General features: G+C 71.2%; 62 protein-coding genes and 1 pseudogene (1 of these 63 running past the window's edge). 13 read left to right on the top strand and 50 right to left on the bottom strand.

Annotated features, from left to right (window positions below):
* Both ACH4SP_RS37740 and ACH4SP_RS37745 read left to right on the top strand, forming a co-directional pair.
* On the top strand, positions 1 to 2,986 hold a 2,986-nt coding region (locus ACH4SP_RS37740; RefSeq protein WP_398422147.1), incomplete at its 5' end, for an amino acid adenylation domain-containing protein.
* 116 nt (positions 2,987 to 3,102) lie between these two features.
* Positions 3,103 to 3,762 (top strand): response regulator, encoded by a 660-nt coding sequence (locus tag ACH4SP_RS37745; protein WP_398422149.1) that lies wholly within the window; start codon positions 3,103 to 3,105, stop codon positions 3,760 to 3,762.
* A 94-nt stretch (positions 3,763 to 3,856) separates the two neighbouring features.
* On the opposite strand, the gene ACH4SP_RS37750 is transcribed toward ACH4SP_RS37745, so the two are convergent.
* The 26 genes from ACH4SP_RS37750 to ACH4SP_RS37875 form a co-directional block, all read right to left on the bottom strand.
* On the bottom strand, positions 3,857 to 4,555 hold the full coding sequence (locus ACH4SP_RS37750; RefSeq protein WP_398422151.1) for a class I SAM-dependent methyltransferase: 699 nt from the start codon (positions 4,553 to 4,555) through the stop codon (positions 3,857 to 3,859).
* Positions 4,556 to 4,616: 61 nt separating this feature from the next.
* Positions 4,617 to 5,975 carry an acyltransferase family protein gene (locus ACH4SP_RS37755; RefSeq protein WP_398422153.1) on the bottom strand — a complete coding sequence of 453 codons (1,359 nt, stop codon included), beginning with the start codon at positions 5,973 to 5,975 and terminating at the stop codon, positions 4,617 to 4,619.
* The gene (locus ACH4SP_RS37760) at positions 5,968 to 6,930 is read right to left on the bottom strand and encodes an alpha/beta hydrolase (RefSeq protein ID WP_398422154.1); all 963 of its coding nucleotides are present in this window, start codon (positions 6,928 to 6,930) and stop codon (positions 5,968 to 5,970) included. Before ACH4SP_RS37760 ends, ACH4SP_RS37755 begins: the two co-directional genes overlap by 8 nt.
* A 444-nt stretch (positions 6,931 to 7,374) precedes the next feature.
* Positions 7,375 to 10,134 (bottom strand): BTAD domain-containing putative transcriptional regulator, encoded by a 2,760-nt coding sequence (locus ACH4SP_RS37765; RefSeq protein WP_398422156.1) that lies wholly within the window; start codon positions 10,132 to 10,134, stop codon positions 7,375 to 7,377.
* An 859-nt stretch (positions 10,135 to 10,993) separates the two neighbouring features.
* Positions 10,994 to 11,893 carry a 3-hydroxyacyl-CoA dehydrogenase family protein gene (locus tag ACH4SP_RS37770; RefSeq protein ID WP_398422158.1) on the bottom strand — a complete coding sequence of 300 codons (900 nt, stop codon included), beginning with the start codon at positions 11,891 to 11,893 and terminating at the stop codon, positions 10,994 to 10,996.
* A gap of 80 nt (positions 11,894 to 11,973) precedes the next feature.
* Positions 11,974 to 13,035, bottom strand: coding sequence for an HAD-IIIC family phosphatase (locus ACH4SP_RS37775; protein WP_398422160.1), 1,062 nt, complete (start codon positions 13,033 to 13,035; stop codon positions 11,974 to 11,976).
* Positions 13,032 to 14,294: an acyl-CoA dehydrogenase family protein gene (locus tag ACH4SP_RS37780; RefSeq protein ID WP_398422162.1), complete on the bottom strand. Its 1,263-nt coding sequence runs from the start codon at positions 14,292 to 14,294 to the stop codon at positions 13,032 to 13,034. The genes ACH4SP_RS37775 and ACH4SP_RS37780 overlap by 4 nt, the downstream gene beginning before the upstream one ends.
* Positions 14,278 to 14,550 (bottom strand): acyl carrier protein, encoded by a 273-nt coding sequence (locus tag ACH4SP_RS37785; protein ID WP_398422164.1) that lies wholly within the window; start codon positions 14,548 to 14,550, stop codon positions 14,278 to 14,280. Before ACH4SP_RS37785 ends, ACH4SP_RS37780 begins: the two co-directional genes overlap by 17 nt.
* 110 nt (positions 14,551 to 14,660) lie before the next feature.
* Entirely contained in the window at positions 14,661 to 15,665 is a 1,005-nt protein-coding gene (locus tag ACH4SP_RS37790) for a 3-oxoacyl-[acyl-carrier-protein] synthase III C-terminal domain-containing protein (protein WP_398422165.1), read from the bottom strand.
* A 1-nt stretch (position 15,666) separates the two neighbouring features.
* Entirely contained in the window at positions 15,667 to 22,821 is a 7,155-nt protein-coding gene (locus ACH4SP_RS37795) for an amino acid adenylation domain-containing protein (protein ID WP_398422167.1), read from the bottom strand.
* Positions 22,822 to 22,835: 14 nt separating this feature from the next.
* Complete coding sequence (locus ACH4SP_RS37800) at positions 22,836 to 31,223, bottom strand: amino acid adenylation domain-containing protein (protein WP_398422169.1); 8,388 nt, start codon at positions 31,221 to 31,223, stop codon at positions 22,836 to 22,838.
* A gap of 222 nt (positions 31,224 to 31,445) precedes the next feature.
* Positions 31,446 to 32,615, bottom strand: coding sequence for a hypothetical protein (locus ACH4SP_RS37805; RefSeq protein ID WP_398422171.1), 1,170 nt, complete (start codon positions 32,613 to 32,615; stop codon positions 31,446 to 31,448).
* Entirely contained in the window at positions 32,612 to 33,610 is a 999-nt protein-coding gene (locus ACH4SP_RS37810) for a methyltransferase (protein WP_398422173.1), read from the bottom strand. Before ACH4SP_RS37810 ends, ACH4SP_RS37805 begins: the two co-directional genes overlap by 4 nt.
* A 287-nt stretch (positions 33,611 to 33,897) precedes the next feature.
* Positions 33,898 to 34,512: a sensor domain-containing protein gene (locus ACH4SP_RS37815; RefSeq protein ID WP_398422174.1), complete on the bottom strand. Its 615-nt coding sequence runs from the start codon at positions 34,510 to 34,512 to the stop codon at positions 33,898 to 33,900.
* Positions 34,513 to 34,645: 133 nt separating this feature from the next.
* Positions 34,646 to 35,458 (bottom strand): ABC transporter permease, encoded by an 813-nt coding sequence (locus ACH4SP_RS37820; RefSeq protein ID WP_398422176.1) that lies wholly within the window; start codon positions 35,456 to 35,458, stop codon positions 34,646 to 34,648.
* Positions 35,455 to 36,438, bottom strand: coding sequence for an ATP-binding cassette domain-containing protein (locus ACH4SP_RS37825; protein ID WP_398422178.1), 984 nt, complete (start codon positions 36,436 to 36,438; stop codon positions 35,455 to 35,457). The genes ACH4SP_RS37820 and ACH4SP_RS37825 overlap by 4 nt, the downstream gene beginning before the upstream one ends.
* Before the next feature lie 39 nt (positions 36,439 to 36,477).
* Entirely contained in the window at positions 36,478 to 37,464 is a 987-nt protein-coding gene (locus ACH4SP_RS37830) for a TauD/TfdA family dioxygenase (RefSeq protein WP_398422179.1), read from the bottom strand.
* A gap of 84 nt (positions 37,465 to 37,548) precedes the next feature.
* The gene (locus tag ACH4SP_RS37835) at positions 37,549 to 37,767 is read right to left on the bottom strand and encodes an MbtH family protein (RefSeq protein WP_350233140.1); all 219 of its coding nucleotides are present in this window, start codon (positions 37,765 to 37,767) and stop codon (positions 37,549 to 37,551) included.
* A 57-nt stretch (positions 37,768 to 37,824) separates the two neighbouring features.
* Positions 37,825 to 38,811 carry a 2,3-diaminopropionate biosynthesis protein SbnA gene (gene sbnA, locus ACH4SP_RS37840; RefSeq protein WP_398422182.1) on the bottom strand — a complete coding sequence of 329 codons (987 nt, stop codon included), beginning with the start codon at positions 38,809 to 38,811 and terminating at the stop codon, positions 37,825 to 37,827.
* Positions 38,812 to 38,853: 42 nt separating this feature from the next.
* Positions 38,854 to 39,888 carry a 2,3-diaminopropionate biosynthesis protein SbnB gene (gene sbnB / locus ACH4SP_RS37845; protein ID WP_398422184.1) on the bottom strand — a complete coding sequence of 345 codons (1,035 nt, stop codon included), beginning with the start codon at positions 39,886 to 39,888 and terminating at the stop codon, positions 38,854 to 38,856.
* 44 nt (positions 39,889 to 39,932) lie between these two features.
* Positions 39,933 to 40,955, bottom strand: coding sequence for a TauD/TfdA family dioxygenase (locus tag ACH4SP_RS37850; protein WP_398422186.1), 1,023 nt, complete (start codon positions 40,953 to 40,955; stop codon positions 39,933 to 39,935).
* A gap of 114 nt (positions 40,956 to 41,069) precedes the next feature.
* On the bottom strand, positions 41,070 to 43,628 hold the full coding sequence (locus tag ACH4SP_RS37855) for an amino acid adenylation domain-containing protein (RefSeq protein ID WP_398422188.1): 2,559 nt from the start codon (positions 43,626 to 43,628) through the stop codon (positions 41,070 to 41,072).
* Positions 43,629 to 43,836: 208 nt separating this feature from the next.
* Positions 43,837 to 45,120 carry a sensor histidine kinase gene (locus tag ACH4SP_RS37860; protein WP_398422190.1) on the bottom strand — a complete coding sequence of 428 codons (1,284 nt, stop codon included), beginning with the start codon at positions 45,118 to 45,120 and terminating at the stop codon, positions 43,837 to 43,839.
* Positions 45,121 to 45,405: 285 nt separating this feature from the next.
* Positions 45,406 to 51,063, bottom strand: a complete 5,658-nt coding sequence (locus tag ACH4SP_RS37865) for an amino acid adenylation domain-containing protein (RefSeq protein ID WP_398422192.1) — start codon at positions 51,061 to 51,063, stop codon at positions 45,406 to 45,408.
* On the bottom strand, positions 51,063 to 58,895 hold the full coding sequence (locus ACH4SP_RS37870; RefSeq protein WP_398422194.1) for an amino acid adenylation domain-containing protein: 7,833 nt from the start codon (positions 58,893 to 58,895) through the stop codon (positions 51,063 to 51,065). Before ACH4SP_RS37870 ends, ACH4SP_RS37865 begins: the two co-directional genes overlap by 1 nt.
* A gap of 50 nt (positions 58,896 to 58,945) precedes the next feature.
* Positions 58,946 to 67,189 carry an amino acid adenylation domain-containing protein gene (locus tag ACH4SP_RS37875; protein WP_398422196.1) on the bottom strand — a complete coding sequence of 2,748 codons (8,244 nt, stop codon included), beginning with the start codon at positions 67,187 to 67,189 and terminating at the stop codon, positions 58,946 to 58,948.
* 393 nt (positions 67,190 to 67,582) lie between these two features.
* Here ACH4SP_RS37875 and ACH4SP_RS37880 point away from each other — a divergent pair, with 393 nt between their 5' ends.
* Both ACH4SP_RS37880 and ACH4SP_RS37885 read left to right on the top strand, forming a co-directional pair.
* On the top strand, positions 67,583 to 68,221 hold the full coding sequence (locus ACH4SP_RS37880; RefSeq protein ID WP_398422198.1) for an RNA polymerase sigma factor: 639 nt from the start codon (positions 67,583 to 67,585) through the stop codon (positions 68,219 to 68,221).
* A complete protein-coding gene (locus tag ACH4SP_RS37885) occupies positions 68,218 to 69,303 on the top strand; it encodes a CU044_5270 family protein (RefSeq protein WP_398422200.1) in 1,086 nt (361 codons plus the stop codon). Before ACH4SP_RS37880 ends, ACH4SP_RS37885 begins: the two co-directional genes overlap by 4 nt.
* 737 nt (positions 69,304 to 70,040) lie before the next feature.
* Here the strand turns inward: ACH4SP_RS37885 and ACH4SP_RS37890 are convergent.
* From ACH4SP_RS37890 to ACH4SP_RS37905, 4 genes and pseudogenes are all read right to left on the bottom strand, one after another.
* Positions 70,041 to 71,636, bottom strand: a complete 1,596-nt coding sequence (locus ACH4SP_RS37890; RefSeq protein ID WP_398422202.1) for an NnrS multi-domain protein — start codon at positions 71,634 to 71,636, stop codon at positions 70,041 to 70,043.
* Between the two features lie 223 nt (positions 71,637 to 71,859).
* A complete protein-coding gene (locus tag ACH4SP_RS37895; protein WP_398422204.1) occupies positions 71,860 to 74,652 on the bottom strand; it encodes an AAA domain-containing protein in 2,793 nt (930 codons plus the stop codon).
* A 1,033-nt stretch (positions 74,653 to 75,685) separates the two neighbouring features.
* Positions 75,686 to 77,962: a DUF262 domain-containing protein gene (locus ACH4SP_RS37900; RefSeq protein WP_398422206.1), complete on the bottom strand. Its 2,277-nt coding sequence runs from the start codon at positions 77,960 to 77,962 to the stop codon at positions 75,686 to 75,688.
* Positions 77,963 to 78,874: 912 nt separating this feature from the next.
* Positions 78,875 to 80,385: pseudogene (locus tag ACH4SP_RS37905) on the bottom strand (UvrD-helicase domain-containing protein); the annotation flags it as partial.
* 305 nt (positions 80,386 to 80,690) lie between these two features.
* On the opposite strand from ACH4SP_RS37905, the gene ACH4SP_RS37910 reads away from it, so the two are divergent.
* Entirely contained in the window at positions 80,691 to 83,927 is a 3,237-nt protein-coding gene (locus tag ACH4SP_RS37910; RefSeq protein WP_398422207.1) for a type ISP restriction/modification enzyme, read from the top strand.
* 444 nt (positions 83,928 to 84,371) lie between these two features.
* Here ACH4SP_RS37910 and ACH4SP_RS37915 read toward each other — a convergent pair whose 3' ends face one another.
* On the bottom strand, positions 84,372 to 85,739 hold the full coding sequence (locus ACH4SP_RS37915) for a class I SAM-dependent RNA methyltransferase (protein ID WP_398422209.1): 1,368 nt from the start codon (positions 85,737 to 85,739) through the stop codon (positions 84,372 to 84,374).
* A gap of 121 nt (positions 85,740 to 85,860) precedes the next feature.
* Complete coding sequence (locus ACH4SP_RS37920; protein WP_398422211.1) at positions 85,861 to 87,930, bottom strand: APC family permease; 2,070 nt, start codon at positions 87,928 to 87,930, stop codon at positions 85,861 to 85,863.
* A gap of 232 nt (positions 87,931 to 88,162) precedes the next feature.
* Here ACH4SP_RS37920 and ACH4SP_RS37925 point away from each other — a divergent pair, with 232 nt between their 5' ends.
* Complete coding sequence (locus ACH4SP_RS37925) at positions 88,163 to 88,828, top strand: TrkA family potassium uptake protein (protein ID WP_362413454.1); 666 nt, start codon at positions 88,163 to 88,165, stop codon at positions 88,826 to 88,828.
* Entirely contained in the window at positions 88,828 to 89,508 is a 681-nt protein-coding gene (locus ACH4SP_RS37930; RefSeq protein ID WP_398422213.1) for a potassium channel family protein, read from the top strand. The genes ACH4SP_RS37925 and ACH4SP_RS37930 overlap by 1 nt, the downstream gene beginning before the upstream one ends.
* A gap of 123 nt (positions 89,509 to 89,631) precedes the next feature.
* Here ACH4SP_RS37930 and ACH4SP_RS37935 read toward each other — a convergent pair whose 3' ends face one another.
* From ACH4SP_RS37935 to ACH4SP_RS37970, 8 genes are all read right to left on the bottom strand, one after another.
* A complete protein-coding gene (locus ACH4SP_RS37935; protein ID WP_398422215.1) occupies positions 89,632 to 90,504 on the bottom strand; it encodes a DUF3159 domain-containing protein in 873 nt (290 codons plus the stop codon).
* 3 nt (positions 90,505 to 90,507) lie between these two features.
* The gene (locus ACH4SP_RS37940; protein ID WP_398422217.1) at positions 90,508 to 90,906 is read right to left on the bottom strand and encodes an OB-fold nucleic acid binding domain-containing protein; all 399 of its coding nucleotides are present in this window, start codon (positions 90,904 to 90,906) and stop codon (positions 90,508 to 90,510) included.
* Between the two features lie 77 nt (positions 90,907 to 90,983).
* Positions 90,984 to 91,670, bottom strand: a complete 687-nt coding sequence (locus ACH4SP_RS37945) for a response regulator (protein WP_398422219.1) — start codon at positions 91,668 to 91,670, stop codon at positions 90,984 to 90,986.
* Positions 91,671 to 91,723: 53 nt separating this feature from the next.
* On the bottom strand, positions 91,724 to 94,276 hold the full coding sequence (locus ACH4SP_RS37950; protein WP_398422221.1) for an ATP-binding protein: 2,553 nt from the start codon (positions 94,274 to 94,276) through the stop codon (positions 91,724 to 91,726).
* 352 nt (positions 94,277 to 94,628) lie between these two features.
* Positions 94,629 to 95,366, bottom strand: coding sequence for an ABC transporter ATP-binding protein (locus ACH4SP_RS37955; protein ID WP_398422223.1), 738 nt, complete (start codon positions 95,364 to 95,366; stop codon positions 94,629 to 94,631).
* 192 nt (positions 95,367 to 95,558) lie between these two features.
* Entirely contained in the window at positions 95,559 to 96,323 is a 765-nt protein-coding gene (locus tag ACH4SP_RS37960; RefSeq protein ID WP_398422225.1) for a DUF3710 domain-containing protein, read from the bottom strand.
* Position 96,324: 1 nt separating this feature from the next.
* A complete protein-coding gene (gene dut, locus ACH4SP_RS37965; protein ID WP_398422227.1) occupies positions 96,325 to 96,891 on the bottom strand; it encodes a dUTP diphosphatase in 567 nt (188 codons plus the stop codon).
* On the bottom strand, positions 96,888 to 97,514 hold the full coding sequence (locus ACH4SP_RS37970) for a PaaI family thioesterase (RefSeq protein ID WP_398422229.1): 627 nt from the start codon (positions 97,512 to 97,514) through the stop codon (positions 96,888 to 96,890). Before ACH4SP_RS37970 ends, dut begins: the two co-directional genes overlap by 4 nt.
* 149 nt (positions 97,515 to 97,663) lie before the next feature.
* Between ACH4SP_RS37970 and ACH4SP_RS37975 the strand changes: the two genes are divergently transcribed.
* Complete coding sequence (locus ACH4SP_RS37975) at positions 97,664 to 98,116, top strand: DUF3093 domain-containing protein (protein ID WP_398422231.1); 453 nt, start codon at positions 97,664 to 97,666, stop codon at positions 98,114 to 98,116.
* 62 nt (positions 98,117 to 98,178) lie between these two features.
* On the opposite strand, the gene ACH4SP_RS37980 is transcribed toward ACH4SP_RS37975, so the two are convergent.
* The 4 genes from ACH4SP_RS37980 to ACH4SP_RS37995 all read right to left on the bottom strand — a co-directional run bounded on the left by ACH4SP_RS37980 (position 98,179) and on the right by ACH4SP_RS37995 (position 101,795).
* Positions 98,179 to 99,177 (bottom strand): hypothetical protein, encoded by a 999-nt coding sequence (locus tag ACH4SP_RS37980; RefSeq protein WP_398422232.1) that lies wholly within the window; start codon positions 99,175 to 99,177, stop codon positions 98,179 to 98,181.
* A 13-nt stretch (positions 99,178 to 99,190) separates the two neighbouring features.
* Positions 99,191 to 99,487 (bottom strand): DUF4193 domain-containing protein, encoded by a 297-nt coding sequence (locus ACH4SP_RS37985; protein WP_185026814.1) that lies wholly within the window; start codon positions 99,485 to 99,487, stop codon positions 99,191 to 99,193.
* Positions 99,488 to 99,889: 402 nt separating this feature from the next.
* Complete coding sequence (locus ACH4SP_RS37990) at positions 99,890 to 101,134, bottom strand: sensor histidine kinase (RefSeq protein WP_398422235.1); 1,245 nt, start codon at positions 101,132 to 101,134, stop codon at positions 99,890 to 99,892.
* A 7-nt stretch (positions 101,135 to 101,141) separates the two neighbouring features.
* Positions 101,142 to 101,795: a response regulator transcription factor gene (locus tag ACH4SP_RS37995; protein ID WP_185026810.1), complete on the bottom strand. Its 654-nt coding sequence runs from the start codon at positions 101,793 to 101,795 to the stop codon at positions 101,142 to 101,144.
* A 354-nt stretch (positions 101,796 to 102,149) separates the two neighbouring features.
* Between ACH4SP_RS37995 and ACH4SP_RS38000 the strand changes: the two genes are divergently transcribed.
* Complete coding sequence (locus tag ACH4SP_RS38000; protein WP_398422237.1) at positions 102,150 to 102,320, top strand: hypothetical protein; 171 nt, start codon at positions 102,150 to 102,152, stop codon at positions 102,318 to 102,320.
* Between the two features lie 88 nt (positions 102,321 to 102,408).
* Here the strand turns inward: ACH4SP_RS38000 and ACH4SP_RS38005 are convergent, their stop codons facing one another.
* Both ACH4SP_RS38005 and ACH4SP_RS38010 read right to left on the bottom strand, forming a co-directional pair.
* Positions 102,409 to 103,227, bottom strand: coding sequence for an inositol monophosphatase family protein (locus tag ACH4SP_RS38005; protein ID WP_398422239.1), 819 nt, complete (start codon positions 103,225 to 103,227; stop codon positions 102,409 to 102,411).
* A 43-nt stretch (positions 103,228 to 103,270) separates the two neighbouring features.
* Positions 103,271 to 104,464, bottom strand: a complete 1,194-nt coding sequence (locus tag ACH4SP_RS38010) for a ferrochelatase (RefSeq protein WP_398422241.1) — start codon at positions 104,462 to 104,464, stop codon at positions 103,271 to 103,273.
* Between the two features lie 161 nt (positions 104,465 to 104,625).
* On the opposite strand from ACH4SP_RS38010, the gene ACH4SP_RS38015 reads away from it, so the two are divergent.
* Entirely contained in the window at positions 104,626 to 105,876 is a 1,251-nt protein-coding gene (locus ACH4SP_RS38015) for an MFS transporter (RefSeq protein WP_398422243.1), read from the top strand.
* Positions 105,839 to 107,155, top strand: coding sequence for a D-arabinono-1,4-lactone oxidase (locus tag ACH4SP_RS38020; protein ID WP_398422245.1), 1,317 nt, complete (start codon positions 105,839 to 105,841; stop codon positions 107,153 to 107,155). Before ACH4SP_RS38015 ends, ACH4SP_RS38020 begins: the two co-directional genes overlap by 38 nt.
* A gap of 99 nt (positions 107,156 to 107,254) precedes the next feature.
* Here the strand turns inward: ACH4SP_RS38020 and ACH4SP_RS38025 are convergent, their stop codons facing one another.
* Positions 107,255 to 108,211, bottom strand: coding sequence for a hypothetical protein (locus tag ACH4SP_RS38025; protein ID WP_398422247.1), 957 nt, complete (start codon positions 108,209 to 108,211; stop codon positions 107,255 to 107,257).
* Between the two features lie 529 nt (positions 108,212 to 108,740).
* On the opposite strand from ACH4SP_RS38025, the gene sepH reads away from it, so the two are divergent.
* Positions 108,741 to 109,859 (top strand): septation protein SepH, encoded by a 1,119-nt coding sequence (gene sepH / locus ACH4SP_RS38030; protein ID WP_398422249.1) that lies wholly within the window; start codon positions 108,741 to 108,743, stop codon positions 109,857 to 109,859.
* A 68-nt stretch (positions 109,860 to 109,927) separates the two neighbouring features.
* Here the strand turns inward: sepH and ACH4SP_RS38035 are convergent, their stop codons facing one another.
* Positions 109,928 to 110,755: a sulfurtransferase gene (locus ACH4SP_RS38035; protein ID WP_398422251.1), complete on the bottom strand. Its 828-nt coding sequence runs from the start codon at positions 110,753 to 110,755 to the stop codon at positions 109,928 to 109,930.
* Positions 110,756 to 111,002: 247 nt separating this feature from the next.
* On the opposite strand from ACH4SP_RS38035, the gene ACH4SP_RS38040 reads away from it, so the two are divergent.
* Positions 111,003 to 111,776: a VOC family protein gene (locus ACH4SP_RS38040; protein ID WP_398422253.1), complete on the top strand. Its 774-nt coding sequence runs from the start codon at positions 111,003 to 111,005 to the stop codon at positions 111,774 to 111,776.
* Here the strand turns inward: ACH4SP_RS38040 and ACH4SP_RS38045 are convergent.
* A complete protein-coding gene (locus ACH4SP_RS38045) occupies positions 111,751 to 112,482 on the bottom strand; it encodes a histidine phosphatase family protein (protein WP_398422255.1) in 732 nt (243 codons plus the stop codon). The genes ACH4SP_RS38040 and ACH4SP_RS38045 overlap by 26 nt on opposite strands.
* Before the next feature lie 107 nt (positions 112,483 to 112,589).
* A protein-coding gene (locus ACH4SP_RS38050) for an AAA family ATPase (RefSeq protein WP_398422257.1) crosses the window boundary here: on the bottom strand, positions 112,590 to 115,343 show its 3' portion. It continues 381 nt past the right edge of the window; 2,754 of the gene's 3,135 nt are visible here — the last part of the coding sequence; its start codon lies beyond the right edge, outside the window; the stop codon is at positions 112,590 to 112,592.

Genomic DNA, 115,343 nt, shown 5'->3' on the forward strand with positions numbered 1-115,343 from the left:
CCAGGACCTCCCCCTCGACCACGTCATCGAAGCCCTCAACCCCCACCGCACCCTCTCCCACACCCCCTTCACCCAAATCGCACTCACCCTCCAGAACACGGAAGGCGGCCACTTCGACCTCCCGGGCCTGCACGTCACCGCGGAGGGGTACGCCGGTGCCGTCGCAAGGACCGACCTCGGGCTGAGCCTGCACGAGCGCTTCACCGGCGCCGGGGACCCGGACGGCATCCAGGGCTCCCTGGAGTACGACACGGACCTCTTCGACCGCAGCACCGCCGTGCTCTTCACCGAACGCCTCACCCGTGTTCTCACCGCCGTGTCCGGCGAGCCGGACACCCGCGTCAGCCGGGTGGACGTCCTCTCCGAGCACGAGCGTCAGGACCTGTTGGGGACCGGCGTGGACCGCCCCGGCGGGGCCGCGGTGACGACGCTTCCGGCGCTGTTCGAGCGGCAGGTCCGGGACACCCCGCAGCTGCCCGCCGTCGAGGCGGAGTCCGGGACGCGGACCTACGCGGAGCTCAACGCCGCCGCCAATCGGCTCGCCCGGGTGCTCGTCGCACACGGCGCCGCCCCTGAGCGGCACGTCGCTGTCGCACTGCCGCGTTCCGCACAGTGGGTGGAAACCGTGCTGGCCGTGCTGAAGGCCGGCGCCGTCTACGTGCCGCTCGACCCCGGCCACCCCACGCAGCGGCTGGCCACCATGCTCGCGAACGTAGCGCCGGCCCTGTTGGTGACGACCCGGGAAGCCGCCGCACGCCTGCCGCGCACGCCGGGGACCACGCTGATCCTGCTGGACGACGAAGACGTCCGCTCGCAGTGGGCGGAAGCGCCCGGCACCGACCTCGGCGAGTCGGACCGGGCGGCGGCACTGCGCGCGGGCCATCCCGCGTACGTCATCCACACCTCGGGATCGACCGGAACCCCCAAGGGGGTGGTGGTCACCCATGCCGGTATCGGCGCCCTGGCGGCCCACCAGCAGGCCGACTTCGAGGTGTCCTTCGACAGCAGGGTGCTGCAGCTCGCCTCCTCGACCTTCGACGTCTCCGTCGCGGAGCTCTGCCTCGCGCTGCTCTCAGGAGCGACGCTGGTGGTGCCTGAGGGGGCGCCGGCGGGTGCTGAACTCGGCGACCGCCTCGCGGAATCGCGCATCACCCACTTGCTCGTCGCGCCCACGGCACTCGCCGAGGTGCCCAGGCGGGAGCTGCCCGCGCTGACCGCGGTGATCACCGGGGCCGAGACCCTGCCGCGGGACCTCGCCGAGTTCTGGGGCCGCGGCCGCCTGCTGATCAACGCGTACGGCCCGAGCGAGGCCACCTGCGACGTCACCTTCGCCACCATCGGGTCCGGGGACGCCGCGGAGACCAGGACCATCGGGCGTCCCATCGCAGGAGCATGGGCCCATGTGCTGGACGGGGACCTGCGGCCCGCCCCGCCGGGGGTCAGGGGCGAGCTGTACGTGTCCGGGCTCGGGGTCGCCCGGGGCTACCTCAAGGACGTGGCCACGACGGCCTCGCGCTTCGTGGCCGACCCCTACGGCGCACCGGGGACCCGGATGTACCGGACGGGGGACCTGGCGGTCCGGCGTCCCGACGGGGTGCTGGAGTTCCGTGGGCGGAGCGACGCGCAGACCAAGGTGCGCGGCTTCCGGGTCGAGACGGGCGAGGTCGAATCGGCGGTCCGGCGCTGCGCGGGCGTGGCGGGCGTCGAAGTGATGGTGCGTGAGGACCGGCCCGGTGACCAGCGGCTGGTGGCGTACGTGACGTGCGAGCCGGGGACCCGCGCGCCTGATCCGGCGGCGTGGCGCGCCACGGTCGCCGAGCAGCTCCCCAGCTACATGGTGCCGTCCGACTTCGTCGTGGTGCGGGAGTGGCCGCGTACTCCCCACGGCAAGGTGGACCGCCGGGCCCTGCCTGCTCCCGTGCGGGCCGGTGGCGGCAGCGGAGGTGCGCCGCGGTCGGCCCAGGGGGTGGTGCTGTGCTCGCTCTTCGCCGAGGTGCTCGGTGTCGAGCGGGTGGGGCTCGACGACAACTTCTTCGAGCTGGGCGGTCATTCGCTGCTGGCGACCAGGCTGGTGGGCCGGATGCAGGAAGTACTGGGCCACCGGGTGGAACTGCGCGAGGTCTTCGCGGCCCCCACCCCGGCCGCTCTCGCGGCGCGCGAACCGGGGGGCGGCGAGAACGCCCTGGGCACGCTGCTCCCCCTGCGTACGGAGGGCAGTAGCCACCCTCTCTTCTGCGTCCATCCGGTCTCGGGCTACGCGTGGCGGTTCACCGCGCTGCTCGGTGCGCTGGGCAAGGACCGTCCGGTGTACGGCCTGCAGGCGCCGGGTCTTGACGGCTCGACGCCGCCCGCCGGTTCCCTGAAGGAGCTGGTCGCGGGCTACGTACGGGAGATGCGGACGGTGCAGACGGTGGGCCCGTACCACCTCGTGGGCCTGTCCCTGGGCGGGCTGGTGGCGCAGGCCGTCGCCACCAGGCTGCAGGAGGAGGGTGAGGAGGTGGCCCTGCTCGCACTGCTCGACTCCTACCCGGGCCCGCCCTCGGGCCCGGGGACGTCCACCGACCCGGAGGAGATCCTGCGGGACATCCACGACGGCTACGCCGGGATCCACGGGCTGCCCGCCGGAGCCGGCGAAGAGCCGCCCGGCGCCGGTGCGGCGCGCGCCCGCGTGGTCGACTGGCTCGGGCAGGGGGCGGACGAGCTGTCCGCCCTGGACCGCGCGCAGCGGGAGGCCGTGGTCGACGTCATGGTGAACAACGTGCGGATCACGAACGAGACCCGGCCCCAGGTGTTCTCCGGGAACCTGCTGCTGGTGGCGGCCGCCCGGGACCGACAGCCGTGGGCGGTGCCGGAGGCGTGGGAGGAGTTCGTCGAAGGCGAGGTCGAGGTCCACGAGTTGGACATCGTGCACCGGGCCCTGCTGCAGCCGGGCCCGGCCGCCGAGATCGGACGCCTCATCGCGCCGAGGCTCTCGTCGCCCCGCTGAGCGGCGGACCGGACCCGCTGCCCCCGCACGTGGCGGTCTCGGCCTTCCGTATCATTCACGAGGTGCTACAAAGTGGCGGCGCCGCCGGCCACGGGTGACAACGGGAACGAGCGCGCATGACCATCAAGGTATTGATCGCCGACGACCAGACCCTGATCCGCGAGAGCTTCCGGATCGTCCTCAACGCGCAGCAGGACATCGAGGTCGTCGGAGAGGCCGTCAACGGCGAGGAAGCCGTCCGGATGGTCTCCGAACTGGCCCCGGCGGTCGCCCTGATGGACATCCGGATGCCCGTCCTGGACGGGCTCGCGGCGACCCGGAAGATCGTGGCGGCGGAGGCCGGCACGAAGGTGCTGGTGCTGACCACCTTCGACCTCGACGAGTACGTCTACGAGGCGCTGCAGTCCGGCGCCAGTGGATTCCTGCTCAAGGATTCCTCCGCGCATCAACTCGCCGATGCGGTACGGACGGTCGCGAGCGGCGGCGCGCTGCTCGCGCCGACCATCACCATGCGCCTGATCGAGGAGTTCTCCCGGCTCGGCGCGCCCAGGCCGCCGCGCAGGGCCCGGGTGTCGGACCTGACGGAGCGGGAGACCCAGGTGCTCTGCCTGATCGCGCAGGGCCTGTCGAACGCGGAGATCGCCGCCGAGCTCGTGATCACCGAGCAGACGGTGAAGTCCCATGTGAGCCGACTGCTGGTGAAGTTGGGGCTGCGGGACCGTACGCAGGCCGCGGTGTTCGCGTACGAAAGCGGCCTCGTCGTCGTGGGGGACTGACGAGGCCGGTCAAGGGCGTACGGGCTCTCGCGGCTGCGGGTCCGGCGGCACGGGGTTCGCTTCGCCCCCCCCCGCGCGGGACACCAGCCCGTTGCTACGGCAGGTCGAAGAAGATCATCGGGTTGTGCTTGCTGGTGCGCACCGGGGTGTCGAGGCCCAGTTCCTTCTTCACCTGTGCCAACTGCTCGGTGGCCGCGGGGTTCTTGGCGGTGGACGGGGTGAAGAATTCAATTCCGTTGTTCTTCAGCCACTTGAGGATGACGGATCCCTCGCTCATCGGCTTGGGCCAGCGCCCGTGGAATACGTCGTGCACGCTGGTGGGCGTCTTCGCGGGGACCGCGGGGAAGAGATTCTCGATGTACCAGTGGGCGAAACGCGCACCGTGGTCGGCGTCGATGAAGAGATAGCCGGTGTTGTCCGGCACCTTGGCCAGGTTTTCCTGAACGTTGCCCTTGTTGAACGTCCAGCGGCCCTCGGAGAGTTCCTTGTCGACGTTCTTCACCACGTTGTCGACGATGTCGAAGGAGTGCAGGTGTCCCGTGCCGTTGTCGCGCAGGGCGCTCAGGATCCAGCGGGTGGACCACCCGTAGAACGTGCCTATTTCGACGACGACCTCGGGCCTGTACTCGCGGAGCAGCAGGTAGGTGATTTCCGCCTCGTAGTCGTCGAGCTGCGGCTTCATTTCCTTGCCGCGGGCGGCGAGGTAGCTGCGCTGGTCGTCCCTGACCTTCGCCAGGTCGCTCTCGTACTTCACATAAAGGCGGCTGAGGCGTTCGACGTCGAGCACGGCCATGGGAATTTCCTTCGGTGTGAGGGGGTGACAATGATCCAAATGACCCTAAGGGGCCCCGATATCAGATCGATATCGTCCCTTGGACCGGCTTTCGACGGGGCCTCTCATAGCTTTGGAAGAGGGTCCGGAAGGCGAGAAGTACCGCCCCGAAGATCGGAATCCAGGCCAGCCGCAGCAGCACCCATGCCGGTCCGTCCGGGCTGGTGTGCAGACCGGGGAGGAATGCGCCGAGGCCGAGCGTGACGAGGGTGGTCGTCAGCATTGCCGTCTGGTGCCAGAGGAATACCGTGAGGGCCGACATGCTCAGCAGTACCACCCCGGCCCACAGGAAGTGGGCCGGGCGGGCGCGCCGGTCGCCGAGGTCCGGGAGCTGTGACGCTCCGGTGCCGGACCGCTGTCCCACGAGGCGTCGCAGGGGCCCGCAGAGGAGCAACGCCCCACCGCACTGGGCCAGTCCGAAGGCGACGGCCGCGACCGTCGGCGGGCTGAGGTTCGAGATCACGGATCCCGGTACGCCGACCATGCTCGCGGGGTAGCCGCACCACAGGACGAGCGCGGCCGTGGCGCAGGCGCCGCCGATGAGCAGGGCGGCCCCGGTCCGGCGGCGGGCGAAGGACCCGGCGGACCAGGCCGCGCCCAGTGCGTAGGGGATCAGCCAGGCCGCGGGAACGTTCAGCTGCCGGACCGTACCGGCCACGCCGTCGTCCCCGAAGAGGGCGTGCGCCCCGTCGAGGGCGGCCACCAGCAGTCCTGCGGCGACGGCGGTACGCACCCCGTGCCGGTGGACGAGCGGCGTACAGGCCGTCAGGGCCGCGTACACCCCGAGGAACCAGAGCGGCGAGAAGACCAGCCACATCATGGTGTGGATCGTCTCGTGCGCGATCCCCGTGGCGACCAGCCCCGCCCATGCCATGGCCCAGGTGACCGCCAGCGGGACGACGGGGCGCAGCAGCCGGGTCAGTCGCCGGCCGAGCCAGGTACGGTACGGGGTCCCGACGGCGTGCGCCGAGGCGTAGCTGCGGGCAGCGACGCGGCCGCCGACGAAGAAGAACAGCGCGAGCGGCTGGAGCAGCCAGGTCAGCGGTGCGAGTGCGGGCATGTGGGCCAGCGGGCTGTCGCCCGCGAGGTGGCCGCCGGCCTGCAGGACGACGCCGCTGACCAGCCAGTGGCCCAGCACGACGCCGGTGATGGCCAGCACCCGGAGCACGTCGACCGCGCGGTCCCGGTCCGCCGGGGTCGCCGCGTCGATGCGGAGGACGGCCTCGTGGACCCGCCGGAAGCGGAGTGGCCGGCCGGGGACGGGCGGGCGGGGGTGTGCCGCCCGTCCCCGACCGGGGTCTTGGGTGGGACGGACCGCGGTGACGCGGACCGCCGAGGAGCGGGTGGGAGAAGGCCGGGGCGGGACGCGGAGGTCAGTCATCGGACACTTCCGATCCACGGCCGAGCGCGATGCGGGAGATGTTCTCCAGGGCGGGGCCGCCCGGTCGCAGGTAGTCGCTGTGTTCTCCCGGGCCCGCGGAGAAGTGTTGGGCGCCGAACGCCGGGGACGTGGGGTCGGCGCCGAATCCGAGCTGTCCGCCGAGCATGTCGACGCTGGTGTTCGGGATCCTGGCGATCCAGTCCTTCGCGCCGCGGCCCGCCCACAGCGGTACTTCGGTGTGCAGCTCGGCGCGGGAGCCCACGCCCATTCCGGGGCTGCCGAAGACCACGGCGGCCGCGGGGGCCGACGCGTCGTCCGCGTCCATGCCCTGCAGCGCCTTGCCGCAGACCACGGTGCCGTAGGAGTGGCAGAGCAGTGCGACGGGGGCCTCGGGGTTCACCCGCTGCAGGTCGGTCAGGAACGTCCGCAGTCCGCGGCCGCCCTCCTCGGCCCTGCCGGTGGTGGCGACGTCCCTGCTCATGGTGCGCGGGGCCGCGTAGCCGTACCAGGCCACCACGGCGACCCGTTCCTTGGGAGCGAGCCGTTGTTCCTCTGCGTACAGCGCGCGGGACCCGCCGTTCAGTGAGGCGTAGGTGGCACCGAACTGGTCGTAGGTGTCGACCGTGGTGTCCGAACCCGGTACGACCACGGAGATGCGGTCGGCACGGGCGAGGTCCCCGAGCACCTCGACGGCCTGCCCGTCGCCGACCGGGCTGAAGGAGAGGAACTGCCGCCCGGGCCGGGCGAACTTCCGCAGGACTTCCGCTCGGCCGGTGTCGTGCAGTTGCTCGGCCGCCTGCGCCGAGTCGAGGATGTACCGGCGGTTCACCGCGTACCGCGTGTCCAGGGTGGCGGCCCCGGCCTGGGGCAGCTCCGGCGGACGCACGGTGCCGGGTGTGAGCGACTGGGCCGCCGCGGTGATGGAGACCACGAGGGAGCACGCGACTGCGGCCATCAAGAGCCCGCGCCTGATCCGTGTACCTCGCATGACTGGTCCTCTCACTCCCTGCTGGAACGATGTTCCGGTGAACTGGAATTGAGATTAGGGACCGGACCCGCGTTGCGGATCACGCTCAGGAGTGCTCTTCGCGGGTAGCTCTCAAGTAGGGGGTCTCCCCCGCAGGTTGGATGCGCGCTCCCGCTCGCTGATGATTTCTCCCCCGGCAGCCCGGCCCGCCTTGTCAGCCGCCGTCACGGGCTGTCATTCTCGGTCGACCCGCTGCGGCTCCCGCAACGGGCCCTGCTCCCGGGAAGGTTGGTCGGCGCAATCGGCATCCACGGCTCGTACGCGTTGCCCGCCCTGGTGGCGCTGCCGCCGACGGTTCCCCGCCCCGCGCCACTGCGGCGGCCGGGCACATGCCCGGCCGCCGCAGTGGTGGCACCTCGCGCGGACGGCCGGTCAGGGGCGGACCGTCCGTACCGCTCCCGGGGTCAGCAGCGCCAGTTCCTCGGCCACTTCCTTCTCGCCCGAGGTCATCCCGATCTGCTGGAAGGCCCGGCGGGCCACGGTGAGGTAGTGGCCGGCCCCGAGCACCCGGTCCAGCATGCGGCAGCACCTGCCCAGCAGGAGGTTGTTGCCGGCGAACAGGACGAGGTCGCCGGTCTGTTCCGCGATCGCCAGGGACTGGAGCAGCCAGGGCGAAGCGTTCCCGACCAGTCCGACGGCGATGCAGGTCTCCCCCATGCCGAGCAGGGCGTACGCCTCACCGCGGGCGTTGCCCTTGCCCCGGACCTGTTCGACCAGCCGGCGGTAGGTGTCCCCCACCTTCTGGAAGACCACCCGGGCGCGTTCGGCACGGCCCATCGCGGCGACGAGTTCGCTCCCGATCCGGTCGAGCGCGGCCGCCGCGGACTGGGTCAGCGCCTGGCCGTACGACTCACCGATGTTGGTGAAGATCCGGAACGCGGCCCCGAGCAGGTCCTTGGCGCGGTCGCAGCGAAGCCGGCGCATCTCCACCGAGAGCAGCTCGAAGGTCATGGCCGACTCGCCGCCGAGGGTCCCGGCCCGCTCCATGGCCACCAGCGAACTCTCGGTGACCGCCTGCCAGTCGTCGTAGACGTTGCGCGTCTCGAAGAGCACCGCGGTGGACATCTCCAACTCCCAGGCGAGTTCGTCCGCCCCGAGGCTGGTGAGCTGCCGGACCACGGCGCCGACCGCGGAGCGCTCGGCGTCGGACCCGGCCCGTCTGGCCTGCAGCACGGAGCCGTCCGGGCCCGGTTCGACGGAGCCGCGCGGGATGCTGCCGCGCACCCCGCCGAAGTCGCCGCCGTACTCCTGGCGGTGCGTCTCGTCGGTGACGCTGAGCCAGCCGCGCCAGGCCCGCTCGCGGGCCGCCCGCCGCTCGCCCGTCTCCTCCTCCGCGTGCACCCGCTCCCCCGCGTACAGCTTCAGCAGGCTGTGGAAGCGGTAGCGGACGGCGCCCGCGGCGTCGACACCGACCACGGTGAGCAGGTTCAGGTCGACCAGCTGCTCGATGAGCCTCTCGGCCTCGCCGGTGGACACCTCAAGCAGTGCGCCGCCGACCCAGGCGGGGAAGTCCGGCACGTCCAGCAGGGACAGTCGCCGGAACATGCGCGCGAGGTTCGCGGGCATGGCCCGGTAGCCGGCGGTGAAGGCGGAGCGCACGTCCAGGCCGCCCGCGGAGAGCTCGTCCAGCCGCCGTGGCTCCTCCGCCAGGAGGTCGACCAAGTGCCGTACGGACCAGTGCGGTTTGACGGCCAGGCGGGTGGCGGCGATCCGGAGCGCCAGCGGCATCCCCTCGCACAGGGCGCACAGGGCGTCGACGGCCGTGAGGTCCGCCGCGCTGCGTCCCTTGCCCGCGATCCGGCGCACCAGTGCGGACGCCTCCCGCGCGGGCATCAGGCCGAGGGCGATGTGGACCATGCCGTGGACCGCCGCCATGTGCTCCTGCTGTTCCCTGCCGATCACCACGACGCAGCTCCGGCCGTTGCCCGTCAGGAGTAACCGGGCCTGGTCCAGGGAGGTGACGTTGTCCAGCAGGATCAGGATCCTGCGTTCGGTGAGCAGGCTACGGTGGAGCGCGGTCCGCTCCCCGGGGTCGTCGGGGATCCGCTCGCCGGGCACGCCCAGGGCCCGCAGCAGGCGCCCGAGCAGCGAATGGACGGTGGCCGGACCCTGGTCCTCGTCGTGCGTGGAGGCGTCCACGTAGAGCTGGCCGTCGGGGAAGTGGTCGGCGACGCGCTGCGCCCAGTGCACCACGAGGCTGGTCTTGCCGACGCCGGCCATGCCGGTGACGAAACCGGTGCGCGGCGCCGCCCCGATGGGGTCGTCGACCAGCAGGGCGTCCAGCTGCCGCAGTTCCGCCTCCCGGCCGATGAAGGCGGGCACGCCCGGCGGAATCTCGGCCGGTACGGTCCGGACGGGCGGCGCCACCACCGGAGGCCCGGTCTCCTCGGGACGCTCCGGTCCCGGCTCGTCGCGCAGGATCGCATGGTGCAGCTGCTGGATCGACAGGCTCGGCTCCAGGCCCAGCTCCTCCACGAGCTCGTGCCGCCAGGCGCGGAAGCCCTCCGCCGCCTCGACCCGCCATCCCGAACGGACCTGAGCCAGCATCAGGTTGTGCCGGAACCGCTCGTGCTGGGGATAGTCGTTCACCGCGGCGGACAGCACCGGGATGAGTTCCTGGTGGCGGCCCAGTTCGAGTTCGATGCCGGTCCACACTTCGTACGCCGCCAGCCGCTTTGCCTCCAGCCGTGTCGCCGCGTCCTCGGCGAGCTGTCCGCCGACACCGGTCAGCGGGCGTCCGCTCCACAGGTCCAGGGCGCTCTTGTAGAAACGGCTGGCCTCTTCCAGGGAATTCCTGCGGGCGCTGTCGCCCCCCTCGACCACCAGCTTCTCGAACTCACGCACATCGACGGAGCAGTTGTCGGTGAGCAGGCGGTATCCGGGGTGGGCGGTCACAATTGTCGGGGCCTGTCGCCCGGCGGCCTTGAACGTCTTGCGCAAAGCGCCTATGCAGATGGCCACTTGGGTACGCGCCGAGGCCGGTGGCTCATTTCCCCAGACCGCGTCGATCAGCGCGTCGACAGATACGACCCGCCCCCAGGCGAGGACCAGCGCGGCAATGATGATGCGCTGTCTGGGCCCGCCGATGGCGACAGACTCCTCACCAACTCTCGCCGCCAGCGGCCCAAGCAAGGTGTATGCAACTTTGTCGGCGTTCGCACGCTCGCCCCCCACGACATTCCCCCGTCGTCCAACAACACCGAACATACGGCCGAATCACTGTAGATCAAGAGCGCCACCAAGATCGGCCCCGTTGGCTGAAACTTTGCGTCACCCATACGCGCATACAAGGAAAGGGCGGGCACGCACTCTCCGGCCGCACAGGATCCCTGTGGACTCGGATCTCCGCGCTTCACGCACCGTGACCCGGGTCGGACGGGTTGTAGCCCACGGCACTTCTGTCTCAATCCGATACGTTTTTAAGGTTCCTTGAAGATCTTCGCGGTCGGTGTCACACGCATCGGGGACGGTCCTTCCCGCCTCCGACGAGGGGGTGATTCGCACGGTCCGGGCGAGTTGCCGGGAACGGTCCCGCAGCGCTTCCCGATCGCCGAACGGCGACAAAGATGCTGGTCACAGCGGTGTGGTGGGGTGCGGCCCGCCCGAACTCCGACAGTCGAAGAGCGAGTTGACCGAGGCTTGACCGAGGCTTGACGGCGGTGGGGGATACCGCCGGTGACACGTCGGCATCGGACGAACGAACAACTGTCGTCACGGGTGGCGGCCTTGGCTGATCTGAACCCCCGGCACGGCGAGCGCCACCCGGCGGGACGCCGGGCCACGAGGTCGTTCAGCGCGGGGTGGAGCATGGCGCCGGATCGGGCCAGCAGCGGTGGATCCTGGCCAGAGACGCTTCGACGGGCCGCTCGGCGGTGGCCGGAAGGGCGGTCGACCCCAGGAAGTCGACCGCCCTCCACGGCCCGGCAGACCCGGCAGACCCGGCGGATCTGGCAGCCCCAACAGGCCCGGCAGCCCGGCGGCAGTCGGTCGGTCAGGCGCGACGGCTGGCCGAAGGCGTCCGATAGGCATGAAAGCCACGGCCGCTCCTGCGTCCCGTATGCCCGTCCGCCACCAGCTCGGCGAGCAGCTCGCACGGCTCGAACCCCTTGTCGCCCGTGCATTCGAGCAGGACGTGCAGCGAGTCCAGCACGGTGTCGAGACCGATGAGATCCGCCGTGCGCAACGGCCCCATCGCATGTCCGAAGCACTCCTGGAAGATGCGGTCGACCGCCACCGCGTCGGCCGTGCCCTCCTGCACCACCCGGGCCGCGTCGTTGACCGTGGCCATCAGCACCCGGTTCGAGACGAATCCCGGCGCGTCGCCGACGACGATCGCCTGTTTGCCCATGGTGCCGAGCAGTTCGGTCGTGCGGCGCAGTGTCTCGGCCCCGGTGAGCGGCGACCTGATCACCTCGACCGCGTCCTTCAGCGGTGCCGGGTTCATGAAGTGCGTGCCGATGACGCGGTCGGGCCTTCCCGTGTACGAGGCCAGCATCGTGATGGGCACGGCGGACGTGCAGGACGCGAAGACGGCCTCCGGCGGGCAGACCTCGTCGAGCCTGCGCAGCACGGCCTCCTTGACGGGGATCCGCTCGCGGACGCACTCCACGACGAACCCGGCTTCGTGCAGCTCGGCGAGGTCGCCCACCCAGCGCACCCGCTGTGCCGCGCCCTTGGGCTCGCGTGGTGAACGCCCGAGCAGGCGGCTCATCCGGATGCCGTCGCGCAGCCGCGCGGGCCCTTCGGCCAGTGCGGCGGGGTCGCTGTCGACGACCACCACCCGGTGTCCCGCCTCGGCCGCGCACTGGGCCACGCCCACTCCCATCCTGCCCGCGCCGACGATACCGACCAGGAGCGGGACTTCCTCGCGCGCCCCGCTCGCGGCGGACACCGGCGACTCCTGTTCCCCGGCACTCCGGTGCTCCCCGGTACTCCAGTGCTCCCCGGTCTGCCGGGCCGTCTGCCGCCCGGTCATCGGCGCGCCTGCGTCCCGGTGGTGACCACCCGTACCGGACCGGCCGTCTCCGGCTGGGGGCTCGCGCCGGTGTGGCCGAGCAGCAGGGTGTCCCCGGTCCGGCTCAGCACCTCGAATCCACTGAACCTCAGGTTCACGAGCATGACGCGGTTGACCTCCGTAGGTACGAACTCCGCGGTGGGGCGGCGGCCTGCGGCCAGCGCGTCCCGCACCAGATGGCCGATCAGTGCCGGTCCCACGCCGCGCGACATCACCCGGCAGGACAGCAGGAGGAGCTGGAGGCAACTGGTGTCCCCCCGCTGCTCGGTGAGGGCGAGACCCACGGTGCCGTACGCGCCGAAGCGGTCCTTCAGGTCGGCGACGAGCACCTCGTGGGAGGGCGAGTCGCACAGCGCGCGCAGCTCCGCCATGTCGTAGGTGCGTCCCGTGGTGTTGAGCTGGTGCGTGCGTACGGTGAGTTCCTCGGCCCGTACGAGATCGGCCTCGTCGGCCCTGCGCACGGTCATCTCCAGACCGAGCGTGGCGAGGAACTCCGCCGGGGGGCCCGCGTAGCTCTCCTTGGCCCGCCTGCGCTCGGCCTCCCGCCGGTAGAGCAGACGGCGCTGCCGGGACTCCCCGGTCACCTGTCCGGTACGGAACTCGGGCAGCCCGGCGAGGGTGCCCGCGGCTTCCGCCGGGTAGGTGCGGACGGCAGGCAGTGCGGCGCTCACCTCCGCGCGTTCCAGCGGGTCGTTGTCGATGAAGGCCACGGTGTCGATGCCGATGCCCAGGGCGTCGGCGATCCGCCGCACGGCCTCGGACTTGGGGCCCCAGCCGATCTCCTCCACGGTGAACAGGTCGGCCAGCCCCTGCTCGGTCAGATGGGCCATGGCCCTGGCCCGGTCACCGCGGCTGGCCACGGCGTGCAGGATGCCGCGCTCGTCCAGCGTGCGCAGCGCGGACCCGGCCTCCTGGAAGGGGACGGGCCGGTCCCCTTCCAGCACCGCGCCGTCCCACAGGGTGTCGTCCAGGTCCCACACGAGGCACTTCACCGTCGTGGGAACGGGGGCTGGGGTCATGGGGCGGTCTCCTCGAACTCGCGGGCGGGAGCGGGGGCAGGGGCGGAGGTGGCGGTGGGGCCGGGGGTGGCGGTGGGGCTGGGGGTGGCGGCGCTGGCGCCGGGCCGGAAGCCGTGCCGTCGCAGCAGCCGGTCGGCGATGTGCAGCTCCGCGACATGGGCGGAACCTTCGATGATCTCCATGACCTGCGCGTCCCGGGAGAAGCGCCCGACGGCGCTGTCCGGCTCGCAGCCGGCCGCGCCGAGGAGCTGGACGGCGGCACGGCTGACCGAGCCCGCCGCGCGGGCCGCCGCGTACTTCGCCGTGATCGTGGCGGCCACCGCCTCGGGGGCGCGCCGGGTGCGCAGCCGGGTGGCGTGCGCGCACAGTTCGCGGGCGGCGGCGCTCTCCACCGCGGCGCGCGCGAGCTGCGCCCTGACCAGTTGGTGCTCGGCGAGCGCGATGCCGCCCTGGGTGCGGCGTACGACGTGTGCGGCCGCCGCGTCCAGGCAGGACTCGGCCATGCCGACGCAGCCCCAGGCCACGGTGAACCGTCCGTGGTCCAGGGCGGTGGCCACGACGTGCGAGAGGCCCAGGCCCACGGGCGCCACCACGTTGCCGCGCGGCACCCGGACGTCGTCGAGGCGCAGGTGCGCGATCTCCGCCGCCCGCATGCCCAGTTGGCCCTCGACCGGTTCGCGGGAGACACCGGGCAGGGCGCCGTCGACGAGGACCGTCGTGGGGCGGCCCGCCGAGGTGCCGAGGACCAGGAAGACGTCCGCGGTGCGGCCGAAGGTGACCCATCTCTTGGTGCCGGTCACGCGCACCCAGTCGCCGTCCTCCTCGATCCGGGTGCTCACGGCGGCCAGGTCGGTGCCCGCGCCCGGCTCGGTCGCGGCGAATCCGGCGATCGTACGTCCGGCTGCCAGGTCGGGCAGCCAGCGCGTGCGCTGCGCCTCGGTCCCCCAGCGGGAGAGCGCCGCCGCGACCATCGACTGGACGGTGACCAGACCGCGCAGCGCGCTGCAGGCCCCGCCGATCCGCGCACAGAGCTCCCCCAGGTCGGCCTGGCTGCCGCCGAGTCCGCCGTACCCGGCCGGGACGTCGGCACCCAGCAGTCCCGTAGCCGCCAGGGCCCGGCGGACGTCGTCGGGCACCTCGCCGCGCCGGTCCCAGTCGCCGGCGTGCTCGGCCGCGAAGCGTGCGAAGCGGGCGGCCTCGGGGCCGATCCCGGAGGCGTCCCCGGTGCCCCGCTCCGGAACGCTAGTGGCTCCCGCCACGGGGCACCTCCGCGGTGGGGGATGCGGTCTTCTTCCTGACGAATTCGGCGACGTTCACCGCCGTGCGGAAGTGGTCCAGGCTCAGGTCCTCCACGTCGATCTCGAATTCGAACCGGTGCTCAAGGAACGTGACCAGTTCCAGGGCGAAGAGAGAATCCACGATCCCCTTGGCGAAATAGTCTTCATCGGGGGCGATTTCCTGCCCCAGAGCGGATTCGAGGAATTCTCGAATCTCTACTTCAATTGTCTGCTGCACGCTCTTCCTGCCCATGGGTGAGGTTTTTCGGAGAAGGTTTGACGGAGAATGTGTGACGAAACGGGTTGCCGGAGAAGTTGTGCCGCGGAAGGTGTGCCGCGGAAGGCGCGTCAGAGCAGGTGTGCGGTTTCCCCGTCGCCGATTTCGACGAGCAGCATGCTCCAGGCCGCCACCGGGCTCGTATTGATCACCACGACGCGGTCCCCGTCGGCTATTTCCTTTTCCTCGTGCGCCGCATAGAGGTTCAACAGCGTGTCGTTCGAGCCCAGATGCCCGTGGCTCCGCAGGTTCTCGGCGCAGGACGGCAGGAGTTCCACCCCCAGCGTGTCCTGGACGAACGCGTGCCCTCCGGCGGAGAGGTTCTGCACCGCCAGCCCCGCGAGGTCCTCGGCCCGCATCCCGTTGCGCTCCAGCAGCCGGGCGAGCAGGCCGCGCAGCCGGTTGCGGGACTCCACCGCGAGGCGGAAGGAGTAGTCGGCGGTGTCCCGGCACTCCTCGCGCCAGTCGGCCGCGGGACGGTCGCGGAAGTCGACGCGGAAGAGGTCCCAGTAAGCCCCGTTCGTCTCCTGGAGCAGGTCGAGCACCCGGACAGGCCCGGTCCTGGCGAGCACCAGGGCCTGGCCGCTGTCGCCGTTGAGGGTGACCGGGTGGCGGTAGCGGCCGGGGGTCGCCGGCTTGCTGCCGTGGGCCACCAGCACATGGTGCAGGTCCTGGTCGGCGGCGAGCAGCCCGCGCGCGGCGAGGAGCGCCGGGGTGAGGGAGGCGCAGCCCAGGCCGCCCACCGAGAAGGTGAGGGCCCGGTGGAGGCCCAGCGTCTCCTGGAGCCGGGTCGCCTCCGAACTCAACAGGTCCTGCGGGGCACGGGACTCCACCACGATCAGGGCGTCGACGTCCTCGGGACGCAGCGCCGTGTCCGCCAGGACCTGACGGGCGGCGGCGGCCGCCAGGTCGTGGTCGTCGAGTGCGTCGTCCGCCCGGACCCGCTCGATGCCCAGGCCGGTCAGGGTCTCCCGCTCCTGGGGCGTGAGGGACGGGAGTTCGGGGAGGTCGGCGAGGGGTGTGGACCGCTCGGGCAGGTGCCAGGCCGCGGCCAGGACCGCCAGTGGGGCTGCCATGTCAGTGCTCCCCCGCGAGTTCGGCGAACGCGTCCACGAGGTGGTCGGCGAGCTCCTCCATGCGTGCGCCGGGAAGCTGCCCGTCGTGCACGAGGTGGATGACCAGTTCGCCGTCGCACAGCATGGTGGACACGGCGACCGGGAGCCAGGCGAGCAGCGAGCGCTGCTCGATCATGAGCGGCACGGAGCGTATCCACGCGGCGCCACCGCCGACCTTCAGCGCCTCTCCCCCGGTCGCGGTGTGCTCGACCAGGACGGCGGGCTCGGGCAGCGCGCGGATCCGTTCCGTGGCCGCGGTACGCGCACTGAGCTGCCGCAGGATGCCGTAGCCGACGCCGTCGCTGGGGACCGCGCGCAGGTGATCGGCGATCGCGGGCAGGGCATCGTCGGCCCGCTGCCCCTCGGCGACCGGGAGCACCGACGGATACGCGTTGGTGAACCAGCCGATCGACCGGGACCTGCCGGACGGCCGGAAGGCGTTGGTGGTGGCCTCGCCGACCAGCATCAGATAGGCGTCGGGGTGCCCCGTCCAGCGGCTCCAGGCACAGGCCACCGCGGTGGCGGCGGCGGCGCGGCCCGCCGCGCCGCTGGTGGCGAGCGTCCGGGCGACGCGGCTCGCGGGCAGTACCCGGCGCAGCACTCCCGGGGCCTCGGCCCCGGGCCGGTCCGAAGGACCGAGTCCCGTGGGCAGGCCGCCGGTGGTCCGGCCGCCCTCCATCACCACGGCCCAGTACCCGGCCTCCGCCGCGAGTTCGTCGCTCGCGGCCATCGCGGTCAGATGCCTGCTCCACCGGCTCCAGGCGGCGCGAGCCGCGGGGTCCTGGCGGGTGGCGGCCCCGGCGTCGCGCAGCGCGGAGTTGAAGTCCTCCAGCAGCGGGACCGCCGAGGTGTGGTCGTACGCGAAGTGGTGGACGACCAGCGTGAGCAGACCGGTGCGGGCGGGGCCCCGGTCGTAGAAGCGCATCCGCAGCATCGCGCCCCGGCCGGGGTCGATGTCCTTCAGCAGCTCGTCCTTGTCGCCCTCCAGCACGGCGAGTTCGGCGCTCTCGCCCATGGCGGGCAGCACCGTGACGTCCAGTACGTCGTCGGGGCGGGCGGCGCCCACGTCGATCCGCCAGCCCACGGAATTGCGGCGCAGCCGGTAGCGGAGCGGCTCGTGCAGTTCGAGCAGGGCGGCGACCGCACCGCGCACGGCGTCGCTCCGTACTCCCGCCGCGATCTCCAGGACCTCCGCCACGACGAAGTCCCTGGCGTCGTCCCGCGCGCGTTCCAGCAGGCCGTGCATGAGCGGGGTCAGCGGGATCGGCGTCCCGGACGAGGAGTCCGGGTGCGCGGGGCCGTCGGCCGGCGCGGGCAGCGCCCCGGCGGCGAGGGCCCGCAGCGTCGGCCGCTGGAGCACGTCCTGCGGGGTCAGCGACAGGCCGGCGCTCTCCGCACGGGCGGCGACCGCGACGCTCAGCAGGGAGTCCCCGCCGATCTCGAAGAAGTCGTCGTCGGGGTCCACCGACTCCCGTTCCAGCAGGTCGGCCCAGATCCGGGCGAGTATCCGCTCCGGGTCGGGCAGCCCTCCCGAGGCCGGTCCTCCTGCGGCCGGCCCTCCCGCGGGCAGTCCTCCCGCGGCGGGAAGAGAAGCGTCCGTCCGAGTCGCCATGTCCATCATCCTTGTCCGGTCGGTCTTCGCGTTGAGGGTCTGCGGCAGTCGGTCGTGGGCGACGATCCTGGTGGGGACCATGTACGCGGGCAGCCGGTCCAGCAGCCACCGGCGGAGGTCGTCGGCGGCGGGCAGCCGCGTCCCCGCGACGTGTCCCGCCATGCGTACGGCGCCGCGCGGACCTGCGTCCGGGAGCACCACCGCCTCCCGCACCCCGGGGTGTTCGAGCAGGGCGCGCTCGATCTCGGCGGGCTCCACCCGGTGGCCGCGGATCTCCAGCTGCTGGTCGTCGCGGCCGTCGAAGGTGAGGGAGCCGTCCGGGGCGAGCCTGGCGAGGTCCCCGGTCCGGTACATCCGGGCCCCCGGGCGGTCGGTGAACGGGTCGGGCAGGAACCGGGCGGCGGTCGTGCCGGGAAGCCCGTGGTAGCCGCGGCCGACGGCCGCCCCGCCGAGGTACAGCTCGCCCCGTTCGCCGGGCGCGCAGGGCCGGCCGTCGGCCCGCAGGACGTAGGCGGCGCAGTTGTCGAGGGGACGGCCGATGCCGGGCAGGGCGTCGGCCGGGCCGGGGGTCACTTCGGCCCAGGTGGCGACGACGGCGCACTCCGTGGGGCCGTACAGGTTGAGCGTACGGAAGGGCACGTCCGCCGGAGGCCGCACCCGCAGCCGGTCGCCGCCGGTGGACAGCACCCGCAGCCGCAGACCGGGCACGTCCGGGTAGTCGCTCAGCACCGTCTCGGCCAGCGGGGTCGGCAGGCAGGTCACGGTGATCCGTTCCCGCGCCAGCCAGCCCAGCAGGTCGGCGGGCGAGCGCACCGCGTCGTGGAGGACGTGCAGGGCGGCTCCCCGGGCCAGCGCCGAGAGCGTCTCCAGCACAGCGCCGTCGAAGCCGGGGGCGAAGACCTGTGCCACCCGGTCCTGCGAGCCGAGACCCGTTTCCTCCGCGTACCAGGTGAGCAGGTTGTCGAGGCTGCCGTGGGTGATCTCGCAGCCGTGCGGACGGCCGGTCGTTCCCGAGGTGTGCGCGAGGTAGGCGAGGGCGTCCCGCAGCGGTTCGGGCGGCAGGACGGCCCCGTCGGCGCGGCCGCGGGCCCCCGGGGCGCCGGCCGGCGCCGCGACGGGGATCACCTCGGTTCCCGCGGGGCGCCGTTGGCCCTCCCCGAGCACGGTGAGCGGGTGGCCGAGTCCGGTCAGCAGTCCGGCCACCCGGGCTTCGGGCAGGGCCGGGTCGACCGGTACGAAGGCCCCGCCCGCCTTCAGCACGCCCAGCCATCCGGTCACGAGGTCCGGGCCGCGCCCGGCGACGACGGGCACGGGGGTGCCGGGCGTGACACCGGCGGCGACCAGCCGCCGTGCGAGGTCCTCGGCCCGGGAGTCCAGCTCCCCGTAGCGGAGGGTGCGGCCGGCCTCGGGGTCGACCACGGCGGGCCGGTCGGGGTGGCGGGCCGCCCACTGGGCCACCGCCGCGGGCACGGACAGCGGTGCGACCGGGCGCTCCGGGCCGCGCAGTACGCAGCCGCCGGAGCGGCCGGGCGCCTGGGCCGCGAGTTCGTCCAGCCGGCGGTCCGGGGCGTCCACGGTGGCGCCTGCGAGGTCCTGGAAGAACGCGGCGAGCTGCTCCGCGGTCGACGGGTCGAAGAGGTCGACGGCGTACTCCAGGTAGCCCGTCATCGGGCCGTCCGGCTCGTCGTTGACCCCGATGGTGAGGTCGACCTTGGACGTGCCGGGGGCGATGCCGCCGAACGAGCCGCCGGCGGGCGCCAGGTCGAGCGAGCCCGGTGCGCTGAAGTGCCCGGCGGTGTTCTGGTGCGTGTAGCAGACGGTGAACACGGGGTGCCGCGACGGGTCCCGGCGGCCGCCCAGGTCGGAGACGATCCTCCCGAAGGGGATCTCCTCGTGGTCCAGCACGCCGGTCACGGTCCGCGCGCAGCGCCGTACCAGCTCACGGAAGGTCAGGCCCTCGTCGACGCGGGTGCGGAAGGGCAGCGCGTTGTTGAAGTAGCCGATCAGTTCGTGGGTGTCCGGGTGGAAGCGGCCCGAGGTGGCGGCCCCGACCACCACGTCCTCCTGACCGGCCCACAGGTGCAGCAGCGCGTCCACGACGGCCAGCAGCGTGACGAAGGTGGTCACGCCCTCCTGCCTGCTGAACTCGCGGAGCGCCAGGGCCTGTTCCGGGGAGAGGGTGAACTCCAGCAGGCCGCCCGCGTGGGACTCGACCGCGGGCCGCGGCCGGTCCAGCGGCAGTTCGGTGGTCCGCAGATCGGCCAGCTGCTCGCGCCAGAACCGCAGCCCCCGCTCCAGCCGTTCGCCGGTCAGCACCTCGCGCTGCCAGGCGGCGAAGTCGCCGTATCCGCAGGTGAGTTCGGGCAGTTCGGCGGTACGTCCGGTCAGCCGGGCGGTGTAGTACGCGCCGAGGTCGCGGAAGAAGGCGGTGGGCGACCAGCCGTCGAAGACGATGTGGTGCCACGTGCAGAGCAGGATGTGCTCGTCGTCGGCCACCCGCAGCAGGGTGGTGCGCAGCAGCGGGCCCGACGCCAGGTCGAAGGGGGCGACGGCCTCGTCGTGGGCGAGCAGGCGGGCCTGTGCCTCGGGGTCCGCCGACCCGCGCAGGTCGACGACCGGGAGCGCGGGGGCCGGGGCGTCGAACAGCACGTAGGGGCGGCCCATCTCCTCCAGGACGCGGGTGCGCAGCACCTCGTGCCGCGCGAACACGTCGAGCAGCGCGGCCCTGAGCGCCCCGTGGTCGAGCGCACCGCGGTGGCGCAGGTCGCCGGGGATGTTGTACAGCGGTCCCGGCAGGGCCAGCCGGTCGAGGTACCAGAGCTGTTCCTGGTTGTACGAGAGCGGGATCCGGGTTCCCGCGGGCACCCGCGCGATGCTGCCGTCGGAGGGGGTCGTGCCGGGCGCCGTCGTGCTCTCCGCCCGGCGTGCGGCGATCAGGTCGGCCATCTCGCGCACCGTGCGGTGGGCGAACAGGTCGGCGAAGGTGGTCTTCACGCCGAAGCGGGTCTCGGACTCGCGGAGGAAGGTGATGCCCGCGATGGAGCTGCCGCCGAGGGCGAAGTAGTCCGATTCGGGGCCGATGTCCGGGGCCTTGAGGATGCGGGACCAGATGTCGGCGACCTCGTGCCGGAGCTCCGTCTCGTCCAGTGACGGGCCGGACGCCGCGGCCCGGGCGGGTGCGGCGTGCTGGACGGGTGCGGCGTGCTGGACGGGTGCGGGAGTACGGGTGTCCCGGGGCGGCCGGTACCAGGAGGAGTCGGGTTCGAAGGGGTACGTCGGGACCTCGGTGCGGCGGATTCCGGCGCCCTCGTAGTAGCGGTCCCAGTCGATGCTCGCGCCCTGCTCGTAGAGGCGTGCCAGGGCGTCCAGGACACGAGCGGCCGGTGCACGACCGCCGTGGTCACGGCCGTCGTTGCCGTCACGGCCGCCACGGCCGTCCCTGCCGTCGCCGTCGCCGTCGCCGTCGCCGTCGCCGTCGAGGAGGGTCAGCACGGTGAGTTCCGGGGCGAGCTCTCTGATCCGGCGGGACAGCACACCGGTGCCGCCGAGCTCCAGCAGGAGGGCGCCGTCCCGCTCGAAGTCCCGTACCGCCCGGCGGAGTCCGCCGTCGTTGACGTCCCCGGTGCGCGTCGCGTGCGCCGCGTCGCGCAGGGCGTCCTCGGGCGCCAGCTTCCCCCGGACGACCTGTACGGCGAGGTTCCCCGGCCCGGAGCCCACCAGCCTGCCGGTTTCCAGCCCCAGGGACCGGGTCAGCGCGTACAGCGCCAGCTGACGCCTCAGCAGGACCCGGGCGTCGCCGCCCCGGTCGGCGACGGGGTCCGCCGCCTCCGCGCCGCGGTCGCCCGCCCCGACGAGTCGGTCCTCCGCTTCGGCGAGCGCGGGGAACTCCTTGCGCAGGGTGTGCCAGAGCGCGTCGCCCGCCGCCGTGTCGCCCACGTCGCCGTCGCCGGAGAAGAGCAGCACGAGCGGCGGCGCCCGGTCCGGAACGGGCTGCGCGGGCGCCTGCGCACCGTGCAGCGCCTCGGCGAGCCCCGCGAGGTCGCGGGCCGTGAAGGCCCGCCGCCACGGGTGGTCGTCGCGCCCCCGGTTGAGGGCGTGGGCGACGGTGGCCAGGTCGTCGTCCGTGCTCCTCAGGAAGTCGCCGAGGCTGCGCGCGTACCGGACGCAGGCCTCGGGGGAGGCGGCCGACAGGGTGACCAGTTCGGCGGACGGCCGGACGCGGTCGGGGCGCGGCAGGGGCCGGGGCGGCTCCTCCAGCACGGCGTGCACATTGGTCCCGGTCAGACCGAAGGAGCTGACCCCGGCACGGCGCGGGCCGCCGTCCGGCGCGGGCGGCCACGACTGCCGGTCGACGGCCACCCTGACCGGTCCCTCGGGGTCGAGCGCCGGGTGGGGGGTGCGGAACCCGGCGGTCGGGTAGAGCGTGGCGTGCCGCAGCCCGGCCAGGACCCTGAACAGGCCCGCCATGCCCGATGCGTGGTCGAGATGGCCCACGTTGCCCTTGGCTCCGCCGATCAGCACCGGCTCACCGGTACGGCCCGCGCTGTCCAGCGCCCGGCGCAACCCGCCCACCTCGGTCAGGTCGCCCAGCGGCGTACCGGAGCCGTGACACTCGATGTAGTCGGCGTCGGACACGGCCAGACCCGCGTCCCGCCAGGCGGCGGTGAGCAGTTCGCTCTGGGCGTCCTGGCTGGGGGCGCTGAGGGCGGTGGCCCGGTAGCCGTTGTGGTTGACCGCGACGCCGCGCAGCACCGCGTGGACGTGGTCTCCGTCGGCGACGGCGGCCGCGAGCGGTTTGAGCAGGACGAAGCCGCCGCCCTCGCCGCCCACGGTGCCGTCGGCACCGGCGTCGAAGGGGCGGCACACGCCGCCCGGGGATTCGATGCCGGGCAGCGGATCGTGCCGGGCGGCGGGCCGCAGCAGCGCCTGCACGCTGAGCCCGCCCGCTATCGCCAGGTCCGCCCGCCCCGCCCGGAGCTGCCCGACGGCGTCGGCGAGCGCGGCCAGGCTGGAGCTGCACGCGGTGTCCACGGCGAGCACCGGGCCCGTCAGGTCCAGCAGGTAGGCGACGCGGGCGGCGGTCGCGGAGGGCAGGGTCCCGAGGATCTGCTGCGGGTCGTCCTCCCGGAACAGGGTGGCGTACTCGGGGTGGGGCGCGCTGAGCACGACCGCCGTGCGCGTCCCGCGCAGGGAGCGGGTCGCGTACCCCGCGTTCTCCACTGCCCGGTGGACCAGTTGGAGGGTGAGGCGCTGATGCGGGTCCATCAGCTCGGCCTCGCGACGGGAGATGCCAAAGAACCGGTGGTCGAAGAGGTCGATGCGGTCCAGGTAGGCGCCCGGCGCGTAGCCGGTGCCCACGTCGCCGCCCGCGTGCCGGACCCGCTCGTCGGCGGGCCGGCCGACACTGCTGCGCCCGGCGCCCAGTCCGTCGTGCAGGGCGTCCAGGTCGTCGGCTCCCGGCAGGGAGAGTGCCGCTCCGACGATCGCCACGGCGTCCCGGTTCATGTCGTTTTCTCGCCTCACAGTGCGTAGTCGCCTTCGTGGTCGGGGCCGGTGTGCTGCCCTGTTGTCGGTGCGGTGCCCGCGGGGTGCCGCGCCGGGGGCGTCAGCAGCTTCGCCATGGCCTCGACCGTGGTGTGCTCCAGGAGCGCGGCCACCGGTACGGGTGCGCCGCCGAGCGCGGTGAGCCGTTGGGCGAGCTGCATCAGGGTCAGGGAGGTGCCGCCGGCCTCGAAGAACTTCTCCTGGACGCCGATGTCGTCGGCCTCGCGTTCCAGCAGCCGCGCCCACACCTCGGCGACCGTCCGTTCCGCGTCGTCCCGGGCCGCGCGGCGCGGGGCGGCCGGAGCCTCGCCCGAGGTACGCGTTTCCAGGGCGCGCCGGTCGATCTTGCCGTTGGCGGTGAACGGCAGTGCGCGGTGCAGCCTGACGAGGTCGGGGACCAGGTGCGGCGGGAGCCTGCGGGCCAGGTGTTCGCGCAGCCCGACGACGCTCGGAGCGCTGCCCTCCACGGGCACGACATGGGCCACCAGCCTGCGTCCCTGTGCCTCGCCCACCGCCACGACGGCGGCCTGGGCCACCTCGTGGTGGCGGGTCAGCTCCCTCTCGACCTCGCCGGGTTCGACCCTGAATCCCCGGACCTTGACCTGGTCGTCGGCCCTCCCCCGGAAGACGAGTCCCCCGTCGGGCAGTCGGCGCACCAGGTCCCCCGTCCGGTACATCCGGGTTCCGGGCGGCCCGTAGGGACTGGCCACGAAGCGCTCGGCGGTCAGCGCGAACCGGCCGACGTACCCTCGCGCGAGTCCCTGGCCGCTGAGGTGGAGCTCGCCCGTCACCCCGTCGGGAACGGCCCGCAGCCGCTCGTCGAGCACCCAGACGCCGGTGCCGGGGACGGGTTCGCCGATCTCCGGTTCCCCGGCGCCGTCCAGCCGGGCGCTGACCGTCGCGCACACGGTCGCCTCCGTGGGGCCGTACGCGTTGAACATCGTGCGCTCCGGGGCCCAACGGGCGGCGACCTCCCGCGGACAGGCCTCCCCCGCGGCGAAGAGCACCAGTCCGGGCGGCAGGCTGCCGGGGGGCAGCACGGCCAGCACCGCGGGCGGCAGCGTCGCATGGGTCACCCGGTGCTCGGCGAGGGTGCGCGCCAGGGGCGGCCCCGCCAGCAGGTCCCGCGTGGGGGCGAGCACCAGCGCGGCCCCGTTGAAGAGGGCCATGGCCGTCTCCCAGAAGGCCGCGTCGAACCCGGCGGCGGCGAACTGCAGCACCCGGTGCCCCGGCCCCGCGGGGGCGGAACGGGCGGCCCCCGCGAGCATTCCGGTCACCCCGCGGTGGGTGACCGCGACGCCCTTGGGACGGCCCGTCGACCCCGACGTGTGGATGATGTACGCGAGGTGGTCGGGCAGCACCTCGACCGGCGGCGGTGTCGCCGGGTACGTCGCGAGCAGGCCCGCGAGGGTGTCGAGGTGCAGGACCGGTGTCTTTGGCGGGCACCGGTCGGCCGGTGTCGACCGGTCGGTGAGGAGCAGGGCCGCACCGGTGTCCGTGAGTATTCCGCGGAGCCGTTCGCCGGGGTGCGCGAGGTCCAGCGGGAGGTGGGCGCCGCCTGCCTTGAGGATGGCCAGCAGGGCGACCGTGTGGCGCATGCCCCTCGGCAGTGCCAGGCCGACCGGGCGGTCGGGGCCGACGCCGTGCTCGCGCAGGTGGTGGGCCAACTGGTTGGCCCTGCGCTCCAGTTCGGCGTAGCTCATCTCCTGCGTCCCCTCGCGCAGGGCGGGCGCGCCGGGGTTCCGCGCGGCCTGCTCGGCGAAGAGTTCGTGCGCGCACCGCGCGGGCGGCGCGGCGGGGACGGCCGGCCGGGAGGTGCGGGAGAGGTGCTCGGCGGGCAGGGCCACTTCGGCGACCTGCCGCAGGCCGGGTGCCGACAGCTGTGCCAGCAGTGCGCGCAGCTGTCCGGCGAGCCGCCGCGCAGCGCCCGCGTCGAACAGCGTGCTGTCGCAGCGCACTTCCAGCACCAGGGTGGATTCGGTGCGCACCAGCAGGGACAGCGGGTAGTTGGTGGCGTTGTCGGTGTCCAGGGCGCTGACCCGAAGGCCGCCGGTGGCCAGCGCGGTGGGGTCGACCGGCAGGTTGTCGAAGGAGACGGCCGTGTCGAAGAGCGGGGTGCCCGGTGCGACCGAGGTGTGGGCCCGCTGTTCGGGCAGCGGGTAGGTGTCGTACTGCCTGGCCTCCGCCTGTTCCGACTGCACCCGGCGCAGCCAGTCCCGCACGGGGGCGGCCCCGTCGATCCGTATCCGCACCGGCAGCGTGTTGATCAGCAGCCCGATGACGGACTCCGCGCCGTGCGGATCGGGGCCGCGGTGCGCCACCGTGGCGCCGAAGAGGACGTCGTCGCTTCCGCTGTGCCTCGCCAGCAGGAGCGCCCAGGCTGCCTGGACCAGGGTGTTGACGGTGAGTCCGCTGCTCCGGGCGAAGTCCTGGAGTTCCCGGTGCGCGCTCTCCTCCAGCCGTTCCAGGTGCGCGGTGCCGGAGCGCGGCCGGTGTCCCGGTGCGGGGGCGCCGGCGTAGGGCAGGGGCGTGGGGGCGGGGAATCCTGCCAGGGCCCGGCTCCAGTAGGTGCGGGCGGCGCTCAGGTCCTGGGCTTCGAGCCAGCGCACGTAGTGGCTGAAGGGGGTGCGGTCGGGGAGGTCGGGGGTGCGTCCCGCCGCCAGGGCGGCGTGCGCGGCGAGCACGTCGTGCAGGACCTCGGCGATGCTCCAGCCGTCGAGGAAGAGGTGGTGGCAGGTCCACAGCAGCCGTACCTCGTCGTCGGCCGTCCGTACCACGGTGAGCCGCAGGGGCACCTCCTTGCGCGGATCCGGTGCGTGCGCGAGGTCGTGCGCCTCCAGTTCCGCCAGGCGCTCCCGGCGGTGCGGCTCGGAGAGTCCGCGCCAGTCGTGGTGACCGACCGGGAGGACGAAACGCGGCTGCACCCGCTGCACGGGTCCCGCGCCCCCGCCCTCCGTCACGGTGCTGCGCAGCGCCGGGGTGCGGTCCACCACGAACTGCCAGGCGCGCACGAGGAGGTGCGGGTCCGTGACGCCGCCGATCGTGACGCCGATCCGCCGGGCGTAGACGTCCGGTGCGCCTTCGACGTCCGGTGAGCCTTCGACGTCCGGTGCGCCTTCCGCGGCCAGCGAGTGGTACAGCAGACCGCTCTGCAGCGGGGTGAGGGGATACGAATCGTGGTCCTCACCCGGCGGTACGGGCTCCGGGCGGGCGGCCGTCGGGCCCGGCCGGTCCTCGTACGCCCCCGGGCGGGCGGTGTCCGGCGGGACGTCCGCCCCGGCCTTCCGCGCAAGGGTTCCGGCCTCCTGCGCGAGGGCCCCGGTCTCCTGCGCGAGAGCCCCGGCCTCCTGCCCGAGAGCCCCGGCCTCCTGCGCGAGTGCGCGGACGGTCGGCCGGGTGAAGACGTCCTTCGGGGTCAGGGCGAGACCCGCTGCGCGGGCTCCTGCGGCGAGCCGGACGCTGGTGAGGGAGTCGCCGCCGAGGTCGAAGAAGTCGTCGTCCACCCCGACCTCGCGGACGCCGAGCACCTGCGACCACACCGCGACGAGGGTGTGTTCGGCCGGGGTCGTCGGGGCGGCGTACGCGGGCTCGACGTGCCGCCCGTCCCGCGGCTCGGGCAGGGCGCGCAGGTCGACCTTGCCGTGCCGGGTCAACGGGACGGCGTCGAGGACCTCGAACACCGAGGGGATCATGTAGTCGGGCACCAGGGTTCCCAGGTGCCTGCGCAGCGCGGTGGTGGTGGGCGCGGGCCGCCCGGGGGCGGGCACCACATAGGCGGTCAGCCGGCCCGGCTCCCCCGTCCGGCCGGTGCCGGGGAGGGTCACCACCGCCTCGGCGAGGTCGGGATGGGCGGCGAGCGCCGCGGTGACCTCGCCGGTCTCCACCCGGTAGCCGCGGATCTTGACCTGGTCGTCGCCGCGGCCGAGGAACTCCAGGACCCCGTCGGCCCGGCACCGCACCAGGTCGCCGGTCCGGTACATCCGGCTGCCAGGACCGCCCCAGGGGTCGGCGACGAACCGTTCCGCGGTACGGGACCCGCTGCCCCGGTAGCCCCGGGCGAGCCCGGCCCCGGCCAGGTAGAGCTCGCCCGCCACACCGGCGGGGACGAGGTTCAGGCTCCGGTCCAGCACGTAGTGCCGTACCCCCCGCACGGGTCCGCCGATCGGGACGACGCGTTCCTGTTCCGCCGCCGGGCCCCGCGCCACGAGGTGGGCGGTCGCGCACATGGTGGTCTCGGTGGGGCCGTACAGGTTGGCGAAGGGATGCACCGCGCGCCACCGCCGGGCGGTGTCCACGGAGCACACGTCCGCAGCGGAGCAGACGAGTTCCAGGTCGGGCAGGGACGCCGGGTCCAGGGCCGCGAGCAGCGCGGGCGGAAGCATCAGCACGGTGACGGCGTCCTGCCGGATCCGCCGGGCGAGCAGTGCGGGGTCCTCGTACTCCTCGGGCAGGCTCATGCACACGGTCGCGCCGGTCAGCAGCGGCATCAGGGCCTGCCAGATGCCGCCGTCGAAGGCGAAGGACAGGTGCTGGAGCATCCGGGCGCCCGGCCGCAGGCCCAGGGTCGTCCGGCTGTCGGCGGCCAGGTTGCCGATCCCGGCGTGCGGGACGAGCACTCCCTTGGGGCGGCCGGTGGAACCCGACGTGTACACCGCGTAGGCCAGGTTGCCGGGCAGCGCGCGGTGCGTGGGCACGGTGGCGGGGCGGGCGGCCACGGCCGCCCGGTCGGCGGCCCGGTCCGGGCACACCACGGTGCTGAAGCCGTCGGGGAGCCGTGGCAGGTGCCGCTGCCCGGCGACCAGCACCCGGGCGCCGCTGTCGGCGACGACGGCGGCGACGCGGCTCGTCGGCTGCCCGGGGTCCAGGGGTACGAAGGCGCCGCCCGCCTTCAGTACGGCGAGCGCGGCGACGAGGAGCTCGGGGTCGCGGTCCAGGCACAGCGCCACCGGGACGTCGGGGCCGACGCCCTGCGCGGCGAGATGGTGGGCGAGCCGGTTGGCGCGGGCGTCGAGCTGGGCGTAACTGAGCTGTTCCGCCCCGCGGACGACGGCGATCCGGTCGGGTCCCTGGCGGACCTGGGCGTGGAAGAGGTCGTGCACGCAGGCGTCGTCCGCCGGCTCCTGCGGGGAGCGCCCCGCGGCGAGCAGCCGGTCCTGCTCGCCGTCGGTGAGCAGGGGAAGGCCGCGCGGGGTGCGCGCGGGATCGTCCGTGATGCCGGTGAGCAGCGTCTCCAGCCCGTCGGCCAGCCGCTGGATCGTCGTGCGGTCGAAGAGGGCCGTGTTGTAGAGGAGGTCGACGGTCAGCCCGTCGTCGCTCTCCTGGAACTCCACGGTGAGTTCGAGGGCGGCGCGCACCGCGGGTGTGTCGACGTCGCTGACGCGGAGGGGGCCGAAGCGGTGGGCGCGGGTGGGGGCGTTGCGCATGACGACGAGGGTCTCGACCAGCGGGGTGCGGTCCGCGGCGCGGGCCGGGGCGAGTGCCTCGACGAGCTGGTCGAAGGGGAGTTCGGCGTGCTCGGCCGCGTCGAGCATGGTGTCGCGCACGTCGGTGAGCAGGTCGGTGAAGGGCGTGTCGTCGGGCACCTCGGTGCGCAGTACCAGGGTGTTGACGAAGAACCCGATCAGGTGGTCGAGTTCGGGGTACTCGCGCCCGGAGGTCACCGTTCCCACCGCGATGTCGCGCTGCCCGCTGTGGCGGGCGAAGAGGATCTGACAGGCGGTCAGGAGGGCCTGGAACAGGGTGGCGCCCCGCGCGTGGGCGAGTGCGCGCAGCCGGTCCAGGACCGGTCCTGGAATCCGGTGCCGGACGCGTGCGCCGTCGGTGCCCGTGTGCGGGGTCCTGGCGCGGTCGGTGGGCAGTTCCAGCGGGGTCGTTCCGGCCAACTGTCTTTTCCAGTACGCCAGTTGGGTGTCCGTAACACCGTCGGCCAGCCGGGTGCGCTGCCGGCTGCCGTGGTCGCCGTACGTCACCGGCAGGCCGGGCAGCACGGCGGGCGGGCCGGTGGTCCCGGCGGTGTAGTGCGCGCCCAGTTCGGCGAGGAGGATCTCGTAGGACCAGTCGTCGGTGACGAGGTGGTGGGCGCTCAGCGAGAGGATGTGCTCGGTCGGGGTCAGCCGGACGAGCCGGGGCCGCAGCAGCGGTCCGCGGGAGAGGTCGAAGGGGTTCAGCAGTTCGGCGCGCAGCAGGTCCCGCACCGCCCGTTCCCGCTCGGCCTCGGGCACTCCCGTGAGGTCGGTCCGTTCCGCCGCGACCGGCCCCGGAGGGTGCACGGTCTGGGTGCCCCGGCCCGCCGCGTCGGCGGCGAACGTGGTGCGCAGTGGTTCGTGGCGGGCCACGACCCGGGTGAGGGCCCCGTCGAGCGCTTCGGGGTCCAGCGGGCCGGTGAGGCGCACGGCGCAGCCGACGTTGTAGTCCGCTCCGGGCGCGTACTGGTGCAGGAACCACAGCCGCTGCTGGACGGGAGAGAGCGACAGGGTGCGCGGCTGCCCGGCCGCCGTCGCGTCCGGCCGCTCCGCGACAAAGGCAGCAAGAGCGGCGGGGACGGCAGGTGCGGCGGGGGTGGCCGGTGCGGCGGGGACGGCCGGTGCCGGGTGCTCGGGCAGTACCCGGGCGAGTGCGGCGACGGTGCGGTGCGCGAGGAGCGTACGTACCGAGAGGTCGGCCGCCAGGGCGGCGCGGATCCGTCCGACGAGCTGCGTGGCGTGCACCGAGTCGCCGCCGAGGGCGAAGAAGTCCTCGTGCACGCCGACGTGTGCGACGCCGAGCACTTCCGCCCAGAGCACGGCCAGCGCCCGTTCGCGCTGGTCACGGGGTGCGGGGCCGTCGGCCGGTGCGGAAGGGGGCGCGTCGGGGAGGGCGTTGCGGTCGACCTTCCCGTTCGGCAGCAGGGGCAGCGCGTCCAGCGGGACCAGTGCGGCCGGGACCAGGTGCTCCGGCAGCTGCCTGCGGAGGAAGTCGTGCAGCTCCCCGAGGTCGGGTCCGCCGTGCTCGGTGGGCACCAGGAAGCCGATCAGGCGCCGGGGCCCCTGCCTCCCGCCGCCGCGTACGGCCACGGCCGCTGCGGCGACGTCCGGGTGGCGCACCAGCGTGTTCTCGATCTCCCCCGGCTCGACGCGGTGGCCACGGACCTTCATCTGCTCGTCGGCCCGGCCGAGGAACTCCAGGACTCCGTCCGGCCGTCGGCGCGCCAGGTCGCCGGTCCGGTACAGGCGTCCGCCCACGGCCCACGGGTCGGGCACGAACCGCAGCGCGGTCTCCGCCGGGCGTCCGTGGTAGCCACGGGCGACGCCAGGACCCCCGATCCACAGCTCTCCGCTCCCGCCCTCCGCCACCGGCAGCAGCCGTGCGTCCAGGACGTGGGCGGTGGTGCCGGGCACGGGCAGTCCGACCGGGACCAGGGGGCTGTCCCCGGCGTCCTGGCGGGCCGGGAAGAACACACAGGCGTCGACGGGGGTCTCGGTGGCACCGTACGCGTTGACGACGGTGGTGCCGGGCGCGAGGAGGCCGAGCAGTTCCCGGCAGTCCTCGGCCAGCCAGCCCTCGGAACCGACGGAGAGCAGCTTCAGCGCGGGCAGCGTGCGGCCGCGGGCCACCGCCTCCCGGCCCAGCGCCTTCGCCAGGCTCGGCACCAGTTCCACGGCGTCGGCCCGCTCGGACTCCAGCAGGTCCAGGAGCCGTGCGGGGTCGGCGACGGTGCCCCGGGGCGCGATGACGACCGTTCCGCCGGCGAACACCGACCGCAGCAGATCGGCGAGGAAGAGGTCCACCGAGAGACTGGTGACCGACACGAACCGCAGCTTGTTGCGGCGCAGCCCGTAGAGCTCCTCCCACGCGTCGAACACGCTGAGCAGCCCCCGGTGTTCGACCACGACGCCCTTGGGCACGCCCGTCGAACCGGAGGTGTACATCAGGTAGGCCGCCGACCGGGGCAGCGGGCCGGTGACGGGGGTGGTGTCAGGGCCGGTGCCGTCCGCGTCCCGGCCGCCGGGGCCCGGGTCGAGGAACACCGTCGCGGGCGCTCCGACAGGCAGCCGGTGGGCGAGGCCCGACCGGGTGAGGACGAGGGCGGCCCCGGAGTCGGCCGCCATCAGCTCCAGCCGCTCGCGCGGGTACGCGGGGTCCAGCGGCACATAGGCGCCACCGGCCTTCAGGATGCCCAGCACGCCGACGACCATGTCGGCGTTGCGCTCGACGTACAGCCCCACCAGCACATCGGGGCCGACGCCCCTTCGGGCGAGACGGCAGGCCACCTCGTCGGTGCGCCGGTCGAGTTCGGCGAAGGTCAGCCGCTGTTCCTCGTCGACGACGGCCGTCGCGTGCGGGGTGCGCGCGACCTGCTCGGCGAACAGCTCGGTCAGGGTCATGCCGCCTCCGGGCTCCGGGTGAATCGGACAGTTCGTACGGACACGGAGGTACGAGCGGCTCGCGCGGTGCGCCGGTCCGGCGGGGCGCCCACCCCGCGTGGTGCGGGCGCCCCGGTCACTCAACACGCCTTCTTCCAGGGGGAGTTGGCGCTGCGCAGAGGTGAAGTCCTGGCCCGTCCCCCGGGCCCGGCCCACGCACGGCGAGGTGGGTGAGCCGGCTCCTCAGTGGTAGAGGAACCCGGAGAAGAGCGGCAGTCCGCCGAACGGATCGGCACCAGCCACGCACGCGTCCTTCTTGACGAACCGCTTCACATAGGCAGCCCCGTCGGTGCCGCCGGAGGCGGGCGTGTCCGAGGGCAGATAGGTCCTCGCGAACCGGTAGTGCCCTCCGCGCCACTTGGACAGTGATCTGTCCAGCTCGTTCCAGCCCTCCTCCAGGCGCTGGTCGGCGGTGCCCGCGAGCGCGGCCTTCAACGGCTGGTGGGAGCGGACCTCCGCGCTGTTGAGCACCTCAAGATGGCCCACGGCCCCGAACACCTCGGCCTTGCGCGGGTCGTACCCGTAGATCGAGATCTCCATGGCGTGGTAGTTCAGCGACTGGACCGCGCTGGCCGCACCGGTGAAGTCCCGGAAGGTCATGAAGCCCTCCGGGGTGAGCGTGCGCAGGACGTGGAAGACGTCGTTGAGCAGACCGGCGCACACACCGGCGAGTTCCAGCCGGGCGGCCGCCCGCGCGGGGAACTCGTCCTTGGTGGCGGCCGTTTCCACCGCGAGCCGCCGCACCAGGAAGAAGAGCATCTCGCAGCACTGGACCGCGCGCAGGAAGACGTTCTCCTCGTGCCGGTCGGAGCGCGGGAACCTGGTGCTCTCGGCCAGCACCGCGGTACGACGGTCCAGCACCGGGTCGACGGCCGCCTGGTCGACCAGATCCCCGATGCGTACCCGCAGGACCTGGTTGACCACGGTGCCGCAGACGACCGCGATCGCCTCGTCCAGGCGTTTGATCCGCTCGTCGCCGCACTCCGGCTGGACACCCGCCTCCCATGCCGCGCGCTCCACCTCGACCAGGTCGGTCAGGGTGGTGTGCAGGGCCAGCAGCGCCCCGGCGACCGGGTCGTCGGGAAACTGGTCGAGGAACCAGCCGTAGGAGTGCATGCAGGAGTAGCGGTAGTACTCCGGTATCTCCAGCTCGCGGCTGACCGGGCGGGTGAGCAGCCCGGTGACCTCGTCGGCACCGCTCGGGTTCGGGGGCAGGGTGTCGTGCAGCGCCGCGAGGGCTTCCGCCTCCGCGGGTTCCAGGCGGGAGCGGCCGCGCGTCCGCTGGAGCTGCGCGATCTCTCGCTGATGGGGTGTCAGATAGCGTGCGGCGGCCAGTTCCAGGGCCGCTGTCACGCCTTCCTCCCCACTATGAGGTGCTTGTCCCAGGTGGAGCGGTGTGCCGTGCACTCGCCGAAGCCGGCTTCCCGCAGGAGGCCCTGGTACTCGGCCGCCGTGCGGTGCCGTCCCTGGGTCTCCACGTGCATCGACAGGTTCATCGCCGCCGTCGCCAACGGGCCGCCGTCCTCGTCGAAGAGACGCTCCATCAGCAGGACGCGGCCGCCGCTCGCGCACGCGTCGTACGCCTTGCGCAGCAGCTCGACGCAGGTCTTGTCGTCCCAGTCGGAGAGGATGTAGCCGAAGGAGAGGCACTCCGCCGCCGGCAGCGGGTCCCGGAAGAAGTCGCCGGGGGCGAACCCGAGGCGGTCCTGCAGCCCCTGCTCGCGCCGGGTGTTCTCCAGGAAGGGGCCGACCGCGGGGAGGTCGAAGACCGTGACGTTCAGCTCCGGGTACCGGGACAGGGCCGCCACCGCGAACGCGCCGCTGGCGCCGCCCACGTCCACGAGCTGCCGGACGCCGTCGAGCCCGGCGAGAGCGGCCAGCTCCTCGGACACCCCGAAGCTCAGGTTCCACATGGCTTCGAGGAATTCCCGGGTGGCTTCCTCGTCGTGGTAGATCGTGTCGAAGGGCGCCGGGAGGTCCGCGTCCACGACCGCCTTGCCGCGGGTCAGGTAGTCGTCGAGCTGCTCCAGGCGACCGGTCGTGTTGGTCACCAAGTGACGCACGAATCCGCCGATGTAGCGGGGGCTCTCCGTGTCGAAGAAGGGCCGCAGCTCGTCCGCGACGCGGTACGTGCCGTCGGTGCCGCGTTCGACGACCGACACGGACGCCAGGAGCACCAGCAGCCGTTCCAGGGTCTCCTCGTCGATCCGGCGGGCGGCGGCGACGGACGCCGGGGTGGCCGGTCCCCCGGCCATCAGCTGAGTGAAGACGCCGTGCTTGTCGGCCAAATGCAGAGCATGCGTCGAGAACATTCCGAACATGGCACGGTCGAGACTGCTGGACGGCATCGGTTCCCCTCGGTGATTTTCGAAAACGCCGGCCGTCAGTTCCGCACGGCCGCATATTCCCATCTCCGACGAAAAATATCCGTCCCGCATATCGTTTCGTTACCGACCGGGTCAGCCCATTCCCTATTGCCCGAGGCGGCTGCGAATAGAGAATGAATAAGGGGACGAAAGCGCCCCATAGGGGCGCGGGATCGTGCTGGATCTGCGGCTCCGCCGCGCGGGCGCGACCAGCCACCACGGCGCCGCAGATGAGCAACTGCGCCTCACGGCACATCCAGACGGAGCGCTCAGGCCTGGTGGATGAGCGGGAGCGCCAGCAGGACCGCCAGCAGGCCGCACACCGCGGCGACCGCCATCGGCAGCGCGGTCGTCCGCAGGAGGCCGCTGCGGTCCGCGCCGAGGAAGCCCCTGACCAGCCGGGTCTGGAGCGCGGCGAACCCCTTCATGACCCAGGGCGCGACCAGGAGGAAGAGCACGCCGCCCGCGGCGTGCACCGCCCAGGCGCCGGCCATCGTGGGGCCGCCCCAGGAGTCCGAGGTGTCGTTGTCGGGCCGCAGCGGATAGCCGAGGTTGATCGCCACGGCGAACAGGAAGAAGCCGGAGAACACGGCCGCGACGAGGTTCAGCGGGGTGCTGACCACCGCGTGCACGAGCGCCAGCGGCCCGGTGCGCTCCGGCTCGTCGACCTGTACGCCCAGCAGCCGTCGGGCCAGAGCACGCTGGATGCGGCCCGCCGGCCCGCCGACCAGGGCGAGCGGGACGCAGAGGAGGCCGACGGGGAGCGCGAGGAGGAGGTAGGCCAGCCGGAGCCAGGTCTCCGCCCGGAAGGGCTCGCGCAGGATCACGCCGATCCGGCCGGTGGGGCGGAGGTGGCGGGTGACGGGCTGCTGGGTGAGGTCCATGCCTCAAGGATCCCGCCCGTGGGGGCACCGATCGACCGTGCCTGTACGGAGGTCGGGGGTTCGGTTTGCCCCACCCCCGACACTCCGCACCTCACCGCACCCCGGCCACCGGCTGCTGCCGTGCGGGGCGGTTCTAACTGCGCGTGCGGTACTTCCACACGCTCAGCGGCGCGAACACCGCGATGAACGCGAAGCTCCACAGCACCGCCGTCAGCGCCGAGTGGGCGACCGGCCCCCCGACCATCAGGGACCGGGAGGCGTCCACGACCGCGGTCATCGGGTTGTTCTCGACGAAGAGCCGCAGCCAGGACGGCATGGTGTCCGGCGGCACGAAGATGGAACTGCCGAACTGCAGCGGCACCATCGCCAGGGTGCTGACGCTCTGCACGGTCTCCATCCCCCGCGCGGCCAGGCCGATGAACGCCTGCAGCAGGCAGAGCGCGACCCCGTACAGCAGCAGGATGCCGATCGCCGCGGCGGTGGCGGCGACGGAGGTGTGCACCCGGAAGCCGATCAGGAACCCGAAGGCCAGGACCACCAGCAGACCCGCCAGGATCCGGCACGTGTCGGCGAGGATCCGGCCGATGAGCACCGCCGAACGCGCCACCGGCATCGACCGGTAGCGGTCCATCACCCCGCTGGTGAAGTCCATGTTCAGGGCGATGCCCGAGGTACGGCAGGTGGTGGTGATGGTCAGCGCCATGATGCCGGGCATCAGGTACTGCCGGTACTCCGCGCTGTCCCCGGAGACCGCGCCGCCGAAGGTGTAGATGAAGACCAGCGACAGCGTCACCGGCATCAGCGTGGCGTCGATGATCTGGCCCGGACTGGCCATCGCCTTGCGCAGGTTGCGCCGGGTGAGCGCCAGCGAGTGGCGCACCAGCGGGCGCACCCCCCGCCCCAGGGAGATCCGCCCCGCGTTCGGAGCCATGGTCTGTGAACTCACACCGCACTCCTCGCGGGCAGCACTTCGGACTGCGCCTGCGAGGCCCCGTCGGCCCCGGTCAGCGTCAGGAATACCTCGTCCAGGCTGGGTATGCGCACGTCGAGACCGGCGAGCGGGATGTCGCTCTGTCCCACGGCACGGACCACGTCGGTCAGTTGGGCCCCGTCGCCCGACAGCGGAAGCCGGATCTGTCCGGTCTCCTCGTCGGCCAGGGCGACGGCGTACCCGCGGCCCTCCAGGGCCCGGCGCAGCTCGGCCGAGTCCACCGGCCGCTCGGGCCGGATGCGCAGCACCTGGCCGCCCAGCCGCGCGCGCAACTCCGCCGTCCTTCCCCGGGCGATGACCTGCCCGCGGTCGATGACGACCAGGGAGTCGGCCAGTGCCTCAGCCTCCTCCATGTACTGGGTCGTGAGCAGCACCGTGGTGCCCTGGTCGGCCAGCCGCCGGACCTCGGCCCACATGGCGTTGCGGCTGTGCGGGTCGAGTCCCGTGGTCGGCTCGTCGAGGCACAGCACGCGGGGGCTGCCGACCAGGCTGGCGGCCAGGTCCAGGCGGCGGCGCATGCCGCCGGAGTAGCGGCCGACGGCACGGGTACCGACGTCGGTGAGCTGGAAGCGCTCCAGCATCTCGTCCGCCCGCGCCCTGGCCCTGCGGCGGGGGAAGTTGAACAGCCGGGCGATGACGTAGAGGTTCTCCCAGCCGGAGATGTCCTCGTCGACGGAGGCGTACTGGCCGGTGAGCCCGATCAGCGAGCGGACCTCGCCGGCCTGGCGCACCACGTCGTAGCCGCACACCAGGACCCGCCCGCTGTCCGGTCTGATCAGGGTGGAGACCATTTTGACCGTGGTGGTCTTGCCCGCGCCGTTGGGGCCGAGCAGTCCGAGCACGTGCCCGGTGGGCACCTCAAGACTCACGTCCTTGACCACCGGGTTGCCGCCGTAGCTCTTGGCCAGGCCCTCGATGAGGATGGCAGGAGTCATGAGGTCCTCGTGCTTTCCGCAGTGCTGCTGTTCCGCTGCTCAGTCGAGGACATAGCCATCCTGCATCCGCAGGCGGCGGGAGCGGCGCAGGTCGTTGAGGACGAAGGTGCGTTGCAGCCAGCGGTCCTTGCCGTCGTAGCGCGGGACGAAGGCCGAACGGCCGTGCGTGGTGATGCGGTTGTCGACGATCGCCAGGTCGCCGGGGCCGAGCACGGTGCTCAGGGAGGTCTTGTCGAAGGCGTCCTGGAGCTCGGCCATCGCCTGGGTCGCCCGGCCGGTGAGCGGCTGGGTGGCGGCGAAGTCGACGCGCAGGTCGGGGTCCTCGTGCGCACCGGTCAGGATGGGCTGCGCCTCGGTGTCCCCGCCGCCCGAGCCGCCGAAGGACGGCGGCGGGTCGGTACGGAACTCCGGGCTGCGCAGGACCTCCTGGGTCTCCTCGCTCAGCAGCGGCAGCGCCGCGCGGATGCCCGCGGTGCGCAGCCCGGCGACCTTGTCGTGGTCGGCCCGCAGGCACAGCAGCATCACGTAGTCGGGACGGTGCGGGTGGAAGGCGTTCTCGTTGTGGAAGGTCAGCAGGACGGAGCCGGCGTTGCCCTGGAACTCCTCCTTGCCCCGGACCGGGACCACGTCCTGGACCAGCGCGCCGGTCTTCTCCGGGCGGAAGGCGGCGGGGTCGCCGAGGCTGCAGGCGATCATCGTCAGGACCGCCGCGGACACGCTGGCCTCCCGCTGCACCGAGTCGGCGGTGGAGGGGGTGTCGGGCAGCGCCGCGGCGTCCACGGGCAGGCCCCGGATCAGCAGGACTCCGCTGGTTCCGGAGTCCCTGCGGAACTCGCCGAGGGGGGCGCGCAGCCCGGAGGGCAGCTCGTGCCGCTCCCGGCGGGCCGCGTCGACCCACTCGTGGCTGTCCACCTTGCCGTCGGCGGCCCTGGTCAGCCGCCGGGCAACCGTCTCGGTCCGCGCGGCGTCGTCGCCCGCCAGTGTCACGACCGCCGCCTGGGCGCCGGTCTCCATTACCACAGTCATCAAGACTTCACCTTCTGGTGGTTCATGTATGTGTACGGGGTCCCTGACAGCTGCGGCCCGCGGGCCGGCGGCGGTGCCGCGCTGTCAGCCGGCGTTCTCCATGGCGCGGACGAGGCTCAGCGGGCGCATGTCGGTCCACTGCTCGGTGATGAAGGCGAGGATCTCCTCGCGGCCGCCCTCCTCACGGGCGGGGCGCCAGCCGGCCGGTACCTCGGCGAAGACGGGCCACAGGGAGTACTGGCCCTCGTCGTTGACCAGGGCCAGGTAGCGGGCGTCGTTGTCCTCGAACGGGTTGGTGCTCATGTGTGGTGTGCCTCTTTCTGGGTTCGTTCGATGCGTGGCTGTCGCGGAATGGTCCGGTTACGACAGCGAGTTCTGCGGGACGGGCGCGTCGTCGAGTACGTCGGGGCCGTAGATGCCCTGCGCCCAGTTGGCGTGGTAGACGGTGTCGAGGTAGCGCTCGCCCAGGTCGGGCGCGAGCGCGACGGCCTCGATCCGCTCGCCTCCCGTGTGTTCGGCCAGCCAGCGGGCGGCGCCGCTGACGACCGTTCCGGTGGAGCCGCCGAACAGGAAGCCGCGGGCGGCGAGCCGGTGGCACATGCGGATGGTGTCGGGCTCGGGCACCATCACCACGTCGTCGACGAAGGATTCGTCCAGCAGCTGCGGGCGCACTCCGGTGCCAAGGCCCGGGATCATGCGGGGTTCCGGGGGGTGTCCGAAGGCGACCGAGCCGACGCTGTCCACGGCCACGACGCGCACGCCCGGCCGGTGCTCCTTAAACCAGCGGGCGCAGCCCATCAGCGTTCCGGTGGTGCCCGCGCCGACGAACAGGACGTCCAGGCCCGGGTGGGCGCGGGCGACGGCGGGCGCGGTGTGGCGGTGGTGCGCCTTCCAGTTGGCCTGGTTGACGTACTGGTTGAGCCAGACGTACCGCTCGTCCTCGTCGCACATCGCGCGGACGTGGGCGATGCGCGCGGCCAGGAACCCGCCCTCGCGCGCCGGTTCGGTGATGGTGTGCACCACGGCGCCGAACGCCTCCATCAGGCGCTTGGAGGCGAGGTTGCACCGCGAGTCGGTGACGCAGACGAAGCCGTATCCCTTACTGGCCGCGATGATGCTCAGCGCGACGCCCAGGTTCCCTGAGGAGGACTCCACCAGGATCGACCCCGGGGTGAGTTCCCCTGCTTCTTCCGCGGCCTCCACCATGGCGACGGCGGCCTTCTGCTTTACGGAGCCGGTGAAATTGAATCCTTCACACTTCAGGTGCACGGGAATGCCGAGCACCGCGTCGAGGTCGACGTACAGGTCTTCCACGTTGAACTCTTGGGGGGACGAAATGATCGGCACAGAACCTCCCTGCCTTGAGTGGCTTTTCTTTTGCGGGCAGCGTCAGCCGTAGCGGCGCATCTCGTGGAAGAAGTCGTCGACCACGTTCAGCTGTCCCGAGTCGCGCACGACGTCGTAGACGTGCTTGCCGACCGCGAGGTCGAGGACGCCGAGCCCGAAGGGCGAGAAGAACACCGGGCGGTCGGCGGCCGGGCTCAGCTCCCCGGTCAGCACGTCGTGGAGCGTGCCGTGGACGAAGTCCCGGTTGCCCTCCTGCTGTTCGGCCAGGTGGAGGGAGGTGTTGGCCTTCAGGCAGTGCTCGACGTCGTCGACGACGTTGGTGCCCGTCAGTACGACCTCGGGTGCCAGGTCGCGCAGCGAGACGTGCAGCACCAGGGGGTTGTGGGCGAACAGAGCCGGGTCGGTGACGTGCGGGGTCCCGGCGATGGTGGCGAAGACGATCAGGTCCGAGGACCGGATCAGGTCCTCGGGGGTGTCGTGGACGGTGACGTTGCCGGCCCCGCCGGACTGGGCGAGGTACTCGGTGAAGCCGACCGCGTGCTCGGTGGACAGGTCGTGGACGCCCGTCTCCTCGAAGGTCCAGCCGGTCTCGCGCAACAGGGTGTGGATGAAGCGGGCGATGAGGCCGACGCCGAAGAAGCCGACCCGCAGCGGGCGCGGGCGGCCGGCGCTGAGCCGGTCGGCGGCCAGCGCGGCGGAGGCCGCGGTGCGCACCGCGCTGATGATGGAGCTCTCCAGGCAGGCGAACGGGTAACCGGTCTCGTGGTCGTTGAGGATGAGGACGGCGGAGGCCCGGGGGATGCCGGCCTGCACGTTCTCCGGGAAGCTGGAGATCCACTTGATTCCGTCGGTGGCGACCTTGCCGCCGATGGAGGCGGGCAGCGCGATGATGCGCGAGGAGGGCTTGTCGGGGAAGCGCAGGAAGTACGAGGGAGGGTTGACCGTGTCACCCTCGCCGTGCAGGCGGTAGGCGGCCTCGATCAGGTCCACCACCTCCTTGCCGCGGCCGTCGAGGACCTGGCTGACCTGTGCTCCGGGTATCACCGCGAAGGAGGGCGCCGCGTGCTGCTGGGACATGAAGAGCTCCGTAGAGAAGTGCGGGGAGAACGGGGAGAACGGGGTCAGGCTGCCGCGGGGCGGGCCGGCACGTCGGTGTGCACGTGGTCGGCGAGGCGCACCGGGTCGCCGAAGAGCGCCACGACCTCGCGGTCCCCCTGGTACGCCTCGCGGCTGTGCGCCGTCCGCAGGTTGTCGACGACCAGAAGGTCTCCGGCCTGCCAGGGGCGGCGCGAAGTGGCGGCCGTGTAGGCGGCGTTGAGCGTTTCGATGACCTCTTCGGGGATGGCCTCGCCGTCCCCGAAACGGGTGTTGAAGGGCAGCGCGTCCGGGCCGTAGAAGGAGGTCAGGTACTCCCGGACCGCGCTCTCCAGGGTCAGTCCGTTGAGGAACGCGATCTGGTTGAACCACAGCCGCTCACCGGTGACGGGGTGGGCGACCACCGCGGCCCGCCGCTGGCGGGTGCGCAGCACGCCGCCTTCGAGCCACTCGTGCTCGATGGCGTGCTCGGCACAGTACGCGGCCACCTCGGCGCGGTCCTCCGTACCGAAGGCCTCCGACCAGGTGACGCCCACCTCGCGGTAGTCGCGGTCCAGCAGCCAGCCCTGGCGTGCGAAACGCTCGACCAGGTCGGCGGGCACGGAGCGCAGCAGCGTCCGGGCGTCGGCGACCGCGGTGGCGCCGCCGGAGGCGGGCGCGGTCAGGCAGCCGAAGAGGGCGACGGAGGGCACCTCGGCGGCGTAGCTCAACTCGTGGTGCATGCACATCGGTTCGTCGGCGGGCCACGCGGACGAGGAGTAGACGCCCTCGCCGTGCTCGGTGCGGCTGGTGAAGCCCTCGCGTTCGGCCACCGGGGTCACACCGAGCCAGCGCGCCGCGCGTGCCAGGTCGCCGGGAGCGCTCAGGCCGAGGCCGCGCACGAGCAGCGCGCCGTGCTGGGCCACCAGGTCCCGCACCACCTGGCCGGGCAGCAGGTCGAAGTCCGCGCCGGGGACCTCCAGCAGGGGGGTGAGCCCTGCCTCGAGGACCGGTTCGTAACCGGCGGGGAGTGCCGCGCCGGTCATGGTGCCGTCGGTCGTGGCCGTCATCGGATTGCCTTTCTGGGCGGTCTGGCGGCATACGGACAAGGAGTGGGCCGTACGCGCCTGAAGTGGAGGGCCGGCCACCGGGGCCGGACAGGGGGAAGGGGCGGGCGCCCGGTATCAGGCCGCTCCGCCGTCCCCGGCGGCCCGCTCGTCCAGAAGGGCGGCGAGGTCGGCGAGGACCGGCCGGCTCATCAGCTCCGCGGGGGACACCGTGCGGTCCAGGGCGACTGCCATCTGCAGCATGCCCAGCGAGGTGCCGCCGGCTTCGAAGAAGTGGGTGTTGCGGCCGATGCCGTCGGCGGGGAGCTTGAGGGCGTCCGCCCACAGCCCGGCGAGCCTGCGCTCGCTGTCCGTACGGGGCTCCTGGAACTCGCCCTCGTCCGGGCCGAGTTCGTCGACCATGCGGGTCAGCGCCTTGCGGTCGATCTTACCGTTGGCGGTGAGCGGCAGGGCGGGGAGGTAGTGGATGCGGGCAGGAACCATGTACTCGGGCAGGGCGGTGCCCAGCTCCTTGCCGACGGTCTGCGCGGACAGTTCCTGGGCGGCGGAGTAGAAGGCCACCAGCTGCTTGGTCTCGCCCTCGCCCGCGATGACGACGGCGCTGTCGCGCACCCCGGAGACCCGCAGCAGCTGGTTCTCCACCTCGCCGATCTCGATGCGGAAGCCGCTGATCTTCACCTGGCTGTCGCGGCGGCCGAGGAACTCCAGCCGCCCGTCCGGCAGCCAGCGGCCGAAGTCGCCGGAGCGGTACATCCGGGCGCCGGGGACGTGCGGGTCGGGGACGAACGCGGCGCGGGTGCGCTCCTCGTCGTTGACGTAGCCGCGGCCCACACAGATGCCGGAGAAGACGATCTCGCCGGGCGAGCCGAGCGGCACCGGCCGCAGCAGTTCGTCGACCACGTAGATCCGTACGTTGGAGATCGGCCGGCCCAGCGGCACCGACGCCTGCGCGGGCACGGCGCGCATGACTTCGTGGTTGGTGTCGTCGCAGGTCTCGGTGAGGCCGTAGGCGTTGGCCAGCGCGATCTCGGGGAAGGTGGCGAACCAGCGCGCCACCAGGTCCTTCTTGAGGGCCTCGCCGGTCGCCGAGACACAGCGCAGGTGGGGCAGCTCGCGCGGGTGGCGCTCCAGTTCGGTCAGCACCACCTCCAGGTACGAGGGGACGACCTGGACGACCTCGACGCGCGCGCTCTCCAGCGTCTCGACGAAGCGCGCCACGTCGAGGACGGCGCTCTGCTCGATGATGCGGGTGCGGCCGCCGACGGCGAGCGCGGCGACCAGCTGCCACAGCGAGATGTCGAAGCACTGCGGGGCGGTCTGCGCCACCACGCCGCCCTCGCGGACCCCGAGGTCCTCGATCTTGGCGAGGAGGTGGTTGAGGAAGCCGGCGTGCTCGCACACGGCACCCTTGGGCCTGCCCGTGGATCCCGAGGTGAAGTAGATGTAGGCGGCCTGGGAGGCCGCTACGGGCAACTCCGGGTCGGTGTCGGGGTGTTCGGCGGCGAGGACGTCGTCGAGGTGGTGCGCGCGGGCGTCCGGGGTGGCCTGCAGGGCCTCGGGCAGTCCGGCGCACGCGTCGCGCTCGACGAGCACGTGGCGGCACTGGCTGCGGGTGAGCATGTCGGTGATCCGGTCGGCGGGGAAGTGCGGCTCCACCGGCAGGTAGACGCCGCCCGCCTTCAGGACGCCGAGCACGGCCGCGAGCCACTGGAGGTTGCGCTCGCTGACGACGGCGACGACGTCCTCGTCGCGCAGGCCGTGGGAGCGCAGCGCGTGGGCGACGCGGTTGGCGCGGGCGTTGAGCTCGCGGTAGGTCCAGGAGTGTTCGCCCTGTTCGGCGGCGATGTCCTGCGGACGCAGCCGGACCTGCTCCTCGAAGAGCTGGTGGACCCGGCGGTCGGGCAGGTCGCGGTGCGCACCGGCCAGTCCGTCCACCTGGAACCGGTTCTCCGCGTCGGAGACCGGGCTCCACCCGTGGTGGTCGGCCTCGGGGTGGCGGGCCAGTTCCTCCAGGGCGGCCAGCAGATAGCCGGCGATCCGCCCGGCCTGGTCGGCGTCGAGCGCGTACGGACGGTGCGCGAGGACCAGGTGCGGCTGCCCGCCCGAGGTGTCCACGCCCACGGCGAGCAGGGTCTCGGGGGCCAGGTCGTCCGCGCGCGGGGCGCGGCCCGCGACCACGACCGTGTCGAAGAGGGCTTCGGTGCGGCCGGTCTCGGCGCGCAGTTCCGTCAGGGCCGCCTCCGGTCGGCCGGTCACCTCGGCGGCGGCCCCGGCCGCGGTGTCCAGCAGCGCCCGCCACGGGCCTTCGGCCACCGGTACCGGGCAGGGCAGCGGCTGCGCCGCGGAACCTTCGCCGCCCAGGTGACCGACCACGACGGCGGAGTCGGAGGTCAGGGCTGCCAGCACCCGTGCGCAGGCCGCCAGGAGCACGGTGTCCGGGGTGGTGGCGGGGTCGTCCGCCGGCTGCCGCAGCGCCTGAGCGGCCACGGCCGGTACGGGCGTCCGGAGTTCCTCGACGGTGCCCGGCTCGCGCTGCTCGCCGGACCACCTCGGCAGGGGCGTGTACCCGCCCTCGGAGAGCACCCGCTGCCAGTGCTCCCGGTCCGTCGACGACGATTCGGCAGTCGTGTGCCGCTGTTCGGATTGGCTGTGCCGCCCGTCCTGCCGAACCTTCACTCGCCCTAACCTTCCATCGCGAACGCCCGGACCGGGCGCTCGACAGCACCTGTGCAATGGTCGGTAGCGACGCTAGGGCAGCAGATTATTGGCTAGGTATCGGTTCGAAACCCCAGGGCTATCGGGGCGTGCGTCAGCAATACGCCGCGATGGCCCAGGACCTCGCCCTGGGTCAACTTCCTGGATCACGCCCCGGATCACGCCCCGGTCATGAGTCCTCGCCCGCCCCGGTCGGCAGCAGTGCCCGTACCTCGAACCGGCCGTCCTCCATGACCCCCACGTGCAGCGTGCCGCCGAGCATGGAGGCCCGCTCCCGCATGCCGAGGACGCCGTGCCCGCTGCCGCTCTGGCGCTGCGCGGGGGCGGTGGCCGGGGTGTTGACCACCCGCACTCCGAGATCCGAGTCCCCGTAGGTCAGCTCGACCCGGACCTGGGCGCCCGGTGCGTGGCGCAGCACATTGCTCAGCGCTTCCTGAGTAATGCGAAAGGCCGAGAGTTCGACGTGGTGGGGCAGGACCCGCGGGACACCCGATATCTCTGTCTTCACGGTCAGCCCGACCGCCTGGACATTGCCGACCAGTTCGTCGAGATTCTCCAGGGTCGGCTGCGGCGCATATCTGCCGTCCTTGCTGCCCGCAGCGGAATCGTCGGACCGCATCATGCCCAGAATGTGGCGCATTTCCGTCAGGGCCGCCAGCGCGTTCCGTCGAATGCTGCCGAGGCTCTCGCGCATCGCCTCCGGCGGATCCTCGACGAGAAACGGAGCGGCTTCCGCCTGTACGGCGACGACGGACATGTGGTGGGCGACGACGTCGTGCAGTTCACGCGCGATGCGTGCCCGTTCCTCCAGCAGGGTCCTGCGGAACCGCTCGATCTCGGTGAGTTTCTCCTGCCGTCGCAGCTGCCGCTGCGCCTCCTTGCGTCCGCGCACGGCGGCCAGCAGCACCAGCCCGACCCCGGACAGCATCCCGAACGCCAGCAGGCCCTTCCCCGCTCCCTCGGGGCTCAGCACCGCCCCGAGCGCCGTGCCGACGAGCAGCGTCAACAGCCACTGCGCGACGGACAGCCGGGCACTGACCCGCCAGGCGACGAGCAGCGTGAGGGTCAGATGCGCGAGGAACCCCATCTCCGTCCACGGCCAGGGCGTCAGACCTGCGGGCGCGGCGTCCCGCGCCGCGAGCAGCAGGGGGAACGGCACCATGGCCGCGAGCGACAGCCACCAGGCGGCCACCGGCCGGGTCAGGGCCAGTGGCACGGCCGCCGCCTGGACGCACGCGAGCAGCGCGGCCGGCGCCCAGTGCGTCTGCAGCTGTTCGGCGACCACGGCCGTTCCCGGCCCGACGAGGTAGAGCGTGAACACCCCCGCGAGGAGGAGCGGGAGTTGGCGGAGCACCCGGATCCGCGACCGCGAGAAGGTCGGCAGCGGACGCGGCGAGAAGTCGAAGAGCTCCCCGCACAAGGCCTGCACGGAGGACGCCAATCGCTGTTTCACTCCGGGCTCTCGCGGACTCGACGAACTCGCCGGCCCCTGCGGACTCGCTGGCCACTCTGCACCGTCCGGGTAACTCGTCACACAAATCATGATAGAGCCGCCGCATCACAGCACCCCGTCCCGCACCAGCGCAGGCACGGGCACAGGGCACAGGGCACAGGGCACAGGGCACAGGGCACAGGGCACAGCAACGGCATCGCACCGCATCGCACCGCACCGCACCGCGCCGAAGGGGGGCGGCGGTCACCGCCACCCCCCTTCAACACCCCTGCCCCCTAGGACGGTTCAGGACGTGAGGGCCGCCCCTTCAGGGACCGCACCGGTCCCCCGCACCCGTCCGATCCGCGGCGCGACGAGCCGCGCGATCTGCTCCGCGGGACCCGGATCCATCATGTGCGCGTGCTCGCAGTCCACCTCGACGATCTCGGTCCTGCCCGCCACGAACTCCCCCCACGCCTCGGGCACCACGGCCTCCAGCCGCTTGCGGGTGGCCAGTACCAGCAGCAGGTCCGAGCACAGCACTTCCGGCCGCCGCTCCGTCGCCAGCCAGGCGTTGTTGACGCTCACCTCCAGCGCGGCGGCCCGGTGCTCGCGGCTCAGGTGACGCAGCTCGCTGCTGCCCTCCCCGTACCAAGAGACGATCTGGGCACGCATCCGGTCCGGCGTCGGCTCGGCGGGCGCGTCCTCCGGAAGGCCGTAGATCTTGCCGTACCCCTCGTACATCTGGGCGAGGATCTCCTCGTGCGTCCCGGTCCCCGGGCCGCCGGGTTCGGGCGGCGAAGTGTCCAGCACCGCCAGCAGCCCGATCTCCTGCCCGTCCGCCTCCAGCGCGGTGGCCACGGCCTGCGCCATGATCCCGCCCAGCGACCAGCCCAGGATGTGGTACGGGCCCTCGGGCTGCACCGTACGGATCTGCTGGGCGTAGTCCACGGCCAGTTCGGTCATGGAGGTGGGCAGCGGCCCTTCCCCGTCCAGCCCCCTGGCCTGCACCCCGTACACCGGGTGGTCGGGGCTGAGCGCACTCAGCAGCGTCGAGTAGCGCCAGCTGAGTCCGGCGATGGGGTGTACGCAGAACAGCGGGGCCGCGGTGCCCGAGGTGCGCAGCGGCAGGATCACGTCGAAGGCGCTGCCGCCGTCCCCTTCGAGGTGCTCGCACAGCCGGGCCGGGGTCGGCGCGGCGAAGATGTCCCGCAGCTCCAGCGGGCGGCCCAGCGCCTGTCCGATGCGGTGGACCAGCCGGGTGGCGAGCAGGGAGTGCCCGCCGAGCTCGAAGAAGCCGTCGTCCACGCCGACCCGCTCCACGCCGAGCGCCTCGGCGAACAGGCGGCAGACCAGGTCCTCCTGCGGTGAACCCGGCGCCCGGTACTCGCCCGTCGCGGACTGCACGGGCGCCGGAAGCGCCCGCTGGTCCAGCTTGCCGTTGGGCGTCAGCGGCCATCGGTCCACGAGGACGAAGCCGCCCGGCACCATGTAGGCGGGCAGCCGCTCGGCGACCTCGGAGCGCAGCGCGCGCAGCGTCAACTCGCCCTGTCCTGCGCGGGGTTCCACGTACGCCACCAGGCGCTGATCGCCCGGCCGGTCCTCGCGGACCATCACCACGGCCCGCTCCACCCCGGCGCAGTCCGCGACCGCGGCCTCCACCTCGCCCAGCTCCACGCGGAAGCCGCGGACCTTGACCTGGGTGTCCGCGCGGCCGCGGAACTGCAGCTGCCCGTCGGCGTTCCACACCGCCAGGTCTCCGGTGCGGTACATCCGGGCGCCGGGGCCGCCGTACGGGTCGGCGACGAAGCGCTCCGCGGTCATGCCGGGATTGGCCAGGTAGCCGCGCGCCAGACCGCCGCCGGACACGTACAACTCGCCCTCGGTACCGGGCGGTACCGGCTGCAGCGCCTTGTCCAGGACGTACATCCTGTTGCCTTCGATCGGCCGGCCGATGACCGAAGCGGCGGCCGCGTCGGGGACCAGGCGCCGGGTGAAGCTCACGTCGCAGGTGGCCTCGGTGGGCCCGTACGCATTGATCAGCAAACGGTCCCGGCCCCAGAACTCGGCCAGTTCCGGGGAGAGCGGCTCCCCGCCGGTGATCATCGTGCGGAAGTCGGGCAGCTCGGTCCGCGGCACCTCCGCGAGCGCCGACGGGGCGATCAGCAGGTGGCTGATGCGCTGCTCGGCGAGGAACGCGGCGAGCTCGGGCCCGACCGGGGTCTGCGCGGGTACGACCAGGCACGCGCCGGACAGCAGGGCCAGACAGAACTCCGCGATCGACACGTCGAAACTGGGCGAGGCGCACTGCAGCACCCGGCTCTCGGGCACCACCCCGTAGTGGGCCGACTGGTTGGCGGCCAGCGCGCCGATCCCGGCGTGGCTGACCAGGACGCCTTTGGGGCGGCCGGTGGAGCCCGACGTGAAGACGACGTAGGCCGGGTGGGTGACCCGCAGCGGGGCGGTGCGGTCGGTGTCGCCCAGGTCCGTCCCGGGCAGCGCGGCCCGGTCGGCGGCGGTGGCCGCCCCGTCGACCAGCAGCGTGTCGAGGCCCTCGGTGCGCGGCAGCAGGCTCGCCAGTTCCTCGGTGGTCAGCAGCAGCACCGGCGCGCTGTCCGAGAGCATCGCGGACAGCCGCTCGGCCGGGTAGGCCGGGTCGAGCGGCAGGTATCCCGCACCGGCCTTCATGACGGCGAGCATGCCCTCCAGCATCAGCGCCGAGCGGGGCAGCGCCACCGCCACGTACGTCTCGGGTCCGACGCCGCGGGCGACCAGCTGCCTGGCCAGGCGGTTGGCCCGTTCGTTGAGCTCGGTGTAGGTCACGGTGGTGTCCGCGCAGGCCACCGCGGGCCGCTGCGGGGTGCGCCGTACCTGCGCCTCGAACAGCTCGGGGAAGGTGCCCGCCCTCCCCGCGACGTCCGCGTCGGACCCGCTCTGCAGCAGCGTCCGGCGCTCCTCCGCCGAGAGGATCTCCAGTACGGAGACCGCGGTGCCGGGGTCGGCGGTGGCGCTCTCCAGCAGCCTGGTCAGCCGCTCGGTCAGCCGTCGCACGGTGTCCGGCTCGAACAGCTCGGCGGCGTACTCCACCAGTCCTTCGATGCCGTCCGGGGCGCCTTCCCCGGTGTGGCTCTCGCCCATGTTGAAGGCCAGGTCCACCCGCGCGTTGCCGGCCGCGTCGCCCTCGGCGGAGACCCGCAGCCCGGGGAGGTCCATCGAGCCGCGCTCGTTGTTCTGGAAGACCAGGGTGACCTGGGTGAGCGGGGCGTGCGAGAGGGAGCGGCCGGGGTTGACGGCCTCGACGATCCGCTCGAACGGCAGGTCCTGGTGGGCGTAGGCGCCCAGGTCCGTCTCCCGCACCCGGGCGAGCAGTTCGCGGAAGGTCGGGTCCCCCGACACGTCCGTGCGCAGCACCAGGGTGTTGACGAAGAACCCGATGAGCTGGTCCAGCGCCTCGTCGGTACGCCCCGCCAGCACGGCGCCGATCGGGATGTCGCTGCCCGCGCCCAGCCGGGAGAGCAGCGCGGCCAGCGCCGCCTGGACGACCATGAACACGGTGACGTCGGACTGCTTGGCCAGCTCGGCGATCCGCGCGTGCAGCGCGGCGTCCAGGGCGAAGCGCACGCCGGCCCCGCGCTGATCGGCCACCGCAGGACGCGGGCGGTCCAGAGGCAGCTGGAGCAGCTCCGGAACTCCCGCCAACTCCTTGGTCCAGTACTCCACTTGGCGTGCCGCGACACTGCCGGGGGACGACTCTGCGCCCAGCAGCTCCTGCTGCCACAGCGCGTAGTCCGCGTACTGCACGGGCAGCGGCTGCCACTGCGGGGCCCGGCCCGCCGTACGGGACCGGTAGGCGGCGGACAGGTCGCGGGCCAGCGGAGCCATCGACCAGCCGTCGCTGACGATGTGATGGGTGAGCAGGCAGAGCACGTGCTCACGCTCGGACACCCGGAAGAGCGTGGCCCGCAGGGGGACCTCGGTGGCCAGGTCGAAGGCGTGACCGGTCGCCCCCGCCAGTGCCCCCGGCAGGTCCTGCTCGCCCGCGAGCTCGACCAACTCCAGCCGTACGTCCGCCTCCTGGGCGTCCAGGACGATCTGGCACGGCTGGCCCGCGAACTCGGCGAAGCGGGTGCGCAGCACCTCGTGCCGCTCCACGAGGTCGGTGAGCGCGGCGGCCAGCGCGGCGCGGTCCAGGTCTCCGGAGAGCCGCAGCGGCAGCGGGTTGTTGTACGTCGCACCGGGCCCGTTGAGCCGGTAGGCGAACCACAGGCCGCGCTGGGCGTAGGACATCGGCACCCGCTCGGGGCGCGCCACCGCCGCCAGCGGCGGCCGGGCGGTGTCCGCGTGTGCCAGCTGCGCGGCGAGACCGGCCACCGTCGGCGCCTCGAAGACCGCACGCACCGAGAGCTCCGCCCCGAAGGCGGCACGGACCTGGCTCAGCAGCCGGATCGCGGTGAGCGACTGACCGCCCAGGTCGAAGAAGCTCTCGTCCACCGAGCGGCAGGGCTGCCCCAGCACCTTCTCGAAGAGACCGCAGAGGATCTCCTCGGTCGGCGTCTGCGGGGCCCTCGGGCCCCGGTGGGCCGGGCCGTCGCCCGGGGCGTGCGCCCCGGCGCCGTCCTCGGCCGGCGCGGTGGACCGGCGGAACGCCGACGGCAGGGCGAACTCCACGTCCCCCGCGCTGCCGTCCGGAGCGGCCACGACCGCCTTCAGCACCTGGGTGAGCGCGGTGAGCACCGCCTCCGCCTCGTCCTCGTCGAGCAGGTCCGGCTGGTACTCCAGGTCGATCTGCAGCCGCCGCCCGGCCAGCCCGGCGACGACGCGCAGCGGGTAGTGCGCGGCGTCGTGACCGCCGGCCACCGCCACCCGGACCCCGGCGTAGGACGGGCGGGCCGCGTCGTCGTCCGGGTAGTTCTCGAACACCACGAAGGTGTCGAAGAGGTCGCCGTGTCCTGCCATCCGCTGCAGCCGGCCGAGACCCAGGTGGTGGTGCGGCAGCAGCGCCGCCTGTTCCCTGCGCAGCCGGTCGAGGTTCTTGAGCACCGACTCGGTGCGGTCCAGCCGCACCCGTACCGGGATGGTGTTGATGAACATCCCGATCATCGTGGTGATGCCGGGGATCTCCGGCGGCCGGCCGGAGACCAGCGTGCCGAAGACCATGTCGTCCCGGCCGGTGAGCCGGGCCAGCACCAGCGACCAGGCCATCTGGACGAGGTGGTTGGCCGTCAGACCGCGGTCGCGCACCAGCGCGTCCAGGTCGGCGGCGAAATCGGCGGGCAGCGAGGTCTTCGCCCGCGCGGGCATGCCCGGCACCCGCGACGGGTCGGCGGAGAACGCCAGGGTCGGCCCGGCCAGCCCGTCCAGGGCTTCCCGCCAGGCCGTCTCCGACCGCGCGTCGTCCTGCTGCGCCAGCCAGCCGAAGTAGCTGCGGTGCGGCACCGGCCGGGACAGCGCCGAGTCGTCGCCCCCGCCCTCGTACAGCGTGAACAGCTCGCGGACCAGCACGGGGACGGACCAGCCGTCCAGCAGCATGTGGTGGCTGGTCATCACCAGCCGGTGCCGCTCGGCACCCAGCCGTACGAGGGTGAAGCGCATCAGCGGCGGCCGGTCGAGCGAGAAGCGCCGTGTCCGGTCGGCGGCGAGCAGCTCCTCCTGGCGCGCCTCGGTGTCCGCGGCGTCACCGGCCGAGAGGTCGACCTCCTCCCACGGCAGCGGCACGTCGCGGTGGATCACCTGCATCGCCTGGCCGTTCTGCCGCTGCCGGAATCCGGCGCGCAGGTTGGGGTGGCGGCGGATGAGCACCTCGACGGCCGTCCTGAGGGTCTCCGCCCGCAGCGGTCCCTCCAGATCGAGGACCATCTGGGTGTTGTAGACGTCGACCGCGTCATCGTCGTAGAGGGAGTGGAAGAACATCCCCTCCTGGAGCGGGGTCAGCGGCAGAACGTCTTCGAGCGCGGCCCGGTTCATCAGAGCATCCTCAGTTCTGCTTCGAGTTCGTCGATCTCTGCCTGAGAGAGACCGAGGGCAAGGTCGGAAGGACTGTGGCCACCGGTACCGGCCTCCTGGGCGTGGGCGGTCAGGGCGTCCAGGGCGGTGAACCACAGGTCGGCGAGGTCCCGGACGTCCTCGTCGGGCAGGATCCCGCCCGCCCAGGACCAGGTGACGCTCAGCCGGGGGCCTTCGGGCAGGTCCTGGGTGAGTGCGTTGACCGCGAGGGGGTGCGCCAGCGGCATCCCGCCGTCCTGCGGTACGGGCGAGGGCAGGCCACCGACCATCGTCCACGGCCGGCCCTCACCGGCCGCCGTGTCCGTCACCTCGAACCGCCCGAGGTAGTTGAACGCCAGCTGCGGGGCCGGAAGCGCGGAGAGTACGGGGCCCAGCCGCGGGTTGAGGTGGCGCAGCATGCCGTAGCCCACTCCGTTGCCGGGAAGCGCCCGCAGCTGCTCCTTGATCAGCTTGAGGGACTCGCCGACCGCCGGTCCGCCCGCCCGCACCTCGGCCCAGTCCGCGGCGGCCGGGGTCAGCCGTACCGGGTAGAGGCTGGTGAACCAGCCCGCCGTGCCGGACAGTTCGGCCCCCGGCAGGATGTCCTCGCGGCCGTGTCCCTCCAGGTCGACGAGCACGCCGTCGGCGGCCTCGCCGCGGCGTCGCCGCCACTCGCGCACCGCCAGGGCGAACGCGCTCAGCAGCACTTCGCCCACGTTGGCGTGGAACGCCGCGGGAACGGACGTCAGCAGCGGCTGCGTCCGCTCGGGAGAGAGGCTCAGCTCCAGGTTCCGCACCGTCGCGGCGGTGTCCCGCCGCGGGTCCAACTCCCGTGCACCCCAAGGCACTTCGACGCTCGACGTGCCGTCAGGGGTGCCGGCCGCGGCCCGCATCCACACGTCAAGCCCGGCCTCCCACTCGGGCTCCTGCGCGGCCTCGGCGAGCCGCTGTGCCCACGACCTGAAGGAGGTGGCCACCGGCGCGAACTTCGGATCGCGCCCGGTGGACGCCGCCTCCCAGGCCTCGCGCAGATCCGGCACCAGGATGTGCCAGGACACCCCGTCCACGGCCAGGTGGTGCGCCACGACCTGCAGCAGCCCCGGCGCCTCGGGCCCGGCGTCGTACCAGACCAGTTGGATCACCGAGCCGTTCTCCGGGGACAGCCGCAGCCGTGCCCGCTCCCCCTCGTCGACCATGACCGCGTCCCGCTCCCGCGGCGGCAGGGCTACGACGTCCACCCGGTGCAGCACCGCGGTGGCGGCCACCGCCCCGCGCTCCGCCACGACCGGCTGCCAGGACCCGTCGTCGGCGGTCGTCATCCGCAGCCGCAGCATGTCGTGGTGGTCCAGCCAGCTCTGCACCGCAGCGATCAGCCGGTCCGGGGCCGCCCCGGCCGGAACCCGTACCGTCACCGACTGGTTGAAGCCCGACACCGGGCCGTCCAGCCCGTGCAGCCAGTGCATGATCGGCGTCAGCGGGAAGGCCCCCACGCCGTCGTCCGCGGTGGCCCAGCCGGAACCGGGCACCTCGGCGGCCACGTCGGCCAGCTCCGCGACCGTACGGTGCAGGAAGATCTGCTGCACCGTCAGCGACAGGCCGTTCTCGCGGGCCTGGGACACCACCCGCATCGAGCTGATGCTGTCACCGCCCAGTTCGAAGAAGTTGTCGTCGATGGTGACGGTGTCGAGGCCGAGGATGCCGGCGTAGATCCCGGCCAGGGTCTCCTCCCTGGGGGTGCGGGGGGCGCGTCCGCCGGTGGTGGACCCGGTGAAGGCGGGGGCGGGCAGCGCCTTGCGGTCGATCTTGCCGTTGGGGGTCGTCGGCCAGCGGTCGAGGACCACGACGGCGGCCGGGACCATGTAGTCGGGCAGGCTCTCGGCAAGGCGCGCACGGAGGTCGGCGGGGTTCACCGCGGGCCCGTCAGCGGTGACGTACCCGACCAACTGGCGCCCACTGGGACCGTCCTGACGGGCCATCACCAGGGCTCCGGTGACGCCGGGGAGGTCCGCGAGCACGGTCTCGATCTCGCCGAGCTCGATACGGAAGCCGCGGACCTTGACCTGGTTGTCGGTGCGGCCGAGGTATTCGAGGGTGCCGTGCGGGGTGTACCGGGCGAGGTCGCCGGTGCGGTAGAGGCGGCTGCCGGGCGGACCGTAGGGGTTGGCCACGAAGCGCTCGGCGGTCAGCTCCGGGCGGCCCAGGTAGCCGCGGGCCAGGCCGGGCCCTGTGCTGTAGAGCTCGCCCGCCACGCCCGGCGGCACCGGGCGCAGTCGCTCGTCCAGGAGGTAGACCTTGGCGTTGGTGATGGGCGTGCCCATCGGCGGCACCACGGCGCCGGTCAGGGGCCTGCTGACGGTCGAGCAGACGGTGGCCTCGGTCGGACCGTAGGCATTGACCATGCGTCGGCCCGCCGACCAGCGGCCGACCTGCTCGGGCGGGCAGGCCTCGCCCGCCACGATCAGCGTCATGTCCTGCGGGAGCGAGCCGGGAGGCAGCACACCGAGCACGGCCGGGGGAAGAGTGGCGTGGGTGACGCGCTGCTCGGTGAGCAGCGCGGTCAGTTCCCCGTCCGCGGCAAGGCGTGCCGACGGTGCGAGGACGAGGGCGGCGCCGTGCGTGAGGGCCATGATCAGCTCCCAGGCGGCGGCGTCGAAGCTGAGCGCGGCGAACTGCAGGACCCGCGACCGCTCCGTCACGTCGAGGTGTGCGCCGTGTGCCGCGGAGAGCGAGGCGATACCGGTGTGGGTGACGATCACACCCTTGGGGCGGCCGGTGGATCCCGAGGTGTAGATGACGTACGCGGGGTGGTGCAGATCCAGCGGAGCGAGCCGCTCCGCGTCGCTGACCGGCCCGTCCGCGAGGTCCCGGGTGGCGTCGTGGTCGTCCAGCAGCACCCGCGGGCACGAGGTGGCGGGCAGCTCCACACCTGAAGTGGTGAGGACGCAGGCCGGGGCGGCGTCGGTGAGCATGTAGCCGATGCGGTCGGCCGGGTAGTCCGGATCGATCGGCAGGTACGCCCCGCCCGCCTTGTGGACGGCGAGAGCGGCGACGACCAGCTCGGCCGAGCGCGGCACGGCCAGGGCCACCAGCCGCTCAGGACCCACGCCCCGGGAGACGAGGAGGCGGGCCAACCGGTTGGCCCGTCGGTCCAGTTCGCCGTAGGAGAGAACCGTGCCCTCGAAGACCACGGCCGCCGCCTCCGGGTCACGGGCGACGTGGGCCTCGAACAGCTCCGGCATCGTCAACGCCGGTACCTGCTGCTCCGTGGCATTGCGGCCGTCGAGCAGCTCCCGCCGCTCCTCGTCGCCGAGGATCTCCGCACTGCCCACGGTCTGATCGGGCTCGGCCACGACGGCCCGCACCAGCCGGACCAGCCGCTCGGCCAGCGCCTCGGCGCTCGCGGACTCGAACAGGTCCGTGGCATAGGTGAGCTGTCCGGCGAAACCGGCCGGTTCACCGGCTGCCGAGTACTGCTCGGTGAGACCGAAGACCAGCTCGGACTTGGCGGCGTCCAGGCCCACCGGCTGGGACTCCACCCGCAGCCCCGGCATGGCCGGCGCGTCCCCCGCGCTCTCCTCAAGGTTGAGGGAGACCTGGAAGAAGGGGGTGTGCGAGAGGGTACGGGTCACGCCCGCCGCGTGGACGACCCGCTCGAACGGGATGTCCTGGTGGGCGTAGGCGTCCAGGTCGGTCTCCCGCACCCGGGAGAGCAGCTCGCGGAAGGTGGGGTCGCCCGACACGTCCGTACGCAGCACCAGAGTGTTGATGAAGAACCCGATGAGGTCGTCCAGCGCCTCGTCGGAGCGCCCCGCCACCGCCGTGCCGATCGGAATGTCCTTACCCGCGCCCAGCCGCGACAGCAGTGCGGCCACCGCCGCATGCAGCACCATGAACACCGTGACATCACACGCACGCGCCAACTCGACGATGCGCGAGTGGAGTTCGGCGTCCAGTACGAAGCGCTCGGTGGCGCCGCGATGGCTGGCGACGGCCGGGCGGGGGCGGTCCAACGGAAGCTCCAACAGCTCCGGAGCGCCATTGAGTTCCTTGCGCCAGAAGGCCAGCTGCTCGGAGACCAGACTGCCGGGATCGTTCTCCTCACCCAGCACGTCACGCTGCCACAGCGCGTAGTCGGCGTACTGCACCGGCAGCGCTTCCCAGGCCGGGGCCTGCCCACCCGTGCGAGCCGTGTAGGCGGCGGACAGGTCCCGCGACAGCGGGCCCATCGACCAGCCGTCACCCGCTATGTGATGCAGCAGAACCAGCAGGACGTGCTCACGCTCGGACACCCGGAAGAGAGTGAGCCGGAGCGGAACCCCGGCTGCCAGGTCGAACCCGTACGCGGCCGCCTCGGCCAACGCCGACTCCAGCCGACCCGGCTCCTCCAGCTCCACCAACTCAACGGCAGGGCGCGCCTGTTCACCGTCGAGCACCACCTGGAACGGCTCACCCGACTCCTCCACGAACCGGGTACGCAGCACCTCGTGCCGCCCCACCACATCGACCAACGCCGCCTCCAGGGCGACATGGTCCAGCTCGCCGGTCAGACGGACAGCGATCGGAATGTTGTACGTCGGACTGGGGCCCTCCACCTGGAAGGCAAACCACAACCGCTGCTGCGCGAACGACAACGGCAGCGCATCGGGGCGCTCGCCCGCCACCAGCGCCGCCCGCGCCGAGCCCTCCGCCAGTCGGGCGGCGAGTGCGGCGACGGTCGGCGCTTCGAAGACCGCCCGGATCGACAGCTCCGCATCCAGAGCGGTACGGATACGGCTGGTCAGCCGGGTCACGAGCAGTGAATGCCCGCCCAGTTCAAAGAAGTTGTCGTCGATGGTGACGGAATCCACGCCGAGCGTCTCGGCGAAGACACCCGCCAGGATCTCCTCACGGGCCGAACGCGGAGCCCGTCCGTCGGTGGTGGACCCGGTGAAGGTGGGATCGGGCAGTGCCCTGCGGTCGATCTTCCCGTTCGGAGTCATCGGCCAGCGGTCAAGGACGACGAACGCGGCCGGAACCATATAGCCGGGCAGCCTCGACGCGAGGTGGGCACGCAACCCGGCAGGCTCCGGACACCCACCACCGTTGGTCACGTATCCCACCAACTGCTCACCTGTGGTGTCGCTTTGACGGACCATCACCAGGGCGTCCGCGACGCCCGCAGCCTCGGTCAGCGCGGCCTCGATCTCACCGAGCTCGATACGGAAACCCCGGACCTTGACCTGATTGTCCGTACGGCCCAGATACTCCAACGTGCCGTCCACACCCCGCCGCACCAGGTCACCCGTCCGGTACAACCGGCCGCCGGGAGGACCGAACGGATCCGCGACGAACCGCTCCGCCGTCAGCCCCGGACGCCCCAGATAACCCCGCGCCAGACCAGGACCGGCAACATACAACTCACCCGCCACCCCCACCGGCACCGGACGCAACCCACCGTCCAGCACATACAACCGCCCGTTCACCACCGGACCACCGATCGGCGGAGCCCCCTCCCCGCCCAACGGCCCACTCATCGCAGCAACAACCGTCGCCTCCGTCGGACCGTACGAATTGATCATCCGATGACGACGCGACCAACGAGCCGCCAGCTCAGCACCGATCTTGTCCGCACCCGTGGCCAACGTCCGCAAATACGGCAGCTCGACCTCCGGCAGAGTGGCCAGCGCGGCCGGCAGCATCAGCGTATGACTGATCCGCTCCTCCACCAGAACCCGCGCCAACTCCTCACCCACCAACTGCTGCTTCCCGTCCGGCACCACCAGCGCAGCACCATTCGTCAGCGCCATCACCGCCTCCAGCACCGACGCATCAAAACTCGGCGAAGCAAGCTGCAACACCCGACTGCCCTGATCCAGCAGATACCGCTCCGCCACACTCACCGACAGATCACCCAACCCACGGTGCGTCACCACCACACCCTTCGGACGACCCGTGGAACCAGAGGTGTAAATGACATACGCAGGGTGGTGGACATCGAGCGGAGCAACACGCTCGTCGTCCGTCACCGTCGTGTCGGACAGCTCCGCCAGCCGCGACACCACCCCCGCCTCGTCCAGCACGACCAGCGGGCAGGACACCTCCGGCAGGTCACCGGCCGTCCCCGACTCCGTCAGCACGCACGTCGGCCGGGCGTCCGTCAGCATGTAGGCGATCCGGTCCGCCGGATGAGCCGGGTCTACCGGAACATAGGCACCGCCCGCCTTCTGCACCGCGAGCGCCGCCACGACCATGTCCGCGGACTTCGGCAGGACCAGCGCCACCACCCGCTCGGGGCCGACACCACCTTCGATCAGCAACCGGGCCAACCGGTTCGCACGCTGATCCAACTCCCGATACGAGAACGTACGCCCACCGTGCACCAACGCCGGAGCCTCCGGCGCAGCCACCACCCACGCCTCAACAAGCTCAGGCATCGTACGAACCACACCACCCCGAGCCGTGTCATTCCAACCCGAGAGCAACAGCTCCCGCTCTTGGCCCGTGAGAATCTCCGCCTTACCCACGCGGGCATCCGCATCAGCGACGACGGCGTCCACCAACCGCACCAGCCGGTCCACCAACACCTGCGCCGTCCCGTGCTCGAACAGGTCGGTGGCGTACTGCACTTCACCGCCGATACCCGCCGGAGCACCCTGTGACGTACGGCGTTCGCGCAGCGTGAAGGTCAGATCAGCCTTGGCCACCCCGGTGTCCAGGTCGCTGACGGACACCTCCAGACCCGGCATCGCAAACCCGCCCTCATCAGCGCTCTGCAACGACAACATGGTCTGGAACAACGGACCGTGGGACAACGACCGAGCAGGATTCACCGCCTCGACAACCCGCTCAAACGGAACGTCCTGATGGGCATACGCCCCCAGATCCGCCTCCCGCACCCGGCCAAGCAGCTCACGGAACGTCGGATCCCCCGACACATCCGTACGCAACACCAGAGTATTGATGAAGAACCCGACCAGGTCCTCCAGCGCCTCGTCCGAACGCCCCGCCACCGGCGTACCGATCGGGATGTCCTCGCCCGCGCCCAGCCGTGACAGCAGTGCGGCCACCGCCGCATGCAGCACCATGAACACCGTGACATCGCTCGCACGCGCCAACTCCACGATCCGCGCGTGGAGTTCAGCATTCAGCTCGAAGCGCGCGACGGCGCCACGGTAGCTGGCGACAGCAGGCCGGGGGCGGTCCAGCGGAAGCTCCAACAGCTCCGGAGAACTCGCCAACTCCTTCTGCCAGAAAGCCAACTGCTCGGATATCAGACTGTCGGGATCATCTTCCTCGCCCAGCACATCTTGCTGCCACAGCGCGTAGTCGGCGTACTGCACCGGCAACGCTTCCCAGACCGGCGCCAGCCCACCCGTGCGAGCTGTGTAAGCGGCGGACAGATCCCGCGACAGCGGGCCCATCGACCAGCCGTCACCCGCTATGTGATGCAGCAGCACCAGCAGGACGTGCTCACGCTCGGACACCCGGAAAAGCGTGAACCGCAGCGGAACCCCAGCCGCCAGATCGAACCCGAAAGCCGCCGCCTCCGCCAGCACGGACTCCAGCCGACCCGGCTCCCCCACCTCCACCAACTCAACTACAGGGCGCGCCTGTTCACCGTCCAGCACCACCTGGAACGGCTCACCCGACTCCTCCACGAACCGGGTACGCAGCACCTCGTGCCGCCCCACCACATCGACCAACGCCGCCTTCAGAGCGGTGCGGTCCAGCTCGCCGGTCAGACGGACAGCGATCGGAATGTTGTACGTCGGACTGGGGCCCTCCACCTGGAAGGCAAACCACAACCGCCGCTGTGCGAACGACAACGGGTACATGGCGGAGCTCCTCTAGAAACTGAAAACGAGCGGTGCGGGGCAGGAGAATTTCAAGAACGGCGCATGGAACGGAGCGCAGGCCGGGCCCTGCGGGCCGTGCCGATCTGCTCGGCGAGTGCGGCGACGGTCGGCGCCTCGAAGACCGCCCGGATCGACAGCTCCACGTCCAGAGCCGTACGGATACGACTGGTCAGCCGGGTCACGAGCAGTGAATGCCCGCCCAATTCAAAGAAGTTGTCGTCGATGGTGACGGAATCCACGCCGAGCGTCTCGGCGAAGACACCCGCCAGGATCTCCTCACGAGGCGTACGCGGAGCCCGCCCGGCATCGCCGGCACCGACGATGCTCGGTGCGGGCAGCACCCTGCGGTCGATCTTCCCGTTCGGAGTCATCGGCCAGCGGTCAAGGACGACGAACGCGGCCGGAACCATATAGCCGGGCAGGCCCGCCGCAAGGTGGGCACGGAGGTCAGCGGGCTTGGGGGCGGAACCGTCAGCGGTGACGTAACCCACCAACTGGTCACCGGTAGAACCATTCTGATGAACCATCACCAGGGCGTCCGCGACGCCCGCAGCCTCGGTCAGCGCGGCCTCGATCTCACCGAGCTCGATACGGAAACCCCGGATCTTGACCTGATTGTCCGTACGGCCCAGATACTCCAGCGTGCCGTCCACACCCCGGCGCACCAGGTCACCCGTCCGGTACAACCGGCCGCCGGGAGGACCGAACGGATCCGCGACGAACCGCTCCGCCGTCAGCCCCGGACGCCCCAGATAACCCCGCGCCAGACCAGGACCGGCAACATACAACTCACCCGCCACCCCCACCGGCACCGGACGCAACCCACCGTCCAGCACATACAACCGCCCGTTCACCACCGGGCCGCCGATCGGCGGAGTCCCCTCCCCGCCCAACGGCCCACTCATCGCGGCAACGACCGTCGCCTCGGTCGGACCGTACGAATTGATCATCCGATGACGACGCGACCACCGAGCCGCCAGCTCAGCACCGATCTTGTCCGCACCCGTGGCCAACGTCCGCAAATACGGCAGCTCGACCTCCGGCAGAGTGGCCAGCGCGGCCGGCAGCATCAGCGTATGACTGATCCGCTCCTCCACCAGAACCCGCGCCAACTCCTCACCCACCAACTGCTGCTTCCCGTCCGGCACCACCAGCGCAGCACCATTCGTCAGCGCCATCACCGCCTCCAGCACCGACGCATCAAAACTCGGCGAAGCAAGCTGCAACACCCGACTGCCCTGATCCAGCAGATACCGCTCCGCCACACTCACCGACAGATCACCCAACCCACGGTGCGTCACCACCACACCCTTCGGACGACCCGTGGAACCAGAGGTGTAAATGACATACGCAGGGTGGTCCAGCTCCAGTGGAGCGAGCCGCTCCGCGTCGCTGACCGGCCCGTCCGCGAGGTCCCGGGTGGCGTCATGGTCGTCCAGCAGTACCTGCGGGCACGAGGTGGCGGGCAGCTCCACACCTGAAGTGGTGAGGACGCAGGCCGGGGCGGCATCCGCCAGCATGTACGCGATCCGGTCCGCCGGATGAGCGGGATCGACCGGAAGGTAAGCGCCGCCGGCCTTCTGCACCGCGAGCGCCGCCACGACCATGTCGGCGGACTTCGGCAGGACCAGCGCCACCACCCGCTCGGGACCGACACCACCTTCGATCAGCAACCGGGCCAACCGGTTCGCACGCTGATCCAACTCCCGATACGAGAACGTACGCCCACCGTGCACCAACGCCGGAGCCTCCGGCGCAGCCACCACCCACGCCTCAACAAGCTCAGGCATCGTACGAACCGCACCACCCCGAGCCGTGTCGTTCCAACCCGAGAGCAACAACTCCCGCTCCCGGTCGGTCAGGATCTCCAGCTGGCCGACACGCGCGTCCGAATCGGCGACCACGGCTTCCAACAGCCGTACCAGCCGGTCCGCCAGCGCCTGCGCCGTCCCGTGCTCGAACAGGTCGGTGGCGTACTGCACCATGCCGCCGATGCCCGCCGGGGCACCCTGCGACGTGAGCCGTTCGCGCAGGGTGAAGGTGAGATCGACCTTGGCCACCCCGGTGTCCAGGTCACTGATGGACACCTCCAGACCCGGCATCGCAAACCCGCCCTCATCAGCGCTCTGCAACGACAACATGGTCTGGAACAACGGACCGTGGGACAACGACCGGGCCGGATTCACCGCCTCGACAACCCGCTCAAACGGAACGTCCTGATGGGCATACGCCCCCAGATCCGTCTCCCGCACCCGGCCAAGCAGCTCACGGAACGTCGGATCCCCCGACACATCCGTACGCAACACCAACGTATTGATGAAGAACCCGACCAGATCGTCCAGCGCCTCGTCGGAGCGCCCCGCCACCGCCGTACCGATCGGAATGTCCGTACCCGCACCCAGCCGCGACAGCAACGTCGCGAGCCCGGCCTGCAGCACCATGAACACCGTCACGTTGCTCGCCCGCGCCAACTCCACGACGCGGCTGTGCAGTTCCGTATCCAGCTCGAACCGTGCGACGCCGCCGGAGTAGCTGGCGACGGCCGGCCGGGGGCGGTCCAGCGGCAGCTCCAGCAACTCCGGAGCGCCACTGAATTCCTTGTGCCAGAAGGCCAGCTGCTCGGAGACCAGACTGCCCGAATCGCCTTCGTCGCCCAGCACCTCACGCTGCCACAGCGCATAGTCGGCGTACTGCACCGGCAACGCTTCCCAGACCGGCGCCAGCCCACCCACACGGGCGGCATAGGCGGCGGACAGGTCCCGCGCCAGCGGACCCAGCGACCAGCCGTCGCTGGCTATGTGGTGCACCAGGACCAGCAGGACGTGCTCACGCTCGGACACCCGGAAGAGAGTGAGCCGGAGCGGAACCCCGGCCGCCAGATCGAACCCGAAAGCCGCCGCATCCGCCAGCGCCGACTCCAGCCGACCCGGCTCCTCCAGCTCCACCAACTCAACGGCAGCAGAGGCCTGTTCACCGTCGAGCACCACCTGGAACGGCTCACCCGACTCCTCCACGAACCGGGTACGCAGCACCTCGTGCCGCCCCACCACATCGACCAACGCCGCCTCCAGAGCGGTGCGGTCCAGCTCGCCGGACAGCCGCAGAGAGGTCGCGATGTTGTAGGTCGGGCTGGGTCCCTCCACCTTGTGCTGGAACCAGAGCCTCTGCTGCGAACCGGAGAGCGGCAGACGCTCGGGGCGTTCGCCCGCCACCAGGGACGGGCGGGCCGCACCCGCGTCGGCCAGGCGTGCGGCGAGTTCGGCGACGGTCGGCGCCTCGAACACCGCCCGGATCGGCAGCTCCGCGTCCAGAGCGGTGCGGATACGGCTGGTCAGCCGGGTCACCAACAGCGAATGCCCGCCCAGCGCGAAGAAGTTGTCGTCCACGCCCACCCGCGGCAGGCCCAGGATCTCCGCGAAGGCGCCGCACAGGATCTCCTCGTACGCGGTGCGCGGCCCACGGTCCGAACCGCCTGCCGCGGCACCGTAGTCGGGCGTGGGCAGCGCCTTGCGGTCCAGCTTGCGGTTGGCCGTCAGCGGGAGGTCGTCGAGCAGTACGAAGACCGCGGGCACCATGTAGTCGGGCAGTTGCCCGGCCGCGTAGCGGCGCAGCTCGGCGGAGTCCGGGTGCTGCCCCGGCGCGGGGACCGCGTAGCCGACCAGCCGCTTGTCGCCGGGCTGGTCCTCGCGGACGATCACGGCGACCTGGGCCAGCTTCGGGTGCGCCCCGATGACGCCCTCGATCTCTCCCAGTTCGATGCGGAAGCCGCGCAGCTTGATCTGGTCGTCGACGCGCGCGATGAACTCCATCTGGCCGTCCGCCCGCCACCTGGCCAGGTCGCCCGAGCGGTACATCCGGCTGCCTGCCGGGCCGTAGGGGTTGGCGACGAAGCGGCCCGACGTCAGGTCCGGGCGTCGGTGGTAGCCGCGGGTCACCAGGTCACCGGCGATGTACACCTCGCCGGTGCTGCCGGTGGGCACCGGGCGCAGCTGGGCGTCCAGCACGAACATCTGGGTGTTCCAGATCGGCCGGCCGATGGTGACCACGCCCGCCGGGACACTCTCGCCTGGCTCGATGCGGTACTCCGAGCAGCCGACGGTGGTCTCCGTCGGGCCGTACTCGTTGATGACGGTCGCACCGGGGTGGCGGCTGCGCCACTCGTCCAGGACCTCGCCCATCAGCGACTCGCCGCCGAGCACCAGCTGCTCCGCCGGCGAGAACTGCGCGGGCAGTTCGATGAGCAGCGGCAGGTGGCTCGGGGTGGCCTTGACGAAGGTGGGCCGCTGCCTTCCCTCCGCCGCGCGGGCCTGGCCGTTCAGCTCGACGAGTTCGAGGCAGCCGCCTGAGGTCAGCGGCGCGAACAGGCCGGTGGCGGTGAGGTCGAAGGCGACCGGCGAGTGGACCAGGGCCCGTCCGGCCACACCCGGGTACGCCGTGCGGGTCCAGCTGAGGTAGGCGTCCAGCGAGCGGTGTTGCACGGTGACGCCCTTGGGGCGGCCGGTGGAGCCCGAGGTGAAGATGACGAAGACGGCGTTGTCCGCGAGCAGCGGTGCGATGCGGTCGGCGTCGGTGAGGTCCGAGCCGTCCTGGCCGGTCAGCATCGCGGCGACCTCGGGTCCTTCCAGGCGCAGCGACGGGCAGGGCGCGGCGACGTGGTCGAGTACGCCCTGGGCCGTGACGACCAGTACGGGCGCCACGTCCTCCAGCATGAAGCCCAGTCGGTCCGCGGGGTAGGACGGGTCCAGCGGCAGGTAGGCGCCACCGGCCTTGACGATGGCCAGCAGGGTCACCACCAGGTCCACCGAGCGGGGCAACGCCACCGCGACGTAGGACTCCGGGCCGACGCCTCGCTCCACCAGGAGCCGGGCCAGCCGGTTGGCGCGCTCGTTGAGTTCGGCGTAGGTCAGGCTGACGTCCTCGTGCACGACGGCGGGAGCACCGGGCACGCGTCGTGCCTGCTCCTCGATGAGGACGGGCAGGGTCTTCCCCGAGACCTCGTGCGGACGGCCCTGCCACTCCTCCAGCGCCTGCCGCCGCTCCTTCTCCGTCAGGATCTCCAACTGGCCGATGGAAACGTCCGGTTGGGCTGCGCACTCGGCCAGCAGCCGCACCAGCCGGGCGGTCAGCGCGTCGACGGTGGCCTTGTCGAACAGGTCGGTGGAGTACTCCAGCATGCCGTCGATGCCCGCGGGGGTGCCGTCCTGGGCCGTCTTCTCCTTCGTGTGGAAGGAGAGGTCGAACTGCGCGATCCCCTTGTGGACGTCCTGCGCCGCAGCCTCCAGGCCGGGCAACACCATGCTGTCCTCAGGGGTGTTCTGCGAGGTCAGCATGGTCTGGAAGAGGGGGGCGTGGGAGAGCGACCGGGCCGGATTCACCGCCTCGACGACCCGCTCGAACGGAATGTCCTGATGGGCGTACGCCCCCAGATCCGTCTCCCGCACCCGGGCAAGCAGCTCACGGAACGTCGGATCCCCCGACACGTCCGTACGCAGCACCAGAGTATTGATGAAGAACCCGACCAGATCGTCCAGCGCCTCGTCGGAGCGCCCCGCCACCGCCGTGCCGATCGGAATGTCCGTGCCCGCACCCAGCCGCGACAGCAGCGCCGCGAGCCCGGCCTGCAGCACCATGAACACCGTGACATCGCACGCACGGGCCAACTCCACCATCCGCGCGTGGAGTTCAGCATCCAGTACGAAGTGCTCGGTGGCGCCGCGATAGCTGGCGACGGCCGGCCGAGGACGGTCCAGCGGCAGCTCCAACAGCTCCGGAGCACCGCTGAGTTCCTTGTGCCAGAAGGCCAGCTGCTCGGAGACCAGGCTGCCCGAATCGCCTTCGTCGCCCAGCACCTCGCGCTGCCACAGCGCGTAGTCGGCGTACTGCACCGGCAGCGCTTCCCAGACCGGCGCCAGCCCACCCACGCGGGCGGCATAGGCGGCGGACAGGTCCCGGGTGAGCGGGCCGCGGGACCAGCCGTCGGTGATGATGTGGTGCAGCAGGACGAGCAGGACGTGCTCGCCTCCGCCGACTCCGTACAGGACCACCTTCAGCGGTACTCCTGCGGTGAGGTCGAAGCCGTGCCCGGCCTCCGCGAACAGCGCCTTCTCAAGCTGCTCGGATCCGTCCAGCTCCGTGAACTCCACTGCGGGGACGGCCTGTTCGGCGTCCAGGATCACCTGGTGGGGTTCGCCGTCGTGGTCGGCGAAGCAGGTGCGCAGCGCCTCGTGCCGCGCCACCACGTCGCCCAGCGCCGCCTCCAGCGCGGTGCGGTCCAGCTCGCCGGTCAGACGCACGGCGATCGGGATGTTGTAGGTGGGGCTGGGCCCCTCCAGCTGGTGGAGGAACCACAGGCGCTGCTGGGCGAGGGAGAGCGGGATCCTGGCCGGACGCTGCGCCGGTGCCAGCGCGGTACGTGCCGTTCCGGCGCCCGCCAGGAGCGCCGCGAGCCCGGCGACTGTCGGTGCCTTGAACACCGCGCTCATCGGCAGCTCGGCGTCCAGGGTCGCGCGGATCCGGCTGGTCAGCCGGTTGGCCAGCAGGGAATGGCCGCCCAGCTCGAAGAAGTTGTCATCGACGCCGACCGACTCCAGGCCCAGTACCTCGGCGGTCAGCCGGCACAGGATCTCCTCGGTCGGAGTGCTCGGGCTGCTGCCGGCACCGGTGCTGTACTCCGGTGCGGGCAGGGCCTTGCGGTCCACCTTCGCGTTCGGCGTCAGCGGCCACTCGTCGATCACGACGAAGGCCGACGGAACCATGTACCAGGGCACCGTCTCCTCGGCGTGCGCCCGCAGCGTCGCGGCGTCCGGCTCGGCCGCGCCCTCGGCGGTGCTCACGTAGGCCACGATCCGCTGGTCGCCGGGGCGGTCCTCGCGGACCAGCACCACCGCGCGGGAGACCTGCTCGTGCCGGGTCAGCACGGCCTCGATCTCACCCGGTTCGACCCGGAAGCCGCGGACCTTGACCTGGTGGTCGGCGCGGCCGCGGAACACCAGCTGCCCGTCCTCGGTCCAGTGGGCCAGGTCACCGGAGCGGTACATCCGGCCGCCCGGCGCCCCGAACGGGTCGGCGACGAACCGCTCGCTGGACAGGCCGGGCTGCTTGAAGTAGCCGCGGGCGAGCCCGGGGCCCGCGATGTAGAGCTCGCCGGTGACGCCAGGCGCCACCGGGCGCAGCAGGTCGTCCAGGACGTAGCCGCGCATGTTGTCCATCAGGCGGCCCAGCGGCAGCACGCCGTCCGGGGTCGGCACGCCGGGCGGCAGCCGGAACTGCGCCATGTTGACGGTGATCTCGGAGGGGCCGTAGACGTTGATGACGGTGGCCTGCGGGTGGCGGCGGCGCCACTCGTCCAGCGCGGCACCCAGCAGCGCCTCGCCGCCGAGCATCAGCTCACCGGTGGGCGAGTAGCCGTCCGGGAGGAGGTTGAGCATCGGCAGATGGCTCGGGGTGGCCTTCATGAAGGTGCAGGAGACGGTGTCGGCGTACGCGTCCTCCTCCAACGCGGCGGCCAGCACCCGCCCGCCGGACACCAGCGGCCCCCACAGCTCCGAGACGGTCATGTCGAAGGAGACCGGCGAGTGCCAGAGCGAGGTGCCGCCCGGCCCCATGCTCGGGTAGTCCTTGCGGGCCCAGGCCAGATAGTCGGCCAGCGCCCGCTGCTCGATCACCACGGCCTTGGGCGTCCCGGTGGAACCGGAGGTGTAGGTGACGTACGCCGGGTTGGCCGTCCGCAGCGGCTCGGTGCGCTCGGCGTCGGTCAGGTCGGTGTCCGACAGACCGCGCAGCGCTTCGTCCACCGCCGGGTCGTCCAGCAGTACGAGGCGGTCGGCGAGCCCTTCCGCGGCGGGGGAACCGGCGGCGGAGAGCAGGCAGGTGGGGTCGGAGTGGGCGAGCATGTACGCGATGCGCTCGGCCGGGTAGTCGACGTCCACCGGCAGATAGGCGGCACCGGTCTTGGTCACTGCCACCAGCGACACGATCTGCTCCAGCGAGCGCGGCATCAGCACACCGACGACCTGCTCCGGCCCGGCCCCGCGCGCCACCAGCAGCCGGGCCAGCCGGTTGGCCCGCTGGTTCAGCTCGCGGTAACTGAGCGTCCGGTCGCGGAAGGTCGCCGCGGGGGCGTCGGGAGTACGGCGCGCCTGGGCCTCGAAGAGCTCGGCCAGCGTCGAGCCGGGCGCGGGGCACAGCCGCCCCTGCCACCGCGCCGGAACACCCGCGAACAGCTCCTCCCCGGCACCGGACTCCACCGCACCGGCAGTCTGCGAACCGCTCATCTTCCGAAACTCCTCGTGGCCCGACGAAGGGCGTGTGCTCTCGACTTGGCGACGTGTGTGAGGCCGTCCGACTCGGGCAAACACGCATGACACTCGTGAACCAACGGTATGCACGGCCGATTTCGCTGCGTTATTGAAGCAATTTCGCAGGTGGGCGAAGGCTTGGCGGCCGATAACGGACGCTGGACCGCCGCGCTGTGGGCACCGCCCGGGAGGGCACGTCCCCTTGTCGCACCATGACGTGGTCCGAGTTGTGCCAGGCTCTGCCGGAGCTGGTGGCGGGTGAGGGCATTGCCAGCCCCCGTCGGCCCTGTGAGACGGGACGGCTCGTCACCTGCGACACATGTGAGCCGACTCACGGGAACCCGGAACGGCCTGCGGACAAGACGAAGCGTGGACTATTCATTGCACGCCCGAATACGGGCCGGAGATCCAGAGGCGTTCCGGGAGCTGTTCCGCGACCACGCCCCCCTGGTGCACCGCCACGCGGTACGCGTCAGCGGTGACTGGGGACTGGCGGAGGACGTCGTGTCCCTGGTCTTCCTGGAGGTGTGGCGGCTGCGCGCCACCTTGCGCGACGAAGGGGAGAGCCCCCGGCCCTGGTTGATGGGCATCGCGGTGAACGTGCTGCGCAACACCACCCGCACCGCCCGCCGCCACCGCGCCGCACTCAACCGACTGCCCGCCAAGGACACCGTGCCCGACTTCGCCGACGAGCTGGTCGGCCGGATGGCGGACGCCGAACAACTCACCGCAGCGCGAAGGGCGTTGAGCCGCCTCAGACGCGCCGACCGCGAGGTGTTCACCCTGTGCGTGTGGTCCGGCCTCGGCTACGCGGAAGCCGCCGCCGCACTCGGCATCCCCGTCGGCACCGTGCGCTCCCGCCTCTCCCGCGCCCGCACCCGGCTGCGCAAGCTGGCCGCCGAAGAACTGGGCGCACACAGGGAACCCCACCCCCGCCCCGGACAAGTACAGGACGGCCGCACTTCCGCGGCCCGGTCGCACGAGCCGAACAAGGAGAGGTCCCGATGATCCGCAAGAAGTGGCGGACCGAAGTGCCCCCGGATCGAGCGGAGTTGGCCCGGCTGCTGCCGCCGCCGGGAGACCCGCACCTGTCGCTCGACCGCACCCGCCTGCTTGAGGAACACCTGTTGAACGAGATCCAGCACCACTCCCCCGCCCCCTCCGCCGCCCCGTCCCGCCCGGTACGCCGAGCCCTGTTCATCACCGTCCCGGTCGCCGCCGCCCTGACCGCGGCCGCCGTGCTCCTCACGGTGCCCGGCGCCAACGACCCGGCCTCCCCGGCCCCCGTCGCAGCCCCGACGGTCCGCATCGAGAACGGCAGCACCGCCCAACTCGCCTCGACCGTACGGCAGATGAGCGCAGCCGCCGCCGCACGCGCCACACCCGAACCGAAGCCCGGCCAGTTCGTCTACGTCAAGCGCCAGGTCTCCTACCTCTCCATGTCCCACAACGCCGACACCAGCGAGTCGAGGACCTGGGTCCAGCCCCTGCACACCCGCGAGGTCTGGAAGTCCCCCGACGACAAGCAGGGCTGGCTCGACGAGCCCGGCTACCAGCCGGAAGGCGGCATCACGCTGGACCGAGACGCCCCCGAAGCCAACCCGCAGGGCGGCCAGGACATCCCCGGTCAAGCACCCGACCGCTCGTACCACTGGGTGAAGGCCCTGCCCACCAACCCCGCGGCCCTGCTGAAGAAGATCTACGCGGAGGTGGCTCCGAGCGGAGGCGACCAGCACCAGCGGGCGTTCGACGAGATCGAATCGATCATCGGCGAACAGATCGTCCCCGCACGCACCGCTGCCGCCCTCTACCAGGCCGCGGCACGCATCCCCGGCGTCGTCCTGGTCGCCCATTCCCAGGACGCGGCGGGCCGGTCCGGCATCGCCCTGGCCCGCGTGGACGAACGGGCCGGGGAGCGCGCCGAGCTGGTCTTCGACCGCACCACGTACGCCTACCTCGGCAGCCGCGGCGTCCAGGTGCGGGAGGTCGACGGAATCAAGCCCGGCACCGTCACCGAACGCACCGCGGTCCTGGAACGCGCCGTCGTCGACCAGAAGAAGGACCGCCCCGACACCCGGGGCACCGCCTGACCTCCGCGCAGATGAGCACGCGCAAGCCAGCCGACGCACCTCGGCGACCGACCGCCGCATCCCCCGCCGGCCGACCCCACCGAGACGACAACCGGCCGGATCCCATGACGGGCTCCGGCCGGTTCCGCGAGCGAGCGGAGAATCCCGCAGCTCAGTCGTCCTTCTTCACCGGCTCCAGGATCGCTACGCACTCCACGTGATGCGTCATCGGGAAGATGTCGGCCTGAGCGCATCACAGAAAAGCCCAGGTCAGACACCATTTCTCAGCTCGCCGTACTGCGTGTGGGTACCTGAAGCGTCACAGCCGACAGTCGGTGAACAGGCTGCCGAAGCCAGCTCTCCCAGCGGGTCAGCCTCCACAAACTCCTGACGCCAGCTCACGTCATGCCCCGCACCGTATGTCCGACCGACATCATGGAGCCATGCCTGCCAGCCGCGAGCTGGTCAAGCACGGGCTCGCCGGGACCGGGGCCTCCCAAGAAGAACTGCCCGCCCTCGGTACAGAGCGGGCCCTGGAAGGGCACTCGTCACCATCGCGGCAGAGCTCGGAACGGCCGCCACCCTGGGGAGACGGTGCGGGAGCGACAACGACCTGCCCACTCCCGCAAGGCGGGCAGGCGCCAGACCAAGAAGCGGGCCCTCGCTCCTCCCCTGGAAGCAGGCAAGGCGAAGCAACCCTAATCGGGACCAGATATCGTTCGTCGATCCCGACGAGTGCTCCCCGGGCTGGTACAAGGTCAGCCGTCCTTCGGCAGGCTCGCGTACGAGAAGGAGCACCGAACCCGGCCATCGGCCGCAGGGACGAGGCGCACCTGCTCGGCGGGCATCTGGAGCGCCGCGCCCGCCAGCCCGTCCCACAGTGACACCGTTCCTCCGGCCGCCCCGAACGAGAGGTACGGCCGCTCGGGACGTAGCACGCCACCTCGGCTGCCGAGTTTCGCCGCGGGGACCGTCGGCTCGACGCACGTCCACTCCGGCGTCACCCCGAAGTACGAAGGCGGATCCGTCTTCCGAACTGCGGCCGTGCGGAAGTCCTTCACCGCTTCTCCCGCCGAGTCCAGCGCCCCCAGCGCGCACATCGCCACCACCGTCACCTGGGTGAGGACGTACAGCGGGACGCCGAGCCGTTCGACAGGGCTGACGAACGGGGCGTGCACATGCTTCGCGATCCCCCACAGAGCCGGGACGAACAGGGCGTAGCTGAGCAAGCTCGACAGCTTCATCGCCGATGCGGCCTGCCAGATCCCCGAAACGTCGAGGTCATCGGGTGTCAGCCCGAGACTGTCCGCGTACAGCGCGTGCAGCACCGATCCAGATGCCACCACGTACGACACGACAGCCGTGAACACGAGCGGCGCCGCCCAGGCTAGCCATTCGCCCCACGTCCACTGGCGGACCAGCAGCCAGATCCCTCCCACCGTCGCCGTGATGGCAAAGAGCGACAGCATCTCCACCGGGGTCCAGCCTCTGTCGTCCTCCATGCCCGCGCCGAGCGCGACGACAAGGAAGTAGACGGACACCACACCGGCCATGAAAAGGCTCGCTATGCGACCGCCGGCCGCGAACATGCCATACGCCGATCGGGCTCCTCCGGCAAAGCACAACACCGCTGCACCGGCCCACACCCACATCCGTACATCGCTGTGGTGCCGGGCAACCACGGCGCAGAAGGTCATGGCGAGCAACCAGGCCACAAGGCGGAACGTTCGACGCCGACTGTCTTCGTCGCGACGCGGCACGATGTGCCTTCGCTCCCGGCCGTAGAGCGGCCGTACGTCGATGACAGCCCTCGGAGCGGAACCGCCGGGCAAGTCCATGCGGGAGAGCCGGCGGGCTTCCGACGCCGTACCCGTGACCACCATGCCCGTGTCGTGGTAGCCACGCCTCTCCGAGGTTCGCGCACGCACCAGCACCGCCGCGTTGCGCAATGCCTCCATCGACGTCCGCGGCCTGGGGACGGGTGCGCGCGGTGGTCTATGGGCCACCGTATGCGCCCGCCAGCCGGTCAGCTGCTCCCGGTCCCGGTCCACCAGCTCGCAACGCCGGGCGTACATCTCCAACCCGGCCGTCCGTGCCAGCCGCTCCACCCGCCAAGTGGCCGCCCGCTCGGTGCGCCGGTTGCGGGCCCCGAAGAACCGCACCTCGACGGAGTACAACCGTGCCGGGTCGGCCTCGCTCAGCACACCCCGCGACGCGCCCTCACCACGGGCGAACGCGGTCACGACCGGCCAGCCCTTATGGTCGAACACCCGCTCCGCCTCATCCCAGTCGCGCTGCTCCCCCCGTACCTCGACGAGCACCAGCACACGCTGGTCGTAACGAATCCCCGGCATCAGCTCCCCCTCTCACCGGGCTCCGAAGGTACAGCGGCCTACGAAGTGACGGTCATGGTGGAAGAAAGCCACTCCTACGAGGGAACGGACGAAAGGACATCTCACCGGAGGACAGCGGCAGCCACCACGCACCCCAGCCGAAGGATCAACTGTCCTTGTACGGTCGATATCTGGCCGCAAGCGTCTAACGGCTGAGGTACCGCGCAGCGCCCGGCATCAGCAGCTACGGCAGCCAGCGCGCCGCCTGCTCCCGGGTGACCTTGGCCGCGTCGACCCACCAAAGCTCGGCCGCTTTGTCCCACTGGGCTCTGAGCAGGCGCTTCGCCTCGTTCTTCTGCGCAAACGGGACCTTGAGGTACAGGCGGCCGTTGCGGATCAGCCCCGGGGACACCTTGTCGGTCTCCTCCGCTCGCTGGGCCGGCACGTCGGGCGCCGGAGCAGCCTGCTCGGCCGGGCGCCACGGCCCCCGCGCCGGGCGTTCCATGCGGGTGCGCTCCATCAGCCGCCGTACGCGGTCGCAGGAGGCCGGGTCGGTGTAGCGCATCATCAAATCCGTCGGCCCGATGTTCGCGAGCAGGTTCTTCGAACCGTGCCAGAGGACCGAGCCATCGAGGATGAGAACCTTCTCGTGCATGCGGTCGCGGAACTCGACCCGGCAACCGACAGCCTCCAGTTGCTGCACGAGTTCCCGGTGCCGTGCCACACGGGACGGTTCCTGCTGCTCCTCCGGAGGGCGGGTGAAGACAGTTACCTGGATTCCGGCAGCCGTCCTCGGCCCGAGCATCCGGGCCCACCGGCGGACCGGAGTCGCGTCCATGAACGCCGAGTACAGCTCGATGCTGTGCCGGGCGCGTTCCACGTCCCACTCCACGGCGCTCAGGACCTCACTGTGCTCGAAGAACGCGGGCCGTGCCAGCTCCTCCTCCGACAGAACGGCAAGCTGGTCCGCATCCCGGATGGGGATCAACTGATCGGCGGAGATGGTCTGCGCGTGCCCTTCCAAATGGTCGATCATCGCCAGTGCCTCGCTGTGCGGGGCCAGGTGCTTGCGCAGGAAGGCGACGTCCGCCACGACGACCAAGTGGTCCTGGGCCCGGCTGAGAGCGACGTTGAGAAGGCGGCAGGTCTGCGAGGACAGTCCCGTTCCGCTGTAGAAGAAGCCGGGGTCCTTGCCGGCGCCCGCCACTGTGTCGAGGAGCACGACGGGGCGCTGGCTGCCCTGGAACCGGTGGACGGTGTCGACCAGACCGTCGTAATCATCTCCGAATCGGTGGGCCAGGCTGCTCTTGAGGGCCTTGACCTGCTCCCGGTACGGCGAGATGACTGCGAGCCGGTCGGTCGCCCGTTCTCCTTCGGGAACCTCCTGCCACTTGCGGCCGGGGAGGACTCCCTCGAACTGGAGCCCTCGGACCAGTTCGTGGATGACGGCGGCATGGACGGCGTTCGTCATGTGGGGCTTGCGACCGCCGCCGGTGATCCGACGGCCGGATGTGTCGATCAGGATCACCGGGGAGTCGATGAGCGGAGCGAACGGCAGGCGGCTCGTTTCGCCCCGCCCGGTCCTGAGCGGTGCGTCGGGGTACGCCACCTCGTTGACGACCGCGCAGATCGGTTCCCTCATCCGATACTGAGTGTCGAGCGCCACCAGCCGAGGGTCCTGGCCCACCCGACCGGAGGGGTCGACCAGACCGGCGGCGTGGAAAGCGTCTCGTGCTGTCCATTCGCGGGAGTGGGCCCGCTCCTCCTCGCTCGCCTCCCGGTCGCTGTCGCCCTTGGTCACGGCGGGCAGCTGCCGGAAGTCGCCCGCCACGATCACGCGCTTGCGAGCGAGACCGGCGGCGAACCATGCCGAGGGCAGGTTGACCATTCCGGCCTCGTCAATCACCACGACATCGATCTCGTCGAGCAGCTTCCTCGACTGGACGGCCTTGGCCACGGTCGCTCCGAGCACCCGGCAGTGGGACCGGACCTCGTCCTGGATGCGCTTGCGTTTCTGCCCGAGCTCGTCGATGAGCTTCTGGAGTACGACGGCGGACTCGACGACGGTCGGCCGGGGCGGTATCCCCACGACGGCGGCGTGGGCCCCGGAAAGCATGCGGCGAGCTTCGGCCGCCTGCTTCTCGCCCGCCTTGTGGCGACGGGATGCGCGCGCGACGGCCTCCCTGGCCTGTGCCGCGCGGTCCTCTTCGGCCGCCAAGGCCGTCCAGAGGTCACTCAGTTTCGCCGCTCTGCGCTCCGCACGGAATCCGGTCGGGGGTCCCACTTTCTCCATCTTCGAACGCAGTTGTACGGCCAGGGTGTCCGCGGTCGCCACCGTCAGAGCCGCCGCAGCCTGCTCGCGACCGGCCTCGGCCATCTCCGCCGTGGCGGTGGCCAGGTCCGAATCCAGGTCCCGGACGCGGTCGTGCAGGGCTATCGCCGCTCTCGCGCCCTTGAGTTGGTCGCTAGCCGTGCCGATTTGCCGGTCGATACTCTCCACGAGCAGCGCGGCGATACGGGCAGGGTCGACCTGGTCGCCGTAGCGGTTGCGCAGCGACGGCAGGACGATGTTCCCGGCCCGCTGGACGATTCCCTCGGCGAAGCCCTCCTCGTGCTCCAGCAGGGAGCACATCCGCTCCAGCGCCTGGTCCACTGCGACATTCGTGGGGGCGAGGAAGAGGACTCTGAGCCCTTGGCGGAAACTGCCTTCGACGATGTGGCCGACGACATCCGTCTTGCCGGTGCCGGGCGGCCCCCACAGGAAGAGCACATCGCTGGCGAGGGCCTGTGCGACGGCGTCACGCTGACGCCGGTTCAGCTGGAGTCCCGCCCAGTTCGCCACCCATCGCCCCGGGTTCTCGGCACGGCCGGTACGGGGGTTGCCTCGCCCGACCAGCCAGCCGGCGCGCCCAGGATCGACGGGACTGTCCTGCCCGCCGGCCGTCTCCAGGCGTTCGGCCAGGGCGGCCCAGCCGGCCGCGTCGTCCTTGCGGATCTGGACGTTCGCGGGCGCGGTTCCGAGATCGGCTCTCGTCACGAGCCGTACGGTCCCGTCCGGAGCACGGGATGCCTCGGCCGGGTCCCATGCTTTCCGGGAACGTGATGGCCGGACAAGGACGGGGACACCGTCCAGGCTGTCCTGCCAAGTGCGGCACTCGAAGAGATACTCGCGTGTCTCCCCGGAGTGCGCGAGAAGCCGCCCCTTGGAGAGGGCAACCTTCACGGCCCCCTCGGCGTCGCTCCGGTGTTCCGCGAGGATCTCGGCGCGCACGGCCGTCAGAAACTCCTCAACGGGATACGGATGCCCCGTCTCGGTCATGTATACCGCTCCCCTAGCTTGCCCCCACAGGTCCGAAGACTGTACGTGAGTGTGCCGCCGCTGAGCGGGGCACTCGGCGGCACTGGCCAGTCACTGGCTGGAATCATTCGCGGACCGTCATTGCCAGGAGCGATGTCGGCAGCTCCGTATGCCGTTGACGCAGCTCACCAACATGGTGTGAATTAGGGGAGAGCGTCGCGAGGCCCACTCCGGCCGCCGCGCAGTTGCGGGGCCGTCCAATCAGTACCTCACGACGACGAACGTGCTCACCGGCGAGGGCCCCGTCGGGCGTTGGAGAGGTGTCTAGAGCATCCCGAGACCGGGATGCTCCGCGGTCCCTTTCCCGCGGATCAGGACTCCCTTCCACAGGGCCGAGGCCAGCTGGGAGAAGCACCTGGAGCGGGTTCCGGGGTTTCACCCCGTATCGGCCTCAGGCGAGGGCGTACGAGCGGCTGAGCGCGCTCCACGGCCCGCCCTGCCGACGCTGGTCACGACGGGCACGGGTTCCAGGAAGACCGAGTCGTTCCTCGTCCCGGCGCTCGACCACTGCCACGCCGTGAGGGGGCCCTGGACCGGCGCGGGTCAAGGCCGTTCTGCTGTATCCGATGAACGTGCTCGCCTCAGTCCGGGCTGGCCACACCGTCTCGTAAGTGCGACTCCCAATGCTCTCGGCAGCAACCGGACCTTGGTCAACACCAGGGACAGCCCCGAGGCCATTCCCCTCTGGTCGGGGGGCTGGCCATAAGGACGCTCATCCCCAGTGTTCCTCCTGGTAACGCAGGAGGTCGTCGCCGTGGAGTTGCTTGGTGGCGTTGCCGACCCGGACCCAGAAGTCGGTGGCGCCGTTGCCGCCCTTGGCGGGCTTGGCGAAGACCGGCTTACCTGCCGCGGCAACGCTGATCTGACAGACGACGTTGCCGGAAATTTCCGGGAAGCGTACGCGGACGGTGGTCGCTGTCGGGGTCGAAAGGCTACTGTCGAGGAGTTGGCGTACGAAGAGCTCGTACCCGTCGACGCTGGCCTGCGACTCCAGGGTGGTGAGGTCGTCCTCGATGCCGAGGACAGTCCCGTCGTCGGCGACGCCGATGTACAGGTTTCCGCCCTCACCGTTCAGGAAGCCGCAGACGGCCTTGACGATGTTGTGCCGTAGGGACTTGTCGGCCTGCCGGGTGTGCACGTTCCAGCGGGCGCTGGCCTTGAACTCGGCGCCTTGGGACTCCCCGGCGGCGATCATGTCGGCCGGGGTGGTGGGGACGTGCGCAGGGCGTTCCCCCGTGAGGGTTTCGAACGCTTCCCGCACGACCTTGGCGATGAGGTGACGCCGCCGTTCCAGGAACGTGAAGTAGTCGAGCTGTTCCCAGCCGACCGGCAGCGCGTGCCACCGCACCTGCCGCTCGAGCACCTCCGGGACCATCGCATCCGTGATTCTCGGCCAGTAGTCATGTGGTGCGTCGGTGTTGGACAGCTCGTCTGCTGGCCACGTCACGTACGCCATGTTGGCGATGGCATTGACTTGGCGCCGGTCAGTAATACCCAGCCTGGCGAGCACCTTGCGGTGGAACAGATTGTCCCGGTCGACAGCCTTGACGGGTTTGACTGAGGGGTCCAGCAGATCACGGATTCGTTGGTCGCCGAGGAGCATTTCTGCGTCGAGGATGTTGAGCGCCGCCTGGTAGGCGAACAGCACCGGTGAACGCGATGAGGATGTGTCCAACCGGTTCGGCAGGGAGATGTCCCAGTAGTCGCCGGTGAAGTTCGCTGCGATGATCCGGTCGAGTTCCGCAGTGAAGGCTCGGCCGTCACCTGGCGATAGACTGCCGATGCGTCCCAGGTCGAACTCCATTTGCGACTCAGGCGAGTTGGAGTACCGGCCGGTGGTGTGCGCCATGAAGAACCACCGTCCGATCACAGGACGGAGTTCCTCAGCCGTCAGCCCGAAGTCGTGGCGTCCGATCAGCCAGATCGTGTAGCTGTACAGCAGGGCGTTGTCGGAGGTGATCATCTTGCGGCTGCGGAATCCGGCCGCCCTGACGCACTGGAAGAACTCGTGCCAGCTGGTCAGGTCCAGGACCTTCGTGTGTGCTTGGGCAAGCCGGTCGAACTGCTCCTGCCGTCGAGCGGCGGTGACCTTTCCCGTTCCGAGGTCCTTTCCCCGGAGGACGCTGTAGACGTGCTGCAGCCGGGCGCGCCGGAAGGCGACAGCGACGGCTACGCGCAGCAGTTGGTCCGGGCTGGGGTCCAGAAAGGCGTTGCGAGGGCTCGGATCGGGGAGTCCTGCGATCACCGCGCCGCGGCTGAAGTCTTCGAGCTGGCGGCGACCCTTCTCCCAATGCACTGACATCAGGGTGAGGATGAAGTCGGACTGGTTGAGCTTCACACCTTCGGAGTTGATACGCACGAAGATGTCGGCGACCTGCTCCTCGTCAGCCGAAGCACCCAGCTCCACAACCTGGAAGCGGAACTCGTGCAGGTCCCGGACCCCGTCTATGCGCTCTTCGAGCTCATCCTTGGCAGCGTCCAACAACGGCTGCCCGCTGGCTTCTTCGAGCCGTTGGAAGAACCGCCGAACGGTGGGCTTATAACCGCCTTGGGCCCAGAGCGCGGTGATGTCCGGAATGAAGTGGGCGTCACGCTCGATCGCCGCGTCCGTGACCTCGAACGTCTGATCCTCCGGATGGAACGCGATGCGGACGTTAATCTCGTCGAAAGACTTAGTGACGATCTTGCGCCCGGTGAGGACAGCGAACAGGGCGGTGAGCCTCTGCTGCCCGTCAACGACCAACAGCTGGGGGGCTCGATCAACGGCTTCCGCTCCGATCTGCCGCGTCCCCACCTCAGCGCCGGTCTCCCAGAACATCAGGGTGCCGATCGGGTAGCCCCGATACATCGAATCGAAGAGATCGCGGGTCTTCGCCGCGGACCAGACGAACGGGCGTTGAATGTCGGGGAGTCCGATACGGCCGCCTTCGATGTTCTCGATCAGGTGCCGAAGTGTGTAACCAGTGTCGCGATACAACGTGGATGGCACAGCCGAGGGCTCCTAACGTCCGAGGGCAACTGGCCGGCGGAAGCGGTCAGAGCGTGGGAACAGCATCAGATTTCTACCACGTGGACACGCCACACCGCTGGGTCAATGGCACTTGCCACAAGAAGGGTTGGACGGTGCTGGGACCCAACCAGGTCGAATCTCGAACGCCATGAGGATGGGCCTCATCGGGGACATCGCCGTGCGTCACCGGGTTTCGAAGAGGGGTCCTCGCGCAGCACACTTCGCGCGGACTGTGTTACTGAATCGACGAACGCATCAACAAGCGCCTCGCTGGACACCGGTCAATGACCATGCACGATGCGGACTGATGCGCACATAACGGTGATGGATCCGGAAGTTCAGAGTGATCCATCACCCTCCGAGCATGGTGTATGTCATGCCGCTGAGCGCACGAGAGTTGAAACGCATCGATACAGACCGGCGTACCAAGCGATCCTTCACCAGACGGTCGCAATTGCAACCTTTCCGGTTGGCCGAACGCCCCAGGTCACCTTGCTGGCTACCTCTCGTCCACCGATACGACCAACCCTTGCGTCAGCGCTTTCAGAAGAAGTGACGGTGCTCGACGACAACCACCGCCGAACCTGATTCGATGCCAGACTCGACGAAAGCCTCGCACGGCAAAGAAGGTGCGACATGGCATCCTGCCTTCAGGGACGGGCGGCCTCCTCTCCCGACTGTCCGCCAGCTACCGTGCGATCTGCCCGGCCACCAGGAGGCGACGTCCTTCAGAACGAGCAGCAATGGCGCGACTTTTCGGCCACCCGCGCGACGGGTCCAGCGGAGCGGCCACACGGCAATCCCGCAACACCCTGATGCACTTCAATTCCGGCCTGGAGCCGAGCGGAACACCTCCGGAAGCCCTCAGAGCCGTCCCGCTCCCACCGCGGGTCAACGCCCCTTCGCTCCCAGCGACCGAAGGAAACGGCTGGGCTCACCGTTCCACGAGAGGGCAAGCGCGTCCCGGGCTCTGGTGGCTGCGACGAACAGCAGAGAACGTGCCCTCTGAAGTTCGCGCCTGTACCGCAGCCGGTCCGTGCGCTCCCAGGCGTCCACAGCCGAACGCGGGACCAACCCTTCCGAAACGCCGGCAACGGCCATGCATCGGAATTCCAGCCCCTTGAAGCGATACATGGTGCCGACGTGCACTCCCTCGGCTTCCCGCCCGCTGTCACCGGTGATCTTCGTGGCGACGATGCCCCTTCTTCCGAGTCGGGCCACCACGTCGTCGGCCATGCTGTTCGTCGGCACGCAGACCGCGACCGATTCGCGCGGGACGTCATGCCACTCGCGCACCTGCTCCACTACGAGATCGAGTTCCTCGTCCCAGCTGGCCGAGCCTCGAAGGGACGGGCGCCCGCCGTGCAGCACCGACCGGTACCCGGCGAGGTCGTCCGTACTGCCGTCGAGGTCGTCGAAGTCCGCGCCTTCGAGGATCCCGATCGAGGCCGCAAGAATCTCGCGCGTGGTGCGGTAACTGAGCGTTAGCTTGGCCGCACGCCCACGAATGTTGACGCCCAGGCTGCCCAGGGTCACTTGGTTGTCGTAGATCCTTTGATGAGTGTCGCCCACGAGAAAGAGGTCATCACGTTCCTGCGGGACCATGGCCCGCAGCATCTTCCAATGTGCGGCCCCGAGGTCCTGGGCTTCGTCCACCACCACGTGTCGGTAGCGGTAGCGCAGCCAGGCACCGGTGCCTGACTCCGCGTGGATGTTGCCCGGCCCGCCCCTCTCTTCCTCCTGACGACGGCGTTCCTCGATCTCGTTCCGGCGCGACATCTCCAACTGGGCTGCGCGTTCGGCCACTTGTCGGTGCGTCTCCAGCTTCCTGACATCGAGACGCTGGGTGAACCGCTCTGTGAGTTGCCAAATCTCAGCACGGTCGGCACGGTTGAGACTGCGTCCCCTGCCCGCCCTCCTGGCCCGGAAGTAGTCGCTCCGGGAGGTGACCGCCTGTCCGAGAATCACCTGGTTCCACTCGTCACTGAGGAATTCCGCGTCCCAGCGGGTCTCCCCCAACTCCACAAGCAGTTGGCGCCACTCACGCAGCACTGTTGCGTCATCGATCCTGCGCCGTTCGTTGCCCGGGTCAGCCTCACTGACCACACGGGTCGCCAGCTGGTCGACGTGCAGGATGTCAACGCGCGCGAGCAGCTCGGTGCCACCGAGCGAAAGTAGCCGGGTACGGAGGTCCGCTGCCAGATTCTTGTTGAAGGTAGTGAGCAGCACCGGTTTGTTGTGGCCGGGCGGCAACTGCTCCACGAGGTGTTTCACCCGGTGCAGGGCGACGATGGTCTTTCCCGTCCCCGGCCCGCCCCCACCCGTGCCGGGCCGGAGTAACCACGCCTGACGAGCTTCTCCTGGGTGGGGTGCAGGAAGACCTTCCATCGGCCGAAGTCCCCGACGTGGCTCCTCGCCCACAATCGCCCGACGGAGTTCCGCATCAGTCACACCCAAGGCGCAGAACCGTTTCAACTCACCCCTAGTGTTTGCAAGTTGGAGACATCGGGGCACTGTGTACAGGGATGGTCGCTGTGTGTACGCATCGCCGTGGGGGTGGGCGCAATTGCGGAGAACTCAGGGCGCGAGCAGGGCGGACAGCGCATCGATTGCGGCGTTGGTGGCCCGCTTCGGGCGGGACGTCAGGGCCAAGTTACAGGGCCCAGGAGGATCGTCCAGCGGGAAGGAGGAAAGCCTGACCGCGCCCGTGGAACAGCTGCTGCACGACATGGCCGCACGTCAGCGTGTCACGCTGACGGCTCACGGACAGAACGCGATCAAGGAACTCCGCGTGCGACCGGACTTCGCCATCAGTGTCGGTGGGCGCGTCATCGGCCACGTCGAGTTGAAGCAGCCCGGCAAGGGGGCCGACCCCACGCAGTGGTCGGTTCGGAGCCACGACGGCCGTCAGTGGGAAAAGTTCAAGGCACTCCACAATCTCCTGTACACCGACGGACATGACTGGGCCCTGTACCGGTTCGGGGTTCGAGTAGGAACGACCGCGCACCTCACGGGAGACCTCCTCGAAGGCCACCGACAGCTGGCCCCTGCCGACGGCAAGTTCGAACGTGTTGTGTCGGCCTTCCTCTCTCCTCCCCCTGTGGCCATCGGCAGCGTCGGGGAGCTGGTGAAGCGTATCGCCGGCCACTGCGCCCTCCTGCGGGACGAGGTCACGGAGCGTCTGGGCCGAGAGGAGCGGGGCGAAGCCAAGGAAGCCTTCTCCGTCCTGGCCGGCAACTGGAAGGACCTGCTGTTCCCCGATGCCCGCCCCCACGAGTTCGCCGACCACTACAGCCAGACGCTGACATTCGCGATCCTGCTCGCCCGTCTGGAGGGGATCGATCTGGAGCATCTCCCCCTGCGCGAGGTGGCGGAGAAGCTCGGCAAACGACACTCCCTCATGGGCAAGGCCTTGGCCGTGCTCACCGACGAGGCACTCGACGATCTCCACGGCACCATTGGCGCATTGACCGCCGTCGTATCCGGTGTCGATCCGGAGTTGTTCAAAGACGGCACCGGCGACGCATACCTCCATCTGTACGAAGGGTTTCTCAGCGCCTACGATCCACAACTTCGCCAGGAGACCGGCACCTACTACACCCCCAACGAAGCTGTGCGCTTCATGGTCCGGTTTACCGATGAGGTGCTGCGCGACCGTCTCCGCCTGGACGAAGGATTCGGAAGCCAAGACGTCACCGTGGTCGACCCCGCCATGGGAACCGGGACGTTCCTCATCAACATCGTCGACCACGTTGCCAAAGACCTGGCGCTGAAGCACGGGGAGGCTCTCAAGAGCGGGCTCCTCCGCGAGCTTTCAGGGCGCCTCATCGGGCTGGAGAAGCAGACCGGCCCGTACGCGGTAGCCGAGCTCCGTGTGCATCACGCCTTCAAGGCTCACCAGACCGACATCACGGGTCATCCACCGCGGTTGCTGGTGGCCGACACCCTGGACGATCCGGCTGTCGAGCACCATCTGGGTCTCATGTACGAAGCGATCGCCCGACACCGACGCCTTGCGAACGAAGTCAAGGCCGAGGAGAAGGTCATGGTCGTCATCGGAAATCCCCCGTACCTTCGCGGTGCCAAACAGTCGGGCACCGGACGATGGGTCACTGAGGGAAATCCCAACAACCGGGGGCCGATCCTGGCGCGCTTCCATCCCGAGGACAACGGACGTATCGGATACGCGCTGGACAACCTCTACGTCTACTTCTGGGCATGGTCCACCTGGAAGGTCTTCGACCAAGTGACGGCCTCCGGAGCACCTGATGCTCCCAGTGGGATCGTCGCCCTCATCACCAACTCCGGCTTCCTGGACAGCAAGGGCGCGGCAGGCATGCGGCATTACCTGCGCGAGTCGGCCGACGAAGGCTGGATCATCGGGCTCTCTCCGGAAGGCGCGTACTCCGACACTCGCACCCGTGTGTTCCAGGCGGTGAAACGAGAGGTGTGCATCGCTGTCTTCGTCCGCAGAGGTCCGCCGGACCTGGAACGACCGGCGCGCGTATGGCGACTCGACGCGCCTGCGGGATTCAGGGAGGAGAAGTTCGGCTGGCTCAACGGGCTAGGCATCGCCGGGCATCTGAACGGAACGCAGTGGCGCCCCTGTGGGTCCGGATGGACTGCGCCCTTCCAGGCTGTTGACGCGGCCGAGTGGGCGGCGATGCCGCCGGTGGATGCCTTGTTGCCTTGGACGAGTTCCGGCAACAAGAACAACCGCAGTTGGCCAGTGTCGCCCAGTCCGGACGTTCTGCGCGAGCGCTGGCGAACACTCGTACTGGCCCCGCCGTCGACCAAGGCAAACTTGCTAAAGAGCACTCGGGACCGTCACCCGGACAAGCCTGAACGGCCCTTACCGGGCTTCGAATGGCGAGACGCTCTTGCGGAGGAGTCGGATCAGACGCCGATCCTGGCTCCGTACGGACGGATGACCTTCGACAGGCAATGGATCATCGCGGACCGACGGGTGATCGATTTTCCACGGCCAGCTTTGTGGTTCGCTCACAGCGACCATCAGGTCTACCTCTCCGAGCTGCACACAGAGTCGGGGCGGTCAGGTCCGGCAGTGACCTTCACCGCTCTCATCCCTGACATGCATCATTTCAAGGGCACAGAAGGAGGCCGGGTCGTACCGCTCTACCGTCATCCGAAGCTGGCAGACGCGAATGTGACGCCGGGGCTTCTCAGGGCGCTGTCGCAGATCCACGGTGTGGAAGTGTCCGCAGAAGAGCTCTTCGCCTACATCGCGGGCATAGCCGGGCACAGCGGCTACACCCGTCGATTCGCGGAGCACCTGGTATCGCGGGGCACCCACATTCCGCTGACACGCGACCCCTGCCTATGGGCGAAGGTGGCCGAAATCGGTCGGCGAACGGTGTGGATACACACGTACGGGCAACGCTTCGCGTCACCGCAGCATGGCCGCCCGTCCGGACGGAGCCCACGCCTTCCCCCATCGGAACAGCCCGTCTGCACCGTCGCGATCGGCGAGGGAGACAGCGGGATACCCGAAAGCATTTCCTACGACGCCGAAACCCGCACTCTCATGATCGGTGCCGGTTCCATTGCGCCCGTAACCCCAGAGGTTTGGGACTACCGAATCGGCGGCGTCCAGGTGATTCGCAAGTGGTTTGGCTTCCGAAAACGCAAACCCGATGTCGAATGGCAGTCCCCGTTGAACGAAATCCTCCCGTCTGCATGGCCTGTGCGGTGGACCATCGACCTACTGGACCTCATCAACGCTCTTGCACTTCTGGTTGCGCTCGAACCGGAACAGAACCGTCTCCTCGAAGTAGTGCACGCAGGTTCGCTGATCACCACGGACGATCTACGGGAGCTCGGCGTCCTGCCAGTACCGCCCTACGCGGCGAAGGAGCCCAAGGCGCCGCGCTCGCATCGTCCCGCGCCGGGGACCAGTCAAGGAACCTTCGACTTCCCAAGCTGAATCGCCGCAGACCAGGGGGGATGCACTTCAGCACGCCAAAACTCGACGCCACGCATACACGACGCCACGGTCACCGTTAGGCGCCCTGACGACAAAGCCGGCATCTCCGCTTTCCAAGCGCAGGCCGTGGAATGGGCTGCCGATCCGATTCGCATCGAAGGCCCCCGCCCCAAGAGGTCTGGAGGCACAGGCCGTAACACTACTGAGCGTTACGACCTGCGCTTCCGGCGAACTGACACTGGGTCAGGGCGAGCGTCGGATGAGCGTCACGAGCCGTACTCCAGCGTCAAGAAGTACCCCCAACACCGACACCACGCATGAAACATGGGCACAAACCCGCAGGTCAGAAGCCCTCGGCAGCAGATTCGAAGACGGGTAACGGACTCCACCTGATGCGACATTCAAAACACGTCGAGATCCTCATCCAGACCACAAACCCGCAGCTCAGTCGTCCTTCTTCACCGGCTCCAGAATCGCTACGCACTCCACGTGATGCGTCATCGGAAACAGATCAAAAGCCCGCAGCGTCCGCACCTTGTACCCGCCCTCCTTGAAGTACGCGATGTCGCGCGCCAGCGCCGCCGGGTCGCACGCCACGTACGCGATCCTGCGTGCGCCCAGCGTCGAGAGGTGCTTGACCGTCTGCTTGCCGGCGCCCGCGCGGGGCGGGTCGAGGACGATCAGGTCGGTTTCGGTGATTCCCGTGCGCGGGAGTACGGACTCGACCTTGCCCTGTTCGATGCGGACGTTCGGCATCGAGGCGAGGTTGTGGCGGGCGTCCTCGACGGCGCGCTTGCCGGACTCGATGCCGAGGACCGCGCCGCGCTCGCCGACGCGTTCCGCGACGGAGCCCGCGAAGAGGCCGACGCCGCAGTAGAGGTCGAGGGCCGTTTCGCCCTTGCGGGGCATGAGGCCCTGCATGACCGCGCGCATCAGGGTGTCGGCGGCCTGCGGGTGGATCTGCCAGAAGCCGCCCATGCCGACGCGGTACGTACGGCCGTCGGCGCGCTCGCGGACGAAGGCACGGCCGTGGACCTTGTGGACGCCGCCGTCCTTCTCGTGGATGCGGAGCACGGAGACGGGCTTGTCGAGTTCGACGAGGGGGAGGCGGCCGCCGGGGGTGGGGGTCAGGATGACCTGGCGGTCGTTCGAGCCGGTGGCGGCGATGGCTTCGACGGAGGCCATCTGGGGCCACTCGCGCTTCTCGATGCCGAGTTCCGAGACGCCGGGCGAGGCGATCATGCAGTGGTCGACGGGCTGGATGTCGTGCGAGCGGTGCTTGCGCAGGCCCGCGCGGCCCTCGGAGTCGATGGCGTACTGGACGCGGGTGCGCCACTGCGGGACCTGTCCCGCGGGCAGCTTGTCACCCTCGGCGGGCATGACCGTGCCGTCCCAGCCGGCCTCCTCGGGGGTGAGCCCGGCGAGGCGCATCAGCTGCTCGGCGATGACTTCGCCCTTGAGGCGGCGCTGGGCGCCGGGCTTCGCGTGCTGCCAGTCGCAGCCGCCGCACATACCGGGGCCTGAGAAGGGGCAGGGGGCTTCGACACGGTCCTTGGAGGGGTCCAGGACGGTCACCGCGTCGGCGCGGAGGAAGCGGGCGCCCTCTTCGCCGTCCGTGACGCGGGCGACGACCTTCTCGCCGGGGAGGGCGTGGCGCACGAAGAGGACCTGGCCCTCGGACGTACGGGCGATGCAGTGGCCGCCGTGCGCGACGGGGCCGACCTCGACCTCGTACTCCGTACCGACGAGGGAGACCTTGGGCTCCTTCGGGGCGTCGGCCGTTTCCTTCGATGCCTTGGATTCGGACTGCATGGTGGGGTGACTCCAGAGGATCAAAGGGGGACCGAAGGGGAACGGCCGGACAACAGCCCACCAGTCTACGTGGGTGTCGCCCGACCGCTCGACCAAGGCAAGCCTCACCGGGCTCCGGCCGCTAGCTCTTCGAGGAGGCCTTGTTCGAGGACGCCTTGGGGGACTCCTTGGGACGGCGGTCCACCGGACCCCGCCGTACCGCGCCCGGAGCGTTCCAGTCCTGGCGCTTCTTCGCGCGCTTCTTCGCCGCCTCGGAGGATTCGAGCTGGTAGGGGACGGAGGTGACCATGACGCCCGGGGTGAAGAGGAGGCGGCCCTTCAGTCGGAGGGCGGACTGGTTGTGGAGCAGGTGCTCGTACCAGTGGCCGACCACGTACTCCGGGATGTAGACGGAGACGACGTCGCGCGGGCTCTCCCGGCGCAGGCCCTTCACGTACTCGATGATCGGGCGGGTGATCTCGCGGTACGGAGAGTCGAGGATCTTGAGCGGGACGTTGATGCCCCGGCGCTCCCACTCGTCGCGCAGCGCCTTCGTCTCGGCCGGGTCCACGCTGATCGACAGCGCCTCAAGCCTGTCGCTGCGCATCAGTTTCGCGTAGGCGAGGGCGCGGAGGGTGGGCTTGTGGACCTTGGAGACCAGGACGATGGAGTGGACCCGGGACGGGCGCAGGCTGTCGTCGGAGGGGCCTTCGGCGGCGGAGATCTCCTCGGCGACCCGGTCGTAGTGCTTGCGGATCGCGGACATCGTTCCGTAGAAGATCACCATGCCGAGGAGCGCGACCCAGGCTCCGTGGGTGAACTTCGTGGCGAGTACGACGACGAGGACGAGGCCGGTGAAGAAGGCGCCGAAGGTGTTGATCGCGCGCGAGCGGATCATGCGGCGGCGCTTGGCCTGGTCCTTGGTGGTCTTCAGGTGCCGGTTCCAGTGCCGGACCATGCCGATCTGGCTGAGCGTGAAGGACACGAAGACGCCGACGATGTAGAGCTGGATGAGCTTGGTGGAGTCGGCGCCGTAGAGGAAGACCAGGAGGACGGCGGCGCCCGCGAGGAGCACGATGCCGTTGGAGAAGGCGAGGCGGTCGCCGCGGGTGTGCAGCTGGCGGGGCAGGTAGCGGTCCTGGGCGAGGATCGAGCCGAGGAGCGGGAAGCCGTTGTACGCCGTGTTGGCCGCGAGGAAGAGGACCAGCGCGGTGGCGGCGGCCAGCAGGATGAAGAAGAACGTGCCCTCGCCGAAGACCGCGGCTGCGACCTGCGAGATCACCGGGTTCTGTACGTACGAGTCACCGACCGGGACTCCGTCGCGGATCAGGTCGACGGCCGGCTTCTCGGCCATCTTGACGCCCGTGTTCATGGCGAGCGCGATGATGCCGCAGAACATGATGACGGCCAGGGTGCCCATCAGGGCGAGCGTCGTCGCGGCGTTCTTCGACTTCGGCTTGCGGAAGGCGGGGACGCCGTTGGAGATCGCCTCGACGCCGGTGAGGGCGGCGCAGCCGGAGGAGAAGGCGCGCAGGAGGAGGAAGACCAGCGCGAAGCCGGCCAGACCCGGGTGTTCGGGCTTGATCTCCAGGTCGGCGGTGGGGGCGCTCATCTCGTCGCCGGTCAGGGAACGGAAGGCGCCCCAGGCGAGCATGATGAAGACGCCCGCGACGAAGACGTACGTGGGGATCGCGAAGAGCTTCCCCGACTCCTTCATGCCGCGCAGGTTGAGGAGGGTGAGCAGCACGATCACCGCGACCGCGCACAGCACCTTGTGCTCCACGACGAAGGGGATGGCCGAACCCAGGTTCTCGATGCCGGAGGAGATCGACACGGCGACGGTCAGGACGTAGTCGACCAGCAGGGCGCTGGCTACGGTCAGTCCGGCCTTCGGGCCGAGGTTGGTGTTGGCGACCTCGTAGTCGCCGCCGCCGCTCGGGTACGCGTGCACGTTCTGCCGGTAGGAGGCGACGACCGTGAACATCAGGACGACGACCGCGACCGCGATCCACGGGCTGAAGTGGTACGCCGAGACACCCGCGATGGAGAGCACGAGCAGGACTTCTCCGGGCGCGTAGGCCACGGAGGAGAGCGGGTCGGAGGCGAAGACGGGGAGTGCGATGCGCTTGGGGAGGAGCGTTTCTCCCAGCTTGTCGCTGCGCAGGGCCCGGCCGATCAGGATCCGTTTGGGCACGTCGGTCAGTTTGGACACGTCGAGGATCGTAAGCGGTCGAACGAGCGTCGCCCACACACCACCCCCGGGCTCCGGAATGTTCCGTGATCGGCGCCCCGGCCGACGCGCGGGCCGGTGAGGAGGGCGCTGACCGGGGCTCCCCGCGGGGCACCGCGCGTGTGTAGCTTTGTCGGCGGTCTGCGACTCTTGTGAGTCCGACGAAATGTCAACGAAAACTCTTGATGGACTCTTAACGGGCGGAAGGACGGACGTGCACGTCGTCATCATGGGCTGCGGGCGAGTGGGAGCCGCTCTCGCGCAGACTCTGGAGCAGCAGGGGCACACGGTCGCGGTGATCGACCAGGACCCCACGGCCTTCCGCCGTCTGGGTTCCGGGTTCGGTGGCCGCCGGGTCACCGGGGTCGGATTCGACCAGGACACCCTCCGCGAGGCCGGCATCGAGGACGCCGGCGCCTTCGCCGCCGTCAGCAGCGGCGACAACTCGAACATCATCGCGGCCCGGGTGGCCCGCGAGATGTTCGGCATCGAGAACGTCGCGGCGCGCATCTACGACCCGCGCCGGGCGGAGGTGTACCAGCGCCTCGGCATCCCGACGGTCGCCACGGTCCGCTGGACCGCCGACCAGATGCTGCGCCGGCTGCTGCCCTCGGGCGCGGAGCCGCTGTGGCGGGACCCGAGCGGCGGTGTGCAGCTCGCGGAGGTGCACATCTCGCCGTCCTGGATCGGGCACAAGATCAGCAAGCTGCAGGAGGAGACCGGCGTGCGTGTCGCGTTTCTCACTCGGCTGGGCGAAGCGATTCTGCCGAGTTCCCAGACGGTGCTGCAGGAGGGCGACCTCGTGCACGTGATGATGCACACGCACGAGATCGCGAAGGTCGAGGCGGCCTGTTCGCTGGGTCCCGAGGAAGGTCACTGATGAGGGTCGCGATTGCCGGGGCAGGCGCGGTGGGGCGTTCCATCGCGGGCGAGCTGCTGGAGAACGGGCACGAGGTGCTCCTGATCGACAAGGCGCCCACCGCCATCTCGGTGGAGCGGGTGCCGATGGCGGAGTGGCTGCTGGCCGACGCCTGTGAGATCACCTCGCTGGACGAGGCGGCGCTGCAGCGCTGCAACGTCGTGATCGCGGCGACCGGCGACGACAAGGTCAACCTGGTCGTCTCCCTGCTCGCCAAGACCGAGTACGGGGTGCCGCGGGTGGTGGCCCGGGTCAACAACCCCAAGAACGAGTGGCTGTTCAACGAGTCCTGGGGCGTCGACGTCGCGGTGTCCACACCGCGCCTGATGTCGGCGCTGGTCGAGGAGGCGGTGAGCGTCGGCGATCTGGTCCGGCTGATGCGCTTCAGCCACGGCGACGCCAACCTGGTGGAGCTGACGCTGCCGCCCGAGTCGGCGCTCTCCGGCACGCAGGTCGGCGAGGTGGACTGGCCGGTGGACACCTCGCTGGTCACGATCATCCGCGGTACGCGCGTACTGACACCGACTCCGGAGGAGACGCTGGAGCCGGGCGACGAGCTGCTGTTCGTGGCCGCGCAGGCGCGCGAGGAGCAGCTGGAGGACCTGCTGTCGGTGCGGCGCGAGAGCGCGGCGCAGGACTGAGTTCTCGTACGAGGGACACGCGGAGGGGCCCGCACCGTTGCGAAACGGTGCGGGCCCCTCCGCGTTGCCGGTCGGCTCCCGCTCTCGCGGGCCGGTCGGGTCAGATCTCGCGGGCCGGTCGGGTCAGATCTCGCGGTGCTGCGCGGCAGCGGCCTTGCGCTCCTTCTCGGCCTTCTCGGCCTTCTCGGCCTTCTCGGCCTTCTCCTCGGCCTCCATCTCCGCGAACACGTCGATGGGCGCGGGCGCCTTGGCCAGGAAGACCCAGGTCAGCCAGACGGCCAGCAGGAACGGCGGGATCTTGAGCGCGACGACCACCCAGCCGAACTTGGTGGTGTCGGCCCACCAGTACAGCGGGAAGAGGATCGCGCACTTCGTCAGCAGGATCAGGCCCCAGGCGTAGCTCGCCTTCGTGTACGCCTTCTTGCGCCCGGGGTTGCGGGTCCGCCAGGAGAGGTTCTCCTTGAAGACCGGGCCGAGGATCAGGCCGATCAGCGGCACCCCGGCCACCGCCGTGACCAGGTACGCGAGGGCGAGGCCCAGCGTGTAGAGCATGCCGGGCAGCATGAAGTCCTTGGCGTTGCCCGTCATCATCGCGAAGACCACGCCGAAGGCGACGCCGAAGACACCGCTGAAGGCGTGCTTCATGGAGTCCTTGCGGACCAGCCGGGCCACGACCATCAGGAGCGAGACGCCGAGGGCCGCGATGGCCGAGAGGTGCAGGTCCTTGTTGATCGTGAAGATGGTCACGAACAGCAGCCCCGGCAGCACCGTCTCCACCATGCCGCGGACGCCGCCGAACGCCTCGAAGAGCGCGGCCTCGGTGGCGGCCTTCGCGGCAGGGTCCTGCGGGGGCGCGTCCTGCGGGACGACGTACGGCTGCGGGGAGTCGAGCGCCCCACGGAGAGCGTCCTCGGTGGCAGCCTCCGCTGCGCCGTACGGCTGCGTGGCGCCGTCGCCTTGGTGGGGGGTCGTGGTCGGCTTGTCGAATGACGTCACCGGCTACTCCTGTCCGAGCGGTCGGAGTTCGTATTTGGGGTTGAAGAGCACCCGGCGGCCGTGACTCATGGAGATCCGGCCGGAGGCGATGAGCTTACGACCGGGCTCTATGCCCGCGATGGAACGGCGGCCCAGCCAGACGACGTCCAGGGGGGCCGTGCCGTCGAACAGCTCGGCCTCCAGGGCCGGCACTCCGGCCCGCGGGCGCAGGGTGACCGTGCGCAACGTACCAGTCACCTTGACGATCTGTCGGTCGTCGCAGGCGGATATGGGGGTGCAGCCGACGGAGTGGGTGTCCTCCTGGAGCTCCGTGCAGTGCAGGTCCTCCTGGGAGCTGGACAGGCGGTCGAGCATCCGGCGGAACCGCCCGGTCGACTTCTCGGGACGAGGTACGGCACTCATACGGGAAGCGTACCGGGGTCGGGGCCGGTGGGGTCACCCGCCGTAGTCACGATCACCGCCGGCCCCCGGCCGCGCGCCTACCGCTCGAAGCGGTACCCCATCCCGGGCTCCGTGATGAAGTGCCGCGGGTGGGCCGGGTCCGCCTCCAGTTTGCGGCGGAGCTGGGCCATGTAGACCCGCAGGTAGTTGGTCTCGGTGCCGTACGAGGGGCCCCAGACCTCCTGGAGGAGCTGCTTCTGGCTGACCAGCCGGCCCGTGTTGCGCACGAGCACTTCGAGGAGGTGCCACTCGGTGGGGGTGAGCCGGACGTCGCGGCCCTCCCGGTGCACCTTCTTCGCCGCGAGGTCGACGGCGAAGCCCTCCGTCTCGATGAGGACGTCGCCCTCCTCTGCCGAGCCGACCGGTTCGGCCCTGCGGACGGCGGCCCGCAGCCTGGCGAGGAGTTCGTCCATGCCGAAGGGCTTGGTGACGTAGTCGTCGGCGCCCGCGTCGAGCGCCTCGACCTTCTCGTCGGAGGTGTGCCGGGCGGACAGCACCAGGATCGGTACGCGGGTCCAGCCGCGCAGTCCCTTGATGACGTCCACGCCGTCCATGTCGGGCAGGCCCAGGTCGAGCACCACCACGTCGGGGTGGCGGGCGGCGGCGAGCTGGAGGGCGGTGGCTCCGTCGGGGGCCGCGTCCACCTCGTACTTGCGCGCCTTGAGGTTGATCACGAGGGCGCGCACGATCTGCGGCTCGTCGTCGACCACGAGCACCCGGGTCATGGGGACCTTTCTCACTGCTGTCGGTGTTGTCGGGGTGTGCACTGCAGGTGCGGTCATGAGACGGCCTGGGCCGGGAAGTCGGGGCGTACGAGCGTCTGGCCCGGCGCCACCTTGAGGGTGAGGACCATCGTCATGCCGCCGCCGGGGGTGTCCTCGGCGGTGAGCGTGCCGCCCATCGCCTCCACGAAGCCCCTGGCGACCGCGAGGCCGAGGCCGACCCCGGCGCCGCGCGGGGCGTCTCCGTACCGCTGGAAGGGCTCGAAGATGCGGCCCTTGCTGTCGTCGGGGACGCCTGGGCCGCGGTCGGTGACGCGGACCTCGACCCGGTCGCCGAGCGCGCTGGCGGCGACGGCGACGGGGACGCCGTCCGGGCTGTACTTGACGGCGTTCTCGACGATGTTGGCGGCGGCGCGCTCCAGCAGGCCCCGGTCGACGGCGACCATCGGCAGGGTTTCCGGAATGTCCAGCTCCACGCTGTCGTCCGGTACGCCGACGAGTGCCATCGGAATGACCTCGTCGAGGTCCGTCTCGCGGATGAGCGGGGTGACGGTGCCGGTCTGGAGGCGGGACATGTCCAGGAGGTTGCCCACCAGGTGGTCGAGGCGGTCGGCGCCCTCCTCGATGCCGGCGAGCAGTTCCGCCTCGTCCGCCTCGGACCAGGAGACGTCGTCGCTCCTCAGGGAGGTGACGGCGGCCTTGATGGAGGCCAGCGGCGTACGGAGGTCGTGGCTGACGGCGGCGAGGAGCGCGGTGCGTATCCGGTTGCCCTCGGCCAGCCTGCGGGCCTCCTCGGCCTGACCGACGAGGCGCTGCCGGTCCAGTACGACGGCGGCCTGGGCGGCGAACGCGGCGAGCACCCGGCGGTCCTCGGCGGGCAGCACCCGGCCGGACAGGGCGAGCGCCATGTGGTCACCGACGGGCATGTCCACGTCGGCGTCCTCGGGGCGCTCGGTCGGCTTGGGGCCGACACTGCCCGCGCAGGTCCACGGCTCGACGTCGCTCTCCCGCTCAAGGAGCGCCACGGACTCCATGGCGAAGGTCTCCCGGACCCGCTCCAGGAGGGCGTCCAGGCTGGTCTCGCCGCGCAGCACGCTGCCCGCGAGGAAGGACAGGATCTCGGACTCGGCGCGCAGCCTGGCCGCCTGGTGGGTGCGCCGGGCGGCGAGGTCGACGACGGAGGCGACGGAGACGCCGACCGCGAAGAAGATCGTGATGGCGACGATGTTCTTGGGGTCGTCGATCGTGAGGGTGCGGGTGGGCGGGGTGAAGAAGTAGTTGAGGAGGAGGGAGCCGCCGGCCGCGGCGGCGAGGGCGGGCAGCAGGCCGCCGAGGAGGGCGGCGACGACGGTCAGGAAGAGGTAGAGCAGGACGTCGTTGGCGAGGCCGGGGCCGTTGTCGATGCTGGTGAGCAGGAAGGTCATCAGGATCGGTCCCACGACGCCGACCAGCCAGCCGGCCAGGGTGCGGGAGCCGCCGAGCCTGGCGCCCCTGGCGACGGGGAGGCCGCGGCCCTTGGCGACCTCGTCGTGGGTGACGATGTGGACGTCCAGGTCGGGGCCCGAGTCGCGGGCGACGGTCTGGCCGACGCCGGGGCCGAAGACGTACTGCCAGGTCTTGCGGCGGCTGGAGCCGAGCACGATCTGGGTGGCGTTGACGCCGCGGGCGAACTCCAGCAGGGAGCTGGGCACGTCGTCGCCTATGACGTGGTGGAAGGTGCCGCCCAAGTCCTCGACGAGGGTCCGCTGAACGGCGAGTTCCTTGGGCGAGGCCGCGGTGAGGCCGTCGCTGCGGGCGATGTACACGGCGAGGATCTCGCTGCCCGAGCCCTTGGCCGCCATCCGGGAGGCACGCCGTATCAGGGTGCGGCCCTCGGGGCCGCCCGTGAGACCGACGACGATGCGCTCGCGGGCCTGCCAGGTGGTGCGGATGTTGTGCTCGCCGCGGTACTGCTGGAGGTATTCGTCGACCCGGTCGGCGACCCAGAGGAGCGCCAGCTCGCGCAGGGCGGTGAGGTTGCCGGGGCGGAAGTAGTTGGAGAGGGAAGCGTCGATCTTGTCGGGCTTGTAGATGTTGCCGTGCGCCATGCGGCGGCGCAGGGCCTGCGGCGACATGTCGACGAGTTCGATCTGGTCGGCGCGGCGGACCACCTCGTCGGGGACGGTCTCGCGCTGGCGCACTCCCGTTATCGACTCGACGACGTCGCCCAGCGACTCCAGGTGCTGGATGTTGACCGTCGATATGACGTCGATGCCGGCCTGGAGCAGCGCCTCCACGTCCTGCCAGCGCTTGGCGTTGCGCGAGCCGGGGACGTTGGTGTGCGGGAGCTCGTCGACGAGCGCGACGGCCGGATCGCGCTCCAGGACCGCCTCGACGTCCATCTCCGTGAAGGTGGTGCCGCGGTAGTCGATCCTGCGGCGGGGCACCTCTTCGAGGCCGTGCAGCATCACCTCGGTGCGCGGCCGGTCGTAGTGCTCGACGAAGGCCACCACGCAGTCGGTACCGCGCTCCACCCGGCGATGGGCCTCGGAGAGCATCGCGTACGTCTTGCCGACGCCCGGTGCCGCACCGAGGTAGATTCTGAGTTTTCCGCGTGCCCCGCGTCCCATGGCCCCATTGTCTTTCGAAAAGCAGCTGACTGCGCTGCTCTCGACCTTAAGGCCAGCGAAGGGGAGGTTTCGGACAGAGTGCAGGCGGGCGGGGTGCCTTGACGCGATTCTGATACGGCCGCACGGGCCCGGACGGCCGCTGCGGGGACGGCCCGGCGGGTACGGACGCGGGTACCGCGGCGGGCGCTGCGGCGGGTGCTGCGAGCGCTGCGGGTACGGCCTGGCGAGTGGCGGTACGTACCCGGCGGAGCTGCCCGTACGGCCGGGCAGCCGCCCGTACGGGCAGGGCAGACGCCCGGACGGTCCCGGACAGGTCCCCCGCGGTCGGCCGCCCTCGGTCAGCCGCCGCCGGTCAGCCGCCCTCGGTTATCCGGCCGTCGCTGAGTTCGAGCACCCGGTCGGCGAGGCCGAGCAGCTGTGCGTCGTGCGTGGCGACCAGGACGGTCACGCCCTCGCTGCGGACGACCGCGCGGAGCAGCTCCATGACCGCGAGGCCGGTCTCGGCGTCGAGCTGCCCGGTCGGCTCGTCGGCGATCAGCAGGGCGGGCCGGTTGGCCAGCGCGCGGGCGATGGCGACGCGCTGCTGCTGGCCGCCGGAGAGCTCGCCCGGACGCTGGGTCGCATGGTCGGCGAGGCCGACCAGGGAGAGCAGCAGCGCGACGCGCTCCTCGCGCTCCTTCGGGTCGGTCCTGCGCAGCCGCAGCGGCACTCCGACATTCTCCGCGGCGCTCAGGATCGGTATCAGGCCGAAGGACTGGAAGACGAACCCGATCCGGTCCCGGCGCATTTCCAGCAGCCCGTCCTCCCCGAGGCCGCCCATGTCGGTGCCGTCGACGACGACGCTGCCCCCGTCCGCCCTGTCGAGGCCGCCGACGAGGTTGAGCAGGGTGGTCTTGCCGGAGCCCGACCGGCCCTTGAGCGCGACCAGTTCACCGCGCGGGACCGTGAAGGAGACGCCCCGCAGCGCGTGCACGGCGGCCGCGCCCGAGCCGAAGGAGCGGTGCAGGTCCTCGACCCGGACCATGGGTGCCCCGGCCGGGTCCTCCAGCACCGTGGCGGTGCCCGCGGTGCTGCTCGTGCTCTCGGTCATCGTCGACTCCCGCGCTCGTAACCCAAATCCGTGCGGCAATAGTTGCCCATGTGCCGGGACAACGGACCGCCGACCGCCCAAGTTCCCTGTTCCCGGGGCGGTTTCGGAGCGCCGAAAACCGAACGGGCCGGTGGTCCGCGTCTCCTTGGAGGAGAGCGGCCCACCGGCCCGATCAGCGGACGGCCGAACGTCTCAGCGCACCTCGGTGATCTCCGGTCCGCGCTGCAGCTGTCCCATGCCGCCGGAGAAGCGGGACTCCGCCTGCTCCTCCTGCTGGACGCCCTCGGCAACCATCTGCGCGTCGTCCGGGAGCTTCAGGACGATCGGGTCGCGCGGCGCCATCGGCCCCTCGCCCCGTACCACCACGGTGTCCAGGAAGATCTGCTCCAGTACGCCCGCGGCCTCCGGCTGCACCGCGCCCTGCCCGGAGATCACTCCGCGCAGGAACCAGCGGGGGCCGTCGACGCCGACGAAGCGCACCAGCTGCACGCCGCTGTTGCCGTCCGGCAGCTGTACGGGGACCTGGGCGCGCAGCTCCCAGCCCAGCGGGCCCTCGACCTCGTCGATGACGCCGCCCTGCGAGGTGATGCCGGTGGCGATCTCCTCGCGGACCTCGCCCCAGATGCCTTCCTTCTTGGGCGCGGCGAAGGCCTGCAACTGGACCGCACTGTCGCTCAGTACGACCGTCGCGGCCACGATCGCGTCGCCCGCGACCTCCACCCGCAGCTCCATGCCCTCGACCCCGGGCACGAAGATGCCGCCCAGGTCCACCCGGCCCTCGCCGGGCTCCGAGACCTCGGAGACGTCCCAGGGACCGTCGGGACGGGGCGCCGGCGGCAGGTTGGACCTGCGCACCTCGCCTTCCGTACCGTCTTCGGCCTCGACCTCGTCGGCGACCTGCTCGGTCACGCCCGCCTCGTCCTCGGCGGATTCGCTCTTCTTGCGACGTCCGAACACGTCACTGTCCTTCCCGGTCGGCAACGACCGAAGCGTATGAGTTCCCACCCGTTGAGTCATCCGTGGTGCCGTTCACCGAGCCGCCCACCGGTCCGCCGGCAGCAGGTCCACCCACCGCGGCGTGACCGCCGGTCGACCCGAAGCCCCCTGCGGCCCGCGCCGAGCCGGGAAGTTCCGCGACCTCGTGGAAGCGCACCTTCTCGACCTGCTGGACGACCAGTTGGGCAATCCGGTCGAAACGCTCGAACCGCACGCTCTCGCGCGGGTCCAGATTGACCACGATCACCTTGATCTCCCCACGGTACCCGGCATCCACCGTCCCGGGGGCATTCACGAGGGCCAGACCGCAGCGGGCCGCGAGACCCGAACGCGGGTGCACGAACGCCGCGTACCCGTCGGGCAGCGCGATCGACACGCCGGTCGGCAGCACCGTCCGCTCGCCGGGGGCGAGTTCGCAGGCCTCGGTGGTGACCAGGTCGGCCCCGGCATCGCCGGGGTGCCCGTACGACGGCAGAGGCACGTCGGGGTCGACCCTGCGGATCAGTACGTCTACGGGGTTACGGCTCATGGGTTCACCTCGAAGGCGCGCGTGCGCCTGACCTGATCGGGGTCGGCCATGGCCGCCTGGATCTCCTCCGGGCGGCCGTTGTCGATGAAGTGGTCGACCTTGACTTCGACGAAGAGGGCGTCCGCGCGGACCGCGACGGGCCCGTCCGGGCCGCCGATCCGTCCGGTCGCCGTGGAGTAGATCTTGCGGCCGAGCACGGCGGTGACCTCGGCGTCGAGGTGCAGCACGGTGCCGACCGGCACGGGACGTACGAAATCGGTCTCCAGCCGGCCGGTCACCGCGATCACCCGCAGCAGCCAGTTCAGCGAGCCGAGCGTCTCGTCCAGCGCCGTCGCCAGTACGCCGCCGTGCGCGAGGCCCGGAGCGCCCTGGTGGGCGGGCTTGACGGTGAACTCCGCCGAGACCCGTACACCGGGTCCCTCGCCTGCCCGTGCCTGGAGGTGCAGCCCGTGCTGTTCACCGTCGCCGCACCCGAAACAGTGCTCGTAGTGCGCGCCGAGAAGCTCTCCCGGGGCCGGGGCGTCGGGGTGCCGGACCGGGGCTATGGCATCGGCCGGGGGCGTCAGGGCCGTGGAGCCGGCCGGGCGTCCGCCGGTCGCCCCCCGGGGGTTCTCAGTACTCACAGGCGCAGACCTTACTTCGGTTTGCCGCACGGAAGTCATTCGGTCCACCCCTGCGCCCCGCCTGTCCGGCCGGGGGCCGGGGGCCGTCCCCCGGGAAGGCACAGCCCCGCGTAGGGAAGCGCAGGTCGCGCCGTGCCAAGCTAAGCGTCATGCAGTCCTACGAAGAACGCCTGACCGCACCCCGTTCCTGGTGGTTCATCACCGTGCTGGTGGGGATCGCGTGCGGGCTGATCCTGCTGCCGGTGGGCCCCCTGCCGATGCTGGGCGGGGTGATCGGCGGGATCGTCCTCACGGGTGCGCTGGTCAGCAGTTACGGCTCGGTGCGGATCAGGGTGGTGGCCGGTTCGCTGGTCGCCGGCGACGCCCGCATCCCGGTGGCCGCGCTCGGCGACGCCGAGGTACTGGACGCCGAGGAGGCACGCGCCTGGCGGACCCACAAGGCGGACCTGCGGGCCTTCATGCTGCTGCGCAGCTACATCCCCACCGCGCTGCGGGTGCAGATCACGGATCCGTCCGACCCGACCCCGTACGCCTACCTCTCCACCCGCCACCCACAGGCCCTGGCGGACGTACTGGCGGCGGCACGCGCGGAAAGCGTTTAGGGGCGCGGGGAACTGCGCGACCGGCCACGACGCACCCGCGGGTAAAAACCCACCTGCGGAAGCTACCCCTCAAGCTCCTTCAGCTCCCGCGCATGATCCAGCTCCGGCAGCTCCAGCGCGTCCCACGGGACCTGCCGCATACGCAGGTCTCCCCGGATGCGCTCAGCGAGCTTCCTGGTGTCCCGCCGGTTCATCACGGCGCCCACGGCCGCACCCACCATGAACGGCATCAGGTTCGGCAGGTTCCGCACCATGCGCTTCATGATCTGCTGGCGCAGCTCGCGCTTCATCTGCCCGCCGAGCGCCACGTTGAGCGTGGTCGGCTTGGTGATGTCGATGCCGCGCTCCTCGGCCCAGGAGCCCAGGTAGGCGATGGTGCGCTGCTTGAGGTTGCCCGGCGGCCGCTGTCCGTAGACCTCGTGCAGCTCCGCGATGAGCTTGAGCTCGATCGCGGCGACGCCGGTGATCTCCGCGGCCAGTTCGGCCGGCATGGCCGGCGGTACGGGCAGCATCGCGGCCGCACCGATGCCCGCACCCACGGTGGAGGTGCCGTTGGAGGCACCCGCCACGAGTTTGTCGGCGAGCTGCTCGGGGCCGAGCCCGGGGAACTGTCTGCGCAGGGTCGCCAGGTCCCGGACGGGAACGCGCGGGGCGTTCTCGATGACCCGGTCGGTGAGGTGGCCGAGAGCGGCTTTCGCGCCCTCCCCGCCCTTTCGTACGCCCTGCCTGAGGGCGGGCACACCCTTCTTGAGGGCGGGTGCGCCCCGCCTGAGGGCCGCCAGACGCCGGGCCCCGGTCACGGGCCCCTTCTCGTCGCCGAGCCGGGCCGGGAGGCCCTGCTCGCCGTCATGTGCGCCGGCGGCGTCACTCAAGCTGCCGTCTTCCCGCCGGGAGGTTTCCCGCTGTGGGGCATCCCCGTGGGAGGACGGCACGAGGGCGGTGGACTCGGCGGACGCCTGTGTGGCGTCCGTCGGGCCGGTACCGCCCGGTGGTGCTTCCTGTGCCTCCGACGCCTTCTTGCGCCGGAAAGGCCGCTTCCTGAACGGTGTCGCGCCAGTCACGGCCGACCCCGTCCTAGTCGCAGTCGCGGCAGATCGGCTGGCCGTTCTTCTCGCGGGCCAGCTGGCTGCGGTGGTGGACCAGGAAGCAGCTCATGCAGGTGAACTCGTCGGCCTGTCGGGGCAGCACACGGACGGACAGTTCCTCGTTGGAAAGGTCCGCGCCGGGCAGCTCCAGGCCTTCAGCCTGCTCGAACTCGTCGACGTCGACGGTCGTGTTCGACTTGTCGTTCCGCCGTGCCTTGAGTTCTTCGATGCTGTCCTCGTTGAGGTCGTCATCGGTCTTACGTGGGGTGTCGTAATCCGTTGCCATGTCGCTCTCCCCCTCTGGGTGGTTGCGGTGTCTCCAGCGCAGTAACGCGTGAGAGGCCGGACTTGTGCCCGACCTGAGGCGGAGATTTTGCCTCACATCAAGGTCTGTTACTCAATCGACACCTCAGACGCACTCCGCGGAGTGATCGTCTTGGATGGCGATCGGGACCGTACACGGTCCGAATGTCGCACCGCCCGTGCGCCACCCCGTGTACTTCCCGTGATCTCACCCCCTGGAAACCCGGACTTTTCCCGGTTTTGCGGAGGGTTGGTGATCACGGAGAGTAGGTGGCCGGAAAGTGCGACCTGTGATCGATCACACACGGAGCCATCGGGTTTCCGTCCCGAAAATTCCGCTTAAAGCGAACGCATGGACGGCTTCGCCAAACGCCTCGGCCGGGTGTCACACCGGCAGCGTGACGCGCATGACAAGGCCGCCGCCCTCGCGGGGCTCCGCGATGATACGGCCTCCGTGGGCCCTCGCGACGCTGCGCGCGATGGACAGCCCCAGGCCTACGCCCTTGTCACTGCCCGTACGCTCCGTGCGCAGCCTCCTGAACGGCTCGAAGAGGTTGTCGATCTCGTACGCGGGAACCACTGGACCCGTGTTCGAGACCACGAGCACCGCCTGCCCCTGCTCGATCCCGGTGGCCACTTCGACCCACCCATTCTCCGCCACGTTGTACCGCACCGCGTTCTGAACCAGGTTGAGCGCGATCCGCTCCAGCAGGACGCCGTTGCCCTGTACGACCGCGGGCTCCTGCTCCCCGCGCAGCTCCACGCCCTTGTCCTGGGCCTCGCCGCGGGTCTGGTCGAGGGCGCGGCTGGCGACCTCCGCCATGTCCACGGGCTTGCGCTCGACGATCTGGTTGTCGCTGCGGGCGAGCAGCAGCAGGCCCTCCACGAGCTGCTCGCTGCGCTCGTTGGTGGCCAGCAGCGTCTTGCCGAGCTGCTGGAGCTCCACCGGGGCTCCGGGGTCCGAGAGGTGGACCTCAAGCAGGGTCCGGTTGATGGCGAGCGGCGTCCGCAGCTCGTGCGAGGCGTTGGCGACGAAGCGCTGCTGGGCGGTGAAGGCCCGCTCCAGCCGGTCCAGCATCTCGTCGAAGGTGTCGGCGAGCTCCTTGAGCTCGTCGTCCGGGCCGTCCATCTCGATGCGCCGGGACAGGTCCGTACCGGCCACGCGACGGGCGGTGCGGGTGATCCGGCCCAGCGGCGACAGGACCCGGCCGGCCATCGCGTACCCGAAGGCGAAGGCGATGACGCTGAGGCCGACGAGCGCCAGCAGGGAGCGGTTCAGGAGGTCGTTGAGGGCCTCCTGGCGCTGCGTCCCGAGGCAGGAGCGCAGCACCGCGTTCAGCTCGTTGTCGTTCCGGGCCGAGGCCAGGTCGGGGCAGGCCGAGCTGGAGAGGTGGATGGACTGTCCGCTGACCTGGAAGTCGGGCTGCTGCGTGCCGTCCCGCAGCGCCTGCGCGGTCAGCAGGTAGATGATCGACAGCAGCAGGATGCCCGCGATCAGGAACATGCCGCCGTAGAGCAGCGTGAGCCTTATCCGGATCGTCGAACGGATCCAGGGAAAGGCCTGCTCCTGGTGCCGGGGGTCCCAGGAGGGTTTCGGCGGAGCCGCCGGTGGCGCCGGTACGGTCTTCACCCGCGCCTCAGATCCGGTAGCCGGAGCCGGGCACCGTGACGATGACCGGCGGCTCGCCGAGCTTGCGGCGCAGGGTCATCACGGTGACCCGTACGACGTTGGTGAAGGGGTCGGTGTTCTCGTCCCATGCCTTCTCCAGGAGCTGTTCGGCGGAGACCACCGCGCCCTCGCTGCGCATCAGCACCTCCAGCACCGCGAACTCCTTCGGCGCGAGCTGGATCTCCCGGCCGTCGCGGAAGACCTCGCGCCGGTTGGGGTCGAGCTTGATGCCGGAGCGCTCCAGTACGGGCGGCAGCGCGACGGTGGTGCGGCGGCCCAGGGCGCGCACCCGGGCGGTCAGCTCGGTGAAGGCGAAGGGCTTGGGAAGGTAGTCGTCCGCCCCGATCTCCAGGCCCTCCACGCGGTCGCTGACGTCGCCGGACGCGGTGAGCATCAGGACGCGGGTGGGCATGCCCAGCTCGACGATCTTGCGGCAGACGTCGTCGCCGTGCACAAGGGGGAGGTCGCGGTCCAGGACCACTACGTCGTAGTCGTTGACCCCGATCCGCTCCAGGGCGGCGGCGCCGTCGTACACGACGTCGACGGCCATGGCCTCCCGGCGCAGTCCGGTGGCCACCGCATCGGCGAGCAGCTGCTCGTCCTCGACGACGAGTACGCGCACGTCGGGTCCTTCCTCTGGTGCCCTCGTGGGCAGGGGTGTGTGGACCTCCATCCTGCCCGTTTCGGCCGTAAACCGGCTGTAAGACGGCCTGTACGTGCTCTCGGGGCGCACTGCCCGCCCGGCCGGGAAGGGCGACTTCCATGATTCTCGGGGCAGTTGAGGTTTCCCTGAGGTGCGGCGCGGGGAGGACGTCAGAACACCCCGCGATCACGCCCTGTATTTGGCGCGCCACAGCCCGCTCTGTCCCTCCACGGGGACCGGTCCAGAGGGCATGCGCCGACACCGGAGGAGTGCCCGTGATCGCACTACCCTCGGCACACCCCCGTGCCACCGACCCATGACGAGGGGGCACACATGGACGCTTTCACCACCAGTCTGCTGAACCGCATAAAGGACACCGAGTCCGACCTCTTCCGGGCCCGCGAGGCCGGCGACGACTTCCTCGTGGACGTCGAGCAGGAGGAGCTGAACGACCTGCACCGGATCGCCGCCGAGCACGGAGTGGCGGTCGACGTGGCCGCCTGAGGCGGCCCACGGCTGTACGGAGGGCCCCGTTCCGGTACGTCCGGATCGGGGCCCTCCGCATGAGCCGTGCCAGGTCAGTCGTGCCAGGTCAGTCGTGCCAGGCGCCCAGCTCGTCGAGCAGTCCCTGGAGCGGTGCGAAGACGCCGGGCGGGGCGGCCACCACGAGCTCCCCCGACGGGCGCTCGCCCGGCCTGCCGCCGGTCAGGGCGCCCGCCTCGCGGGCGATCAGGTCGCCGGCCGCGTAGTCCCAGGGGTTCAGCCCGCGCTCGTAGTAGCCGTCGAGCCGTCCGGCCGCCACGTCGCACAGGTCGACGGCCGCCGACCCGCCGCGCCGGATGTCGCGGAAGCCGGGGATCAGCCGTCCGGCGATCTCCGCCTGCTTCCTGCGGCGCTCGGCGAGATAGCCGAAGCCGGTGCCGATCAGTGCCCGGTCGAGCGGCGGGGCCGGGCGGACGGTCAGCTTCCGGCCGGTGCCCGAAGGGCCGTCGCAGTACGCTCCGCCGCCTCGCACCGCACGGTACGTCTCGCGCCGCAGCGGGGCCTCGACCACGCCCACCAGCGTCTCGCCCTCGTACTCGGCGGCGATCGAGACGGCCCAAGTGGGCAGCCCGTAGAGGTAGTTGACGGTGCCGTCGAGCGGGTCGACCACCCACCGGACGCCGCTGCTGCCCTCGGTGGAGGCACCCTCCTCGCCGAGCACGCCGTCGTCGGGGCGCCGCTCGGCGAGGAAGCCGGTGATCAGTTTCTCGGCGGCGATGTCCATCTCGGTGACGACGTCGACGGAGCTGGTCTTCGTGGCGGCCACCCCGAGGTCGTCGGGGCGGCCGTCGCGCAGCAGCGCACCGGCCCGGCGGGCGGCTTCGAGGGCGACTGCGAGCAGTTCGGACTTCAGGGCTTCGTCGGTCACGGCTCTCCCAGGGGTGTTTCGGCGGATCAGGCGTACGGGCCGATCAGGCGTACGGGCTGTCGGCGCCCGCGGCGGCGGGCTTCGGGGCCCGCGCGGGGCAGCAGCCCATCGGACACAGGTCGTGGCTCGGGCCGAGCGCGCCCAGCGCACAGGGCCGCACCGCGCGGCCGCGCTCGGCCGCGGCGCGCTCCAGCACCAGCTCGCGCACGGCCGCGGCGAAGCGCGGGTCGGCGCCGACGGTCGCGGACCTGGCGACGGGCAGGCCCAGTTCGGCGGCCTTCGCGGTGGCCTCGGTGTCCAGGTCGTACAGGACTTCCATGTGGTCGGAGACGAAGCCGATGGGGACCATGACAGCGGCCGGGGCGCCCGCGCCGTGCAGGGCCTCCAGGTGGTCGCAGATGTCCGGCTCCAGCCACGGGATGTGCGGGGCGCCGGAGCGCGACTGGTAGACCAGCTCCCAGGGGCGGTCCACGACGCCGGTCGCCTCCTGCACGGCAGCGGCGATCAGCCGGGCGACGTCCAGGTGCTGGGCGACGTACGCACCGCCCCCGCCGTGGTCCTCGACCGGCCCCGAGGTGTCCGCGGCGGCGGTCGGGATGGAGTGGGTGGTGAAGGCGAGGTGGGCGCCCGCGCGCACGGCCTCGGGGAGTTCCGCCAGGGACTTCAGGACGCCGTCCACCATCGGACGTACGAAGCCGGGATGGTTGAAGTAGTGCCGCAGCTTGTCGACGCGCGGCGGCTCCAGGCCCTCCTCCTTGAGGAGGTCGAGGGACTCGGCAAGGTTCTCGCGGTACTGGCGGCAGCCCGAGTACGAGGCGTACGCACTGGTGGCGAGGACGGCGACGCGGCGGTGTCCGTCACGGGTGATCTCGCGCAGCGTGTCGGTCAGGTACGGGGCCCAGTTGCGGTTGCCCCAGTAGACCGGGAGGCCGGCCAGGCCGTGTGCGGCGAAGTCCTCGCGGAGGGCGTCGAGCAGCTTCCGGTTCTGTTCGTTGATCGGGCTGATCCCGTCGAACAGGAAGTAGTGCTGCCCCACCTCTTTGAGGCGCTCCTCGGGGATGCCCCGGCCGCGGGTCACGTTCTGCAGGAACGGGACCACGTCGTCGGGGCCCTCCGGGCCGCCGAAGGAGAGCAGCAGCAGGGCGTCGTACGGGGCCGGGTCGGGCACCGCGTCGAGCGCCGTGCCGGGCGCTGCGGCGAGCGCCGTGTCGAGGACTGCGTCGGGCTGATCAGGCATGCCCCCGATCCTGCCACCCGCCTCCTGAGCGCCCGCACCCGACACAGATCACACTGTCGGAGCGCCGTTTCGATACGTAACCTGTACGGATATCTGTACGAGCCATTTACACGTGTTGTCGGCGCCTGCCCCCGTGCGCGCCTGATCGGCGGAAACCACAGTTGTCCAGTCCCTACCGCGCCATATTCGCCGCCCCGGGCTCCAAGGGGTTCTCGGCGGCCGGCCTGCTCGGCCGGATGCCGCTGTCCATGATGGGCATCGGCATCGTCACCATGATCTCCCAGCTCACCGGCCGATACGGGCTGGCGGGCGCGCTCTCCGCGACCCTCGCGATGGCCGCCGCCTTCTGCGGCCCGCAGATCTCCCGGCTGGTCGACCGGCACGGGCAGCGGCGGGTGCTGCGTCCGGCGACGCTGGTCGCCGCGGTCGCCGTCGCGGGGCTGCTGGTCTGCGCCCAGCAGGGCGCCCCCGACTGGACGCTGTTCGTGTTCGCGGCGGGCGCGGGCACGGTGCCCAGCGTCGGGTCGATGGTCCGGGCCCGCTGGGCGGCGATCTACCGGGGCTCGCCCCGCGAGCTGCACACGGCCTACGCCTGGGAGTCGATCGCCGACGAGGTGTGCTTCATCTTCGGTCCGATCGCCTCGATCGGTCTTTCCACCGCCTGGTTCCCGGAGGCGGGGCCGCTGATCGCGGGCGTCTTCCTGGTGGTGGGCGTCTTCTGGCTGACCGCGCAGCGCGCCACGGAACCGCAGCCGCACCCGCGTCCGCGCGGCAGGGCGGGCGGCGGCTCGGCGCTGCGGTCCGCAGGACTGCAGGTGCTGGTGGCCACCTTCGTCGCCACCGGCGCCGTCTTCGGGTCCATCGACGTGGTCACCGTCGCGTTCGCCGAGGAGCAGGGGCACAAGGCCGCGGCGAGCCTGGTGCTGGCCGCGTACGCGCTCGGATCGTGCCTGGCGGGCGCGGTGTTCGGGCTGCTGCACCTCAAGGGCTCTGCCACGAAGAGGTGGCTGCTGGGTGTGTGTGCGATGGCCGTGAGTATGATCCCCCTCCAACTGGCCGGGAACCTGCCGTTTCTGGCCGTGGCGCTCTTTGTCGCGGGCCTGGCCGTCGCACCGACGATGGTGACCACGATGGCCCTCGTCGAACAGCACGTACCCCGCACCAAACTGACCGAGGGCATGACCTGGACCAGTACGGGTCTCGCCGTCGGCGTCTCGCTCGGTTCGTCCGCCGCAGGGTGGGCGGTCGACGGGATGGGGGCGGACGCGGCGTACGTGGTGTCCGTCGTGTCGGGGGCTCTCGCGGCCGCGGTGGCGTTCCTGGGGTACCGCCGGCTGGGCAGGCCGGCACCGACTCGGGGAGGGCACGGCGCCGATGAGCGAGACCACGAAGACGAGCAGTGCGTGGCATAACTGGGCGGGCAACGTCACCGCCCGCCCCGCGCGGGCGGTGACCCCCTCCTCGGTCGAGGAACTGGCCGAGACGGTACGCAGGGCGGCCGCGGAAGGGCTGAAGGTCAAGCCGGTCGGCACGGGCCACTCCTTCACCGCCGTCGCCGCCACCGACGGCGTGCACGTCCGCCCCGACCTGCTCACCGGCATCCGGCAGATCGACCGCGAGGCCTCCACGGTCACCGTGGAGGCGGGCACTCCGCTCAAGCGCCTCAACGTCGCGCTGGCCCGCGAGGGCCTGTCGCTGACGAACATGGGCGACATCATGGAGCAGACGGTGGCCGGTGCCACCAGCACCGGAACCCACGGCACCGGCCGTACGTCGGCCTCGCTCGCCGCCCAGATCAAGGCACTTGAGCTGCTCACCGCCGACGGCCGGATCCTCACCTGCTCGGAGAAGGAGAATCCGGAGGTCTTCACGGTCGCCCGGCTGGGCCTCGGCGCGCTCGGCATCGTCACCGCGATCACCTTCGCCGTGGAGCCGGTCTTCTTCCTGACCGCCCGCGAGGAGCCGATGGCCTTCGACCGGGTCACCTCGGAGTTCGACGCGCTCGTGGCCGAGAACGAGCACTTCGAGTTCTACTGGTTCCCGCACACCGGCAACTGCAGCACCAAGCGCAACAACCGCAGTCTGGGCCCCGCCGCCCCGCCCGGAAAGGTGGCCGGCTGGATCGAGGACGAGCTCATGTCCAACGGGCTCTTCCAGGTGGTCTGTTCGCTCGGCCGGGCCGTGCCGCGCACCGTCCCCGCGATCGCCAAGATCTCCAGCCGCGCCCTGTCCGCCCGTACCTACACGGACATTCCGTACAAGGTCTACACGAGCCCGCGCCGGGTGCGCTTCGTGGAGATGGAGTACGCCGTCCCGCGCGAGGCGGCGGTGCAGGCGCTGCGCGAGGTGCGGGCGATGGTCGAGCGCTCGCCGCTGAAGGTCAGCTTCCCGGTGGAGGTGCGCACCGCCCCCGCCGACGACATCCCGCTGTCGACCGCGTCCGGCCGGGAGACCGCCTACATCGCGGTCCACATGTACCGGGGCACGCCCTACCAGGGCTACTTCACCGCCGTCGAGCGCATCATGACGGCGCACGGCGGCCGTCCGCACTGGGGCAAGATGCACACCCGCGACGCCGAGTACCTCTCGGCCGCGTACCCGCGCTTCGCGGAGTTCACGGCGGTGCGCGACCGGCTCGACCCGGACCGGCTGTTCGGCAACGACTACCTGCGGCGGGTACTGGGCGACTGAGGCGCACCGCACGCCCCGAAGACGGCGCCGCGGCCTCAGGACGCGGGGGTCGCGGCCCCAGGACACGGGGCGCGACCTCAGGAGGCAGGCGCCGCGGCCTCAGGACGCGGGGGTGTTCCCGGCGTCCCCCGCGGGCGGCGCGGGTGCCTGCTGCCGCCCCTGGGCCCCTTCCGCACCGCCCTCGCGGTCCGTGCCGCCGCCTCCGTCCGCCGGGGTCTCCTTGGCGGGCGTCGTCGGCGGCGGGGTCTCGCCGCCGGTCGCGCCGCCGTTGCCCGTGGCGCCGCCGTTGCCCGTGGCGCCGCCGTTGCCCGTGGTGGTGCCGGAGCCGGTGGGGTCGGGGGTCGGGGTGGTGCCGGGGTCGGGGGACTCCTTGCCGCCGGTGGTGGTGCCCGTGCCGGGATCGGGCGACTGACTGCCGGTGCCCTTGTCGGGGGTCTGTCCGGTGCCGGGGGTGTTCCGGCCGGGGTCGGTCGTGGTGGTGGGCCGGTCGGCGGGCGGGGCCTTCTTCTCGCCGCCGCCGCGGACGAAGTTGCCCACACTGGTGCCCTTGCCACCACTGAGATCTTCCTGCGCGACCAGCTCGTACGTCGTGATCCCGCCCATCGCGACCGCGAACACCACCGCCGCCCCGATCGCCGACCGCTTCCAGCCACGCACGCGCGTGCCGTGCACGGAGGCCTCGGTGAACTCGCCGTCCGCGGGCAGGGTCCCCGGGAGCTGCCCCTCCCCCAGGCCCGTCGGCACCTCGACCGAACGCAGCACCCGCGTGGCGTCGGTCGCGCCGTCTCCGTACTGCTGCCGGCCCTTCGGCTTCGCGTGGACGGTGACCTCGCGGAGCTGCTCGCCGGTGCGCCTGAAGAAGTGCTGGAAGATCGTTCCGCCGCTGGTGGCGACCACGCTGACCACACCGGCGCCGATGACCGTTCCGTACACACCCAGCTTGGACGCCAGCACGGCCGCGACCACGGCGGCCACGGCACTGCCGGCGACCTGCGCCACGCTCAGATCGATGCGGCGCTTGGCCGGTTCTTCACCGGTATCGGGCTTCTTGTCCATCTACAGCCTCTGTTTGCCCATCCGTTCCACCTTGCTACAGGAAGGGACATTTGGGCGAAGTGAAAAGTTCCGCTTCTGCGCATTCTGTGAATCAGGACACTCGGCGGCGTCACGCCCCATCGGCGGGGACAGAAGGGGCCTCGCGAGGTTGACCCTAGGGAGGCGTAGCAACTCCCGTGCACGGGGAGAACTTCGGTGGCGCGCCGGTCCACCCATGTGGCCCGAATGGAGTACTGTGGCGAGCCCTGGATCCGGTCTCCCCCATGGGCGTCCGGACCCTTCGGGAGGGGGCCGAACGGCACTCGCACCGGCGGCGCCACGGCATCGAGCGGTACCTGCTACACAGGGTGACCAATGGTTACTTTGCGTCGACAACAGGTCACCGTGCCATAACGGCGAACCAGGGCGCAACGCCCGACACGCCGGGCAACACGGCAAGGTAGTGGCAGGCTGCACCCGGGCAGGCCACACTCGACTAGCGGAAGCAGCGACGCACGTGACGTCGGCAGGCACCACCCGGGAGGTCCCCATGCCCGAACTGCGTGTCGTGGCCGTCAGCAACGACGGCACACGGCTGGTTTTGAAGGCTGCGGACAGCACGGAGTACACGCTTCCGATCGACGAGCGACTGCGTGCCGCCGTCCGCAACGACCGCGCCCGCCTCGGCCAGATCGAGATCGAGGTGGAGAGCCACCTCCGCCCTCGCGACATCCAGGCGCGGATACGAGCCGGAGCCTCGGCCGAAGAGGTCGCCCAGATGGCCGGGATCCCGGTCGACCGGGTGCGCCGCTTCGAGGGCCCCGTGCTCGCCGAGCGCGCCTTCATGGCCGAGCGCGCCAGGAAGACTCCGGTCCGCCGCCCCGGCGAGAACGCGGGACCCCAGCTCGGCGAGGCGGTGCAGGAGCGTCTGCTGCTGCGCGGCGCCGACAAGGAGACCGTGCTGTGGGACTCCTGGCGCCGCGACGACGGCACCTGGGAGGTCCTCCTCGTCTACCGGGTCGCGGGCGAACCGCACTCGGCGAGCTGGACCTACGACCCGCCGCGCAGGCTGGTCGCGGCCGTGGACGACGAGGCGCGCTCGCTGATCGGCGAGAGCGACGACATCCCGGCGGCTCCCGAGCCGAGCTTCCCGTTCGTGCCCCGGATCGCACGGCTGCCGCGCGACCGGCCGCTGGACCGCGCCCTCGACCGTTCCCTGGAGCGGCCGCTGGACCGCGCCCTGGACCGACAGCTGGAGCGCCCGCTGGACCGGCCGTTGGAGCGCCCGGCACCGCCGGCCGCGCTGGAGGCCGACGAGGGCAGCAACGACCGCGACTCGCTGACCAGCCTTCTTGAGGCGGTGCCCAGCTTCCGGGGCGACATGGTCGTGCCGGAGCGGCCGGCTCCGCCCGCGCCGCCCGAGCCCCCGTCCCCGATCGACCTGGACGAGCAGGAGTCCGTGCCCGAGGAGCCCCCCGCGGCGTCCGCCGGTGCGGGAGCGGCGTACGCGGACGTACTGATGCCGCGTGCGGTGGCCGGCCACCGGGACCGGCTGGTCGGGACGACGGACCGGCAGGCGGAGGCGGACGGAGTCCGTCCGGGCCGCCGGGCCGCGGTGCCCAGCTGGGACGAGATCGTCTTCGGTACGCGCCGCAAGAAGCAGGAGTAGACGGCCGCTACGTCGTCATGGTGAGGGGCCCGTACGTCCGGCGTACGGGCCCCTCGTCGTGCGTACGGCTAGCGGGGTCCGGGTCCGGTGGCCACGGGGCGGGACTCGTCCGAGGACCACTCGGACCAGGACCCCGCGTACAGCGCCGCCGGGATGCCGGCGATCTCCAGGGCCAGCACCTCGTGGGCGCCGGAGACCCCGGACCCGCAGTACACGCCGACGGCGGACGCCTGGGCGGCGCCCAGTGCCCCGAAGCGGTCCTTCAACTCGGCCGCGGGCAGGAAGCGGCCGTCCGCAGCGGTGTTCTCGCTGGTGGGGGCGGAGACGGCGCCCGGGATGTGGCCGCCGACGCGGTCGATGGGCTCGACGTCGCCCCGGTAGCGCTCGGCGGCACGGGCGTCGAGCAGCAGCCCCGCGTCCGCCAGGCCCGCCGCGGCGTCGGCGTCCAGCAGTCCCACTCCGCCCGGAACTGGCCGGAAATCGCCCTCGGCCGGGGTCGGGACCTCCGTGGACAGCCCGCCCTCCCAGGCCGCGAGCCCGCCGTCCAGCACGCGTACGTCCGGGTGCCCGGTCCAGCGCAGCAGCCACCAGGCGCGCGCCGCAGCCCAGCCCGTCCCGCCGTCGTACACGACGACCGGCGTCCCCGCGGACACTCCCGCCCGGCGCATGACCGCACCGAAGTCCGCCGGGTCGGGCAGTGGGTGCCGACCGCCGGAGCCGGGGGCTCCGGCGAGTTCCGCGTCCAGGTCGACGTAGACCGCGCCGGGCAGGTGCCCGGCCTCGTACTCGGGGCGCAGGTTCGGTCCGCCGAGCTGCCAGCGGACGTCGAGGAGGACGGGCGGACGGGGTCCTGCCGACTCGCTCGCGAGGTCGGCTGCGGAGATGATGGCGTTCATGGGGGCCATCCTCGCGCAGCACCTGGCCCGCCAGGAACGGCTCTCGGGCCCGACCGTCTCGTAACGAGGTCGAAACGGGACGCGCGGCGCGGTTGGGGCGCGCCGCGCGCCGGGTGGTGCAAGCATCTGCACGGGGCACGAATCCGTACCGCACAACGGCGTGCACGCCCCGTAACGATCTGGTGCGCGCTCGTGCACCGGTCGTCATCCTGTACGGCCACCACGAATGGTCCGAGGAGACAAGACGATGACCGAGGTCGCCGCACGGCACATGCCCGGCACCCCGTGCTGGGTGAGTCTGATGGTGCACCAGCTGACCAGCACCCAGGAGTTCTACGGCGCCCTGTTCGGCTGGGAGTTCCGGCCGGGCCCCCAGCAGCTCGGCCCGTACGTCCGGGCCCTGCTCGACGGGCACGAGGTCGCCGGCATCGGACAGCTGCCCGCCGACCGGCACCTGCCCACCGCCTGGACGCCGTATCTGGCGAGCGACGACGCCGGGGCGACCGCGCAGGCGGTCACCTGCAGCGGCGGCACCGTCGCGGTCGGCCCGCTGGACGCGGGAGACGCGGGGCGGATGGCGCTCGCGTCCGACCCGGCGGGCGCGGTGTTCGGGATCTGGCAGGCGGCGGCCCACCCGGGCGCGGCCGTCGCCGGGGCACCGGGGACGCCGGTCTGGAACGAGCTGGTGACGCGCGAGACGGCCAGCATCGTGAAGTTCTACCAGGCGGTGTTCGGGTACGACGCGGAGGCGGTCGTCTCGGCCGACTTCGACTTCACGACGCTGCTGGTCGACAAGAAGCCGGTGGCCTCGCTGCACGGCGTGGGCCACGCGCTGCCCCGCGACCGGGGCGCGCACTGGATGACGTACTTCGAGGTCGAGGACGCCGACGAGGCGGCCCTCCTGGTCTCCGACCTCGGCGGCCACGTCGTCCAGCAGCCGCGGGACGGCGCGACCGGCCGGCTCGCGGTGGTCTCGGACCCGGAGGGGGCGGTCTTCACGGTCGTACGGTCGGACCGTTGAGGCTCCCGAGGTGGGCCGTGCTGTTGACGAGGCGCACCGAAGGGCCGCCCTCGGCGGGGTAGGAGATCTCCGAGAGCGCGGCCGCGGCGAGCTCCAGCCGGAACACCGCTTCGGGCGGTGCGCCCATCGCGAGCCTGACCAGGGTCTTGACGGGCACCACATGGGTGACCACCAGGACGGTGCGGCCCCGGTGGCGGGCCAGGATCAGGTCCCGGGCGGCCGCCACCCGGTCGGCGACCTCGGCGAAGGACTCGCCGCCGGTGGGCGCCGCCGTCGGCGACTCCTGCCAGGCCGCCAGGTCGGCCGGATGGCGCTCGCGCACCTCGTCGAAGGTCAGGCCCTCCCAGGCACCGAAGTCGGCCTCGCGCAGGCCGGGTTCGACGATGGCCTCCAGACCGAGCAGCTCTGCCGTGGCGGAGGCCGTCTGCCGGCAGCGCAGCAGCGGCGAGCAGACGATGTCCTGCACCGCGCCCCGGGCCGCGAACGCCGTCGCGGCGGACCTGGCCTGCCGGATGCCGGCGGCGGAGAGCGGCGGATTGGTGCCCCCACTGCCAGAGAATCGTTTCTCTGGAGTCAGTGCCGTCTCGCCGTGCCGCAGCAGGAGCAGGGTGGTCGGAGGCCCGGCGGTCCTGGCCGGGCCCCAGCCGGCGGCGGGGGCTGCGGTCGCGGGGGCCTCGGCTGCTTCCTGCTGCGGGTGACGTGGCACTGGTGTCCTGTCTCCTTCGCGGTTTCGCGGTGGGTGTCTTCGCGGTGCGTGTCTTCGCGGTGGTGGGTTGCTTGCCCTGGCGGTACGGGCCGCCGCGTGCGCCGGGTTCAGCGCACGCGGCGGCTCGACGCGCTCCCCACCCTCGGGCTCGTCCGGCGGGCCCGCACCAGCGCCGAGGGGTGGGACTGGACGACCGACGCGGGCGGTGCCGGTGGTGGCTGCACGGGTGCCACCACCGGCGGCTGCTGCATCGGCTGCTGAGAGAGAGGTTCCGGAACGGTCCGGCGGGCGGGCTGCGGGGCGACCTGCTCGGCCTCCGTCCCGCGCTCCTGCGGCGCGTTCCCCTGCAGTTCGTCGGCGTACGCCGCGAGGCCGGGGCGGCCCGCGATCGAGAGCTTGCGGTAGGCGTTGCTCAGGTGCAGCTCCACGGTGCGCTGGGCGACGAAGAGGCTCGCCGCGATCTCCCGGTTGGTGTTCTTCCGGGCGGCCAGCAGCACCACCCTCCGCTCGGTGGGCGTCAGGGCGTCCACCCCCACCTCGGTGGCCCGGCGCGGCCTGGCGCCCGAGACGAGGAGTTCCTCCCGGACCGTCTGCTCCAGCTTCGTCGCCCCGCACACCTCCGCCAGCGACAGGGCGCGGCGCAGGAGGTCACGGGCGTCGCGCAGCCGGCTGGAGCGCCGGGTCTGGATGCCGAGGTCGGCGAGGACCCGGGCCAGTTCGAGCCGCGCGGGCGAGGATTCCAGGACCTGTACCGCGTCGCCCAGCATCGCCTCGCCCTTGCGGCCCTCCGCCAGCAGTCCGGCCGCGCGCAGCGCGCGGCCGATGGCGCGGGGCGCACCCCAGCGGCGGGCCCGGGACAGCTCGGCGTCGACGAGCCGCCGCGCCTCCTGCCGGTCGCCCCGCGCGGCGTACACCAGTGCCGCTTCGGAGCGCCACGCCAGCACGGCCGGGTTGAACGTCCCCGCCCGCTCCAGTCTGGCGCCGCACTCCAGGAGGTCGGCCAGGCCGCCCTCCTGGTCGCCGTCCGCCAGCCGCAGCCGTGCCCGGTGGAAGAACAGCGGGCCGAAGCTGCTGCGTTCGGGGATCCGCCGGTCGAGCCCGGACCGTTCCAGCAGGCGGTACGCCTCTTCCGTCCTGGCCGTCTCCACCAGCGCGCCCACGCCGGCGGCGACCGCCTGGCCGGTGCACACCCAGTACTGCGGGGAGGTCAGCGGCATCAGTTCGAGGGCCCGGTAGGAGTCCTCCAGCGCGCGGGAGAGGTTGCCGATGCGCAGGTTGACCTCGGCGCGCATGCTGTACGCCAGTGCGCCCAGGGTGCGCGAGCAGGAAGCGGTCGCCTGGTCGACGAGGAGGTCGGCCTCGGCGAGCGCGCTGTCGAGCTTGTCGGCGATGGCCAGCACCTGGATGGGTACGGTCCTGGCCGCCAGCCGCTCGTTGAGTCCGGTGTACGGCCTGCGCAGGGCCCGTTCGGCCTGCCGGACCGCTTCCAGACGGTCCTCGCCCCGGCAGCACGAGAGCAGGCTGGCGAGGTCGAGCCGGAGCCGTTGGTCGAGGAGTCCTGCCGAGTTGAGCCGGAAGAACTCGGCGGTGCTGTCGTCCGGCGGCTCGCTCCCCGACAGTACGGCGCCGGTCCGCGCCGACAGCACGGTGCCGGTCCGCGCCGAGTCCACGGTGCCGGTCCCCAGCGGGTCCACGAGGGGCTGGTCCGCGTCGGGGTAGGGGTGCAGCGGGCCGAGCCCACCGAGGACGAACTGCTCGCCCCGCAGCGTGGGGGCGTCCTGCGGGTCGGCGCCGCCGTCGGCGATGCCCTCGTCCAGTACCGTCCGGGCGTCCTGGGGCTGGTCGAGCAGGTAGAGCGAGTGCGCCAGGTCGATGCGGATGCCGGTGCGCTCCGCGGAGTCAGGGCTGAGCGTGAGGGCCCGGCGCAGGTACTCGGCGGCCGCCGCCGGGTCCTGGGACAGCTCGATCTGGCCGAGGACGCGCAGCAGTTTGCCCTGGCACTGTCCCTCGCACTCCTGGAGTCCGCGCCTCAGGTAGTCGCAGGCCACGTCGTACGCACCGCGCTCCACCGCCTCGCGCGCGGCGTCGCTGAGCACCGTGCAGGTCCAGTGCTGGGCGGGCTCGTTGTGGCTTCCTAATATCTGGACGGCGATCTGCTCGCGGGGCGCGTCGCTCTCGTACAGCATGTGCGCGGCCCGTACGTGCAGGGTGTTGCGCCTGCTGGGCGGCACCCGGGTGAGGGTCGCGGTCCGTACCAGTGGCTGGACGAAGCGCACCGCCAGGCCGTCCTGGGCCAGCAGCCCCGCGTGGGTGAGGGAGGCGACGGTGTCGGCGACCGCGAGTTCGTCCGCGTCGACGAGGCGGGCGAGCGCGGGCACGGTGGCCGCCTCGCCGAGCACCGCTACGGCCTCGGCGATCGCCTCGGCCCCCGGCCAGGTGCGGTCGTACCTGCTGAGCAGCATCTCCGCCACCTCCACCGGCCCGTGCTTCACGATGTCGCGCGGGGCGAGGGTGGCCGGGCCGGGGCCGCTGAGCCGCAGGTCGCGGAAGAGGGCGTCCAGCAGGTAGGGGTTGCCGCCGCTCACGGCGAGGGCGGACTCGACGGTGTCGGGGCGCACGGGCGCGCCGAGGATCTCCGCGGCGAGGACCGCGGTCTCCTCCCGGGACAGTCCGGCCAGCACCAGCCGGTGCTGGAAGCCTGCGAGCACCTCCGTCATCACGAAGTTCCGCGGCGCCTCGCCGGGGGCGAGGGTGGCCACGAGCGCCACCGGAGCGTTCTCCAGCCGGGCCATCAGATAGCCGAGGCACTTCAGCGAGGCCTGGTCCATCCACTGGAGGTCGTCGATGGCGAGAAGCACCGG

It is taken from the genome of Streptomyces sp. NPDC021093 (assembly GCF_044333135.1).
Taxonomy (GTDB): domain Bacteria; phylum Actinomycetota; class Actinomycetes; order Streptomycetales; family Streptomycetaceae; genus Streptomyces.

Coding starts and splice junctions, on each gene's coding strand:
- ACH4SP_RS37745 (WP_398422149.1), top strand. CDS start 3,103: ATGACCATCAAGGTATTGATCGCCGACGACCAGACCCTGATCCGCGAG.
- ACH4SP_RS37750 (WP_398422151.1), bottom strand. CDS start 4,555: ATGGCCGTGCTCGACGTCGAACGCCTCAGCCGCCTTTATGTGAAGTAC.
- ACH4SP_RS37755 (WP_398422153.1), bottom strand. CDS start 5,975: ATGACTGACCTCCGCGTCCCGCCCCGGCCTTCTCCCACCCGCTCCTCG.
- ACH4SP_RS37760 (WP_398422154.1), bottom strand. CDS start 6,930: ATGGCCGCAGTCGCGTGCTCCCTCGTGGTCTCCATCACCGCGGCGGCC.
- ACH4SP_RS37775 (WP_398422160.1), bottom strand. CDS start 13,035: ATGACCCCAGCCCCCGTTCCCACGACGGTGAAGTGCCTCGTGTGGGAC.
- ACH4SP_RS37790 (WP_398422165.1), bottom strand. CDS start 15,665: ATGGCAGCCCCACTGGCGGTCCTGGCCGCGGCCTGGCACCTGCCCGAG.
- ACH4SP_RS37795 (WP_398422167.1), bottom strand. CDS start 22,821: ATGAACCGGGACGCCGTGGCGATCGTCGGAGCGGCACTCTCCCTGCCG.
- ACH4SP_RS37800 (WP_398422169.1), bottom strand. CDS start 31,223: ATGACCCTGACCGAGCTGTTCGCCGAGCAGGTCGCGCGCACCCCGCAC.
- ACH4SP_RS37810 (WP_398422173.1), bottom strand. CDS start 33,610: ATGCCGTCCAGCAGTCTCGACCGTGCCATGTTCGGAATGTTCTCGACG.
- ACH4SP_RS37815 (WP_398422174.1), bottom strand. CDS start 34,512: ATGGACCTCACCCAGCAGCCCGTCACCCGCCACCTCCGCCCCACCGGC.
- ACH4SP_RS37825 (WP_398422178.1), bottom strand. CDS start 36,438: ATGACTCCTGCCATCCTCATCGAGGGCCTGGCCAAGAGCTACGGCGGC.
- ACH4SP_RS37830 (WP_398422179.1), bottom strand. CDS start 37,464: ATGACTGTGGTAATGGAGACCGGCGCCCAGGCGGCGGTCGTGACACTG.
- ACH4SP_RS37835 (WP_350233140.1), bottom strand. CDS start 37,767: ATGAGCACCAACCCGTTCGAGGACAACGACGCCCGCTACCTGGCCCTG.
- sbnB (WP_398422184.1), bottom strand. CDS start 39,888: ATGTCCCAGCAGCACGCGGCGCCCTCCTTCGCGGTGATACCCGGAGCA.
- ACH4SP_RS37850 (WP_398422186.1), bottom strand. CDS start 40,955: ATGACGGCCACGACCGACGGCACCATGACCGGCGCGGCACTCCCCGCC.
- ACH4SP_RS37865 (WP_398422192.1), bottom strand. CDS start 51,063: ATGAACCGGGCCGCGCTCGAAGACGTTCTGCCGCTGACCCCGCTCCAG.
- ACH4SP_RS37870 (WP_398422194.1), bottom strand. CDS start 58,895: ATGTACCCGTTGTCGTTCGCACAGCGGCGGTTGTGGTTTGCCTTCCAG.
- ACH4SP_RS37875 (WP_398422196.1), bottom strand. CDS start 67,189: ATGAGCGGTTCGCAGACTGCCGGTGCGGTGGAGTCCGGTGCCGGGGAG.
- ACH4SP_RS37885 (WP_398422200.1), top strand. CDS start 68,218: ATGATCCGCAAGAAGTGGCGGACCGAAGTGCCCCCGGATCGAGCGGAG.
- ACH4SP_RS37890 (WP_398422202.1), bottom strand. CDS start 71,636: ATGCCGGGGATTCGTTACGACCAGCGTGTGCTGGTGCTCGTCGAGGTA.
- ACH4SP_RS37915 (WP_398422209.1), bottom strand. CDS start 85,739: ATGCAGTCCGAATCCAAGGCATCGAAGGAAACGGCCGACGCCCCGAAG.
- ACH4SP_RS37930 (WP_398422213.1), top strand. CDS start 88,828: ATGAGGGTCGCGATTGCCGGGGCAGGCGCGGTGGGGCGTTCCATCGCG.
- ACH4SP_RS37940 (WP_398422217.1), bottom strand. CDS start 90,906: ATGAGTGCCGTACCTCGTCCCGAGAAGTCGACCGGGCGGTTCCGCCGG.
- ACH4SP_RS37945 (WP_398422219.1), bottom strand. CDS start 91,670: ATGACCCGGGTGCTCGTGGTCGACGACGAGCCGCAGATCGTGCGCGCC.
- ACH4SP_RS37950 (WP_398422221.1), bottom strand. CDS start 94,276: ATGGGACGCGGGGCACGCGGAAAACTCAGAATCTACCTCGGTGCGGCA.
- ACH4SP_RS37955 (WP_398422223.1), bottom strand. CDS start 95,366: ATGACCGAGAGCACGAGCAGCACCGCGGGCACCGCCACGGTGCTGGAG.
- dut (WP_398422227.1), bottom strand. CDS start 96,891: ATGAGCCGTAACCCCGTAGACGTACTGATCCGCAGGGTCGACCCCGAC.
- ACH4SP_RS37975 (WP_398422231.1), top strand. CDS start 97,664: ATGCAGTCCTACGAAGAACGCCTGACCGCACCCCGTTCCTGGTGGTTC.
- ACH4SP_RS37985 (WP_185026814.1), bottom strand. CDS start 99,487: ATGGCAACGGATTACGACACCCCACGTAAGACCGATGACGACCTCAAC.
- ACH4SP_RS38000 (WP_398422237.1), top strand. CDS start 102,150: ATGGACGCTTTCACCACCAGTCTGCTGAACCGCATAAAGGACACCGAG.
- ACH4SP_RS38010 (WP_398422241.1), bottom strand. CDS start 104,464: ATGCCTGATCAGCCCGACGCAGTCCTCGACACGGCGCTCGCCGCAGCG.
- ACH4SP_RS38020 (WP_398422245.1), top strand. CDS start 105,839: ATGAGCGAGACCACGAAGACGAGCAGTGCGTGGCATAACTGGGCGGGC.
- ACH4SP_RS38025 (WP_398422247.1), bottom strand. CDS start 108,211: ATGGACAAGAAGCCCGATACCGGTGAAGAACCGGCCAAGCGCCGCATC.
- sepH (WP_398422249.1), top strand. CDS start 108,741: ATGCCCGAACTGCGTGTCGTGGCCGTCAGCAACGACGGCACACGGCTG.
- ACH4SP_RS38035 (WP_398422251.1), bottom strand. CDS start 110,755: ATGAACGCCATCATCTCCGCAGCCGACCTCGCGAGCGAGTCGGCAGGA.
- ACH4SP_RS38040 (WP_398422253.1), top strand. CDS start 111,003: ATGACCGAGGTCGCCGCACGGCACATGCCCGGCACCCCGTGCTGGGTG.